Genomic DNA, 115,343 nt, shown 5'->3' on the forward strand with positions numbered 1-115,343 from the left:
CGGTTATCGATACGACCAAAGAACATGCTTATGCTGCTGTTAAGTTTGCTTTAGCCTAGTTAATTGTTAATATAACTAAAGGGTATTCTGAACCTGTTTCTGTGTCGTCCAATAAGAATCTGACTATGTGGTTGTGTTGCCAAAGAGCATTCTAAATGACGAGTAATAAATAAGTAATGAAACGTGATTTTGAGCCTGAGTAAAAGGGAATAGAACATGAAAGGCCTTAGACCGTGCTCATACGGACAAATAAAAAATTATAGAAAATGAATAAAAAAAATTGGGGTTTTAGCATACCGAACTGGGAAAAGATGACAAACGGATTAGTACCAGCCGTCATCCAAGACGCACGCACCAAAAACGTTTTGATGCTGGGCTACATGAACCAAGAAAGTTTAGAAAAAACCCAAGAAACGGGGAAAGTCACGTTTTTTAGTCGTTCCAAGCAACGCTTATGGACCAAAGGGGAAGAAAGTGGCAACTTTTTAAATGTGGTCAGTATTAAGAACGATTGTGATCAGGATTCCTTGCTCATTTCCGTAGACCCGGTAGGACCTGTATGCCATACGGGTAGTGATACTTGTTGGGCTGAAAAGAACGAATCGCAATTCGGCTACTTTTCGGAATTAGAGAATACTATTAAACTACGCCGTAACGCAGCCGATGGTGAAAAGTCATATGTGGCATCCCTATTCAACAAGGGCATCAATAAAATAGCCCAAAAAGTAGGGGAGGAGGCCGTGGAAACGGTAATTGAAGCTATGGACGATAACGATGAATTGTTCCTGTACGAAAGTGGCGATTTATTATTTCACTATATGATACTCTTGCAAGCAAAAGGATTTACGCTAAAGGATATTGAGTCGGAGTTGATCAAACGAAAGAAATAGTTTATAATTTGTAGCTGTTAATCTTTAGATGGTAAATTTTTAAAGGTTGAGTAAAAGAGGTTTGATGGCGCTTCGTTGTTAAAACTAATGGCAGTTAACCGCCCGTTGGTAACTACCGGCTAGCAACTACTCTCTGCACACTATTTTTTATCCTCCAAAAAACACCTCATGTAAGTACTCCCTGGTACGAACGTAAATCCGCCTGCGATAATGATGGCGCCAAAGTACAGCAAAATCATTTTCCGTTTATGGACTTTCACATTTCCTTTTTTTATCGCCAGATATGCTGTGGGAACCTCATAAATAGTTAGAAAACTAAAACTATGTATCCATCCAAAGTGATTCAAGAATTGTGGGCCTACGTCTGCGAGCATACAGAGTGTAACACAAGCCGTAAATAGCATTAACACCATATATACGCGTCCAAAACCTTTATGAATCGTGGTGCCTTTTTTAATAATTAGTACTAAGGTGCCTAAAATAAAACAGGGAACTACGGGCACTAGGTGAAGGTTCATAAGTGTATTGTATTCCGTACATAAATTTTTTAAGTTGATAAGTTTTATTAGGTACTAGTCCATTTTATCTGTTGTACTATTCCCTGTAATTGAGTTATTTAAAGTAGTTTTAAGCTTCTGTATGCGGTTTAAAAATAGCGTGATAATAATAAATCGAATGTTCATAAAGACCATGATTTAGACAAATCAGAGGTAATGAAAAGTGTCCAAAACAAATACAGGAATTTTTTCCTTGACAACATAGATTAATTGAGTGACTGTATTCAATAAAAACACTAATTCCCAGCGTTCCGCTTATTCCCTTGCAGCTTTAAACTCGCTCCCATCATACCATTTGGGAAAATTAGCTTCATTGGATAATTTCAATCCTACATTAAAAAAGAGTTGTAAATCTAGCTGGACGCCACTCAATTCAGTTATTTCTGGATTGTATTCATCAGAAGGTTGATGGTATTTATTGTTAATGTAATCATCCTTTAGGGCTTGTATTTCCTCAATAGATTTTGTGAAGCCTTCGTAAGACCCACCTGCATACAAGGCAGGAATACCAATTTTTGCAAAATTGAAATGATCCGATCTAAAGAAATACCCTTTTTCAGCTTCCGGGTCTGGAATGATGTATCTGTCTTGGGCAAGCGCTGCTTCTTTTGCATACATATCCATTTCAGATTGTCCATAACCCGTAATCGTTAAATCTTTCATTTTTTCTGGACTATCTAGGGCATCCATATTAATGTTTGCTATCGTTTTTGAAGGGGTATAAATAGGATTTTCAGCATAGTAAGCGGAACCTAACAAGCCTTGTTCTTCTCCGGTAACTGCTATGAATACCAAAGAGCGTTTTGTAGGACCGTTATTCTTGAATGCTTCTGCAATCGCTAACAAGCCAGCTGTTCCTGATGCATTATCCACGGAGCCATTATAAATTGAATCCCCATTAATTGTTTTTGCAATACCAAAATGGTCCCAATGTGCGGAATAGATGATCGTTTCATCTTTCCGTTCCGTACCGGGTATTAATGCTACTACATTTTTAGAAACATCTTTTTTAATTTCATTCTTTATGTCTACCGAAACCTTTAAGTCTAAAGCAATGGGTTTAAAGCCTTTTTCTCTGGATATCACTTTAAAATCTTGACCTTTCATAGTCGATGCTTCCATCATTTTTTGAGCACTCGCGCCACTTATCCAAGATTCTACATGTAGAAGTGGTAAATCACTTTCAATAGTTAATCTGGCACCAGTCCAACCAGATTCAATTACGTTCCAACCGTAAGAGGCTGGCTCCGTATCATGGATTATAATAAGCCCTTCTGCACCTTGTCGTGCCGCCTCTTCATACTTGTAGGTCCAACGACCATAATAGGTCATTTCATTCCCCTTGAACAAGGTGGAGTCACCAGATTTAAAACCAGGATCATTAATTAAAACGACCGCTGTTTTCCCTTTCCAATCGATGCCTTCGTAATCGTTCCACCCATATTCTGGAGCGACAATGCCATAGCCTGCAAAAACAAGCTCGGAATTCTCCAAACCAATATCAGTTACCGGTTTATTTGTAGTGGCTACAAAATCCTTTAGGTAGTCCAAATTGAAGCTGCCTTGAGTTCCCGAAATAAGCATATGCTCAGATGGGGCTCCAGTAATTTCTACCATGGGTACATCTTGAAAATAGCTATTTCCGTTTCCAGGTAAAAGACCTAGCTTTTTAAATTCATCTTTTAAATAGTTTACGGTAATAACTTCACCAGCTGTAAATGGTTTTCTCCCTAGAAAATCATCTGAAGCTAAACGCTGCATATGTTTGCCAATCGTAGTTTGGTCTACTTGTACCAAACGGGTAGTTTCTTTTTTGTTATCGGTACAACCAATACAAAGGATGATGATTAATAGCTTTACATAATTCTTCATAGTTGGTTTTTTAGTTAGATTATTACTGGCACGCGTTTATAAAACCCTTTAAATGGTAGATATCCTCTAATTGACCGAAAGTCGCTAATATTTGGAATACTTCAAATCTAAAGAATACTAGCTAGTTTCCATATTTCATATACCTATTAATCAATTAGCGTTAGGTTTTATTTTATATCCCAAAAAGTACCTTCTTTTGTTATTTGTTCCTCAAACCTTTCTACATCAGTTCGAAGTTCTGAAACTTTTCCTGGGTATTGTTTTGATACATCAATTCGCTCTCCTAAATCTTTTTCGACTTGAAACAATAAAGGCGTTTCTCTAGACGCAGTAAAGCCGTAATTATTTTTAGTTTGAGAACCGATACGAATATGTAATTTCCATTTGTCTTTTCGAATTGCTGAAGGCTGGTTATCGGAATAAGAATAGAAAAATTTAAATTTATCGAGCTTGCTTTTATAGTACTCAGGCATTAATAATGAACGAATATCTCTGCCGTCAATAGTGCTCTCTTTTGGTAATGCTACACCCGTTATTTTGAAAATTGTCGGCAATATATCTAAGGTACTAATAGGAGTTTGTTCATTTCTGTTTCCTTTAATTTTGGCAGGCCAACTAATAATTCCTGGTACTCGATGTCCTCCTTCCCAAGTAGAACCCTTACCGTCTTTAAATGGAGTGGCGTAACCAACTTGCAATCTCGTATCCCCATATCTAGTATCAGACTGATTACTAAATTTAACCCAAGGCCCGTTATCTGAAGCAAAAATCACAATTGTATTTTCTGTTAAGCCGGCATTTTCTAAAGTTTGCATAATAGCACCAATAGAAGCATCCAACTCTTCTATTACATCTCCAAGAACCCCATTACGAGACGTGCCTTTAAATTTGTCACTAACAAAAAGGCCAAGGTGTGGCATGTTATAAGCAACATACGCAAAGAATGGCTTCTTTTGGTTTTCTTTTATAAAGTCAATAGTCGCTTTTGTACATATACCAGTTAACGATTCTGAAATTTTTACATTATCAGGTAAGTCTTTTGCAATTAGTTCATAACCAGGAATTGGGTTTTTACCTAGAGGATTGCTTTTTATAAGCATTGAGGTACGGTAGTCGTGCGAAACATTTGTTCCAATCCATGTGTCAAATCCATGTGCAAGAGGCAGTGTTTCTTTAGAAAATTGATTGTTCTTGTTGGGTGAGCCCAGATGCCATTTCCCAAACAGCCCTGTTTTATAGCCTACAGATTTTAAGCCTTCAGCAAGGGTTACTTCTTTTTTATGGAGATGTTTCTTTGCATTAGGACCAATTACCCAAGAGCCTAATCCCGAGCGTCCAGGATAACGTCCTGTTATTAGGGAATAGCGCGACGCAGAACATGCTGGGGAGGTAACATAAAACTGCGTAAAATTAACCCCGCTCTCTTTTAGTTTTGTGATATTCGGCGTTTTTATGGTAGGGTTCCCGTTGTGTGCAAAATCTCCATATCCGCTATCATCAAGATAAAACAATAGCACATTGGGTTTTGTATCCTCTTTCTGTTCAGCATCGTTACATGCCCCTCCAACAAATAGAAGAATAACACTGAAAACTTTTAAATAATTTAATTTCATAATAGGTATGGAAGATGGTTAAAATTTAGAATGGGTGAAATTTATAAGTAGTACTAGTTAATTTTGATAATTTGGTATAATTAGCTGTGGTGGTTTACTTGACCGTAACTTCATCAACAAATAGCCAGGCATCTCCTGATCTAATATGCCATTCTGGTAATTGACCTCTATTTTTTGCTGAAATTTTAATAAAGGAAACATTTTGTTTTTCAAAGGCAGCTTCTATTCTTTTGATAATAGGATCTCTGCCCTTTATTGTTTCCAATTGTTCCGCGAATACAGTTGTATAGTCGGTTCCATTTTCTGAAATGGCAATCATAACCTCGGTGGGTAACATCACAGACGTGGCGGCAATGTGCTGAAAAAAGTTTAAACCAATATAGGATACCCCATTGACTTCACTTAAATCAATAGTTACCTCGAAATCTTTTTGAGGAAGTCCCTGCCAATTAGGGTCGTCGCCCCGGGAGTTAGCAAATGCATTATCGAATAAGGCGAAATCGCCACCACCGCTATAGCTCTGGTTATACATATTGGTATAGGCAATGGCGTAGGTATCGCTGGAGCCTGTAGAAAAGGTTTTTTTTAATGGAAACCCTATTGGCTTCCCATTTCTAAAAGTCTGCGCATATACATCTATGGGTGCCGTGTAGCGAATGGGTTCCCCATACAGACCAGAACTTAGGGTTGGAGCAGTACCATCCAAGGTATATCTGATGTCATGTATACCCAGCTCGTTTTGTAGTTCGAGCACGAATTCTTTTGTTGTTTTAGTATAGCTGACCTTATAATCGGGAGACAAGGAACTCTCGGCAAAAGTATAGTCTAATGCCGTTAACCTATCAAAATGGATAGCTATTTTTTTGATGAATTGCTGTTCGTTTTTCTGATTAGGGTTTGTCCACAATGCTTCGGATAAAGCCGATAGCCTTGGTAGCATCATATATTGAATATGACTCAGTGACTTAATCTGCTCGGTCCAAAGGTTTGCCTGCCCTCCTAGGATGTGATGTCTTTTATCAGCTGCAATATCCCCTGGAACAGGATTAAAATTATAAACTTTAAGTAGGCTATTATAACCGCCCCACGACGGTGGCTCAAATTCACTTTTACCTTGGTTATGGTCAAAATATAAGGGAGAACCTGGTGACATCACGACATCGTGACCAGCGTTTGCGGCTTCAATACCGCCTTCAAAACCTCTCCAAGACATAACCGTTGCTCTTTCCGGTAAACCACCTTCCATAATTTCATCCCAGCCTAATAATTTTTTGCCTTGGGCATGCACAAATTTTTCCATCCGTTTTACAAAATAACTTTGTAGTGCTTCGCCACTAACCAGATCTTCGTTCTGCATTCTTTTTTTACATTTTGTACAGCGCAGCCAAGCGTCCTTGCCAACTTCATCCCCACCAATATGCACGTATTTATTTGGAAACAGCGGTGTAACTTCCCTAATAATGTTTTGTAAAAATTCAAAGGTCGCATCGTTTCCTGCACAGTACACCCCAGAATTTTCGGTACCGTCACAACTCAATTCAGGATAACACTGCAATGCTGCTTCAGAATGTCCTGGCATTTCAATTTCGGGAATTACATCAATATATCGTTCAGCGGCGTAGGTAATTATTTCGGTGATATCGTCTTTGGTATAATATCCGCCATACACCTCGCCATCGCCATCTTCATATGTAGCCTCAAAGTCTTCCCATGGCTTCTTATCGGCCTTTACCTTTCGCCAAGCCCCTTTTTTAGTCAATTCGGGGTATTTGTCAATCTGAATTCTCCATCCAATGCCATCTGTCAAATGCCAATGAAACTTATTCATTTTATGCATGGCCAAAATATCGATGACTTGTTTAACAGAATCTGTTGCTAGGAAATGACGCGAAACATCCAACATCATACCGCGCCACCCAAACGCTGGAGCATCAGCTATACTTATAAAATTAAGTGCTGGTTTTTTGAGTATTGTTTTTGGTGTTAGTAACTGTTTTAAGGTTTGTACCCCATAAAAAACCCCATGGTAAGAGTTTCCACGGATTAAAACACCAGATGTAGACACCTCCAGTCCGTATGCCTCTTTACCCCCTTGTTCTTCGGATAAGATGAGTTGGATAGCATTCGTTTGCGATGCTGTTGCTATCTGTAGGTTTAGCTTAAATTTTTCAACTAAAAAGGTTTGGAGTGCTTCAGCGATTAACCGACCTTCTTTTGAATCTGCTACAACAATCTTGGTTTCCGTTGTTATTAAAAAAGTACCTTCTTGGTAACTAATTTTGTTGGGTTGGGGAATAATACTCATTTTTGGGATAGGCTCGTTTTTACAGGAGGCCACGGTAAGAATGGAAAAAAACAGAAATAGTTTAAAAAATTTCATGGCACCTTTAGAATTTCAGACGTTTATGTTATGCTCAGTTTTGTATGTATCCTATACTTTTTTTTGCAAGGAGCAAGCTATTAATTTATACCTCCTAGATAGTACAATCTTTTCGATTGTTTTGATTTTATCCCATGAAAAGCAACCGCAGAGGTCTACCGGTCTAAAAATACACAGACTTTCCAGTGTAACCAATAGCCGAATTACATAAAGCTGTTATTGACATCCCTGTAGTTTCTTTCCAATTGGGTATCATTAGTACGAATACCTCAATTTTCTTCTCTTGTATAGACACTACTCAGGGTTTTTAATTTTTTTATAAGTGTTTATTTCATTCCAAAGCATAATTACAAATCGGGTTCTTGTTTGACCTTCAGTTTGTTGTACTTTTAAAAAAAGAATTACAGATGCCGACCAACGAAAAATGTAGGAACTGCGAACACACGTTTGATTCTTCTTATGAGTACTGTCCTTATTGCGGGCAAGAAGCGATAGACAACCTCACCGTTGGGGTCCTGTTTAGTAATACAATAGAAAACTACTTCTCTATAGATGCTAGATTCTTTAGGAGTTTTGCAACCCTTATGCTGAAGCCGGGCGCATTGGCTCGGCGGTTTGTTGATGGGAAACGTTTAAAATACTTGCATCCTGCACAATTTTACCTTTTTATATCCGTCATCTTTTTCTTTATATTTTCTTTTACCGTTAGGGAAGCCGATACGAAAGTTTCCCAAGCAATCAAAAAAGGCCTTGAGCAGGAAAATAACTTGAACACACTACTGGTAAACGCAGACACACTTGATATCAATGAGGCCAAAAGGGTCCTGAAAAAAAATCAAATATTAATTGGTTTATCCGATGAAGAGCTAGTGGAATTAGATTCGGTAATGGGCTCAGGTCCACAGTTAGCGAACATAACCTTTGGATTTAAGCGCGAGTTGTTAGATTCGCTGATTACTGCAGGAGCGCCTTTAGATCATAAATTTGAGGCCATGGGTATGAAGGAGGATGCAAATGCATTTAGCCGCAGGTTTTATGAACAAATGTTGAAGTTTTATGAAAAACAAGGCGGTGGTATACTCCAGGTCTTATATGATACTATTCCCATCGCAATGTTTCTTCTTTTACCACTTTTTGCCTTGTTTCTGAAAATTTTTTACTGGAAACCGGCCACCTTTGCTCACCATTTGGTATTTAGCTTTTATTTTTTCACCTTTATATTTACTTCCTTTTGTGCCATTCTTTTGATCCATAAAGTATGGCAGATTCCCATAGCTATAGAAGTGCTCATCTGCTTCTCTTTTGTAATTTACCTAATGTTCGCACTGCGAAATTTTTATAGGAGTTCTTGGAAGGGTGCTTTTTTTAAGGCTTATATCATCTCATTTCTCTACATGCTCATAATCGTGCCCGTTGCCGCAACAGGCATTATTTTAGTGGCCTTTATGTTATATTAATTTTATATCGACCTGCCTTTTTAGATAAATTTCACCTAGAAGATAGCACTATTTATGTTTAGCATCGATGAAAATTTAGTTCAGCAAGTCGTTCAACCCTTCTTTAGCAAATAAGATGCGACCTACTTTAATATCCGACCAGCCCTTTTTTACTTTATAAGTAAACGTAGGTGAGTCTTTTACTAGTTTACAATCTATATAGTAGTTTGAAACGTTGTCGTTTGAAACGCTTTTCAGTTCCTGTATGTGGGTGGATATTAAAAAATAAGAATTTGGAAATTTGCTTAATCCGTTTATGGTTGTTTTACAAATTTCATAGGCATCTTCTACATTGGTACCGCTAAAGAGTTCATCGAAAATCGCAAAACATTGCTTTCCGTTCCCCGCGCTTTCAACTATGTTTTTCAGGTTCATCACCTCTGTCATAAAATGGCTATAACCGTTCAAAATGTCATCTCTTCGGTTGATTTTGACAGAAAAATGATTAAAAAATGGGATTTCTCCACAGGCTGCCGGTATTCCAATACCAATATGACCAAAATAGACACATAGGCCAACCGCTTTCAAAAAAGTGGACTTACCAGACATATTGGGTCCGTTTAAAACAATCACGTTACTTCCGTTCTCAAAATCGTTCTTTACCGGCTCTTTGATAAGCGGATGATAAAAATCGAATAATTTAATATGTTTTGTGCCTACCTGAGGATAGGTGAAATCGTTTTTCAGGATTCCCAAATTGATAGATAGATAAGCCTCGAATAGAAATAAATTCTCCCAGAAAAGAGGTATTGATTCTTTTTCCTTTAGGTCGTAAATAAGTTCCGTTAAGGCGATGATGTGCTTGTCCTTTAAACCCTTTTCTCTTATGATATAGGCATAGTTGTGAAGGTTGAATTTTGACAGGAACTGTAGTATTTGTTTAATGGTAGTCTGGTATTCCTCTGGAAATTGCTTTAAATCTAGTCTTGAAAAATACCTCGATTCCAAGCGATGAAAAAACAGAATTAACTGATTGAACTTACTTATATAACGCGTCTTTTCGTGCTTAGAAGCAAATACCTTGTATTTAAATTTCTTTTGGGATAAGTCCTCTATTTTTTCGTCATTCAGAAAAAAATGTACCTCGTTTAGGTATAAGACGGTATATGAATACTGCTTCAAGATGTTCTGGTTCGCCGTAAAACCCCTCAATATGTTTTGACGTTCGGTAATCATAGCTATCGAGGGTAAAGGTGTTTTTAAAAGGGCAAGAATCTTATTCCTAGCGAACATATTCAAAGAGTAGTCGAACAAAGGTAAAAGCTCCTTTTCTATATGTAAGTCTTTTAAATTATTCATGGATTTCTCTAAAAAGAGTTCGTCTTTATGTTTCTTAATTTATGTAATACCCTGTTTTTCAGCTACTGGTAGAAATTAAGGTAAAATAATTATTCGATCTTAATAAACTAACAATGTTGGGTAGGAATTAACATAAGTGGAACTGCTATTTGTTGAAAAACGAGCGCACTTAGTTCCCACTCGTCAACGACGAGTGGGACCTGGGGCTTTTGATAACACACCTATTTATTGTAAGCTGTGATTAGCTATCTTAAACCTACACAGGCACTCGTAGGTTTTATTTTGAGTATGCACCAGATGAATAAGTTAATTCATAACTATGCGTGTAGATTTCAAATACAATCCCAAACGGGTCTTCTACATAGCACATTTTAAATGGCTTTTCATTAGGAAAGTATTCTCTTATGGGCATTCTTTGTTTACCTCCATAGGACAAAATTTTGGCTATTAGCTCTTCAATATTTGGGTCCTGTACGCAAAAATGAAACAGACCGGTATTGAAAGGATTAAATTCAGGCGCTTCTTTTATTCCATTTGGAAATGAAAATAATTCAATTCCAATTCCGTCTGACGTTGCTAAATGAGCAATCTCAAATTCCGTCCAATCCTCTCCGAAAACGTCAATACACATTTGGCCAATTGCAGTTTCCTTTTCTTTTTTGACTTTAGATGGTTCCATAATGATGTACCAACCCATTACTTCTGAATAAAATTTTACAGCTTCTTTTATATTAGGAACTGTAATTCCAATATGTGAAAATGATTTTGGGTAATTTTTGATAGCTGACATACGTTATACTTTGAATTTCAAAATTAGTTTATATTTGCCTAATAAGCTATAACTTACCAAAAGGTAACATACGTACTAAAAAGGGTAAAATAATGATTATCAATACTATAAAATATTAATTTGAAGAAAAATAGTAGTTGTCCGTTACATTATACTATGAATTTAATAGGAACAAAATGGAAGCCTTTGGTTTTATTTCATCTATTGGATGGTTCTTTACGTTCGGGGGTTTTACAGAAGAAAGTTCCAGGTATATCTAACAAAATGTTTACACAAACCATAAGGGAATTAGAGAAAGATGGCCTTGTTTCAAGAAAAATATTTCCCGTTGTACCACCGAAGGTTGAATACAAACTAACCGATAGGGGAAATTCCCTTGAAAATATTTTAATAAGTTTAGATACATGGGGTTTGGAAGATTATAAAAATTAAATAAAACGCACAATGTTCCGCGTAATCTAAATTTGTGTATTAATCCAATTATCAATTTTTTCTTCTAATAATACCAAAGGCAAACTTCCAGAATTTAGCACTTGATTGTGAAACTCTGTAATGCTAAATTGATCACCTAGTTTGGTTTCGGCTTTTGTTCTTAATTCTCTAATTTTCAATTGACCAATTTTATAGGATAATGCTTGTCCTGGCGTCGCCATATAGCGTTCAATTTCAGCAATTACTGATGCTTCAGATTCTGCTTCGTTGTCTAATGAATATTGAATAGCGTGCTCACGTGTCCATCCTTTACTATGTATTCCAGTATCCACTACCAAACGAATAGCACGATGCATTTCCATACTTAGCATTCCAAAATATTGAATGGGGTCTTTGTAAAGCCCAAGTTCAGTGCCTAAAGATTCAGCATATAAAGCCCAGCCTTCCACAAAAACTCCCATGCTTTCTGGATGCAAAAATTCTGGTAATTCTTTATTTTCTTGTTGTAAGGATAATTGATAATGGTGTCCAGGAATGGCTTCATGTAGAAATAGTGCTTCATCTGAATATTTATTATATTTTTTTACATCAGGAATTGGCACATAAAAAATACCTGCACGTGAAGCATCTTTAGTTCCAGGAACATATTCAGCACTTGCCGAGGCTTCCCGAAATGCTTCTGTACGTTTCACCACAAAATCTGCTTTAGGTTTCAATTCAAAAACCTGGTTCAGAGTCCTATTAATTCGTTCCTTAATGCTATTAAAATTATCAATTACGTGTTGTGGTTCAGTAAAAGGCATTTGATCTGGACTGTTACGGACAAACTCAAAAAATGTTTTGATGTCTCCTTCAAAACCTATTTTATTTTTAGCATTTTCCATTTCAATTAAAATACGCGCTACTTCACTTTTTCCCAGTTCGTGAATGGCATCAGCTGTCATGGTTGTAGTGGTATGTAACTTTATAAGATAATTGTACGTTTCTTGTCCATTTGGTAAAGCTCCAATTCCTGCAGTTTCTCTACAAGCTGGCAAATACTCAGTAACTAAAAACTGCTTAAGGGCTGTATATTTTGGTTTCAATTTAGTAGTAATCATATTCCTATATGCAGCAGAAATTCGATTGCGCTCTTCTTCATTAATGCTTACAGGTATTGATACTATTGGCTTATAAAATAAATGATCATTAACTGGATTTGAAATGAATTCATCCAATTGAGAAATCATTTTTTTAGTAAGTACCGTTGGTAATACAATGTCTTTAGACATGCCTTCCTTCATCATTGAAATAGAAGTATCCAGAAAACTGAAGTAGTCATCTACTCTATTTAACCAATTGTCATAATCTTCAACGGTTTGAAAAGGCTGAACACTTTCTCCTGCTGCTAATTGAGCAACATATAAATGCAGTGACTGTATTTGAAATAATGGCATCAATTCAAAACTAGGTAAGTTATAAATTGGCGATGCCATGGTTACAATGTCATTATTTAAACCTTCTAACTTCACCTCACAATCCCATTGCATCACTTTCATACTCAAAAGGTCTGCTTCTGATAGTTCGGTACAATCAAATTCATTTAACCGATTCAAAAATTGAGTATAATTTTCTTTCAAGTCTTTTTGATAGTCGTCAGATATATAATTCGCTATAACATCATTATATGCGTAATTACCTCCTTTGGTGGCTTCAATTGGATTTATGCGATCCTTGAATTTATAATAATCGTCAAAAATTGTAGCAATTGATGCTGCTTCTGATGTATGCTCTTTTGAAGTTTCCTCATTGCATCCATAAACTAACACAAGAAGCATGATAAGAATTAGACGGTGTTTCATTCTTTTATTGATTAATTAGCTTTTGATAGCTATATTGATGTAACTTTTTTTATGTGGCAAAAATCCAAAGATTTCACGGCTTGATAAAAATACATAAACTATTGGATTAAGCCCTAAGCCCATATTTATTTATAGGGCCTGTTAGGCACAGTATCGTTTTAGTTATACCCCTTCTTTAATTGCTTTTCTACAATAGTAAACCCCAAAGACAAGAGTCACGGTTGCAAACATAATTCCATATTCGGCAAGCCAATATTCTTTTCCTCAAATTCTGTTATTAATGGCGGAAATATTTTATGAATACATATTATTTACTGCGTGAAAGAGTACTGCTGGCCATAAGCGTTTAGACTTAAACGTGAAATATGTCAGAATACATGACATGGATATAATAACAACAAAAAAGGTTTTCAATTCTAAGATTATATTTCCTCGATAAGCCAATATTATTCGCACATTCCAAGCTGCCAGAACCATATTACTAAAAATGCAAACTCCGAAAAAGAAAGAATTTTTCTTAATTCATAAATAAAAAGCCCTCACCATCCGATTTCTTCTGTTAAAGTAGTTGCCATTGACCTTATAACGCTCGTAGTTCCTAAGATGATAACAGCCATTATTACTACAAATATCATATTTAAGGTTCCAATTCCGACTACCCCGAGTTTTTTAGCCCAATCTAGAATCATTTCTTTAGTAGCTAAACTGTTAAATCCAAAAAGCCAGATTAATAAATAAGGGGTTACGACACATAATCCAGGAATTAAATAAGACAATCGGATATATTTCCAATTTCCCATATTCCATATTCCAATGTGGGGAAGAAATAGAACACCCCTTCAATTTTAGTGCTATTGTTACAGCTAAGGCAGGAATACACATAAGTCCGCCACTCTATGTACTCGAAGGATATAAATTAACGATTACATAATGAAATAGTTACCTTAAAGTAGTTGCAAAAATTAAAAAAATCGTTTTTCATGTATCTTTAGTTTGTAATGTTGTTTCTGAGATTTACTGTTGGTATGATTTCAAAGAAGACGAATAAACGTAACTCTCTGTTACAGGCTCTTTAGTGCAGATGGTTTACAAAGTTAAAATCACCTCTTTATATTAAAACCCAACGCAACGCAACACAACATTACGTATTGAGCGCATATCGAAACTAAATTCTATATTTACATAGCCTACTGATTAAAGACTTTTAGTTTTTTTTGGTGCGCTAAAGGTGGAAGGTATTGACTAAGATTATTTTACTGTTTGTAGGTACATCCAATACGCTTTTCTGAAAGGAATTTGAATCAAATTAAAGCCAGCATTTTTTAACCATACTATCTGATTCGTATAGTCCGTTGGTTTGTCAAAAGCTTCGTAATGTTCCATTAACCAAGTCCATTTTTTCTCATCTGGAAAGTTGTTGTTCACAAATTCTTTCCATTGGTGTAATAGCAGAGCATGATTAGGATTCGTTTTACTTATCATTAAATCGCTACAAGAAAACATTCCCCCTTTTTTCAAGGAAATATAAATATTCTTAAAAAGCGCTTGTTTTTCGTTTTCATCACAATGATGGAGGCTAAATCCGGCAACAATTAAATCATAACTACCTTCCTTAAACAAAAAATTTTTGAAGTAGGTATTGGCATATACCACATCATAGTTTTTGAACTGACTGCGACATAGGTTTATCATATCGGCAGATGCATCTACCAGCGTGAATTTTGCTTTTGGGAAACAGGGAATAAGTTGGGCAGTAACATTTCCATTACCGCAGCCAAGATCAAGAATTGATGTAGGCTTAAAATTATCAGGAAAGTGCTTGGTAAAACTTGAAATTAGCGACAAATAATGAGGTACACAGCCAATCATATCCTTGGTGTAGTTTTTCGAAAAATCGTTAAATTCTATAGCGATTGTTTCTCCTATATTCATAATCCTACTACTTTACATTTAAAAAGATTGTACCAATGATTGTAGGTTGGGCACAATATCATTCAAGAATGGGCAAATAGATGCTTACTTTTTTTTGGTTGTACGTTTCAACAAATGAGCAACTCAATAATATTGGTTCTTATTCAGATGGTCACTGGTCATCCAGAAATTAGGTTTAGCGAATTTATGTTTTCTACTCATTTATTTTTTTATCCTAGATTACTCATGCTAACACAGGCGTGATACTAAAATCAATTTAGCATAGGCTACTTGCGCTAGTTGGCATTGATTATGTAGAAGATACTAAATATAACTAGGTGATTACGGAAAGTGGCATATAGAGATAAAAAAATACGCCAGTGCAATTTTTTTATTTTCACATGCTTATTTCATACCTCCCTTCACCACCACACCACAAAAAACTTTTCATACTCGGTTTCGGATTTTTTTACCCAAACCATGGGAGCATTTTGTTTGAGTAGGCGCATATTTATATCGAGCATCGTTTCATAATGGGAAGTCCATGCTACATTTTCATGCGGTTGTATTACCCATTGAGATTTATAAGGAATGTAGAATGTGTAAGGTTTAAAAGCACTGGTTTGGAAGTCGGCCATTCGCAACCAATACCCAATAATACAATTGGGGTTTAATGGTCTTAGGTGCTTAATTTTGCTGTCGTAGGGTTCAAAAAGTTGTGCTTTATAGCATACTTGGTGTTCTATTTGTGTGTGGTCTATTTCCAAGGTTTCTAATGCGCTAACTCCCTCGGGTACATGTAGCAGGGGAAATTGAGCGTTCTCTATCTTTTCCATTTTAGTAAAGAACATATCCCTTCTGTTTGGCCCCATAAGTTGGTGTATGGGTTCGGATATATCGGGATTAATGATGTAAAACTTATAGGTCAGTTCTACATGAATAAGTTGTTGGGTCTCTGTTTTCCTAAGTATAAAATCTATTTCACCAATGGTCTGTTTCCCTTGCCGTATGGCCAGATTGTGCAGCAGTACATCATATTGTGGACAATGGTCTAGTACCTGCTTAAAAACGTGTTCCATCTGATGGCCCAAGCGTAGTTTTTGTGGAAATGGAGTAGGGGAGAAAGTGGTTATATCCACCTGTGGAAAATCGAATTGTTTCATCCCAAATTGGGAATTTATCCAAATAGGCGGCGTATTTAGAAAGCCTGTTACTTGATGTTTGAGGTGTTCTTTTGGCATTGCTGTACCAAATTACGAGAATTGTAGCACTGCTATAGCATATATAAGGATAAACTGTCCCTAAGAAATAGAGATTTTACTATATCCCTAGTTATGGACGAACAGCAAACAGTTTAAATTCAATTAATTACAAGAAATAACACTAAAAGTTTCACTAGCGATAGCATCTTCTTTGTTGACTGTTGAATTAAATAGCAGAAATTTATCGATTCCATGTCCGGAAGATTGTACGGATATTTCCATGAGGAAGGTACCTGGATTATCAAAACAACAAAGACATCATGCGCATTGTTGTCATATGTGGACGCCTACCATTTAAAGTCAAGATTATTTCCGCTCCTGTATATTTTAAACCAACCGTCTTTGCTCGCTCCTTCTCGGTTTGGAGTTTTACCAGTATTCTTAGAGTATACTGTACTTGTTCCAGTCCTGTTTTGACCATAAAAATCACTAGCATCGTTAAAGCGTAACCAAGTATTGTTATGCGCTGTGACATTATCGCCGATGGTTACCGAAGAATGCCAAAGAAACTGAAATGTGCCAGCGTTTTAATTTTTAGCTGGTAGATTGCAGTGTGGTTTCTTGTATTTCCTAGACTTTGTGACCCACACCATATAGCCAGAACTAGAATGACTTTCACTATCAGTTTCTAGCCTCCAATCTTCTGTAAATTTAGCTTTCTCAAGTTCTACCAGCAAAAGACCATCCTTTTCGTTGAATACAAAACTTGAGGTATCGGTACATGTTATTTCTTCCGTTGGAATTTCTGTTGTTGAACCTTCTATCTCCGCCGTTTAAAATTCGAATGCCATTTGATCGGTTGCATCCATGCTGTCAGCCTCTGCCAATACGATTAATTGATCTTCTGTACATGCATTAAAAAAACAAGGGCTACAAACAAAAAGGAAAGTCGAAAAAGCGATTTGTGTATTACAGTAGGTAGTCTTGAATTATTTGGATACCTTATATTAGGAAACGCAAGAGTGTAACAAAATATTGAAGCTCCATTTTATTATTCGGTGTACTACCCAATTTATGAACAACGAATTCTAGCTGATACCTATATGTTTTGAAAAGAGTCTAGAAACAACCTTAAACAACAACGTTAACATTTCCTAAATACGCAACGCATCCAAACGAAAAGTCTTAAATTTATAGCATGGCTATGAATACAAGAAAAGGATTCCGATTTGTTCCCTATGAAGCATCGGAAATCACTCCATTTGATAAACTTTTTGATATTTTTCAAGAACTGATAACCCATACGTCGGGCGATTTTGATGAGGCTATTGATTGGCTGCGCGAATTGGATAAGGAGTATGAGTTAACGGATGAGAATTATACTATAGATGATTTTATAGAAGATTTAAAGGCCAAAGGCTACATTCAGGAAGAGTTTGAAGATGGTGGAGGTAAAGGCGATGACGGAGAAGAAGGTGAAGGACCTGGTGGTAATGTCTCCATAACTGCGAAAATGGAACGGATTATCCGGCAACGCGCCCTAGACCAGATTTTTGGTAAGCTCAAACGCAGTGGTGCTGGAAATCATAAAACAGGCAAATCGGGACAAGGAGACGAGCATACAGGCGATTTTAGGGAATACCGCTATGGTGACGGACTGGAACATATTTCTATGACCGAGAGCCTTAAAAATGCACAAGTAAACCACGGTATTGGTAGTTTTCAACTGACAGAAGAAGATTTAGTGGTGGAAGACACCCAATACAAGGCGCAAATGAGCACGATTTTAATGATCGACATTAGCCATAGTATGATTCTTTACGGAGAAGACCGGATAACACCTGCTAAGAAAGTGGCAATGGCGCTTTCCGAATTAATAACGACACGTTACCCAAAAGATACCTTGGATATTTTGGTCTTCGGAAACGATGCATGGCCCATTCCTATCAAAGATTTACCTTATTTGAAAGTTGGTCCCTACCATACCAACACAGTAGCAGGATTACAATTGGCAATGGATATGCTACGCAGAAAACGGAATACAAACAAACAGATTTTTATGATTACTGACGGAAAGCCAAGTTGCTTGCGACTTCCCGATGGAACCTATTATAAAAATAGTGCTGGACTCGATGATTTTATTGTGGAAAAATGCTACAATATGGCTCGGCAAGCACGAAAATTACACATTCCTATTACTACATTTATGATTGCTCAAGACCCGTATTTGATGCAATTTATCCGTGAGTTTACCGAAGCAAACAAAGGGAAAGCTTTCTTTACCGGACTAAAAGGACTAGGAGAAATGATTTTTGAGGATTATGAGTCGAATAGAAGGAAAAAATTGAAGTAGAAAAAAGTTAAACATATAGCATCAACAAAAAAATTGAAATTGAAACATACAGAAATTAAAAATTTAGGTCAGTTAAAAATGGCCGGTTACCGTAGTAAAAGTATTAAAGACGAATTACGTGATAACCTAAGGGAGCGGTTAAGCACAGGAAAAGAGAGTTTTGAAGGGGTTTGGGGTTATGAAAACTCTGTTATTCCAGAATTGGAACGCGCTATTCTTTCTCGTCATAATATCAACTTATTGGGACTTCGTGGTCAAGCAAAAACTCGTTTAGCTCGTTTGATGGTGGAGTTATTGGATGAGTGGATTCCTGTAGTAGAAGGCTCGGAAATTAATGATGACCCATTGAAGCCCATGTCTCGTTTCGCAATGGAACTGATTAATGATAAAGGTGACGATACCCCCATCTCTTGGATGCATAAAAACGATAGGTTTTATGAAAAATTAGCAACACCAGACGTAACAGTGGCAGATTTAATAGGAGATGTAGACCCTATAAAAGCAGCTAATTTAAGACTTTCCTACGCGGATGATCGTGTTATTCACTTTGGTATGATACCACGAGCAAACAGATGTATTTTCGTTATTAACGAATTGCCCGATTTACAGGCTCGAATCCAGGTAGCACTTTTTAATATATTAGAAGAGGGTGATATTCAGATACGAGGATTCAAACTACGTTTACCCTTAGATATTCAATTCGTCTTTACAGCAAATCCAGAAGATTATACCAACAGAGGTAGTATTGTTACACCTTTGAAGGATAGGATTGGTTCTCAAATATTAACGCACTACCCAGAAGATATAGAAACGGCACGGAAGATAACCGAGCAGGAATCTAATTTGGATGGGAGACAAACAGATTCGGTTTACGTTCCAGATTTGGCGAAGGATTTACTGGAGCAAATCAGTTTTGAGGCACGTGACAGCGAGTATGTAGATGCTAAAAGTGGTGTAAGTGCGAGAACAAGTATTACCGCATTTCAAAACCTGTTGAGTACTGCAGAGCGAAGGGCTTTGTTAACCGGTGCAGATAAAACCATGGTGCGTTTAAGCGATTTCCTAGGTGTAATTCCTGCGATAACCGGAAAAATAGAGTTAGTATATGAAGGTGAACAAGAAGGCGCGGACGGGGTTGCAGGTATCTTGATAGATGATGCGGTAAAATCCCTATTTCCTGAGTATTTTCCAGAAATAAACAAGCTAGAGCGTAAAGATGCCGAAACACCTTATGATGAGCTACTACATTGGTTTTTTCAAGGCGAAGGTTTTGAACTACTAGATGATTTTACAGATGAAGAATATAAACGTACGTTGGATAGTATTCCTGCACTGAACGAACTGGTTGAAAAACACCAACCAGAGTTCCCTAAGGAAGATGTGTATTTTTTGAAGGAACTGGTATTATGGGGTCTGGTATCCTATAAAAAACTGAATAAAAACAGATTTGAAGACGGATATCAATTTAAAGATGTTTATGGAAGTTTTATAAATGACTTGTAGTACAGTACTTAAGCATTTTAAGTAACCAATACGAACGCTGTTACGAAGCCAGAAATGAGGGCTAAGTAATAGCGTTTTTTTTTACACTAGTTTAGCCTTTGATTTAGTGCTTGTAAAACCGTTGAAGCTTGGGTGTGGTTGTTTGTGTACCCAATTTACTCTCCCCAATTATCCACATGTTGGTTCATATCATCAAAATGATACGTGCCAACCAGTTGTTTTCTCTTAGCTATGGTGGTAACTGTTAGTAATAAGAGTAATAAATAGAGAAAAAGTATTCCTAGTCCCAATGGAATAAAAGTATCTGGCATTAAATAGTTTTCATATTCACTATAGCTCAAAAGGATAATTAGTGTATCAAAGAACTTATAGGCATATACGATACCGATTATATATAATGAATATTCTAAATTACGCATTGGAGGATCACTAAGTTCTTTTTCCCTAATTTTAAACCATAAGACATACAGGAAAACAAAATGAACAATAGATAGCACTGGAACAATAAAGTTATCTATTTTGAACAGATAGAACTTATTCGTATACAGTCCATAAAAACTAAATATATCTACAAATAATAAAACAAAAACAGACAAAAAAAGTGTCCATTTCCAAGGTAAAACGCCATAAAAAAATTTCATTCTAAGTGCTGGTTTAGGGAGATATGGGAAACCATATAATGTGACATAAACGTCTTTAACGCTTCTTTATTTCAATAAAATCGATGAACGGTCTTAATTAGCGTAAAATGTATAAAAAAGAATGGAATTCTGTTTTATACATAAGGTAATGCTATTCCAACCATGCTTCGGAAATTGCCTTTCCTGCGAAAAATAGTAATAGAACACCAATCAATACTACCATAATTAGCATAACCAGACCAGCAGCGCCGTGTATATCAAAAGCATCGCTCATAAAAAAAGAGTGACTCGTTTGTATTAAAATTCCAACCAAGGATACACGTAATACAGGTTTTGCTAATTTTTTTGAAATAGTAATAATAAGCATCCAGGGGTTCCTCCCCAAACTGCAATTGCAAATGCAGCCATTACCCAAACAGGTTGCGATTATAACAATTACCGTTCCTCCTGAGACATTTGTTCTAAGGTCGCTATAGGCATGTATGCCTGTCCTAGATAAGCAATCGCACCTTTGATATTCCATCCAAGGCCTAAAGCACTTACCATCCAAAACCAGGCAGGTGGTTTTATGTTTGTTGTGGTTGTCATGATTAATTGGTTTAAATTAGTAGTCTTAAAGTACAAAAAAGACAAGTAGATTTAGAATATATGATAGGTAATTGTTTCATATTCAATTAATTGTACCTGTTGTGTTAGTTGTTTTTATGCAAAAGAAACGCTTTTATTATATCGTACGATTACAATATTTAGGCTTCAGGTTTAGTGGATGGCAAAAGCAACCCGGACAACTAACTATTGAACGTATGCTGACAAAAACCTTAAAATTCATACTACCAGAAATTGCTTTTAAAATACTTGGAGCAGGCAGAACGGATGCTAAGGTATCTTCCTTGGACGGGGCTTTTGAGCTTTTTGTTATGGAAAAGGAACTTCCAGAGCTCACAAGCTTTATCGATCTATTCAACACGAATTTACCTTCAGATATTAAAGTGACGAAAATTACACCAACAACATCGGACTTCAATATTATCCAGCAAAGTAAAAGTAAGGAATATGTCTACCTGTTTTCTTATGGAACAAAAAACCATCCTTTTTGCGCGCCCTTCTTAACCAATATTATAACGCATCTAGATATCGCCTTAATGCAAGAGGCTGCAGCACTATTTTTGGGAACGCATAATTTCTCTTCTTACACGGCTAAATTACAGCCCAATACCAAAGTGATACGTACAATAACAAATTGCGAAATTGCACAAAATACATTGCTAAAGGCTAATTTTTTTCCTGAAGAGAGTTACGCTTTCACTGTAAAAGGAACGGGTTTTATGCGGTATCAAATACGAATGATGATGGGGGCTTTGTTTCAAGTAGGCAAGGGAGAATTATCCTTAGACACTATTAAAGAGTCGCTTACGCCAAACACCAATATAGTACTCACCACCGTAGCACCAGGGTCGGGATTACTATTAAACAAGCTTACTTTTGATTAGCCTAGCTATTCGGTTTTAAGATCTTTAAACCAAAAAATGCCCCTATGCGAAAAAAAAGAAAAATAGGATTCCCAAAGAAAAAGAAACACGTATCAAGGGTTTCTGCTAAAATGGGCAAAGCGCCAGGAACTGTTAACTATCTGGGTACAAAAGATAAAATAGCTAGTAAGGTATACATTACACTATATGATATCGATATTTTTGAAAAAGAAGAGACGACAGACATAGCCCGAATATTGGATATAAAAGCATCGGATAAAACTGCTTGGATAAATGTAATAGGAATTAACGATGAGCATTTTATAGAAGCATTGGGCACTAAATTTGGTCTAAACTCCTTAGTCTTGGAAGACGCAATAAACACCGAGCAAAGACCTAAAATAGACGAGTACGAAGACTATATTTTCGGAGTCTTCCGTATGTTATACCTCAACGCTAACGATGAAATTGTAGGCGAACACGTAGCCTTAGTACTTATGGAAAATACCGTATTGGCGTTTCAAGAGGTAGAAGACGATGTGTTTGAGGGGGTTCGAAACCGATTACAGGCAAAGGCCGGAAGAATCAGGAGTAGGGGGGCGGACTATTTATTCTTTGCCCTTTTAGATGCGATTATCGACAACTATTTTCTGGTATTGGAACATATAAATCAAAGAATTGAAATCTTGGAAGATGAGGTCTACAACCACCCAAAACCAATTGTGGCCCAGAATATTCAGGAATTAAAAAAGGAAATATTAAAAATTCGTAGATGGATTTTTCCGGTCAAAGAATTGATAAGTCGGCTTATAGATTCCGAAAGCCCGCTCATCACCAAGGATACGAAATTGTTTCTCAGAGATGCTATGGACCATACCTTAGAAATTAACGAAAGCCTACAGATATATAGGGAAATGTCGATGAGCCTTATGGAAATGTATATGAGCAATATGAGTAATAAAATGAACGAGGTCATGAAAGTATTAACGATTATGGCATCGATATTTATTCCCTTGACCTTTATTGCTGGTATTTATGGAATGAATTTTGATCACATGCCCGAGTTGCATACAGAAAATGGATACTACTATGTTTGGGGCGTTATGATTGTACTTTTCATAGGGATGATGGTCTACTTTAAAAAGAAAAATTGGTTGTGAGGACGCAGCTTATGGTTCTTTTATTATGTCTTTTTCGTTTTTACGTGTTGCCTGTTTCGTCTTACTTAAATCAGTAACCTAATCTTCAGCTTAGTTCTAGGCTGCTAAAAAGAGCGGTTACAGTTAATTTTCGTACTTTAAACCAACGCTTTTTTTTAGTAAACTGGACATACATTCTCACCGTAATTTTGATACGCTATTTAGGATTGAATATCCTGGTGTATTTTTTACAGGATTACCTCATGTTTAAGCCAGAGAAACTTCACAAAGATTTTCAGTTTTACTACGAACACCAAGAGATAGAAGAATATAATATGGAGACTAGGGACTTAGCCGTGATAAACGGACTCCGGTTTAAGGCTAAAAATCCTAAAGGGGTCGTCTTTTATTTAAAAGGAATTCTAAAAGTATTAAAGGGTGGGGCAAGTTTGCGGTAGACTTTACACGCCACGGTTATGATGTGGTTATGGTAGATTACCGTGGTTTTGGTAAAAGTATGGGCAGGCGAACGCAAAAAGCCATAAAGCGTGATTTACAGGTAGTATATAACAAATTAAGGAAGATGGTCGATGAGAAATACATTATCCTTTATGGGAGATCTCTTGGTTCTGGTTTTGCTGCCAAATTAGCCTCGATGAATAATCCTATGGATGTTGGTGCTGGATGCTCCGTATTACAGCTTAAGCAAAATTACAAAGCGATACTTACCATTTATGCCTTTACCGTTATTGATAAAGTTTCCCATGCCAACCTACAAATGGCTCAAATACGTCAACTGCCCCATACATATTATTCACGGTACGGATGATACGCTGATTCCCTACACTACAAGTACAAAATGATCTCGTATACGACCAAAAACGACCACTTTACATACGGTTATCGGCGGCGGACATAAAGATTTGAATACCTTTGAGGCCTATCACAAAATGTTACGTGAAATCATTACTTCCCGCCCAAAAGCAATAAATTTGGAAGGGTCTAGCATCCATGTAAAACACAGCTCACAAAAGAAACATGCGAAGACTTAAAAAGTTAGCTAAATTTCTTTTGGGTTTTTATATTCTAAGTACGCTTATGCGCTATTTCTTTCAGGAGAAACTCATTTTCCTTCCATCTCAGTTACCGCAAGATTACATGTACTCGTTTGAGTTACCGCACCAAGAATTCAATTTAAAAACAGAAGATGGTGCTGTTTTAAATGGATTACATTTTAAAAATTCTGAACCTAAAGGAGTAATCCTATATTTTCATGGAAATGCTGGTGATTTATCCCGTTGGGGAGAAATAGCACTTTACTTTGTTAAAAAACAGTACGATGTTGTTATTATGGATTATCGAACTTATGGTAAAAGCACAGGAAAATTGAGTCCAGAGGCCTTGTTCGATGATGCCCAATTGTTTTACAACTACACCTTGAAGCATTATGATGAACGTAAGCTTTCGCTTTACGGCAGATCGTTAGGAACGGGCATCGCTACTCAATTAGCAGCTGCGAATAATCCCAAACAATTGATACTGGAAACGCCTTTTTACAATTTGTTAGATGTGGCTAAAAGTATGTTTCCTATATTCCCTGTCACCTTATTCTTAAAATATACCTTTCCTTCTTTTGAATACATGCAGATGGTATCTTGTCCCATCACCATTTTTCATGGTACCAGCGATTCCGTTGTGCCTTATGAATCTGGGAACAAGCTATATGATACCATTCCACACGAGCGTAAAATATTTTTCACTGTAGATGATGGAGGTCATAATAATCTAGTTTCCTTTCCTCAGTATCATGAGGGAATTAAGACGGTTTTGCCGTAAGAAGTCGCTGTTTAAAACCGGTGTTGTTTAAGCGTAAATAACCCTTACCTACTAAAGTACGTATCAATCTAAAACGTTATGGTTTAAAAAGTGCTTGGTAGAAACTTTTATTAGAACCTCGCTTTTAAGCAAAAAGAATTCTGACTATTCATAATTGGACCTTAAATTACGGCAGGTTTAGTAGGCCTTATCCTTGGTTTATATCTTAATAGATTAGGTTTTACCACATACCCGACACCATAATTCAAGGGTGCCATGGCTCTTTATGTGTTTTTTGGTATATTTTGTAAATTATATTGTATTTCTTATGCGAAGAAATCAAAAATATTTCTTCGCGTAAGAAATATTTAAATGTAAGTGCAGTTCGTACCCTATGATTTACAGTATACACCTGTGTCTATGTTGTTATTGAACCCACTGTTTTAGCTCATTCTCTTTGGTTAACTTTATAAGTATAGCCTCTTTATAGGGTGATATAAAATCGTTGAGTAGTTTGTCTCTTGAGATATAGTTGCTATATTTTGTGATTCTCGAGGAATTATTTGGGTGAAAACGGATAATAAATTAAAAAAAATGAATTAAAATATTGTAAGTCAAAAAAATGGTATCATCTTTACCAACTAAATAGTATTATAAATTTAATTACATTACAATGAGTAAAGGAACAGTAAAATTTTTCAACGACACAAAAGGTTTTGGATTCATCACTGAAGAAGGAGTTGAAAAGGATCACTTTGTGCACATTTCAGGATTAGTAGACGAAATTCGCGAAGGCGATGAAGTTGAATTCGATCTTCAAGAAGGAAACAAAGGATTAAACGCAGTGAACGTAAAAGTTATCTAATACATATACTTTAAAGTTTAGCAAAACCCCATCGGTGACGATGGGGTTTTTTTGTATTCAAATTTCACTTCAAAAGATGTATTACGTGTCGCTTTGCGCTTAACGATAACATAATGCCTATAGTTAGTACTTCTCTAGTATTAAAGGCGTAATTTTGCGCCTTGTAAAAAAACGCTATGAAACGTATTGGTCAGTATAAGAAATTATTTGGTATCGATAAGGAAATCGACCTTAAGACACTCAAAACAACATATCGCAATTTGGTAAAGGAATGGCACCCAGATAAATTCCAAGAGGGAGATGCAAAACAAGAAGAAGCAGAGTTGCAAAGTCGTGCTATAATTGACGGATATCACTTTTTGGTCAGCATAGCTCCGGAAACGATTGAAGCAAACCTTGATGCCTATACAGAAACCATTACTAATTCTGGAATATCAGATTATATTCACGATGGACTAGTATTGGAAATCACATTTTTAGACGGTACAACATACGAGTATTTTGGAGTTACTAAACCTATTTATATTAAGATGGTCAACTCCCCTAAACTAAACCGTTTTGCCAAACGGACCATCTATTCAAAATATTTATACAGAAAGTCTAAACGGACACTTCAAGAGGCTTAACTTTATTAGGTTATTGGTTGCTTATTATTAATAGTTTTTCTCAACAGGGGGACTTTGCCTATACTGTATTTTATAATTTGGACAAAGACGGAACTACTTGGTTTTTATTCCTGACATTAGTTATGCTAGTTTAACTAAGTTTCGGAAGAGATGCTGCTATAAAAATATAAGGGCATTCGCAGGTACCTTTGTGGAGTTTCATCTGACTATCTTTGTTCTAAATTTATCTTATGTCAAAATCGTTTTCCGATTTAGGAATTAACCAGCAGTTGCTTCAAAGTCTTGCCGATTTGAATATTTCCGTTCCAACGGATATTCAAGAAAAAACCATTCCTATACTATTACAGAAAAAGGAGGATGTCGTTGCATTGGCAAAGACGGGAACGGGAAAGACCGCCGCTTTTGGCTTACCGCTGTTACAACTAATCGACACCAAAAATAACGAGGTACAGGCTTTAGTTTTGGCTCCTACGAGAGAATTGGGACAGCAGATTTATTCGAATTTAATCTCTTTCGCTATTTATAATCCGGCCATATCCATTGCTTCTGTTTGTGGTGGTATTCCTATAAAGCCACAAATAGAACGCTTGAAGGAAGCTACACATATTATCGTAGCAACCCCCGGTCGATTAATAGATTTAGTAAAACGTGAGGCTATTAGCATCAAAAAAATAAAGTATTTGGTTTTGGACGAGGCAGATGAAATGGTAAGCGCCCTTCAAAAAGACTTGGATACCTTAGCTACCGAAATCCCCAAATCTAGAAGGACTTTATTGTTTACCGCTACCATGCCAGGAACAGTAAAACAATTGGTACAGAATTATATGTCCAAACATGTGGTACATCTAGAAGCGGATATGGCACAAATGGGACATCAGGGCATAGACCATAAGTATGTGGTCGTAGAACCCATTGAAAAGTTGGAGGTATTGCTACATTTCTTAAACTCCAAAGAAGGGGATCGCGGTATTATTTTCTGCAAAACAAAAGCAGCTGTAAATAAACTGGCAAAAAAATTAGCCATCAACAAGTTTTCTTCCGGTGCTATTCATGGAAGCCTGAGTCAGGGAATCCGCGACCGCATTATGGGCCAATACCGAGAAGGCTTTATCGATATTCTGGTAGCGACCGATTTAGCAGCCCGTGGTATTGATGTAAAAGAGACTTCCTTTGTGGTCAACTACCATTTACCTGATACATACGAAGCCTATGTACATAGAAGCGGTAGAACGGCTAGGGCAGGAGCAACAGGACTTTCTTTAAGCATCATACAGAAAGAAGAACGCGTAGATATTCCTGAATTCGAAAAAGAACTGGGTCTTGTTTTCCATGAAGTTAAAAAGCAAGATGATGAGAATAGGGAAGAAACCAATTTGGTATTGTGGGCTAAAAAAATATTTAAAACCAAACCAAACCGTACTATTTCTGCTGACACAAAAGAAAAAATTAGAACCATATTTCATCACTTAACGAAAGAAGAATTGATGGAAAAGGTGCTGTCGGAGCATATAGGACAGCAAGGTGCTTTGAATACAAATGTTGAAACGCCTCTAAAAGACAAGGAGTAAAAAGTCAGAAAGTAAGAAGTATTACAGTAAAGAGTATCTTCCTTAGTTGCGAGGAGTAAAAAAAAGTAAAGTACAATAGGAGAATAATGGCGACGGGGCACAATCAACTAAATAGTTTCAGAATCAACAACTGTCTAGCACTTCTTGAAATTTAGATTTAAGCTTTAACTAGAAATAAAAACACCTATGGCCAATACTATCCGCAACCAATTGGATATTTTAGAAAAATTAAAAATAAGTGCATTGAACCCAATGCAAGTGGAAGCTATTAGCGTAATTGGAAAATCGGTCAACACGGTTTTGCTTTCGCCAACAGGTACCGGTAAAACCTTAGCTTTTCTACTGCCGCTTGTTGAAAGCTTGGATGCGACATCTACAGAAGTACAAGCGCTTATTTTAGTGCCTTCTCGCGAATTGGCCATACAGATTGAACAGGTAATTCGGACCATGGGCTCGGGTTTTAAGGTTAATGCGGTATATGGCGGCAGACCAATGTCCAAAGACAAAATAGAACTAAAACATACTCCGGCAATTTTAATTGGAACACCAGGAAGAATTCTGGACCACTTTGATGCAGACCGGTTCTCTAAAAATAGCATTAAAACTCTAGTTTTGGATGAGTTTGATAAATCCCTCGAAACAGGTTTTGAGGTAGAGATGAACGCTATCATAGGTGAATTGACCCAGTTAGATAAACGTATTCTAACATCTGCTACACAGGGGGTTAAAATTCCAAACTTTGTAGGCTTGGAAACGCCTAACATTATCAATTATTTAACTACAAAAAAGACCTCTCAGCTTACCATTAAAACAGTGCTTTCTCCAGATAAGGATAAAGGACAAATCTTGGTTAATCTGCTGCTTTATATTGGTAATGAACCTGGTATTATATTTTGCAACTTCAAGGATAGTATTGAAAAAGTAAGTGCCGTTCTGGATAAAAATGGCGTTAATTATTGCTGCTTTTCGGGTGGGATGGAGCAAAAAGACCGCGAACGTTCTTTAATTAAATTTAGAAACGGTACCTGTCAAGTACTCATTGCGACGGATTTGGCAGCAAGGGGAATCGATATCCCAGAAATGAAATATATCATTCATTACGAGCTCCCTAGAGCAGTAGTGGAGTTTACCCACAGAAACGGAAGAACTGCAAGAGTGAATGAAAAAGGAACAGCCTATGTACTACAGGGTGACACGGAACGCTTGCCCGATTTTATAAAAAAAGATACACCCATAGACATCTCTAAAAAATCACCTTACAAAGCTCCAATTTGGGAAACCCTTTTTATTTCAGGAGGGAGAAAGGATAAAATTTCTAAAGGTGATATCGCTGGTTTGTTCCTTAAACAAGGTGGTATCAACAAAGACCAATTGGGTATTATTGAACTTAAACAGGATTGTGCTTTTGTTGCCGTACCTCTTAAAATAGCAAAAGAGCTGGTAGAGAAACTAAATAATTCACGCTTAAAAAAGAAAAAAGTTAGGGTCACGATTTTGTAAATCTTTGTTTCTCTTTTTTTAACCCCACGTCTTCAAGCTACTGCTGCAGATCAAGATTAACCTTATTGATAGTAGTGTTCTGTATTCTAAACGCACGCGTTTATACATTTTAGATTGGCATACGCTACTTCAAAGACTATATACTACGCACTATTATTTATAATATTTTTCTATCTAACACTACTAAAACTACTTGTACATTCAACGAAACCCTTTATAGTATACCGTTCTATTGGTGGATGGCTTCCCATTCAATATGGCATGTCTTGTGGTCTCAACTACCAAAGTTGGCTCCCATGGCGAAATTGTAGCAGGTTGTAACCAGAGGGTTTGCGTTAGCTCACTATTGGCCAATTGTCCGTTTGTGGGGCTTATAAATGAGTAAATAGTTGAAATCACCAAACGATTTCCATCCCATAAAGTGGTAGACTTCGGTGCTGGCCACGAGCGACCAATATTGATTTCATTTTCAGTTATTACGCCATTCAACTCAAACCTATATCGGACGGGAGACTGTTTTTCTCTTGGCACAAATACCACACGTTCCACTTCTAAGTTGTCTGGTTGATGTAGGATTGAAATTTCAGCTCCCCAGCCGCTGCCAAGGGTTGGCATTCGTTCAGGTTTTATCCCTCTTCTAGGTGGTGTAGAAATTATTTCTTTGGTAGACCATGCGCCGGAAAAATTTGGATTTTCAAGTGCCTTGGAGCGTTTTTGGAGCGTTTCCCTATCAGACCTTGCATAGACCTGAACTGATTCTCCAGAACCTAAGGTAGGCGGGATATAGGGGTCAGATGCCTTACCCGAAATTCTTGGGTATTTGATGAGAGAAGCTTCATAATCTGCAATGATACTATCCATTACCGGAATTACCCATGGATAAAAATCCTTCATATCAAATTCCTCTCTTGGATCAACGTTCAAATCAAATAATCGGACTAAATTATCTGGATTCGGGTCTGGTTCTTCCGTGCTGTAGTAATACCAAAGTTTCCAATTTTCCCATTTGATGGCCATCGCATAGCCTTGCCTCGCTAAAAAAATAGCGCTTTCTCTGTTGGAGGTATTTTGGTTTCCTTTCAGGAAGTCCAGTTGATCAATTCCGTCAAATGCACGATCTGTTGGAATAGGGTCGGGTACACCTGCAGCTGTTGTAATCGTAGGAAAAATATCGACCTCATGCATTAGTTCGTTGGATATCTGTCCTGGTTTTATTTTTCCAGGCCACATGGCAACAAAAGGGGTACGTATTCCACCCTCCATAGCAGAATTATAATAGCCTCGCCATGGTCCTGCCGCGCCGCGCCATGGCCTTCTCATCTCTGCACCATTATCGGTACACCAAATTACCAATGTATTTTCTTCAATTCCTAATCGTTTTATTTCTGCCAATATAAGCCCCACGTTATGATCTACATCGGCCATAGCATCGGCTATATCTCCAGCGCCGGTAGACCCTACTTTATCTGGATGTGTAAGCGTCGGAAAATGTACTTGAGTCATGGGGTAATATAAAAAGAACGGATTCTTGTCCTTGGTATTTCGCTTCATGAAATCAATCCCTTTTTGAGCAGCTTCCCTGTCAATCGTTCGCCGTGTATCTAAATTATAAGGTTTTACTTTTTTGGAGGGTTGCCCTTTTTCTCCTTCCCAGATATAGGTTGTTTCATAAAGCTTAGGGTCAAACCCATCAAACATAGTGTTTTGAGCAGTGGTACTGGTTCCTGGTATACCCCACCATTCATCAAAACCTTGGTGAGTGGGTTCTCGTTTTCCTTCCCAATCAGGTCCACCAACATGCCATTTTCCAAATAAAGCAGTGGAATAGCCGGCTGTTTTCAAACGCTCGGCCATTGTCTCTTCATATAGGGTCATACCATTACCCGCTGCACCAGCGCCTGCACGTACGGCATATCTTCCGGTAAGAATTGCAATTCTGGACACCACACAGGAATATTCGACATTAAAGTTGTTCAACCGAATACCTTCGGTACCAATTCGGTCAATATTCGGAGTCGTAATACCCCTTGCACTACCATAGGCACTTACTTCTCCAATACCCAAATTATCAGGAAATATCAATACAATATTCGGTTGCTCTTGGCTAGTGCTTTCCAGTGTAATAAAAAAGAGGAGCGTAGAAACCACAATTTGTAGTAGATTTTTCATTGATGAAGATTTAATTAGGTTAACATGCTTTGTTTGGTTTTCGAAAATACAAAACTTATATGCATTTACTACAAATAGGGAATACGGAACAAATAACATTATAGGGTTTTTAATCTATTTCTTTAAGTTTGTTTGATGTATAAAATTTATATTTCTAAGGGATTTGTAATTTTTTGTAATAGAATGGGTTAAGAATTTTAATGTGTGGTAACTAAAGAAAAGAACCAGTAGTGAAGTTTTATACACATGCTGTAGTTCATATAAGTTGTTATTTGAAGCTATACTCAGGATAAAACACGCAGGATAGTCCGTATGCCATTTTTAAGAGGATACAGATTGATTTCTGATAAACGTTGTTGAAGTATTCCTAAAATTATAGTATCTTTTTAGTCCTAAAGTAACTACACAAACCATCCAATGAAAACAAGACTACACACCTTACTGCTGATACTCTTCATCTCTTCTAGTTTGTATGCACAACGAAACAAGAATAGCGCAGACCATCCAATTACAGAAAGCCTATACGAATCTATGGAGTATCGTATGATAGGACCTTTTCGCGGTGGAAGGTCTACAACAGTTTCTGGGGTGCCTAACGATATATTTACTTATTATATGGGAGCTACAGGCGGGGGCGTTTGGAAAACAACAGATGGAGGTACAACCTGGAAAAATATTTCCGATGGCTTTTTTAATACCACTGGTATCGGAGATATTACCCCTGCACCTTCAAATCCTAATATTATTTATGTGGGTACGGGAGAGTCGCCCGTTCGTGGAGTAAAGACTTCTCATGGAGACGGACTTTATAAATCCACTGATGCTGGTAAAACGTGGACCCATATGGGGCTAAAGGAAACTAGGCATATAAGTGATGTGTATGTGCATCCAAATAATCCAGATAAAGTCTATGTTGCGGCCCAAGGCAATCCATGGGGGCCTAATGAGGAACGTGGTGTCTATCTTTCAGAAGATGGAGGCGTGACTTGGGAGAAAATCCTTTATGTAAATCAGGATTCTGGAATTGTGGATATGACGGTTGATCCAAATAATCCCGATTTTATGATGGTTGCCACTTGGGAGTTCTGGCGTAAACCTTGGGTCGTGCACAGTGGCGGTCCGGGCAGTAAAATATACAAGACTACGGATGGTGGTAAGAATTGGAAGGAAATTAATAAAGGCCTACCTGAATTAAAGGGTAAAATGGGCGTTGATATTTCACCTGCGAATCCCAATATCGTTTATATCGCTATTGATGCGTTAGGAGACAAAGCAGGCGTCTATCGCTCAGAAGATGCTGGGGAGAGCTTTAAGCAAATGACCAACGACGCAACTACCTATGCGCGCTCTTGGTACTATATGCACATTATAGCTGACCCTAATGACGAAGATGAAGTTTGGGTCATGAATAGTTTTGCCATGAAATCTATAGATGGAGGAAAAACCTTTACAGGAATAAAAGGGAGCCACGTAGACCATCATGATTTATGGATTAATCCCAAGAATAGTGATATTATGGTTAATGCCAATGATGGCGGTGGATCTGTTACCTTTAATGGCGGCGAAACATGGTCTACCATGTACAACCAACCCACAGGCCAGTTTTATAGACTACTGACAGATAACGGACATCCATACCGAATTTACTCCGGCCAACAAGACAATAGCACTATTGCCATTGATAGCCGTGTGGTCGATAATGGTATAGGAGAAATGCATTGGGATGTCATGAGAGCAGGGGAATCTTCCACCGTAGCTGTAGACCCTGATAATCCTAGATTTGTTTATTCCACCTACTTTGCCAGTAATTTTGTGGAATGGGACCGCGATATTGATAATACACGTATGGTAATGCCATATCCAACTAGGGTTACTGGAGAACAACCTAAGAATTTAAAATACCGAGCCAATTGGAACGGACCCGTAATTGTTTCTCCCCATAACCCCCACGTAATTTATTATGGTTCGCAATATGTGATGAAGTCTACGGATAGGGGTACCACATGGGAAGAAATTAGCGAGGATTTAACACGGAACGACAAAGCACACCAAGGAAAAGGCGGAGAACCCGTTAGTAATGAGCAAATCACCGCTGAGAGCTATAACAATCTGTTTAATATTGAAGAGTCTCCTTTAAAAGAGGGAGTCATCTGGGTTGGTTCAGATGATGGCCTAGTTCATCTTACCCAAGATGGCGGAATAACATGGTCTAATGTTACACCAAAAGGACTCAAAGAAAGTATCATTAATGTGGTAGAACCTTCGCCACACGATTCGGCAACGGCATATATAGCGGTTATGGGGTTTAAAATGAACGACTTTACGCCCTATATTTTTAAAACAAGCGATTATGGTGTCACTTGGACAAAAATTGTGAACGGTATCCCTGGAGATACTTTTGCAAGAACTGTAAGAGAAGATCCAGATCGAAAAGGGCTGTTATATGCAGGTACCGAAACAGGCGTATTTGTTTCTTTTAATGATGGTACACAATGGCATCCGTTACAAAATAATTTACCAGAGGTACCTATTACCGATTTAAGGATAAAACGAAAAGATTTAGTTGTTGCTACTCAGGGTAGGGCATTATGGATATTAGATGACCTTACTCCATTACATCAAATATCGGATGCTATAGCAAAAGCGGAGTACTACCTATACAAGCCCAATGATGTACAAACAGAGCTATCGGTTGCTTATAGTATTGATGGGGGGTTTGGGAAGAATCCGCCTCAAGGGGTTCAGATTAACTACGTACTCAATAAAGAAATTTCAGAGAACACGCCAATTTCCTTAGAAATAATGAACAGTTCTGGAGAGGTAGTTCATTCTGAATTTAGCAACATGGCGATAGTGGGATGTGATAGCATACTAAAGCAACAATTGAGGAAAACCAAAGGTACGCATCGGTATGCTTGGAATATGAAAGTGGGTCGTTTTGATTGTCTGACCGAATTGTACACTACAAACCGAGATTTATCGGCGTATAACGCCGCTCCCGGTAATTATAAAGCACGGTTGAAGATTGGGGAATTTACACAAACCCAAGACTTTGATATTAAGATAGATTCACGAATTTCGAATAGTATTGAAAATGTGGCTTCGGCTTATGCGGAGCGAGATGCACTATCGAAATCTATTTATGAAGGAGCTACAGCAATGGCAAAAGGCGTACGAGATCTTCGGAAAATTAAACAACAATTAGATTTTATTTTAGAGGTTTCAGAAGATGATTCCATTAATAGTAAAGGATTTGTACTAAACGAAAGTATCGATGGTTGGATAGCAAAAATTTTACAAAAAGAAATGCGCACGTATCAAAGTAATTATATGTTTGAAGCTCGTCTTTTAATCAAGTTCAAAGACTTTTTGAATTCAATCGGAAAAGGAAATTTACCTGTTACACAAGGAACGCGGGATGTAAGTAAAGACTATTTACAACAATGGAGAATCTTAAAATCTAGGTTAGAGGTTATCAAAACCAAGGATGTTACCTCCTTTAATGAATTGCTAAAAGAAGCTGATTTACCCGTATTGTATTGGCCATAAACTAGGAGTAGTACAATAGCTACTTAATTTTTTTGTTTAATCTTGTGTTAAAAAGAATAAACAGCATGAAATACACAGTATATTTACACAAACTAAAACCTAATATTTATGAAAACTATTAAAGTATTAAGCCTTTTCGCATTTTCGGCCCTATTATTTGTGTCCTGTGGTGAAAAGAAAAAAGAAGTAAAAGAGGAAGCGACAGAAGCAGTTGAGGCGGTTGAAGCTGTAGTTGAGGAGGTAGCTCCTAATATTGTAGCTGTTGCTGCTGGGAATGATAATTTCACCACTTTGGTTGCTGCAGTGCAAGCAGCTGGCTTGGTTGAAACATTGAGCGGTACTGGTCCATTTACGGTATTTGCTCCAACCAACGATGCTTTTGCAAAATTACCTGCGGGAACAGTAGAGAGTCTGTTGACACCTGAAAGTAAAGATGCGTTGACCGGAATATTAACGTATCATGTAGTTGCCGGGAAATTTGAGGCAGCAGCGGTAATTGAGGCGATTAATGCTAATGACGGAAAGTTTACCGTAGAAACGGTACAAGGAGGCAGTATTGATTTGAGCCTAAAAGACGGTAATGTGATGTTGACAGATGCTAAAGGTGGCATGGCTACTGTAGTTATAGCAGATGTAGCAGCCTCCAACGGTGTAATTCACGCATTGGATACAGTTTTGATGCCAGAATAAAATTATGATTGAGAAAAGTAAAGCCATCACAATTTTGTGATGGCTTTTTTTTTAGATAACACAACACACTGTATTACAACTGAAAATTTACGACTATAGATAGCTTTGCAATACTTCGTTTTGCGATTTGTTACGTAATCTTCTAATAGCTTTTTCCCTTATTTGTCTAACTCTTTCTCTGGTTAAATCAAATAATTCCCCGATTTCACTAAGGCTTTTAGGATTGTGTTCTCCAAGTCCATAATACAGGCGAATTACTTCGCTTTCCCTGCTGGGAAGGGATTTTAATGCTTGGGTCATATCTGCGTTAAGTGATTCTCTCATTAATTCAGCATCGGGACTTGTTGAATCTTTTGACTGTATTACGGTATATAGGTTAGAAGATTCTCCTGTTTCAAAAGGTGCGTCCATGGATACATGCTTTCCCGAATTCTTTAGTGCCAATTTCACTTGGTCAGTGTTCATATCTAACTCTCCTGCAATTTCTAGTGCGTTTGGAGGTCTTTGATACACTTGCTCCAAAGAAGAGGTAGCTTTCTTTATTTTGCTTATTTCTCCAATCTTGTTCAATGGTAAGCGCACCATTCGCGATTGTTCGGATATCGCTTGCAGTATAGATTGACGAATCCACCATACGGCATATGAAATAAATTTAAACCCCCTTGTTTCATCAAAACGTTTGGCTGCTTTAACCAATCCAATATTTCCTTCATTGATTAAATCGGAAAGCCGCAGACCGCTTCCTTGATATTGTTTTGCTGTAGAAACTACAAAACGTAAGTTAGCGTTGACTAAACTGTTTAGGGCAATTTGATCTCCTTCACGAATTCTTCTGGTCAATTCTACTTCCTCTTCGGCGGTAATCAAATCAAGTTTTGATATTTCCTGAAAGTATTTTTCTAATGATTTAGTATCTCTATTGGTAATTTGCTTCGTGATTTTAAGTTGCCTCATATATCTCTTTAAGTTTAAAATTTCTATATACAATATAGTCTTTTTTAGGAGAAATCCTAATATCAGGCCTGTTATTATTAGCTGAGCTGCTTATATTAAGAATAAATAGATAGTTGATTCTTAAATTTCGATTAACGACGCATTATGTATTTTTTATTAACTTACTTTCGTCTTGAAATGCGAAATAACCCAAGTATAATTTTCACTGCAAGCCAAACGATGTAATTATGCTAATAGTAATTAAAAACAGTATAAAATTAAGACTGAATTTATAAATGTGAACATGGGAGGTATGGTTATATACTATTGGTAAACAAAAGTACTGCGGCTAATAAGGCCTGGTTGACTTTTGAAAATATAACATTTTCATTATCTTTAACCAAATTAACTTACAATCTTGAAAGACCTATTTCTGCTAAGCTATGGAATCACTAATCTTTTTTTATTCCTGCTAATTCAGCCCTGTTTTGCTAATACCCCACATTTTTTTCAGAGAGAACAACAAAAGGAAACTACAGCTACCAAAGCATATTATGATGCCGGTATTCTTCTATTAAAAAAGAATGAAAATGATAGTGCCTATACTAAATTCAAAAAAGGACACGAACTCGCAACTAAAGTTGATGCCCCCTATTTAATTGCCTTGGGCAACTACCATTTAGGGGCTTACTACTATCAAACAAAGGATATTCCGCAGGCCATTAGCTTTATAAATGATGCTTTAGTGGGTTTTGAGAATCAAAACAGAAAGACAGACGCTGCAAAATGTTATTATAAATTAGGTCATATTTATAAAAGTATTTCAGATTTTGAAAAGGCGCTATTCCATTATTTCATTGCCTTGAGAACTAATGAAGCAATGCAAAACAAAACAGCAACTAGTGAAAGTTTTACTTCAATAGGATCTGTTTATTTGCTCACTGGTGATTATAGCGAGGCTGAATCTAATTTTAATCAATCCTTAAAGATACAAGAAGAAAACAATGATATAATAGGATTAATAGGGAGCTATCGAAGTTTAGGCGCTTTAAATCAAAAGAGAGGGGATCGAGAGAAAGCACTGCGTTACTTTAATGCGGGACTTTTAAAAATAGATAGTTTGTCTTCTAATGATGTCTATATTCTAGGTACAAAAGCCATTTTATTAGGCAATACTGGTTCTACTCTAAATGCACAGGGCAAACATGAAGAATCATTAGAATTTTTGTTCAAAGCTTTAGCAATAAAAAAAGAGCTCAAAAGAAATGGAAGTACCGCCCATACCTGTAACGACATTGCTGAAACCTATATTAAAATGAATAACTACCCTCAGGCAAGAGCGTTTGCTTTAGAAGGTGCATTGTTAGCAAAAAACGTAAGTGTCAATAAAGAACGATGGTCGTATCATTTGCTGTCAAAATGCGATTATGCACTCCAAAATTACAAAAGTTCGGCAGATAATTTTAAAATCTATGACCAATTAAAAGATAGTGTATTTACCATACAGAAGGCAGCTCGGTTTAATGAATTACAAATACAATATGATACTGAAAAGCGTGATTATCAAATTAAAGAACAGGCAAGAGATATTGTATTTTTAGATACTCAGAACAAGCTAAAAAACCAACTCTTATGGTTTGGCGGTATTGGCCTCTTAGGCATATTTGGTTTCGTTTTAGTTTTTAAATCAAGACAAAAGGCAAGAAAAGATATTAAGTTACAAGAACATTTTACGGAAGCCTTAATTGAAGCTCAAGAAAATGAACGCACCCGTGTATCAAAAGACCTTCATGATAGTGTTGGGCAACAGTTGACTTTTATCAAAAAGAAAGCTCAAAATCTAGAACAACCAGAACTATCTGCTTTAGCCAACGCGGCTTTAGAGGAAGTACGGAGCATATCAAGAGACCTCTACCCAGCAACATTAAAGCAGCTGGGGTTAACGGCTAGTATTGAGCAACTTTTATTTGACTTGGACGGAGAGTCAGACCTGTTTTTCTCTGTAGAATTAGAGAACATCAATACTAATTTTAATGAGGCAGATACCTTAAACTTGTATCGATTCATACAAGAGTCTGTAACGAATGTCCTCAAGCATGCTGATGCGAAAACCTTGATTGTAAACATTTTTAAACGTAAAAATGTTGTTGAAGTATTGATAAAAGATAATGGGTGCGGATTTCATACCAACAAAGGGATATTACAAAATAGCCTCGGATTAAAAACCATGGCAGAACGCATACGTATTTTAAAAGGTAAACTATCCATTCAAAGTACCAGAGAACTAGGCACCACCATCTTGGTGAAAATCCCCATATAAATGAATAAGGCAATTAGCATTTTCGTAGCAGACGATCACCCTATGTTATTAAAGGGTTTGGTGGTTGAATTAAAAGAATACAATTACGAGGTCGTTGGTACCGCAGTAAATGGTGCACGTGCTTTAGAACAAATTATAGCGCTACACCCTACTATTGCACTTTTAGATATGGAAATGCCCATGCTAACTGGCCTTGAAGTCATAAAAAAGTACAAAGAAAAGTATACGCACACTAAATTTATTATGCTTACTTCTCACAAAGAGAAAGGCTTCATTCATCAGGCCAAGCTATTGAATATCATGGGCTATATTTTAAAAGATGAGCCTTTTCAAGAAGTACATAATTGCATTCAAAGTGTAGGCAGGGGTACGCCCTATTTTAGTTCGGTTTTTAATGATGTTTTAGACAATGAGATTTCTCCCGAATTACAAAAAATAAAACTATTATCACCTTCAGAGCGCACTATAGTGCGTTTGGTAGCGCAAGGCAAGGCTTCAAAAGAAATCGGAGAGCTGCTAAGTATTTCAAGCAGAACAGTAGAAAAACACCGTTCTAACATCAAAGGGAAGCTTAATCTGGCCTCAGAACAAGATGCGCTCTTCGTTTGGGCTAAAGAATTTATTGTGCTTCTTTCGAACCTATAACAATCTATTTACATCAGTACTATTTAGACTTCAACGGCTTACTTCTACAGTATTAAATGCTATTTCCTCTTAGCCTATTTTAGCTGAACTCTTTCTCAATATGCCCATAGGTTACGTACCCCTACGTAAAAATGAAGAATACTACGTATTTCTTGACTTTCATACATTGAATAGCTTGCACACGTTAGTTGATACGCATCAACGAGATAGTTAAAACCAAAAAAAAATAAACGGCTATTTAATGAAGACCATTACCATTCTTTTAACCAAATTAACGCCAAACTGGCAAATAATGCCAATTATACTATTTGCGCTCTTATTGAGTCTTTTATTTATTTCAGCATGCAACAAAGACAATCCTGCCCCAGAAGATTCAATTGTAATTGAACCAGTTGAAGACCCTGCTATTGTTGCAGCAGCTAATTTAACGGCTTTCAATACTACTGTTAAGGCACTTCCAGGCTTTGAGAATACTGAAAAAATTAACCTTGATACGCCAGAGGAGATTCCAGATTCAAAAACTGCTCCTGCAGAAATAGGTAATTATTTATGCACAACCACAAGTTATAAAGTAGCTCCTGGATATAGTGAAATGCTATTATTAAATCCAAATGAGGAGAAATTTTATCCTGGAGCCCTTATAACAGGAGCGTCTATTACAACAGGGGAGTATTTATCTATTGCTGGTAGCCGTAAGCCAATAACCATTAAGTATTCTCAATTTAATCTAGATGGTGATGTTAGTAGGCTTGTAGAAAACCCAACGAGTGCATCTGTAGCTGAAGCTATAAATGATATTTTAAGCGCACCTGTTATTGGAGCTACTGCAGCTGATTTGAGTTTTGGAATCGAAAATGTGTATTCAAGGGAACAACTTAGTGCGAGTATTGGCGCAAATTATAGTGGTGCATCGTATGATGTAAGTGGTCAATTTAATTTTGAATCTGACAAAGTTGAGAGTAAAATTGTAATCAAGTTTGTGCAAAAATATTTTAGTATAAGCATGAACGAAGTAACCCAACCAAGTGATTTATTTTCAGAGACCGATTTGCCTGATCCGGCAACATTCGGCACTACCTTACCCTATTATGTATCCGCTGTAAATTATGGTCGCATGGTTTTATTTACAGCGACTTCTAGCTATTCAAATACTGAAATGAAATTAGCATTTGAAGCTTCATACGATGATGGTGTATTTACAGAAGCGGGTGTTCAAGCAAGTGCTGAATATAAAAATATTATAAATAATTCCACCATTAAGGCTTATGTTAGAGGTGGTGCCGGCGATGGAGCAGTGCAAACCATTAATGGTATTGAAGGTCTTAAAGAATATATTTTAACTGGAGGTAACTATTCTAAAGATTCTCCTGGAGCACCTTTATCATATACTTTAAATAATATTTCTGATGGAGGTATAGCCGAAGTTGTATTGGAAACAGAATATACAGCAAGGGAATGCAATAAAATTAGATCAAGTTTTAAAATAACATTAGTAGAACTTGATTGTACTAATGTTACAAATGAAGGTAGTACACCTGAAATGTATGGATATATCGATATCGCTAGTGATAAAGATCATCTTGCTTATTTAAGTGCATTTGAAGCTCCTTTTGATTTCTTTAATATCCCTTCTTTAAATGACATAGGTTTATGGGGACCCTATACGGAAGATACGCAGCAACAAGCAACTGCCAGCAAATTAATAATTAACGAATCTGCGATAATCACTTTAGAGAATATCAGTAATGAAAGTTATATTTTCATTCGAGGGAATTTGTATGAAGCGGATGCTGGTGGCTTTTTGAATGCAGATCCTGATGATGATTTGGGGTACAAATCAAAAAAAATATATCTACCAGAGCTTGTGGCTGGTGCCACAAGTGTGGACCCTTTTAAATTAAAGTTTAATGGGGATGGGGATGCCGCAGATGCAATATTTACAATTGAGCCATTGGATTAAAAAAGACACCAACACTAGTATGTAAATCTTCGGGGGAACGATTTATATATTAGCTAAAGAGCCTTAGCATAGTAGCTAGGGCTTTTTTTATAAAACACAGGCTAAAAACTAAAACCCAAATCAACCAAAAAAAATAGAATATAAAAACTATAAAAACGATTAGTCTAACCATCATATTTACAATCTTTTGTCTAAATTTTTCACAGGTGCAAACTTAAGGAACAAGTCAAATTCGTTTTGGCTATGGCAGGCTTAGTCTCTATGAATTTGTTAAATACTATGTTTGAAGATACAGCGCGTAGTGGTGTCCTTAGTTTAGGATACAAGTATGGAATTAAAACTCGCTTTATAATTGGTGAAAATATTAGTTATGAAGAATTAAAAGTCACTACTAATTTTTCAAACATCTTAGGTTTAAGTGACCCTACTATAGATGAATTTTCTAATATCACCATCGCTATTGAGACGGACTATAGATACATTTTAAAACCAATTTTTAAAATATTCGGGTATTAGCTTAGCCTATTTTACAAATGGAAAATATCATACTAATCTCAGTTTTCAAGCGACTGCACTCAGTTTTCGGATAGGTAAAAAGTTTGCGACACTCGCAGAATTAGGATTTGGGTATAAAGGTATGGCTCAATTTGGAGCTTCTCACGTTAGTTTAAAAACATGACATGGTCATTAAACTAGATTCTTATTTTTATTAAAACTCGGTATAGAATTAAATTAGGATGTTAATCCCCGAGGGAAGATTATGTGATTTATTTAAAAGCATGGTCCATTCTGCAAAAAAGATATTATTGATACATTTCAGTTAAAAAAACCCAAAATACGGGGTATACGTATTTAAAAAAAGGCAAAAGAGTTTTAGCTATGAGAGCGGGACATTAGGCCCTCTTTCATTAAATGTATTACTATAAACCCCGTCAGGAAATTAAATAATTAAATGGTTTATTTTTTACTAGTAGCACGAACATCGGCCATTTGTACGTCTTTTTACCTAGTACTATACGAGCATAGCATCTTTCAATTCGGGGAGCTTTTTAACTTGTTCTAAATCATCTTCCTCACCTTAAAAACAAGAAAATAAAAAAATATATTCCCACAGAATCTAATCTGTCCGCTATGGTATACGCACCCATAGATCTTTCAGTACTCCATTTATATTATCATAGGTTTGCTTTACATCATTGGGTTATACCAAAACACACCTATTTTGTTTTACGTTCTTTACCGCTTTCTTCATCAAAGGCGATTAAAGAAACACAAGATTTAATAAAACGTAGTCTTAGCTAATTTTTAATGTCTTCATAAGCTAGTAATAGGTTTATTGGTCAGGTAGTTACTCCTTTTCATCCCAATCATTAGTATAAAGCAGCCTAAGATCGTATCTTTGCAGCCCTCCGAAAAAGATATGATGCTAGAAACTACTTTTGAAATACAAGAGCGCAAAACCGATAAAGAACTTTATAGTTACCAGCAGGGTGCCATTCAGAATATTTTCGAAAAATTTGATAACGAAAGAGACGATTATCATTTATTGTATCAGTTACCTACAGGAGGGGGGAAAACAGTTATATTTTCTGAAATTGTAAGGCAATACCTAAAGAATCATTCCAAAAAAGTATTGGTAATGACACACAGGGTAGAGTTGTGCAACCAGACTTCTAGCATGCTTACTAGTTTTGGTGTTGTGAACAAGGTCGTAAACAGTAAAGCAAATTTAGATGATCAAGAGCGTTACAGTTGTTACGTAGCTATGGTGGAAACACTAAATAATAGGCTCAACGACGGAAAATTAGATATTTCCGACGTGGGTTTGGTCATCATAGATGAGGCACATTACAATTCCTTTACCAAATTGTTCAAGTTTTTTGAGAACGCATTTTTATTAGGTGTAACTGCTACACCTTTAAGCTCCAATAAGGATTTACCTATGAACGGTAATTATGATGAACTCATTACCGGGGAATCGATAGAAAACCTTATTGAGAACGAATTCTTGGCAAAAGCAGAAGCTTTTCAATATGACATGGGTCTTACATCTTTAGAGGTAGGTTCTAACGGAGATTATACGGTGAAGTCCTCTTCAGATTTGTATACGAGTCCGTCCATGCTAAACAAGTTATTGGAGGCCTACAACAAACATTCAAAAGGTAAAAAAACATTAATTTTTAATAACGGTATAGAAACATCGATACAGGTGTTTTACACTTTTCAAAATGCAGGTTTGCCCATTATGCATTTGGACAATACGGCGACCAAAAAACAACGGAAACAAATATTAAAATGGTTTAAGGACACACCCAATGCCATTTTATCCTCGGTAAGTATACTGACTACAGGGTTTGATGAACCTACCATAGATACGATTATCTTAAATAGAGCTACAAAATCATTGACTCTTTACTATCAAATGATTGGTAGAGGATCTAGGATTCTAAATAACAAGTCTAAATTTACGATGATAGATTTAGGTAACAATATGTACCGGTTTGGACCATGGGGAGCCGATTTGGATTGGCAGGCTATCTTTAAATCTCCAAATTACTATATAGACCGTATCAAGGACGATGAAGAGATTGAAGGTGTTTTTAAACACGATCTTTCTGACGACGTAAAAGAAGAGTTTGCCAAATCTGAAAATACTTATTTTGATATCAAAGCTATCTATAGAGATGCCACCTTTGCAGGGGAATCATCGAAAGTAGTTTTAGAACAGTCGATTGCCCATCATGCTTACATTTGTATTGAAAATAGTGAAGATGTATATGATGCTATTGCTTTAGCAAAGTTATTGAAGTCGGATATTGACAATCGAATACAAGTCTATGCCAAATGTATTAGCAAAAGCACTTACAACTTCTTAAGTTGGCTCAAAGATGATTACCAGAAAAAATTGAACACTTACTTGCGTGAAAATTTTGATACCGTGTTCGAGGATATTTATGGGCATCCGCCGGAGGATTGATGTTGCACCTATGCCCCGTTTAACTGAACTGTGTTGATAAATCAAAGTACCAAGCGCAAGTGTTACTGTATGACTTAAACTCTAATATAGCAGGTACAAGTGAAATAGCCTTTTTTACACCAACTACCTACCTAGTTATCTCTTTTACTTTTTTTTGACTATTCCTTGTGTACTTTTTTCATTACCTCCTACTTTTTTATTTTTATTATATTTAATGTCATTCTGTGGCTGATATTTCAAAAACGGAAATTCACTTTTACAGATATTTACATTCTAAATTTCTTTAATCTCCATTAGATAAAGCGATACATTCCTTATTTTTACGAATATGAAAAAGGAAGTGAAAATTGCTATTGTTGGTGCGGGTGTAAGCGGACTAATTGCAGCCCAAGTACTCGAGTTCCGTGGATATTCCCCAAGCATCTACGAAGCTTCGGATAGGGCAGGAGGTCGGGTTAAGACCGACGTCGTTAACGGGTATCAGCTAGATCATGGTTTTCAAGTATTGCTAGATGCTTATCCTGTGGCACGAAATTATTTGGACTATACCGCTCTTGATTTAACTAAATTTTTACCTGGAGCAACCCTATTTAAAAATGGAAGGCAAGTCACCCTAGGAGATCCTTTGAGGAACCTTTCCCTTCTGTTACCAACATTATCTTCTGGTATTGGGACCTTTGGTGATAAATGGAAGATTTTTAAATTGAACCGTGAACTTAAAAATAAGGCTATAGAATCGATTTTTAGGGAGACAGAAATAAGCACATTAGACTATTTAAAAGTGAAAGGTTTTAGTGACGAAATCATAAAAGATTTTTTTCAACCATTTTTCAGTGGTATCTTTTTAGAACCCAATTTAGATACGTCATCTAGAATGTTCCAATTTGTGTATAAGATGTTTGGAACGGGCAGTGCCGTGCTTCCAAAAGCTGGTATCGAAGCCATCCCAAAGCAATTAGTATCCAAATTATCAAAAACGAACTTTGTATATAATACCAAAATTGAATCCTGTACTGATGGCAAATTAATTTTTAAAGATGGTTCCAAAGTGCTGGTAGATTACACTATTATTGCAACCGAAGCATCGCATTTGGTGCCCAATCTTAGGAACCAGGAGCAACCCTGGAAATCTTGTGAAACGCTTTATTTTACAACAAAAACAAAAATTATCAAAAAACCCTTGATTGGCTTAATAACAGATACTGACGCCTTAATAAATAATATTTTTTACCATTCTTCACTTCCAATGGTCAATAGTGGAGAGGAAAACTTACTTTCTATAACAGTGGTGAAATCACATCAAATGAGTGAAGAAGAACTTGTTAAAGCAGTACGTGCTGAACTAGCTTCTTTATGTTCTATAAATGATATTACTTTTTTAAAGCGGTATCATATCAAAAGAGCCTTACCAGAACTATCCAATATTCAATATGATATGGCACCCTCAGAAACTAGGTTAACCTCCAAAACATTTCTAGCAGGTGACCAACTTTTAAATGGTTCTTTGAATGCTGCAATGCTTAGTGGCGAACGTGCAGCAAATGCAGTTATTGAGGCAATTAATGAGTCCATTGTATCATAATTTTGATTAGTTTCGATTTGTATTAAAAAGCGTATTTGGCTAAAAACCTAATTTCATATAACTGGTATTATTAGCTTATGATATAAACCTGAATGGTTGTTGGTGAATTATTCTTACTTACAAATAAGGTTTGACCTTATACATCCAAAAAACCTAGAAGATATGTACAGAAGAACCTTTGTTAAAAATTCTGGATTATTATGGTCAGCCAGCATCTTACCAACGCTATTATTTTCATCTGCAGGAAAACCTAAATATAAAATGGGGCTTCAAGCGTTCACGATTAGGGATGCCTTGGCAAAAGACCTTGTAGGAAGTTTGAAGACGGTAAAAGCTTTAGGTTATGAAGATTTAGAACTTTATGGGTTTGATGCAGAAAAAGTGGCTTACTATGGCTATAAGGCCAAAGATTTTAAACAATTGTTAGATGACTTAGGCCTATCCTCTTCTAGTTGTCACTATGCCTTTACGGATTACGTAAATGCCTCTAATGACGATCTGGCTAAGTTCGTAGATAGTTGTATAACGGGCGCATTAACCTTGAAGAATAATTACATTACATGGCCTTGGATGGCACCGGAACATAGAACCCTAGAAACCTTTGAACGTTTACCGGAGCAATTAAATAGGATTGGCGAGCAAGTGAAACAAGCTGGCTTGGGCTTTGCCTATCATAATCACGATTTTGAATTTCATACTTATGGTGACACCACGGGGTTTGATACCATTATTAATGGAACAGATGCTTCGTTAGTAAAGATTCAGCTAGACTTATATTGGGCTGTGCATTCTGCAAAAAAAAGTCCCCAAGAGCTTATTGCCACGGCACCGGAACGTTTTGTGATGTGGCATATTAAGGATATGGACAAGCTAACACGGGATTATAGCGAATTAGGGAATGGCTCCATCGATTACAGTAAGATGCTTCCCAAATTGGATACGTCCGCATTGGAATTTTACTACTTGGAACAAGGTGGTAATTTCGCCCAAAATTCCATGCAAAGCGTAACTGACAGCGCCCATTTCTTTAAAAAGAATTTACAGAAATTTTTATAAATAGTTCCGCCTAATTATTTTAACCTGCCCTAATCACTGCGCTACCTTTTCTTTTTAATTTTCTCAATAAAAGAGCATAAAAATCGTAGTTTCGCGCCCATTACAAAATGGTCTGCAAATCGGATATATACCTGAGGTAATTCGCTTGTTTTTAACGACAAAAACCAGTTGGTTTCATTCCTAATACAAGTTATCAAATTTTAGTTTAATATTTTAGGAATGAATAAAAGTACATCGAAGAATAATTCTGAGAACGATATTGAAGGTGTTAAAAATACTATTGTTCTTTTAGAAACATTGGTCACTGATACCGATAAGATATTTGAGATACCAAAGGATTTAAGAATAGCATTGATTAAAGCGGCTGGACAGCTGTCAAGACCCAGCCGCGAAGAGTTCTCCAGACGTACAAAAGATGCTAAAAAAGCGGCCAAGCGAAAGCAAGCAGCCAGGGACAAAAGTGCTAGAAACGAGACCGGTATACGTTATGCGAGGGAGCATCCCATTTTTGAGGCTCCAAAATTATTAAGTGCGGCAGCGTTAGAACAAAAAGAAACCTTAAAACTAGAATCCCCGAGGGACTGTTACGTTTGCAAAATTAAATTTAATACTTTGCACCACTTTTATGATACCATGTGCCCGGAATGTGGTGATTTAAACTACCTAAAACGCTTCCAAACCGCTAATGTTAAAGGTCAGGTTGCTATAATTACGGGTTCTCGTTTAAAAATAGGATACCACATTACCCTTATGTTGTTGCGTGGTGGGGCAACCGTAATTGCTACCACAAGATTTCCTGTAGATTCCGCCTTGCGCTTTTCAAAAGAGGCCGATTTTATGGAATGGGGACATCGCTTGCACATTCATGGTTTGGATTTACGGCATATCCCCAGTGTAGAAATATTCTGTAACTATATGGAGCAGAATTATGATAATCTTGACATTCTCATTAATAATGCTGCTCAAACAGTTCGCCGACCTTCAGGGTTTTATGCCCACTTAATGGCCAATGAGGAAACACCTATGGAGAACTTACCCAAATTCGCAAGGGACCTATTGGCAAATCATAGCCGTTGTTTGGAAGAACTCCGAGGAGTTACGGCAGGCGTTTCTGCTAATAAAAATATGCCAGTATCTTGGCATGGGCCAGAGCCAGGTATTGGGCTTAGCGCTTCTGCCAAGCTTTCTCAAATTCCTTATAGTTTTGACGCAAGTTTAGTATCACAAGAAGTTTTTCCTGAAGGTGAGTTGGATGCCGATTTACAACAAGTAGACTTGCGTAAAACGAACAGTTGGCGTTTAAAATTGGGTGCTATTGAAACCACCGAAATGGTAGAGGTACAGTTGGTAAATTCGGTTGCTCCGTTTGTTTTGTGTAACCGCCTATCAGAACTCATGAAAAAGGAAAATACAGGCCAGAAGCATATCATTAACGTTTCTGCTATGGAGGGGAAGTTTCATCGCTTTTTTAAGGAGGCGCGACATCCACATACGAACATGGCGAAAGCTGCACTGAACATGTTGACCCATACGGCCGCAGGGGAATTAGCGAAATTTGGAATTTACATGAATGCGGTTGACACCGGTTGGGTAACGGACGAAGATCCTGCGGAACTCGCAAAAAAGAAACAAGAAGTTCATGATTTTCAACCACCATTAGATATTGTTGATGGAGCAGCTAGGGTTATGGACCCGTTATTCGATGGTATTAACACTGGAAAACATTGGTGCGGAAAGTTTCTAAAAGATTATTTTCCTATTTCGTGGTAGTAATAGCGTTTAACCTAAGAGCATTACTTTTAGTATATAAAAAGCTAACGACCGTATCAATTTTCCAAAGGTCTTAATTGGATGTTTACTTTATTCGAAACACTAGACTAACAGCCAGTAACTTATAAAATAGTGCCAGTAGCATACTAGCTTATATTCTGCAACTGCTATAGATTTTGAATTCTAATACGTATATATTGGCAAATTGGAAAGAGGTATACAATTCATCTAAGTTTCGTTTGTAAACCATCTGTTTTTTGGTAATTTTATAGGATACTAAAAGGTCTCAAATGAAAAAGTTATTAAGCTTATTGCTATTACTCTCAGTAAGTTCGGTAGTGATACCCCAAGATAGACTTACCGGTGAAACGTTTACTACACGTTCTGAAATCATCGCTCAAAATGGAATGGCGGCAACCAGTCAGCCATTAGCAACACAAGTTGCTTTAGATATATTAAAAAAAGGAGGTAGTGCGATGGATGCCGCTATTGCAGCCAACGCAATGCTTGGACTCGTAGAACCAGCCAGTTGCGGTATTGGTGGAGATATTTTTGCCATCGTTTGGAATGCGAAAGAAAAAAAATTATATGGTTTTAATGGGAGTGGACGGGCGCCCAAATCACTTAACATAGCTTATTTTATAGATAAGGGGATTAAGTACGTCCCGTTCTATGGGCCCTTGCCGGTTACGGTACCTGGTTGCGTAGATGGTTGGTTTGCCATGCATGAAAAATTTGGAAAACTGCCGATGCAGGAATTGCTACAGCCCGCTATTAATTATGGAACAAACGGTTTTCCAGTATCAGAAGTTATTGCCTACGAAATGGAATCCAATTATGAAGCGTTAAAAGACCAGCCTGGTTTTGAAGAAACATACATGATTAATGGACAGACCCCTAAAAAAGGAGAAGTATTCAAAAATCTGAATCTCGCGAATACCTATGAACTAATAGCCAAGAAAGGTAGGGATGCATTTTACAAAGGAAAAATTGCTCGGACTATTTCGGAGTATATGAAAAAGCATGGTGGATTTTTGTCCTATGAGGATTTTGTAGCGCATACATCCAATTGGATTGAACCTATTTCGGTGAACTATAGAGGCTACGATGTGTGGGAACTACCACCCAATGGGCAGGGGACCGCAGCATTACAAATGTTGAATATCTTGGAAGGTTATGACATCGCATCCATGGGTTTTGGAAGTTCTGATTATCTTCATGTACTTACGGAGGCTAAAAAACTGGCCTATGAAGATCGCGCTAAGTTCTACGCCGACCCTGACTTCAATGCGATTCCGTTAGAAAAATTACTATCCAAAACGTATGCATCAAAACAAGGTGAAGTGATTGATATGGCTTCAGCGGCAACTACCTATCCCGCGGGTGATTTTGAAATAGAGAGTGGTAATACAACTTATTTAACAGTTGCGGATAAAGATGGGAACATGGTGTCGTTGATACAGAGTATTTATTCGGAATTTGCCTCAGGTATGGTTCCGGACGGCCTTGGATTTGTGCTTCAAAACCGGGGGCAAATGTTTAATGTTCAGGATAAAGAACATGCGAATGCTTTAGAGCCGGGGAAAAGACCTTTTCACACTATTATTCCTGCTTTTATTACTAAAAAAGGGAAACCTTATATGAGTTTTGGATTAATGGGTGGTGCCGTACAGCCGCAAGGACATGCACAAATTATAGTTAATGTTATTGACTTTGGTATGAATTTACAAGAAGCAGGAGATGCTCCCCGCATGCGCCATAGCGGAAGCTCACAACCAACTGGATCAGTAATGACCAATGGTGGGACACTCAATCTTGAAAGTGGATTTGATTACAAAACTATTCGCGAGTTACGTAAAAAAGGACATCGTATCTCTTTTGCTGTTGGTATATACGGGGGTTACCAGGCTATTGGGGTTGATGTGGACAAAAAGGTATTTACAGGAGCATCGGAATCTAGAAAGGATGGTCAAGCAGCGGGGTACTAATGAAAAAAGCTTTATTTAATTGAACTATCCTACACTAGGCGCACAGGGTTATTTAGTTACATAAAACATCTAAAAATATCTTTTAATAGGGCACATCAAAACAGTGAAACACAATTTTGATTTTTTTTGTCATTCTTAGCACAAGAAGAATCTCATATTCTATTTCACCAAAATAGGCGAACCACTGCGAGAAGCGTGGTAAATGGCCTAAACAGAAGTGACTTAAGTTTTTGTACGCAACTCTAAAAAAGGTTTTTATTACTCGAACAAATCCTTCTTATCTAAATCTTTAATGGTCGATTTTCGAATGGAGAGGTAATATATCAGATGTATGAATAGAAATACAAACCAAATTCCTGCGGTTATAAAAATGACAGATATATCTTCATAATGCGATTGAAGACCAAAGACGAACCACAAAATGGATATGAGGTTATGAGAAAGAAAAGTAGCTAGATGAAATCGGAACCCAATATCATAAATGGGAAGATATTCGTACTCTTTCCATCCAAAGTAACGCCCATTAAACCACATTAAAATAGCATAAATAACAGCTGAAAAAACTACGGCAATAATTAAGTGTTTTGTTATGGAGGTGCTTAATCCGAATCTAAAGAGTAAGGTAAGTAGCAGTGTAGCTAGTGTAAATTTCATAAGGTTAGTAGTGATCAATGCTTTCATCTGGATTTATTTTTTTAATAGTGTAAGTATTTCGGTTGAGAAGAATAAACTGATATTTCTTTCAATAAATATTTGGAGCAATTGTGCCCCCATTGGGGTTAGAAAATAATACTTTCTATCCGGTCCCTTGTTGCCTTTTTTATTTTCAAAAGCTACAACGTCTATGTGCTGATACTTTCGCAAATTCCTATACAAACTTTGTTCTTCGCAATGAATAGTATGGTTAGATTTAAGTTCGATAAACTCCTTGATTTCGTCAACATATTTTTGTCCGTCCTTGAGCGCAAGAAAAATCCATAAGGTCAATTGTCCTTTTTTGTAAGTGTCTTCCCAAGAAGAGAGTAATTCTGGAAGTAAATCTTTAGTCATAATTAAATAGTATTATTTAACTTGTATAATACAAGTATACAATTTAAAGTTGAATATGCAAGTTTCGCTACTTTTTCTGTGCGTAATGTCCAAGCTTAACCTAAGATATTAAGCAAGGAATTTAAAAAGTCGTTTACCAATTACTCGGAAAGTGTATTATAATTTAACAACAACTTATGGCAGTTATGGGTAAATAAGTATTTATTTTTGTCCCACATCAATCTAAAAAAATTAAACAAAATAATGTACGGAAGCATAAAATCAATACTTATTATCGGATTACTATTATCAGTTGCAAATACGAGCGCCCAAGTAAGTGTATCCTTTTACGGTAATGTTAAAGATAATTTAGGCGAGCCTATTGGTGGCGCCTCCGTTTTCTTAGAAGGAACCGCTTTGGGAGCCCAGACTGATTTTGATGGTAACTATGAAATTAGAGGCGTAGTTCCCGGTTCTTATAATTTGATAGCCAGTTATTTGGGATATGGTTCACAAACACAATTTAATATCATTGTACGTTCCAAGGGTACGCCGAATTATAATTTTAGACTAGAAGTGGTAGCAGAACAATTAGACGAGGTAGTGCTTTCCAACGCGAATGTCATTACCAGGCCTAAAGAGACCCCTTTGTCAACCCAAACCTTATCGGCTGTTGAGATTGCGACTTATCCCGGAAGTAATAACGATGTGGTACAAGTGGCGCAAACCTTACCGGGTGTTTCTCCATCTATAGGCGGGTTTCGGAACGATTTAATTATTCGTGGTGGTGCGCCTAATGAAACCGTCTACTATTTAGATGGGATGGAAATACCTAACATCAACCACTTTGCCACACAAGGCAGTTCCGGTGGTCCAGTAGGCCTTATTAACGTGTCCTTTATTGACAATGTTACACTGTCTACTTCGGCTTTTAATGCGCGATATGATAATCCGTTATCCGGGGTGTTACAATTTCAACAACGCAACGGGAACGCCAGAAATTTTGCGGGTAACTTTAGACTAAGTGCTAGTGAGGCTGCGTTAACCTTGGAAGGACCTTTGTTCAAGAAAGAAGGAGAAGTTTCGAAGACTACATTTTTGGCATCTGTTCGAAGGAGTTATCTTCAATTTCTTTTTCAAGCTATCGGGTTGCCCATACGGCCCGATTATTGGGATTACCAGTACAAAATAAATCACGAGTTGGACGACTATAATACCTTAACATTTTTAGGTCTTGGCTCCATTGACGACTTTTCTGTTAGTCCACCAGAAGAATTTGACGAAGAACAACAGGCGCAGGTAGAGCAAACCCCTTTTATTAAGCAGCGTACCAATACAATGGGGGTTACATGGCGTAACCGATTTAAGGAAGGAAATGGCTATATGCTTACAACCTTGAGTAACAATACACTCTCCAATGATTTTACTCGATATTCTGATCCTGTAAATGAAGCGGGTGTCATTTTTGGTAATGATGCGCGTGAATCCGAAACCAAACTTCGCTATGAATTAACGCAGTTTTATGATGGATGGAAACTGAGCACGGGTCTAAATATGCAGCATTCCGATTACAGCAATGCCACAAACGATATTAGAAATAACCTTGTCTTTAACACGGAAATAGATTTTGTAAAGTATGGGGTTTTTGCCAATGTGACACAATCCTTTTTGAACGATAAGCTAGACTTATCCTTTGGTTTTCGGATGGATGATGACACGTTTACACAGAATGAAAGCTTGTTGAGTACTTTTTCGCCTAGGATGTCAGCCTCCTACGAGTTCGCGCCTGATTGGAGGGTAAATGGTTCCGTAGGCCGCTATTTTAAGATTCCGCCATATACGATTTTGGGTTTCAGAAATAATGCTGATGAGTTAATCAATCGAAATGCAGCGTACACGTTGAGCGACCATTTGGTATTGGGGCTGCAACACTATTTCGCACCCTCTTCCAGCATTTCTGTAGAGGGGTTCTATAAGCGATATGACGATTATCCAGTATCAGTTAGGGACGGTGTTTCCTTAGCCAATAAAGGTGGCGGTTTTGAGGTATTGGGTAGTGAACCTATCGAAACCGTAGGAAAGGGACGAAGCTATGGAGCTGAGCTACAGTTTCAACAAAAATTATCCAATAATTTTTATGGAATATTCGCCTACACTTGGTTTTATAGCGAGTTTACCGGTTTTGACACCAATACCTTTATTCCATCTGTATGGGACAGCAGGCACTTAGTTTCTTTCGTGGGTGGATATAAATTCAATAATAATTGGGAATTGAGTTCACGTTATCGTTTTGCGGGTCGCACACCTTTTGTGCCGGCTGATTTAGATGCTACTTTAACAAACTATCCAGAAGTAGTTCTAGATTATGATCGCTTAGGCGAAGATAAACTGGATATTTTTAGTTCCTTGGATGTTCGACTGGATAAAAAATGGAACTTTGAAAAGTTCGCTCTAAACCTATTTATTGAAGTACAAAATATCTTGGGGCAAAACAATCCTAGTCCACCAGACTACGGTTTAAATAGAGATGCGAGTGGTATGGTCGTGCAACCTAGAACCCTAGCTATTATAGAACAGGAAGCGGGATCAGTCATACCAGGTATTGGTATTGTAATCGATTTTTAATCTAAATAAACACGTTTAGTGCTTAAATTTCATATCGATTAAAACTAGTTCAAAGGGGTTTATAGTATTATAAATAAACAGTTTGAGCTATTCCGGATTATATTAGGCTGTTATAATGTTTAGTTTGGATTTGGTACTGAATTGTGCTTTACTACCCAATGGCTTAGTGGTCTTAGTGAATTTTTAAACCCTATTAATGTTACTTCATTAGTTTTTTTTAACCTTGAGGATATGAACAAGGTATTTTCCATCCTATTATCTGTTGTCATCCTGCTCCAAAGTTTTGGGATGCATGCAGACGATTTGGTTCAAATAGACGAGTTCATTACCCATGGCCAATTTCACAGCGCGCAATATGGAGATAACGCGATAGTGTTTATATCTAAACATTATGGGGAGCTAAAGGCTGCACACGAGGAAGAACATCAAGAGGAGAGGGAAGACCATGAGAGATTACCTTTTCAGCAGCAATCCCATACCATGTCCGTGATGGGTTTTACCTTAGGGTCAGTTATACCAGAATTTAGACCTTTCAATTTTTATTATAAGGCACCGCTGTCTTCCCTTCATTCAGACGGTATACTTCAGCCTCCGAGACTAGTATAATAGCCATACGAACATTCATTTTTTTAGTGCTGGACTATTTATAGGTTTAGTACTGTTCACATTGCTTATTATATGCCTCTATGTTATCCAATATTATTAATTTCAGTTTACGGAACAAGTTTCTAGTACTCTTGTTTACCATTTTTATTATTAGTTTTGGCTTATATGCCCTATCTCAGATTCCCATTGGTGGAGTACCCGATGTGACCAACAATCAAGTACAGGTCATCATTACGTCCAGAAATCTTGTCACCGAGGACACGGAGCAGTTCATTACGTATCCTGTGGAACTGCAAATGGCCAATCTTCTTGGTGTTACAGAGATAAGGTCTATCTCTAAATTTGGACTATCGGTGGTTACCATTGTTTTTGAGGACGATATGGGCACCTACTTACCTAGACAATTGATTGCTAAAAAAAATAAATCTGCCAGTGAAAAGATTCCGAAGGATTTGGCACACCAGAGATGGGACCTATTGCCACTGGCTTGGGCGAAATATACCAGTATATTCTTGATGTTGAACCTGAGTATAAAGACCAGTACAACGCAGAAGACTTGCGAACGATACAGGATTGGAGAGACAGCTACAAATGCTGCGTATTTCGCCTACAAAACTGGCAGAAAGAAGCATAAGCTCAATCGTTACGATTTTTACACCTATATCTGGTAGTATTACCAAAGTGAATGTGACCAAAGGGAGCTATGTTTCCCCAGCTACCTCTATTTTAGAGATTATAGACAATGAGCATGTACACCTAGAGCTCTCCGTTTTTGAAAAGGATATCATGGTCGTTAAAAAAGGACAAGAAATTGATTTTAAGATTCCTAAAGCCTCCGAAGAAATCTTTAAGGCCTATGTAAATGGTGGGTGCTGTCATGGAGGAAAATAGAACTATAAAAGTACACAGACATCTAAAAGACGAATCGGAAAACAATTTTCTCACAGGTATGTTCGTAGCTGTTGATATTATTACTAGTTACAAGTTTGAAAAAGCGATACCGAGTCAAGCTGTCGTATTCATAGAAGAAGCGTCTTTTGTGTTGGTATTGAAAAAAAAGGAGGGAGAGACCTTTTATTTTGTAGCCAAGAAGTAAGCATCAAAGCCAGTGGAACCGAGTATCTAGTCATTGAATCAGAAAATGGCTTTGGTATGGATACGGAGTTTTTGGTAAAAGGTGCTTCTGCGCTATTGGGAATTTAAATAAAAAACTAATGACTATGCTTACGTAGTACCACTTAACTAGCCATTGCTATACAGAATCAATGCCACACCAATCATAATTCCCGCTAAAGGCAAAAGTTTTTTACGTTTGTTCTGTTCTTTGAAAATGAAGCCACCAATAACTACGGCAATAAGTATCTGACTCCTTTTAATGGCAGATAGTAACATGATAAGGGCGTCTGGGTCTTGTAGTGCTTTAAAATAAAAGTAATCTGCAAACACTAGCAGTATACCCACTGCAGGAATGGACCACCGCCAAATAAAAGCTTTTCGTTTTTCAGCATAAGGAAACCAAGTAATTGTCAATAGCACCGTTAAGATGAGGACTGTGTACCAGCAAAACCAGAATTGTAAGGTTTGTGGGTTTAACTTTAGGGTTTGAATCAGGAATTTGTCATACAGTCCGCTTGAAGCACCTAAGAATGTCGCTCCAATGATTGCAAAAATCCATTTGTTGTTCTTAAAATTAATACCCTCCTTTTTACCGATACGGGAATATAGAAATACAGAAAAGAGTATTAGGAAAAACCCGACCCATTGCCAACCTGTTGGCTGTTCATTATAAATAAAAATAGCACCTATAAAGGTGAAAAACGGACCAGCGGACCGTATGGGCGTTACAATAGTTATGGGTAGGTGTTTCAGGGCTTGGTAAGCCAGCACCCAAGAACCTGCCATTAGCATTGACTTAATAAATATAAAACCATGATGCGACCATGGTATTCGGGTAATTGTAAGCCCGATAGAATCCATATATTCTGGCGAATAATAAGAGCCAAAAAATAGGGGTAGTAGTAGAAGAAAACCTGAAGAAATAGTACCAAGAAGTACCGGAAAGACCTCGTTTCCGCGGACGGCATGTTTTTTACATAAATTATGTAACCCCAAGAATAGTGCTGCCAAAAGGCCCAAATACATCCACATGGCCGCGAAGATAGTTTTTCAGTCAAATTCCTTGTGTATTTAGGAGTAGAAAAACTGTAGAAAGGTATTATTTTGTGAGCTTGAGGAGGAGGATATCCATCTCTAATTTAAATCTAGATATATTCCGAATAAATTACATTAACATCTAATAAAGTCCAACACCGCTATAGGTAAGGAAATTTATTTTTCGAATGCTAAAATAGACCCTTAGCTATTCGTTTCATCGGTCACAATTTTAGCACGTTCCATAAAGTAAGACTCAAAGCGCTCTAATTTGGGATGCAGTTTTTCTGCATAGAGAACGTACTGACATTTTAGAATACTTTGTGTTATTGAAATCAAGGCGCTACCGTCCGATTTTTGAGTTAAGAAATCTGCATCATCGACACTGAAAATTTTTAATTGTGAAGTACTAACTCCATTTAATAGGAATAATTTGTTCATTGTTTTTGGAGTTGAAATGAGAACATCTATTCCTTCGAAAATTTCTGATTTTTGGATATCGATATGAAGTTGCTCATACCCAACATAAACTCTAATGTTGCTATATTTAGTGAACCCTAAAAAAGCTTCATACAACTCCAGCGCTTTCGTTTTATTTTCTACGATTACAACTGCTCTTGGTGCGTTGCCTTCTGCCTTAAAACCTATTTTATGTAAGGTAGTAAGTATTAAGCTGGTTGTTTTTCCACCGTCTTTTCCTGCGATGCAATAGGTATTTAACCCACTTTTTACTATGGGAATAGCCTTTTTTTGAAAGGAAGTAGGTTCCATAATATTTAAACGTTCCAGTGCTTCTCGCAGTTCGGGATGTAATTTTTTAAAAGGCATAGGTCGTAACCATTGGTTTATTGCTGTTAATGCAATTCGATTATATCGTACAAAGATACTGCGCTAGTAGCGATGTAAAGCAATAACCACCAATTTTAGTCTCAAGTCTATATATTGATGGCTATTAGTGGATGCGTTTTAGTTTTTTTTCGCATAATTCTAAAATCTGTTTTCCAACGAAGAGTTTATACTACCCTTTTTTCCTCTATTAAATAGTTAGATTGGCTAAGAATGCAGAAACGAAGTATATCTAAAAAGATAAATAAAGTCAAAATAGCTACATTTTTACCTATTTTTAAAACAGAATAAAACAGAACGCCTTATGAAAAACATGTACCTATCCATTTGTCTTTTAGTATTCAGCGTACTAATAAACGCCCAAGAAGATGCTAGCATTCTTGAAAGAATGGAGGAGATTGCCATTATCGATCAAAAAGTCATGATGCCGATGCGCGATGGTATCCGTTTGGCTACAGATATTTATAGACCAAAAACAAATGAAAAAGTACCGATAATTTTTTCAAGAACACCTTATAATTTTAATTCTTGGGGAGATGGAGAGCAAAAAACCAGAACAGCCCAAAGAGCTTATGAGGCAGTAAAACGGGGTTATGCCTACGTAGTACAGAACGAGCGTGGACGTTATTTCTCGGAAGGGGAATGGGATATTTTAGGCGTTCCACTTACGGATGGTTATGATGCTTTTAGTTGGATGAAGGACCAACCGTGGTCTAATGGAAAAATAGGAACCTACGGCTGTTCTAGTACTGCAGAATGGCAAATGGCAGTCGCTGCCTTGGACCATCCTTCGCATGCCGCTATGGTCCCACAAGGCTTTGGAGCAGGTGTAGGCAGAGTAGGTGATATTATGGAGCAAGGTAACTGGTATAGGGGCGGAGCAGAACAACTGTTGTTTTTTTCGTGGTTATATGGAGTAGAGCACGATAAGTTTAAGCCAAGAATACCGGAAGGTGCAACACAAGAGGATTTAATTCGGATTTCTAGGTTTTATGACCTAGCGCCCGAAAACCCTCCTGTAGATATGGCCGAAGCATTAAAACATTTGCCTATTCAGGATATGTTAAAAAATATCAACGGAAAAAAAGAAATTTTTGACAAGATGGTGCGTCGCAAGCCTAATGACCCAGATTGGTTTACTGGCGGAATTTACCATGACGATATGGAGATTTCTATGCCAAGTTTCTGGTTTGCTTCCTGGTATGATGTCAGTATCACACCAAATCTGAGCCTTTTTAATCATGTACACAACAACGCCAAAGATTCCGAAGTACGGGACAATCAATATTTGGTGATTGCACCTACACTGCACTGCGCTTACACAAGGGCTACGGAAAATACTATTGTTGGGGAACGCAGCGTAGGAGATGCCCGTCTAAATTATGACGAGCAGATATATGCTTGGTGGGATTTGTGGTTAAAAGGAGAAACTAATGATTTTAAGGAAAAAACGCCTCGCGTACAATATTATACGATGGGTAGCAATAAATGGCACTCTGCCGAACAGTGGCCCCCAAAGGATAGTAAAATGACCACTTACTATTTAAACAGTGACGGAAACGCTAATACGCTAAATGGGAGCGGAACCCTTTCTACGAAGAAGCCTTTCAAAGACAAACCGGATACCATTATCTACAATCCTATGAACCCAGTTACCTCCTACGGTGGTAACGTTTGCTGTACAGGAAATGCTGTAAAAGGAGGTGCTTTTGACCAGCAGGTCATGGAAGAGCGTGATGATATTTTAGTTTACACTACGGATGTACTTAAAAAAGGTGTCGAAATTACTGGATTCATTGAGTCGACTTTATTTCTTTCTTCGGATGCAAAGGATACTGATGTCACTATTAAAATAATTGATGTATATCCCGACGGGCGCGCATATAATTTGGATGAAACCATACAACGTGTTAGGTACCGTGAAGGGTATGAAAAAGAAGTTTTTATGGAGGAAGGACAGGTCTACCAAGTAGATTTGACACCCATGGCTACCAGTAACTATTTTGAAAAGGGACATCGTATTCGTATTGAGGTTTCGAGTAGCAACTTTCCAAGATTTGCGAGGAACTTAAATACAGGTGGTAACAATTACGATGAAGCTGAGGGTGTTGTAGCGACGAACAAAATTCACCATTCTAAGGCATATCCATCGCAAATTAAATTACCAATGAAGAAATAAAAATGTATTTTACTGAGTAAATTACCCGTAAAATTAGGCGTTTTTAATACTTATCCGAAAGACACGTTTTTTCACTTTGAATGCGGTGTATAATGACCACTTGATTTAATAGTTAAATCAATATTTAGAGTTGGAACAAAAATAACCCCTATACCAAAACGATACCTAGTTTCACTAAAAGGGTATGTCTTAATGCGTGTTACAAAATAACGGTACCACCAATCATTTCATTATCACTTGGTTTCTCGAACCAAGTTTCCATAAAATCAAAATTGTCCTTGCTTACTTCAAACTCGAAGGTAGCTCCTTTTTCCTCATTTCTTTCTTGAACCCTTTTCCAACGTGTTTGTTTCGATACATCTAAAAAATGAAGTGTTATTGGATAATTATGCGTGGCAGCAAATTCTCTAAACTTCTCCCGATGCGCAAATTTTGACAAGCCTAAATCGAGTATAGCATCTGTCTTGGCGGTTTCTAGTTGTTGTATCAGATGCATTATAATTGTTTCTGAACGGTCTATTCGCTCTAGAAACCATTGCAATCCGTCTGCGGGCTTTTTATCCGGAAGAAATAAGGTGTTGTTCCAAGTATCGATAGAAAATAGTACGCCTTTTATTTTTTCCTTTAATTCGTTGGCATAGGTGGTTTTTCCAGAGCCTGTGTTTCCAATTATTAAGTGAATCATCTGTATTTTTTACTATTTTAAAATCTACGTCTTATTTTAACTAATAAACCCAAGCAACAGAAACCATCAATCAAACAAATCCGAAGATAAATACCGATCACCTCTATCGCATATAATTGAGACGATTATGCCTTTGTCTAACTTTTCAGCCAAACGCAATGCTACTGTGGTGGCACCACCACTACTCATTCCTGAGAAAATCCCTTCTTCTTTTGCTAAGCGCTTGGCCATGGCACGGGCATCCGCTTCGCTGACTTCCATAACACGGTCTACTTTTTTAGCATCAAATATTTTAGGAAGATATGCTTGTGGCCACTTACGAATACCGGGAATCTTGGAGCCGTCGGTAGGTTGTACACCCACAATTTGTATATTAGCATTTTGCTCCTTTAGATATGTAGAAGTACCCATAATCGTACCCGTTGTGCCCATAGAGCTTATAAAATGAGTTACGCTACCCTGGGTATCCCTCCAAATTTCAGGTCCTGTAGTTTTATAGTGCGCTTTCCAATTATCAGGATTAGCAAACTGATTTAACATAACGCATCCGTCGTTTATTACCTTAGCTTCCGCATAATCCCTTGCACCTTCTATACCAGTCTCAGATGGGGTAAGGGTGACTTTTGCACCATAAGCGCGCATGGTCTGCACACGCTCTTTAGTAGCGTTTTCCGGCATTACCAATTCTATATCCAAACCGTAGATTCCTGCAATCATTGCAAGGGCAATTCCTGTATTACCACTGGTAGCTTCAATGAGCTTATCACTTGTATTTATACTGCCGCTTTCGAGTCCGCTTTCAATCATATTTAATGCTGCACGGTCTTTCACACTACCCCCAGGGTTATGTCCCTCCATCTTAAAAAGCAGGGTAACATTCGGATTCGTATTTAAGATACGGGACGCGACCAAGGGTGTGTTTCCGATAAGGTCAATTAGATTTTTAGACATTGGGAAGGGTTTTTATTTTTATTTCTGGGGTATGAAAGACTGTGGAATTAGCAGGAACAGATGTTGTTAACCAAGCGTTTCCACCTATGATGCTATTGGCTCCAACGACTGTATTACCACCCAAAATAGTAGCGTTGGCATAAATGGTAACGTTTTCCTCAATAGTAGGATGCCGTTTGGTCTTTTGATGGTGCTTTGCAACAAAAAGTCCGCCAAGAGTTACACCTTGGTAAATCTTAACATGGTTTTTAATAATTGCCGTTTCTCCAATAACGACACCTGTACCATGATCTATGTGAAACGAATTGCCAATTTGTGCCCCTGGATTTATATCCACGCCAGTTTGTCTATGGGCGTATTCAGTCATTAATCTAGGAACCAAGGGAAAGCCAATAGCATACAGTTCGTGTGCCAGTCTATAAATAGCTATGGCATAAAAACCGGGATAGGCCATATATACTTCCTCTATTGATAGGGAAGCGGGGTCACAATTTACTGTTGCTTCGGCATCCATGTTTAAATTTTCTAAAATTTCAGGCAGCTTTCGCACATAATTCTCCCATACTTTTTTACAAGGTTTTTCGCTCTCCCAACAAGCAAGGTCTACCAATTTATCAAACTGTTTTTCTAATACCTTGAGATTCTCCGCAACTGGAGTTTCAATATCGAATAAGGTATAAAAAAGTGTGTCTGTAAAAGTTTCTGCTTGTTTTTTTAATCGAAATCTAAGATTTGGTTGTTTCTTATGTTCGTTGATTTTTTCTATGATATATCTATGTTCCATAGTATTGGCTTAGGGCTCAAAATTAACCATTAAATCAAAAGTGCTAGATAGCAAATGGTTAACTTTAGCTTAAAATAACAAGTCCTAAGTCGTATGTTACATCCTACAATTACCAAGAGTACCCTAGATTTTTTAAATGAACTTAAAAAGAATAATAATCGGGATTGGTTTACCGAGCAAAAAAAAACGTTTAAGACCCATGAATCTGAAATAAAATCCTTTTTGAATGCGGTAATGGAACTCATGCATGCGCACGATGAAATAGAAAAATTGAAAGTCTTTCGTATTTATAGGGATGTACGTTTTTCTAAGGATAAAACACCGTACAAATATAACTTTTCAGGCTCTATGTCGCGTGCCGGTAAGGAACGAAGGGGCGGTTATTATATACACATACAACCCAAAGGTAGTTTTATTGCCACCGGATTTTGGAGTCCAGAAAAAGAAGATCTCTTTAGAATACGAAAAGAATGGGAGGTAGATGCCTCGGATTTTCGTGATATTCTAAACGATAAAGGTTTTAAAAGTGTTTGGGGCGATTTGGCAGGTGAGGAGCTAAAAACAGCTCCCAAAGGTTTTGATAAAGAAGATTCTAATATTGACCTTATCCGAAAGAAACAGTTCATTTTTGTGAAAAACTTTACAGATGCACAGGTAACTTCACCTGATTTTGCACAATCCATTGATGCTGCTTTTAAGGGAATTCGTCCCTATTTCAATTTAATGAGCAACGTTCTTACTACCAATCTTAACGGAGAATCGCTATTGGAGTAAGGTAGCTTCCTCGAAGTACTGCATTTGATCTTGTAAGCGCTTTACCGCCATGCTCATCATTCTTTTGTTCAAGGCTGATGAATTCTTCCTATAGTCTTCGTATTCTTCTAAGGTAAATTGTCCTAAAATCATACCTTTTAAAGTGTTTCGATATTTTATATCCTTTTGTACTGCATTCGCTATGTAATCTAACCGCGCTTCTTTCTTAAGTTCATGGAACCGATTTTTAGCCTTTACAATATAGTTTTGAAAGGATACCAATAATAAATCGTTTTGTAATTTAAGGATAGGGCGTAAGGTTTGGTTCTGGAAATATTCCTGTTCGCTCATGTTGGGTAGTATTCTAGCGTTTGCAATAACAGGCCTTATTTCTGATAACTTCAAAGATCGCTCATTCATGTTTGCAGTTTTTTTTATAAAGATACCCAATCGATTAAGGTTCCCGTTTTATGTAGAAAGAAGTTTTAAAAGGGTTATAAACATTGGTGTTATTTTTGAGATTTTCTTAATAAAAAAAATCTCCATCCTTTACGGTATGAGAACTAAACGATTTTAATTTATGGTATTTCAGATTGATAATTATAAGCTCGCACAATTACTAAATCATCACAAACAGCTATTAATACGTTCCTTTTTGATAAATATGCAGGCTAAATAGGAAAAAGGTGATTACGAGATTGTTTTTAGTTCTAATTTTGACTTATCTAAATTAATTACTATGAAATTTCATACTAGAAAATTGGTTAAACCTGAAGACTTGAACTCGAATGGAACACTCTTTGGCGGTAAGGTTTTGGCTTGGATAGATGAGGAAGCCGCCCTGTACACTATAGTGCAACTTGAAAACGCAAAAATAGTCACCAAATATATTTCGGAAATTAATTTTATGAGTGCCGCAAAGCAAGGCGATGTCGTCGAAATTGGCATAGAAGTAGTTAAGTTTGGTAAAACATCCTTAACGTTAAACTGCGAAGTACGGAATAAGATGAACCATGAGACTATCGTTACCGTTGATAATATTATCATGGTAAACTTAGGCGAAAACGGCAAGCCTACACCTCATGGAAAAACAAAAGTAGAATTTGTGAAGGACCGTTTGGCATCTGCAGAATAAGTGCTGAGCCCTTATCCTTATGACATTATTTTGGACACAGCTTGTACTTCGTCTAAAACTCTAAGCAAATTACCGCTCCATAGTTTTTGTATTTCTTGTTCGGTATAACCACGTTTTACCAGTTCTAATGTTACATTAAAAGTTTCGGAAGCATCAGACCAACCTTCGATACCACCACCACCATCAAAATCCGAACTGATACCAACATGATCAATTCCCATCAGCTTTACCATATAATCGATATGATCAATAAAATCCGAAACCGTTACTCCTTCGGGAGCATCCGGGTTTTTGGTGACGATATCCTTTCCGATTAGGACCACTTTAGGATAATTCTCCATAAAAGTCCCTTTTTGAGCATCTGTCAAGCTACTAAGCTGTGATCTCTCAAACCATTCAAGACCAAGTGAATCAGCAACTTGTTCGTAAATTCCTTTCATAAAAGCTGCTCTAGCCTCGTGTTTTTCAGTATTCAAATACGAACTAAAGGCTACAGTCTGTACAACGCCTCCATTTTGTTTCATGAGCATTAGTTGTTCATCGTCCAAATTTCTACTGTGGTCGCACAAAGCACGGGCAGACGAGTGGGAAGCAATTATTGGTGCTTTAGACAGACCTATCATTTGCTTCATGGCCACTTTAGAAGGATGAGAAACATCAATCATGATACCAAGCCGGTTCATTTCCATAACAGCTTCCTTTCCTAAGTCACTTAAACCATTATGCAGCCAAACTGAATCCTTTTCGCCAGTGTTGGAATCGGAAAACTGGCTATGTCCATTATGGGAAAGCGAAATGTAACGCGCACCTAAATCACGATACTCTTCAAAGGCAGAAATATCTTCACCTATAGGGTACGCATTTTCTACACCAATCATTACTACTTTTTTACCGGAAGCTACAATACGACGAACATCGTCAGAGCTGTAGGCAAGTTCTATTTTATCTGGTGCATACTCCTCGCAAAACCTGTGAATTGCAGCAAATTTGTCCATTGCATTTTCTTTAGCTTTCGCATAACCTTCGGCATTTAGGGAATCCTGTCCGGTATACACAATCAACCAAGCAACATCCAACCCACCCTCTTCCATCTTTGGAAGATTAATCTGTGTATCTAGACGTTGGGTGTAATTTATCGAGTCCGTAAAATTTTTGGTATTTATATCATCGTGGGTGTCCAAGGTGATAGTGTTTTCATGAATTCGTATTGCGCGTTCTTCTATAGTTTCCATTAGTTTGGTTTTCTTCTCATTACAAGAAAATAGGGTTAGAGCGATAACGATGTAGCAAAATACTTTCATTTATGTTTTTTTTATACCTACAAATAAACTGTTTTCACAACAAAAAAGGAAGCTTAGCAAACATTTAATTGCTCAAGGCACTCTAATACTGGATTTTTAAGTCTAATTATAGAACAAAACTCTAGAAAACAAGGAATATTAACCTATGTCCAAACTAAAAACTAAAGATTTAATTTGTCAACTTTCTGATTTGGAAACATCCTTGAATGGTTTTTCTTTTGAAGAATTAAGCACACTAGAAGCCAAAACTTTAAAAAACTCCTTTAATCGATTTAAAACACAGCTAAATGATCAAATATTTGGTACTGATAAAATCAATGAAAAAGATTTTTTTACCAATGAAATTATTTCAGTGCCAACACCTAGCCAAGATAATAAGCTGATTGCCCATGTGAGCCATGAAATAAGAACACCGCTAAACGGTATCATTGGTTTTACAAATTTACTAAGGGAAGAAAACCTTACTGAAGGACAGTTTAAAAAAGTGGAGGCGATACAATCTGCCTCTTATAATCTCATGGAAATTATTAAAGAAGTCTTGGAATACTCTAAACTTACGGCTGGAATAGAGGATTTTGATTCGGTAGACTTTAATTTACACAGATTGCTTAAGGACGTTATGTTTCTATGTCAAACACTCATCGTTGATAAATCGGTCACCTTAAATATCGATATAAGTCCTGATGTTCCAAACATACTGATTGGCGATCCATCCAAGTTATCGCAAATATTACTTAACCTTTTAGGAAATGCAATCAAGTTTGTTGAAAAGGGTCAGATTAGCCTTTCAGTGGTCGTAACCGAACAAAAAAAGGGAACTCATATGTTACAGTTTTCGGTTAAGGATACTGGTATAGGCATTTCCAAAGAACAACTAGGTCATATTTTTGAAAGCTATAAACAGGCAGAAAAAGATACCTTTCAAAAGTATGGGGGATCTGGCCTAGGGTTAAGTATCGTAAAGGAAATTATTGAGAAGCAAGGTGGTTCGATTGCGGTAACCAGTATATTAGGTGCAGGAACAACCTTCAAATTTCTTATTCCCTTTCGCAAAGGAAATATTCAAAACATATCTAAGAATAAACCAAAATCTATTAGCACCCAAAAGGGTAAAGAGCTTCTAGGTGGTACTAAAATATTAGTTTTTGAGGATAACGAGCTTAACCAACATCTTATTAGCGAACAGCTAACTAAATGGAACTGTATTACCCATGTGACTGCAAACCCAAAAGAAGGTCTTTCTCTTTTAAATACAGAGGAAATAGATATTGTTCTTATGGATCTTAAAATGCCTAAAATGAGCGGATTCGAAATTTCTAAAAGCATACGCTCTTTACAAGACACTACGCTAAACCAGGTTCCTATCATTGCCTTTAGTGCAGATTTTACGGCACAAGACCAAGAATATTGTTATGAGTCCGGTATAAACGACTTTTTATTAAAACCATATACCTTAAACGAGCTGATGATCAAATTATTAAAAAGGAAAAAAGAGCGAAACCTTACACAGGCTAGTCTTAGGTTGTTAAAACAGGAGACCATCATCTCAATTAAACAAAAAAAGGAAACAGTTGAACTTAGCTCTCTACTACAGGAATGCGATGATGAAATAGAAATGCTAGAAGAGCTCGTACGTCTGTTTAAACAAAATATATATGAGTTCATTGGTGCGGTTAAAATTGCGATTAGTAATAAAAATTTTGAAGAAATCTATCACGCGTCCCATAAAATAAAGGCAGGATTAGCTCTTATGAACACCAATGATTTAAAAAGACTCATTGTAGGAATGGAGGACGGAGCAAAAAATACTGAACTAGCAAAAATTGAGCTACTATTTGCACAGTTTTTAGTGCAATACCCGCTAAAAGAGGCCCAAATAGATAAAGAATTGAAAAAATTAAAGAAACGATAAACATGAACGAAAGAACAATTCTTTTGGCCGATGATGATCAGCTTTTAGCCTCTTTACTAAACTTTAGGTTAGAAAAGGCTGGGTATATTGTAGATCATGTATTGGATGGGAAAGAGGTTAAAGAATACTTGTCCCATACTATGCCAGCTATAATTGTTAGCGATATCATGATGCCCTATTTTTCTGGTATAGAACTAATTAACTATGTTAGAAAGGAGCTGTTATCCCAAACTCCCATTATAATCATTTCATCTACTGGTAACGAAGAAAATGTTTTGAGCGCCATTGAATTGGGTGCGAATGACTTTATTTCAAAACCGGTAAGTCCTTCCGAGCTATTGGTTAGAATAGCAAGAGAAGTTAATAAAATCCATATTTGATTTTTATTCAGAAGACATATACGCTAAACGTCTTAATTAGCGCCCCAAAAATTCCAACAGATTTTTTATGGGCGCTATCGCTTTTTTTTGTCGCGTTAGCACTTATGTATGTTGTTTCAGTATTCTTTTTTAGGAATAGGATTTCTAGGCTTGGAAAACTTCTTTTGGCTAAAAGAAAGGTGTTTTATCCCATGATATGTGAATTCTTATTTTTTAAGGAAGACGGGGAAAAGAAAGAGAAAATAAACTACATAGATTTAAAGATTCACATACGCGAGCTTATAAAAAATCCTTTTGACAAAGAAGTACTTACGGCAGTACTTCTAGACCTTAAGAAGGATGTTACTGGGAAAACGAGAACCGAGGTATTTCGGGTTTATCAAGATTTAGAGCTTCATAAAGACGCCTATAAAAAGTTAAACAGCTGGCGCTGGGAAGTGGTTTCTAAAGGAATTTTTGAGCTTTCCCAAATGGAAGTACAAGATTCTTATAGTTTAATTACCAAGTTCATTAATGACAAAAGGTCTACCATAAGAAAACAAGCAGAAATAGCGACTGTAAGCCTTAATAAAGATGGTATTAATTATTTCTTAGATCATACTAGATATAAAATATCGGAGTGGCAACAATTAAAGTTACTCGATGTGGTTCGTAATAAAACAGACTATGTGCCACCACCATTTAGACTTTGGCTTACCTCTAAAAACAACCATGTTGTACTATTTGCCCTCAGGCTCATCAAATACTACAACCAAAACGATGCAAGCGCTTCCCTTATTCAATTGCTTAGGCATAAGGATAATCATATTAAAAAGGAGGCGATTTTCTGTGTTCGGGATTTTAATGTAACCAATGCCGTTCCGGTGCTTAAAACCATATTTTGGAAATGTACCACGGACGTTAAAATGTTTATTCTTGAGGCACTCTCGCAGCTAGGAACCGATGACGATATTAGCTTCCTAGAAGATATAGTAACTAAAGAAGTGGCTTTTACCGTAAAGGGAAAAGCCATAAGTACTTTAAATAAAATACATCCAGAGGGTGTACTTCCTATACAGGATATTGTTTCAACCGCGGACTATATACCTGATAAACAAACTCCTGAAGCTGCTATACCATATAATAAGGAAAATGACCTACATATCACAAAACAAGAAGAACAATCAAATTTAAAAGAGATTCCTGTGTCAGCCGAAATACTATCGAACAATGTAAAAGGTCATACTTTAAATTCCTTGGACATAGAACCTACTGAAATTTCGTTCTTGCCCATCGTAACAGAAGAGGTAGCTGGAATAGCACTAAAATCTAAAGAGGAGGTACCAAAGGACGAAAATGAATATCAGAGTTTTCTAGGCCTAAATGTTAATTTTGAAGAAGTTTACTCCGTATCTGCTGCTGAAGAATTTCACTTTGAATTTCTACCTATAGTTGCCGGAGAATTTCTTTTGAATGGAGAAGCGACACAATTACGGAATGAATTGCCGGTATGTTTTGAGGAAGTTATCGTGTTTGATAAAAAAAATACGGAACAGAAAAAAATAGAGCAGTGTTTACCCAATGAACTACTCGTGACCCCCGAGAAGGTAATAATTCCCTCAGATTTAGTATTGGAGACTAAAAAGGCTGTTAACGATGCAGAAGTTAGGTTGAATGTTCCTTTCAAGGAACCAAAAATCAGCTTTTCAGATGCAATAGCAACGGAGGACGTATCACATATAGCTGTTATCTATGATGTTTTAACTATTGAAAATGATACTAATCCAAAAGATAATATGTCGGAAATAGATTGGACCACTGCGGTTCAAATTGAAAACATAGTATATCAACAGGAAGCTAGTACCGAATATAAAAGAGAAAACGTGATGAAAAAAAAGGAATTGAATATTCCCAAACCCTTGTTTTATGATGATGCTAAACTCAATACTATAGTATTATTAGAGGCTATTGCCCAACTGGGAGACCATAGGGAAATACCATATTTGAAGATGTTATTAAAGCAGGAAGCCAATGCTATGGTGAAAACGAGTATAGAAGGATTAATAGCGGCTTTTTCTATATCAGATGATATATCTATATCTTTTGAACCTACCATCTCAAGCGAGCGGCAGAGTGTGTTTCATAGTCTTTTTGAAGTAAGCGACACCGAAGCAAAAATCATTTTACTCGATGAAATAGCAGAAGTGGGCGATGAGCAAGAAATACCATTATTGGAAAGCTTTGTTTTAGCTGAGGATGTACACTTAAAAAAAAGAGCAAAAAAAGCATTAGAAAAACTAATAACACGGCTTATGATTACCGGTAAAACAGCTCCTTTGGAAGTACCCACCCTAGCGGAGGAAACGGATACAATGTTTAGCCCCGATATCGATAATCTATTTACGGTAGACTTTGAATTGACACCTACAATAAAGAAAAATAATACAATAGCATATCAGCCTAGAGATAACATGGATGGCAACACCTTGTTTGATCGATTATGTGCCATGTCGACTAATCTATATAATAGGGAATAATAAATAGTGGCGCATTCGATATCGTCCTAGAATATATCAACATCGTTTTCTTTGTATTTACGTTGGTGCTATTTCTGTTGTTTATAGGAATGGGTTATTTTTCTGCTAGAAATTCTATTCATTACAAGAACAAAAATAATTTCGGTGAGATGGCCAACTTAATGGCATCGGACGTGTATTCCTATAATGAGTACATCAAGACCAAGGATGTTTTAATATTAATGCTTTGTGCCATAATTGAGCCTTTTGGTTATCACCCTTTTATGGTGTGGGCAGCTATTCGAGGTAATTATAGGAAACTGTTCAAGATAAAATCTGGATGGGGTACGCAAGTACGCAAAGGATTTGCTAAAGCAACTTAAATTATGCAAATAGAAAAGCATAATATACCGCAAAATAGTAGAATATTAAAGGATTATATTCCTCCGGTAATTACATTCTTTGTGGGTCTCATACTTTTATCTGTCTATCAAAATATAATACTTTATCTCACGGGTGTACTAGACAGCGTAGTGAACAAAAGTCTGTTCCTTAATAGTTTACATCATTTGGGTTATGCTGCAGTATGTTCCGTACTATTTGCGTTTTTATTTAATCTACTGGAAAATAAAAAATCGAATCTTGGTTTTAAGGTAATTCGTTTTATTTTCGCTGCCCTCCTTTTAATAGAGGGTCTCCTAATTACTTATTTTATTGGTAATTAGGAGCCATTGGGAGCTAATGGCCTATTCTGTAGCAATGCTGAACATATACAATTCAATATCCTAAATGCGTTTATAGCCATTTCGGTTACTTTGTTTACCTGCTATTTGTTATATCGATATACGGCTCCATTCTATAAAGTAATCAGTAGAATGTATCCGTTTACAATTATTTTATTCAGCATGTTTTTAGTGACTTTATATTACAATAGGAAGCCTATAAATGAAAACAAAACCTAACATCTTTTAGATGTTAGGTATACTGCTGTTTTTGATATAAACACTTATACGGGTAGCGAAGAATATCTATTGGCCAGAGCGTATACTCCAAATAGCAATTTGATTCCCTATTTTAATCTTACGACCGAAAAAACCTCATATTAAAATACTTATTGTAGAAGGACTTGGAACCCCCTTTATTAATGCAAAAGGAGCTTACAGCGGTATTATGCCTCGTTTAAAGAAAATGAGTGAATCATCTTTATACTGGCCAAATTTTTTAAGTAATACGGGAGAAAGTGAAGCGGCATTGGCGACAATTATCGGTTCCCTACCATTTGGCGAAACTGGCTTTACAAATATAGAGGGCTTTACCCATAGACATACTTTGTTTAGTATTTTAAAGCAAAACGGATATGAAACTTCCTTCAATTATGGTGGAAACAGTGCTTTAAATAGCTATGACCGATTTTTGGTAGAGGAAGGTGTAGATGAAATTTTAGATAAAACAGTTTTTGGAATAGCGTATAATTTGCAAAATGCCTGTGTAGCAGGAATTACCTTGGGCTATCCTGACGACGCATTGTTTCGGCGCTACTCCGAAGAAAATAACACAGTGAATGAAAGGCCGCAGTTAACCGTATTTAAAATCTTAAGTACCAAGACTCCTTATGCCATACCGAACTTTGGTAAATATGAAAAGAATGTTGATAAACTAATCAGTCATTCCACAAGCAACGAAAAGACCCAAAGGTTTATTTCACATAATGTAGAACTGTTTGCAAGTTATAGCTACGCAGATGAAGCTATTGCTCACTTTCTAAATGACGACAAGAAAACAAAGGCATACAAAAACACCATCTATATCATTACGGGAAGCCATCTCAATCGGAATATCCCATCGGAAAATACGTTGAAACGTTATCAAGTACCACTTTTGATGTACCGCCCGTTACTAAAATCTACATCGAAAATAACAAAACTTGCCTCACATACAGTTATCGCTCTGGCCATTATTTCATTGTTGGATAGGGCATATAGCTTAAAAGTACCAAAGACGGTAGCTTGGCTTGGGAATGGAGAACTGGTTTCGAACGGAAATGACTTTAACAAGGAGATTCCATTATTCAGGGGAGCGAATAACATTAAGGATTATGTGCATCATTCTTTTTTCCTAATGGATGGTGAGCTAATCGAGCTAAATGCTGACCTAAGCTTTACTGACAACGAGGTTCGGGATATAAAGATTGTTGATATCAAGAATCGCTTTAGCTATAGCAAATCAGTCAACCAATATGTGACGCAAAACGATAAAATAATTCCTAGTACATTATCATCTGTAGCCAACGATAAACGGGAATTTTCCAAAACTGAAGCAATCTAGTTACAAAGTGTTTTTAACGGTAAGGATTTTGACGATGCCTATAAAACGGCAAGAAAACTAGCTTTTGATACGGATTGGGACAGGTCACTATTACTATGTGAACATATCTTAGGTAAAATACCACGCCATGCGGATACGGAAATTTTAAAAGGCCGTATCTATTCTTGGAAAGAAGAATACGATAAGTCAGTGAAGACCTTAAAAGAGGTGGTTAGAAAATACCCGGAATATACAGATGGATATTGTGCGCTTATGGATAGCGATTTTTGGACTAATCCGCAGAAAGACATACGTTCGCTTATACAACAAATAGAATAGCATCAGTTAAATGATGCGTTACTTATTGAGAAAATACAACGTGCAAGCAAACACGAGTTCATGTTAGACAACCCAACAGTTAAACGAGACATGCATTGAAACTGACTCCACTATTCACAGCCGTTTTACTCCTGTTTTTCTTGACTAGCGTTACCGGTCAAGAGTATGCTTATACTGGAGATTTGGATGCTTCTTACTTTACCGCGAGGGATTTAGCTTTTGAAGGAAAGCGCAGTGATGCACGAGATATTTTGATAGGTGTAGTTACACGGTATCCAGAACATACAGATGTGCAGTGCCTTTTGGTAAAAATATATAGTTGGGATTAAGAATATGACCAAGCTAGAGCTCGATTTAATAGCATAACCAACAAGGAAAAACGAAATAAGGAAGTTTGGATAGGTGCGATAAAAAACCAGCAATATGCAGATAAGTTGCATATTGGCTTGGGCTTGGGCAATAAAGCATTGATTTATGTAAAAGAAGATATGGATATTCTTGCCCTCAAAGCTGAAATAGTAAAGCAGATAGGAGATGCACACCTCTTACAGAACAAATTGAAAGTAACAAAAATAGTAGAATAACGCAAGCAAGCTTTTACGATTTATACAGAAGGCGAAGTGTTCGATCAAGTTTTATATCCAATGTTCTATGGTGCTGTGGAATACAAAAAACAAACAAAATGGGGTGTTATTTTACAACGTATCAACTTTAATAGGTGTTTTAATATTAAAGGAGTACAAGCGGAAGTGGATGCCTATCCTAAAATTTATAAATCACTTAGTGGGTATTTTAATTATGGGTTTTCAACTTCAGAAATTTTTCCAAAACATAGAGTAGGGGCGGAAATGGTAAAAGAATTGCACAACGCCATGGAGGCATCCTTAGGCTTTAGACACTTATCTTTTGTAGCAGATCAAGCAATTATTCTCACAGGTAGTTTTGGATTATACAGCGGTAACTATTATGTCTCCATTAGGCCCTTTGTTGTGCCCGATGGAGTGAAAGGGCTTGGAGTATCCGATAGTCTTTTGGTACGGCGTTACCTTAAAGATGGGAATAACTATTTGGGAATGAACCTAGGCAAAGGATTTGATACTGAAATGAATCAGTTTATCGTAGACAAAGAACTATTGACGTAAACTTTATTATTTTTAGAATCGAAACGGTTACGTTTTGAAGATCAGTTTACGACGACAAAAAATAGCAATCAATACAAAGCGAATGTTGGTATAAAACGCCAAGAACTCGCCTTTAGTTCTGGTAAATTCTTTTTATCGGTTATCGAAGGGCTATCCTATCAGGTTAAATTTCAGATAAGGCAACCAAGATTCTTACCACAGGTTATCCATTATGGTCTATTCACCCTAACGGGTATGAGTACTAATGAAATCAGTTACCAACTCCAATCGATACGTTTACAACAAAAACTAAGGGGTACACCACAATTAATTGTACACAGCCTGTGTTTCTTTTATGTTTACTGTGTAATTGAGCATTACCCAAATCTAATTACTAATCAATAAAGAATCCATGCTTTACGACACCTACGGAGAGGAATATTTAGTGTTCCTTCAAGATTTGAACGAAATTTTAAGCTTTAACGAATTAGCGGAATTGGATTATATGTAATCCTTTTTCCAATTAACCCAAAACCTTTAAATATGGCCTATCAAAACCAAGACAACAATTCATATCAAAATTTTATTCAAGACTTAAACGACATCCTTGTGGATTTCAATATTAGCAAGCTATCGTATTCTTAGTTTAGTGTTCAGTTTTTATAAAGAAAAAGCACCTTCGAAAAGAAGGTGCTTTTTCTTTATAAAAACCTACGTGTTACCCTAAATAGGTCTTTAATAATTTACTTCTAGAATTATGTCTTAATTTACGAATGGCTTTTTCCCTTATTTGTCTTACGCGTTCTCGCGTAAGATCAAAGGTTTGACCTATTTCGGCTAAAGTCATAGACTGCTGGTCACCAATACCATAATAGAGTTTTACCACATCTGCTTCTCTAGGGGATAAGGTATCCAATGCTCTATTAATTTCAGTGTTTAATGATTGTTGCAGTAGTTGATTATCTGGTCTTGGTGATTCACCAGAACGCAACACGTCATAAAGATTTGAATCCTCTCCTTCACGCAATGGTGCATCCATAGAAACGTGTCTCCCTGAATTTTTTAAAGACTGTTTCACCTCGCTTACTGTCATTTCTAACTCAGTTGCTATTTCTTCAGCAGATGGTGGTCGCTCGTGTGCTTGTTCTAAATAAGAAAATGTCTTTTTTATCTTATTTATAGAGCCAATTTTATTCAAGGGTAGACGTACCACACGGGACTGTTCTGCCAATGCTTGTAAAATAGACTGTCGTATCCACCATACAGCATAAGAAATAAACTTGAAACCTCTAGTTTCATCAAAACGTTTGGCGGCTTTTACTAGTCCTAAATTACCTTCATTTATTAAATCGGGAAGCTTTAAGCCTTGGTTTTGATATTGTTTTGCCACGGATACCACGAACCTTAAGTTAGCAGTGGTTAATTTTTCCAATGCAATCTGGTCTCCCTTTCGTATACGTTGTGCTAATTCTACTTCTTCATTTGCGGTAATCAAATCTATTTTACTAATATCTTGCAGGTATTTGTCCAAGGACTTTGATTCACGATTCGTTACCTGCTTGATTATCTTTAGTTGCCTCATATATAGATGTGTGTATGTTAGTAATTCTACCAGAGAACATAATACATTATTATTGGCTCTTTTCCAAAAGGAACAAGACTTAATTATACATATTTTATGAGCTTTTAAGATTATTTTTAAGGAAGCTCTTGTTTTTTCGTGGCAAAGCTTATTTTTGAACTAAGCGTATATTATGAGTAAGAGAACCTTAAAAAACTACGTAGCAGAATTACCCAATGAGGAATTGAAGCTACAGCTCCTAGATTTGTATGAGCGTTTTCCGGATGTGAAAACCTATTACGACTTTATATTTAACCCGAAAGAGGATAAATTGGTGCAAGAGGCGAAGACTAAAATTTCTAGTGAGTATTTTCCGGTAAAACGTAAGCGTCCAAAAGCGAGGCGTTCCGTTGCTCAGAAATACATAAAGCATTTTTTAAAATTAGGAATGGAGCCTAGCTTGGTCGCTGATGTAATGTGTTTTAATCTAGAAATAGCACAAACCTTTGCTATGGAGCGCAATGTTCCAGATAGTTTTTATAAAAGCATGTCCAATTCCTTTTTAGAAATGACAGTTTATATTTCACAGCATGGACTTCTGGTTGATTTTAAGGAACGCATACTCAAGATTTATGAACATACACAAAACGAAACCTGGTCTTTTGAAGAGGATTTTTCAAGAGCCTTAGATATATTGGATTAATATGGCACTAGTACTCATTAGACAGGATGGTAAAATAGACCTTTGGAAAAACGCACTGCTAAAAGCGAATCCAGATTTACCTACATACAGCTATTTAGAGGAGCACCCTAAAGAGGATATAACTATGGCGCTTATTTGGAAGCACCCAGAAGGGAGTTTGTCCATATATCCGAACTTGAAATGTATAGCATCGGCAGGAGCAGGGGTAGACTATATTTTTGAAGATGAAACGATACCAAATGCCATTCCTATCACTAGGTTAGTAGACCCTTATTTGGCGGGTGACATGAGCGAACATGTATTGGCATCGATATTCGCAGAACTTAAAAATTTTAATACCTATAAAGTGCAACAAACCCAAGCAGTATGGAAACCTAAAAACTATAGGCGAATTACAGATGTTACTATAAGTATTATGGGCTTGGGAGAATTAGGTGCACTAACAGCCAAAGACCTGGTACAGTCAGGTTTTAAGGTTCAGGGCTGGTCTAGAAGTAAAAAATCTATTGCAGGAGTCACTACATTTTCTGGCAACAACGATTTAAACAAATTTTTAAGAACTTCAGATTTTTTGGTATGCTTGTTACCATTAACGCCAGAAACAAACGGAATTTTAAACACCGTCCTGTTTGAGCAACTTCCTAAAGGTGCTTATATTATAAATGTCGCTCGTGGTGGTCATTTGGTAGACAACGATTTACTGGCACAATTGGATAATGGACATCTTTCCGGCGCTTGCTTAGATGTATACCATCAAGAACCGTTAGCAGTTACACATCCTTTTTGGAAACAACCAAAAATTATCATGACTCCACATTATGCCAGTGTATCCGACACGAAATCGGTTATTCCACAAATTCTTGAAAACTATAAAAATCTACAGAATGGAAAAGAGCTGATGAACGTTGTAAGCAGGAAAAAGGGATACTGAGGGTTTACGCGTGATACGAACCTTAAATATGAAGCCCAAAACATCTAGCTCCTTACTTTTTTGCTCTCCAATATTTCGTTTACCCATAAAAATCTTTTAATTTTGTAAGGTTTTTGTTTATATATTCAATCTTAAACTTGTACCAACTTTTTGAAATCACCAAAAGATACTACTGAAAAGACCCTGTACGATTATCAAGAGGAAGACCTAAATACTATTTTTAAGTATTTAGAGGACAACCCAGATGGTTCAAACTTGTTGTACCAACTACCTACTGGTGGTGGCAAAACGGTGGTTTTTTCCGAGATTGCCAGGCGGTATATCGAAAAAACAAATAAAAAGGTAGTAGTTCTTACCCACCGTGTAGAATTGAGTGCACAGACTTCCAAAATGCTGCACGGATTTGGCGTAAACAATAAAATAATCAATAGCGAGGTAAAGGAGCTACGTGACCAGGACGAGTTTAAGTGTTTTGTGGCCATGGTAGAAACTCTTAACAATCGTTTGCAAGAAGAAAAGGTAGAAATCAATAATATTGGTTTGGTTATTATTGATGAAGCGCACTATAATTCTTTTCGGAAACTATTCAAGTATTTTGAAAATGCAGCTATTATAGGGGTAACCGCAACACCGCTAAGTTCCAATATTAAGCTTCCCATGAAGGACAACTATAAAAAGTTGATTGTTGGAGAAAGTATTGGTTCCCTGATCGGAAAAAAGTTCCTAGCTAAGGCAAACATGTATAATTACGATGTTAGCTTACAAAGTTTAAAATTGGGAATAAACGGCGATTACACAGTTAAGTCCTCAGATGAACTCTATGGGAACCATAGTATGTTGGGCAAACTGATATCTGCATATTCTGAGATAGCCTTGGGAACAAAAACATTGATATTTAATAATGGAATAAATACCTCTCGTTACGTATATGAGACCTTTAAAAAGGCAGGGTACAATATTCAACATTTAGACAATAAGAATACTGCCACAGAACGAAAGGAAATCCTAAAATGGTTCTCTGAAACTCCAGATGCTATATTAACCTCCGTAAGTATTCTTACTACAGGGTTTGACGAGCCCTCTGTCGAAACCATAATCCTTAACCGCGCTACCCGTTCCCTTACTTTATATTTTCAAATGATTGGTCGTGGCTCGCGCTATCTACCTCATAAAGAGCAATTTACTGTGGTTGATATGGGTAATAATGTTGCGCGTTTTGGAATGTGGAACGCAGCAGTAGACTGGCAGGAGATTTTTCATTTTCCAGATTTTTATCTGGAAAATATTAAGAACGACGAGGAAATAGAACGGGAATTTATTTATGAAATGCCGAAAGAACTGCGGAACGAATTTAATAAATCCGATCAGATTGAATTTGATATTAAGGCAGAGTACAAAAAAAGTTTTGCCAATGGTGAAAAATCCAAGCTGGTATTAGAACGAAGTATAGAGCAGCACGCCCAAATTTGCGTGGAAAATGCCGAAGATGTTTTTGATGCCCGTATTCTAGCCAAAAAACTAAAAGAAGAAATACAGTATCGTGTTCGTCAATATTCTTATTGTATTATGAACAACACCAAAAATTACAAGGAATGGTTGGAAGAGGACTACGAACGAAAATTACGTAGTAATATTTCCAAAAAGTTTGCTGCAAGAATGTGAACTGGGGAAGTTCAAGTTCAAAAATAAAGTGAGTAAATTTAAAGCAATGTTTTGCTGTTAACAAACTACCCACTGCGCTCTAACAACTATCCTCTTTTAAACTTGAAACCTTACAAACCAACCAACATCGACCCAATAAAAAAAAATAAACGTCATCAACTATTAATTATAGGATGGGGATGGCCGGAGCCAAACGCTACTGCTGCGGGGTTTCGGATGCTGCAGCTAGCAAACTACTTCTTAGAACGCAGTTACGAGGTGACCTTTGTGGCAACCACTGCGGAAAATGAATACAGCTTATCTCTTGTAACGTTAGGGATAAAAACCAAGCAGGTAGTTTTGAATAGCGATTCTTTCAATGACTTTATAGCTGATTTACAACCTAATATCGTCCTGTTCGATAGATTTCTTTCAGAAGAGCAATTTGGCTGGCGGGTCGCCAAACATGCTCCTGATGCCCTGCGTATTTTGGATACTGAAGATTTGCACTCCCTGCGTTACGTGCGTGAGTTGTGTTTCAAAACAAAGATTCCATTTACTGTCGATATTTGGCTACAAGACGATAAAACCAAACGCGAAATCGCGAGTATATATCGATGTGATATGTCACTCATAATTTCTGATTTCGAGATTAACTTGCTTAGGACTACTATAGGAATAAACGAAAGCCTCCTCTTGCATCTTCCTTTTATGCTAGCTAAAGACGATATCCCGATTAAAACACCGAGTTTTGAAGAACGAAGTGATTTTATTTTCATTGGAGGAGGAAAACACCTGCCGAACTTAGATGCAATAAAATATCTAAAAAAAGATATTTGGCCAAAAATAAAAACCAAGTTACCAAACGCAAAGTTGGAAATTTATGGTGCCTATCTGCCCCAACAAATACTGGAGTTTAATGATGCGGTAAGCGGGTTTAATGTGCTGGGAAAGGCAAGTAATGTCTCCGAGGTTTTACAGAATGCTAAGGTTTGTCTGGCGCCATTACGCTTTGGTGCGGGGATTAAAGGAAAGCTATTACATGCCATGCAGTTTGGTACGCCAAGTGTAACAACGAGCATTGGTGCAGAAGGTATGCATGGAGACTTAGATTGGAACGGAGTAATTGCTGACGAGGAAAGTGACTTTGTAACTGCCGCTGTTACTTTGTATTTAAATAGAACCCAATGGGAAAAAGCCCAACGAAATGGAAATGCCTTACTAAATTCTCGGTATCATAAAGCCTCTCTGGAGAATACGTTTGATTTCAAAATAAGTCAACTGCATAACCATCTTGAAAATCATAGAATACAAAATTTTATAGGAAGCTTGTTAGAACATCAGACGATGGCGAGTACCAAGTATATGAGTAAGTGGATTCAGGAAAAGAATAAAAAGTAACGAACTTATACATGTATTTTAGCAATGGAAAATAGAAATATACAGCCAGTATTAGGTACTGTATCTATTATTTAGCTTTTTAACTCCCGCTTTACAAGAACCTCTAAATAAGTCATCGTGTTTACCAAATATTTACGGTCACCCGATAATGTCGCCATCACCACGGAACCTTGAATTATCGTATACAATTGTTTTGCAAATTGTAAGGGCGATACCGGGAGTTTAAATTCGCCTTTATTGATTCCATTTTCTAAAACTAAAGCGATTTTTCCTTCAATTTCCTTTACAGTTTCCTTAGATGCTGCAGCCAACAAATTATTATTGTGTTGTGCATCTATTCCAATATTTAAAATAGGACAACCACCTATTTTTAAAGTGAATATATCATATTTTTTATAAAAATCGATGAGTTTAAAAAGCTTCTCAACAGCAGTTCCTTGCATTTCTAATACTATATCTATTGCATCTAACAGTAGCCTCCGATTATGCTCAAAAGCCGCTAAAGCCAAAGCTTCTTTGTTTTCGAAATTACCATAAATTGCACCTTTTGTTAAACCTGTAGCCTCGGTTAAATCACTCATACTTGTTCCGATATAACCGTGTTTGTTAAATATAGGTGCTACGGTCTCGATGATAAAACTGGAAGTTCTTTCGGCTTTTGTGGTCATTAGTCTAAAATTTATACAAAGATAAAAAATCTATACTGTACGGTATAAATTGTTGATAAAAAAGTTCTTAAAACTTTCATTCATACCAATACAAAAACGGGGTCGAAAATATCAAACTTATTAGGTTCAACATCTATCGACTCCGCTCTATTTTGCCAAAAATAAAACTATAATACCTCCATATTAACGTACCAAATCATTCTGGTTTCTATATACCAATGTATTGTCAAAAGCATCCAATAAAATAATACTATCCGTCTTAATCTCTCCACTTAGAAGGGATTTAGACATATTGTTAAGCACCTCCTTTTGTATGGTTCGCTTTACCGGTCTAGCGCCAAATTGGGGTTCATACCCTTTCTCTGCCAAGAAACTAATTGCTTCATCAGTTGCGTCTAAAGTAATGTTTTGTTTGTTCAACATCTTTTTTATTCCTTCTAATTGTAACTTTACAATTTCATGGATATTCTCCTTGGTTAGTGGTGTAAACATGATGATATCATCTATCCTGTTTAAGAACTCTGGGCGTATTGTTTTATTCAATAGCCCCATAACTTCAACTCTTGCATCTTCTGCGGCACTAATACTATCATTTGAATTTTCAAACTTTTCCAAGATAATATGGCTGCCCATATTACTGGTCATAATAATGATGGTATTCTTAAAATCAGCCAAACGACCTTTATTGTCTGTTAGCCTTCCTTCATCTAATACCTGTAGAAGGATATTAAAAGTATCTGGGTGTGCCTTTTCAATCTCGTCTAAAAGTACAACAGAGTAGGGGCGTCTGCGCACGGCTTCCGTTAACTGCCCGCCCTCGTCATACCCAACATATCCTGGAGGTGCACCTATTAATCTGCTAACCGAGTGCCGTTCTTGGTATTCACTCATATCTATTCTGGTCATGGCGTTTTCATCATCAAAGAGATACGCAGCCAAGGTCTTTGCCAATTCAGTTTTTCCCACTCCTGTAGTACCCAAGAACAAGAAGGAACCAATAGGTTTTTTCATATCCTGTAAACCGGCCCTACTTCTTCTAATAGCGTCGGATACCGCTTGTATAGCTTCATTTTGACCCACAACACGTTTGTGCAGTACATTCTCAAGGTTCAATAGTTTTTCCCGCTCGCTTTGAAGCATTTTCGTTACTGGAATACCTGTCCATTTGGCAACTACCTCGGCAATATCCTCGCTGGTAACCTCTTCTTTGATTAAGGTTCCTGCCTCCTGCTGTTTTGCCAATTCTTCCTGAAGCTTAACAAGTTTTTCCTGTGCCTCCTTAATTTTACCGTATCGTATTTCTGCTACCTTTCCGTAGTCTCCATTACGCTCCGCTCGTTCTGCATCTGCCTTGAAATTTTCAATATCTAATTTTGTCTTTTGGATATTATCCACCACAGTTTTTTCGCTCTCCCATTTTGCGAATATTTCATTTCGTTCGTCCTTTACATTAGCAAGATCTAAATTAAGTACCTTGAGTTTAGACTTATCATTCTCTCGCTTTATGGCCGCTATCTCAATCTCCAATTGCATAATTTTCCTATCCAATACGTCTAGTTCCTCTGGTTTAGAGTTGATTTCCATACGTAATTTGGAAGCGGCTTCGTCCATAAGATCAATAGCCTTATCTGGCAAGAATCTATTGGTGATATAGCGCTGTGAAAGTTCAACTGCGGCTATTACGGCTTCATCCTTTATACGGACTTTATGGTGTGCCTCATATTTTTCCTTGATTCCCCTAAGGATGGAAATAGCACTCTCCGTATCTGGCTCATCCACAATAATTTTTTGGAACCTCCTTTCCAAGGCTTTGTCCTTTTCAAAGTATTTTTGATACTCATCTAAAGTTGTTGCACCTATAGCCCTTAGTTCTCCCCTAGCTAAAGCAGGCTTAAGTATGTTTGCCGCATCCATAGCACCTTGGCCGCCACCTGCACCTACAAGCGTATGTATTTCATCTATAAACAAGATGATATCGCCATCAGCACTGATAACCTCTTTGATTACTGCCTTTAAACGCTCTTCAAATTCTCCTTTGTATTTGGCTCCTGCAATTAGAGCGCCCATGTCCAATGAATATATGGTCTTATTCTTTAAATTTTCTGGAATGTCGCCTTGTACGATACGATGCGCTAAACCTTCTGCAATGGCTGTTTTACCCACACCAGGCTCACCAACCAACATAGGATTATTCTTGGTTCTTCTAGATAGGATTTGAAGTACGCGCCTAATTTCTTCATCCCTACCTATTACTGGGTCTAATTTTCCGCTATCTGCTAACTCATTCAGATTTTTAGCATACTTATTTAAGGAATTATACGTTTCCTCAGCGCTTTGAGACGTAACCTTAGCGCCATTACGTAATTCTGAAATAGCTGCAAGTACATTTTTCTCCGAAACTCCTTGGTCCTTTAAAATGTGTGCAATCTTACTTTTAGATTTAAAAATGGACAAGAAGAGATGCTCTATGGAAACATATTCGTCTCCCATCCCTTTTGCTACAATACTGGCTTCATTCAAAGTCTTACTGGCTTCTCGGGAAAATTGTAATTCTCCTCCCTCAACTTTAGGAAACGTATTCATCTCCTTTTCTAAAATCTGATTAATCAGGTTAGGATTTAGCCCTAATTTTTTAAGCATAAACGGAATAGCATTTTCATCTACCTCTGTAATTGCTTTAAAAAGATGCTCATTCTCTATTTGCTGATGTCCCATGGTCTGGGCTATTACTTGAGCTTGTTGTATGGCCTCTTGTGATTTTATTGTGAAATTATTACCGATCATATCTATATATGTTTAGTTTCTTAGGTTATTTTTGTCTAATAATAAGCAACAATCTTACCAATAAGGGGTGAGCGACATAATGTCGGTAAAGCAACTAATGCACAAGACATTACGTCAGTATTGTAAGGATTTTTAGATTTGTTGACCAATAGAAAAAAGTATGGGATTATTTAATAATATGTTCGGAAGCAAGAATGAGGAAACTCCTAAACAAAGTAAAAAAATTGAATGGGTACCGCTAGCGTCTGTAGACCAATTAGATGATATTGCAGCTAAATCTGCAGGAAGACCACAAGTAATCTTTAAACATTCTACCAGCTGCGGCATAAGCCGTATGGTACTAAATATGTTTACCGGTTCTTACGCGCTAGAAGCTGAAAGCATAGATATGTATTTTTTGGACTTACTCGCGAATAGAAATGTATCCAATGCTGTAGCAGAGAAGTTTCAAGTGATGCACCAATCACCGCAAATGTTGATTATTAAAAATGGGGTAGTAGTGGCTCATGATTCCCATGGCGCTATAAATGAGCTGGAATTGGAGAAATACATATAGACCACCAAGTACTTAGGGCTATAAGACGTCCTCTGTAATGGCAACTAGTTTAGCGCTATTGCGCGGGTAGAAGCCTAATTTTTTAAAGCGTTGCAGTTCTCTCAACCGTTATAAATACTAAAGTCCACTATACTTTAAGATTCAAAGTATAGTGGACTTTAGTATTATCAACCAATGGTAGTTAATTAAATCGTTGTCTACCTAGGATGTTTTTAAGATTATTTTTTAAATTTTCCCCGGCATTATAAACCATTTGTTCGTTACTTGGAAATGGAACCCTTGCCAATTGTAATAATGAAAGCAAGTCGTTATCCAAAGCTCGTTTATCCCCGTCGTAGCTGGCATAACTATGTTCGAATATAAAATTACTAGCCAATGGATATTGGTTTAACTGCTGTTGTTTTCTTAAGTCTACAAAGTTCACAATTCCCGTTACTTGAGCACTTTTAAACTGTGTAAACTGATAAAAATCTGCACGAACTGTTTTAAAATTATCCGTTTTAATCTTGTTTCCAAGACTGTCTTTGACAACATTACCTCGTTGATCTTTAACATAGGTAAAGCCATCTTTGACCTGTCTTTCTTTTATAATTTGTTTCTCATTAATTTGCTCTGGAGAGATATTGATATCCTGAAAAGATACTTCCATTTGATAATCATAATCCAAATCGGTTAATTTGTTTGTATGATATTCTGTCCATAGGTTATTTAATCCATAAGTATTAAAATTTAATAATTCTTCTTCTAATCTTACTGGGATTACCTTATCCGTATTATTAAATATTTGCACGATTACATAATCTAATCCTTTCTGATATGCTTCGTCTGTCTTTTGTCTTACATCTCTATAATCCGGACTTATTTCTTGTAAATAAGTCAAATCATCATACGCTTGTCTAAAGTCTATTTTAGTTTTACCAGATGCCAGTAAGTTTGCAGCGTTGTTATACAAGTAACCAGATAAGGTTTCCTTAGCAGCTATTATTTGTGCATCATAATTTTTAAAACTGAACTGCGCCTCTCTGTTTTCATCTGTTATGCGTAAGGGTAACAAAGGCCGTATTTGTTGTTGCACGGACTTTAATTGCGCGTAGGTTTTAAAAATTGATTCATAGTTTGCTGGATTACCTTCTTTTTTTAGAAAATTGATATGCTGTAACTCACGTATTGTATTCTTTTTAAACGCGTCCTCTAGCATTACAATAAAAGGCTGATGGCTTTTTTTATCTTTATTATCCGCAATATTGGAAATAGCCTTAGTAATAGCTGTCCAGTAATTACCAGAATTTAAAGCTTCCTGTGTCCTTTTAACTCCACTACAGGAAAAGAAAATAACAAAAATACCGTAAAGTATAATTTTTTTCATGACGTTATATTTTAATGTTTGGTTTGGTATTTCAATCTCTGTGCCAAAAAGACACAAGACGATAACGCAAAAGAAATCGAATTAGTGTAAGTACTGCTTTTGTATATAACCTTGGGACATTTTAACAAGTTCATTTTTTGTCTATATTTCTTTTTGATTGTTAACTAGTTATTAATAAATAATAAAATTTATGAGTTAAATAATTCTAATGGAATCACAAGCTATTCGTATTTTTGTAGCTCAAAATAATAATAAAACGCTATGCAAAGGGATAATCGCATTTTTGAGTTAATCGAAGAAGAAAGACAGCGCCAGATTAATGGTGTAGAATTGATTGCTTCAGAAAATTTTACCAGTCCGCAAGTAATGGAAGCTTCAGGTTCGGTTTTGACTAATAAATATGCTGAAGGATACCCAGGTAAGCGTTATTATGGTGGTTGTGAAGTCGTTGATAAAGTAGAACAACTAGCTATTGATAGAGCTAAAGAGCTTTTTGGAGCTACCTATGCCAACGTTCAACCGCATTCAGGTTCCCAAGCAAATGTATCAGTTTATCATGCCTGTTTGAAACCCGGGGATACGATATTAGGTTTTGACCTTTCACATGGTGGCCATCTTACCCATGGTTCCCCAGTTAACTTTTCTGGAAGGCTTTACAACCCTGTTTTTTATGGGGTTGATGAAGCAACAGGTCTATTGAATTATGATAAAATTCAAGAAATAGCATTAAAAGAGCGTCCAAAATTGATTATCGCTGGAGCATCGGCATATTCTAGGGATATGGATTTTGAGCGTTTTCGTAAAATTGCAGATAGTGTTGATGCCTTGCTATTGGCTGATATTTCTCATCCATCCGGATTAATCGCAAAAGGAATATTAAGTGATCCTATCCCACATTGCCATATTGTTACAACAACAACACATAAGACATTGCGTGGTCCGCGTGGCGGCCTTATATTAATGGGTAAAGACTTCGATAACCCGTTTGGTATTACGCTAAAGAATGGAAAATTACGTAAAATGTCCGCTCTGTTGGACCTTGCGGTATTTCCTGGAAACCAAGGAGGACCTCTAGAGCATATTATTGCAGCGAAGGCGATTGCTTTTGGTGAAGCGTTAACGGAAGAGTTTTCTGAATATATGTGGCAGGTAAAGAAAAATGCCGATGCGATGGCGAAAGCCTTTGTAGATTTAGATTATCATATAATATCTGGAGGAACAGATAACCACATGATGCTTATAGACTTACGTAATAAAAATATTTCTGGTAAAGATGCGGAAAAGGTATTAGTACTTGCAGATATAACTGCGAATAAAAATATGGTTCCTTTTGATGATAAATCACCATTTGTTACCTCAGGAATTCGGTTTGGTACACCTGCCATCACTACTAGAGGTCTTTTAGAGGAAGACATGAAAACGATTGTTGGGTTAATAGATAGGGTCATCACTAATCCTGAAGACGCTACTATCATAGCTCATGTTAAAAAAGAAGTAAATACAATGATGCATACGAGACCCATATTTACTGGTGCTCCAGAGAAAGTATAACTATTATAATGTAACTAATCCTCCATCATATACAAATCAAGGTCGGCAGAAATATATGTATTTATATTAAGATCGTATATGAAAGCATCATCTTGTGATTCTAAATAGACACCCCAGAATTCGAAGTAGCTCTTGGGTGTTTTTTGTTTATTTTCGATAAGTGCACCGCTATCGCTTATACTGTCACTAACATTATCCTCGAAAACAGGTATGAAAATCTCATAGGGCTTTTCTGTAAGACCTATAGTCAAATATACATAGTGGTTGGCAATTTCATAAATAATTTCATCCAGTAATTCAGGAATACTGCGGTAGTGGATTTTCTTAATAATGATACTTGTATCGTTTAGGAACAAAGTAAGTTCCTCAATATCCAATTTTATATTGTTTTGTTCTGTTAGGATATCAAAACTCTCTTTCAATGGCGATATACCAGTGCTGTTAAACCCCCATCTGCTTTTGTTATGAAATTCCAACACTTCCAAAAGTTCCATCTGACAATTCATATCAATAGTCATTTCCAGCGTTCCATCACTAGACGTATAGCTCCTCAATGAGACTTCAGAAAAATAGTGTCTTTCTAAAGATTTTAGGTAAAGATCTAGACCTATGACACCAGAATTTTCATCTAATTTTGTTGGGGGTATCAACTCAAAATTCTCCATATGTTTTCAACTATCGGATATTAAATAATCAATTCCATCATAAAGGTATTGTTAATCGTTAATTTCAGACACTAGGATAGCCTTAGAAATGTGGAGGATATTCTATTTTTCTAAAGAATATCACCTATTTGACTCTAATAATGTAATAAAAACTTGTGTTTTGCCGATTTACTAAGAACTACCAGAAAAGTAACTGATCTAAGTGTCGAACCTTAATTTCGATTTTGATACAAGAATTAGGCAAATAAATAATCCTCGAGGTGGAGCCATCGAGGTATTCAACGGAAGAAAGTTGTAACATTTTATGAAAACTATCTGTTTTCAAACTTTCCTCTAAAACCTACGAGGCAGAGCTTCGGAGAATTCTAACTATTAAAGATATTTGTGAGATTAAAGAAAACCTCTTTTTCTAGCTTCTTCCATGAGTGCCAAATCATTTCCGTTCTTAACACCAAAAATAGATTTTAATTGACGCTTCCTAGCTTCTACCGTAGTGTTAGTAGAGGCTATTAATGGTGCGATATCACGTGTGTTTACACCTAGCGATAAGTGATATAAAATTTTAAGGTCTTGGTCATCCAATGCAATATCGTTTGACATTTTGCGCCTCATAGCGGCTAATGCTCCTGCTGTATAATAAGGTGGTCTATCGATGACGGTCTCTACCATAGCTTTTAACGAGAGCTCATCTATTTCAGATTTCACCATATATCCTTCGGGGTCTACCGTTTTAAAAATATTGTTGATTCTGTAGTTATCACTGAAGGAGGACATGAACACCAGTTTCGAACCCGGTACGAGCTGTCTTGCCAAGACTCCCAAATCCACACCACTTCTTGGATCTTTGGATTGCGGTGGGAATAACTGTATGTCCAATAAAATAATGTCATATCGTAACGAACGCGAAGAAAACTCTATTTTTTCCTTACCTATATCGTAGCTTTTTGCAATTTCAACCTTAACGTTAAAATTTTCAAACTCGGAATCCTCAAGGATGTATTTATAGCCTAGGGTGGTCATTTCATGATCATCTACCGCCAAAATCCTTATGGTTTGCATATTTTCCATTCGTATATTTTTTAATTAATGCCTAGCTCATTATTTTCCAAGACATCATTATTTGGTATTGTACTAAATTGTGCTGGTATAGTTAATTTCATAACGGTACCTCTATTAGGGGAGGTATCTATGGTCCAGGTCCCATTCATTTTTTTTACCCTAGATTTAATATTCCGAATACCAATTCCCTTTCTCTCCTTGTCAAAAACAAAACCTTTTCCGTCATCTCCAATGGTTACTAAAAACACATCAAAATCCATCTCAAAGTTAACAAAGAAATTAGAGCAACCAGAATGTTTTATGGCGTTTTGAAAATTTTCTTGGATAATACGGTATACATTAATCTTTATATCTCCAAGCAAGCCATCCCAATCTTTATCTTCGTTGTAATTGAATATAGTGTTCATTGGTTTGTCCTTCGCAGAATCCAAAAGCGCCTCTATAGAAGTTCCAAAGTTATTTGTTTTTTGATATGCGGTATGGCTTAACTCATGTGATATAGATCGGAGTTCACTTTCTATATTTTTCAAAGCAACAATAGCTCCAGACCTTTCTTGTATAGCGCCTGTATCTGCTTTTTTGTTTAGGCCAGTAAGCACCATTCTGGCGCCCAACATTTTCCCTAGAATCCCGTCATGCAGCTCTTCAGAAATTCTTTTTTGCTCCATACGCTTTACCTCATCTACCTTTTGCTTTTGTGCTAACATCAGGTTAAATATTTCCTGATTATTTGCTTGCTGTTGCTGTTGAAAAACTAATTTTTGGTTTTTAGATCGCTGATTTACTATAATGTATACGGCAATTACTAAAAAAAATAATCCTGCTACAACTGCTGCCCAGATTTGATTTTGCCTCGATAACAGCTCTTTTTCCTCAGAAAGAACTTCGTTTTCTGCAATGAATTCATCGGTCTCAAAACGAATTCTGGCAAACTTATTTCGCGTCTGTCGCTCTTCGTTTTGTAAGCGATGGTTTAAGGTGTAATAGGTTACGGCATGTTTCGATGCGTTTTTTGTATCAATTTTTGTTAAAAATTCAAGTGTTTCCAAAAGCTGTTCATTGTTACTGCTTTCGAGCGCAATTGTTCTTGATTTTGAAGCAGTAGAAATTGATGCTACAGTATCGTTTTTTAACCAATAATATTCTGCAAGGCTCATATAACAAGTAGCTGTAGAACTTTCTAGTCCAAGGCTATCCTTTATTCTAATGGATTCTTGAATTAAGTTTTTGACCCCAAAAGTATCTTTTAATTGAATTTTACTAAACGCAAGGTTGTTTAAGGCGATGGAATATAATTTGGCCTCTTTTATTTTAATGCTATCCGCACTTAAAATAGCTTCAAAATTATCAATAGCACTTGCAAAGTCTTTTTTACGCTGGTACACCACTCCTACGTTATTTTTGATACTTAATAGTAGACTTCCATTAGCATCTAGTTTTTTTGCATAAAAACTCGCTTCATTATAATATTCAATCGCTTTATCATAATCCCCTAGGTCTTTGGTTATGACTCCCAATAGATTATAACAGGCGGATAGTTGCTTAAAATTATGTAAGGGTTTTAAACGCTGAATCGCTAATATAGCATTGGCCTCGCTGCCCAGGTAATCTTTAACTACTTCTTGTTGGTTAGCCATATAAAGCAACAATCTACCGGAAAGCGAAGGATTATTTTTAGCCTCATATAGTTGTTGCGCTTGGGAATAAGCATAATACGCACTGTCCCGCACTGAAATTCGATGATAAAAAGCCCCAAGGTCCCAATACGCTTCTGCCAAGGCTATGGAGTCCTTGACTTGTTTTGATAATGCAATAGCGGTTCGGTTGGTTTGTCGGAATAAGATAGAATCCCCATATTGGTATATGGCATAAGAGAGTTTGGAGAAGGCCTTAGATTTTGCTGTATCTACTTTTATCTTTTCTGCATACTGTAGTCCTTTTATCAGCGCACCCAATCTTTCTGTAGGAGGAAAGTCGCTTCTACCTATGGTTAGGTAGATGGCCATGCTATCTACTTTCTCATCTTTAACTAGTTGGGTGTTTTGAGCATTGAGTACTGTTGGATAAAACATTCCCATTAGTAGTAGGGTGCATACACAGATTTTATTGTTTAAAGTGAGGTAGCTAGATAACATTAATTACAAGATAGCAAAAAGCCTTAAACTAAGTGTCTAAGGCTTTTTATTTTTGTAAGAAATATATTATTAAGCTAAATCTTTTGGTGGTGGACGATCCTGAGATCCAGTAGAACAATTACCACAGGCTAACATGGTATTTAAATCGCTCATGATGTCGAATTCATTTGCTGTTTTCTCTGCTACGTATGTTACTAAGCCAAATGCCATTAAAGCTACTACTACAATACTTAATAATTTTTTCATTTTATATTATTTTGGTTAAACATGCTCTGCTTTCTGTTACCAAAGTAATACGCTTCCTACACAATAGAAAGGAAACGAAAGTTCTTTAAGGAAATGACCAGAATCTGTGAGTAAACGGACGGGTTTTGAGAGTATTTGATTAATTAAGGTTGGAAACCGACTTTTTAGAGAGAATCTGTTTCAGAGTATCCATATTTTCACGGTAAGATTTTGAAAAGGGGAGTGGTTTAGCTACTGACTTTAAAGCGCAGTTGTTCTTACCAAAGTTGATACGGGATATATAGTCCGTATTAACAATATAACTTTGATGTATACGCACAAAGTTCTTGGGAAGCTTTTTTTCAAAGGTTTTTAGGGTCTTATACGCATTGTTTACAGTACCGTCTGCCATAAAAAACTCGGTAGTGTTATTATCTGCCTGTAAGTAAAGAATTTCCCGAGTGTCTAGAAAGTGAAAGTCATTATATGATTTAAGGCAAAGTGTTTCCGGAGCTTTTTCTTTTGGCGCCGTTTTTCTGAGCTTTAAAATCGACTTGCGAATATCAAATTCATTATAAGGCTGTAACCAATAATCAAAAAAATTATTCTTTATAGCTTCGTAGGCGTAATTCTTTGTTTTAGCTAGCCCTATAAAAATTGGAATCTGGGACATGTACTGGTGCAGTTCTATTACCATTTGTAACAGGGGTGCTGCTTGGTCATTTAAATGAACAAAAACAATATCTGGATTAAATTTAAGAACATTGTTTAAACCTTCGTTGGCAGTTTTTGAGAATCCTACACAATCAAAGTCCCCGTACTCTTCCAAAAATGACTGAAGCTGCAACTTGGAAACGGCATCTGAATCTATAATAGTATAAGAGTAGTCCAAAATAAAAATCTTATGTAAGCAATGTACCAATACTGTTTAAGAAATCATATTAGAATGTCCTTATAAAAATGGAGGTTTTTGTCTTAATCGACTTATTATTAAGTACTTTGAAAGAAAATACTTTCAATTTGGTTGGTAGAAACGAAGTGCTATTCCTTTTCTACAGCTTGGTAACTTCCAATATCTGGAGCTAAAGCCCGATCAGTTCCCAAAATATCTATCGGAACTTCTTTGGCAACCTCCAATCCTCCGTTAGCAATTGCCTCGGAATCCAATCCTATTCTAAAATCATTTCTTAGAGAGAAGAAGAAATCAGCATCAAGGTTTAGTAGGATACTCTTATATCTGACTTCATCCTTAAAATTGTACAGGGGATTGTCTGATAATTGCATGCTAAAGTCATTGAACTTTAGCATACAGTGCTCAAAGCTATAGTTAAACAGGGCTGTTTCATTAAATATCAAACTAAGTTCTAGTGGTGAATTACCGTCTATAATGCAATTGCGAAAATCTGCCTGTATCAAATCACTACTAAGGATATTCGTTTCAGAAACTAAAGTAAAATTGTCTATTGCTACCGCAGCGCTTGTTCGGAAGCCATTATTCCAAAAGTTAGCGATGGTGCAGTGAGTAAAACTATAGTTTCCTCCCAGATTACAATAAAGAGAAGCGCTACCTGAACCTCCTAGCACCAAGTTTTTAGCTTCAATAAATGCGGTTCTGGCCCAAAGGTTATGACTGGAATTATTGAATATACGACTGTTGTTTATAGTGAGCGTAGGGGATAGGAGTTGGTTATCTCCTTCTACAAAAAGTCCTATACTTCCATTTTTAATGGTTGCGTAGTTTATGCTATTGTCGCTGCTGCCGCTCGCAATCCAAAAAGACCCCCACTGCCCAGGAATATCAGAAAAAGATGGTTCTAGCCGATCGCCCTCAAAAACAACCTCTCCCTCCATCAATTCTGGGTCTTTGCTCAGTTCCCCATTAATGCTAATAGATGCCCCTTCTTGCACCAACAAGCCAGATTCCTTATGAAAGTGTACCCTGGCGCCGGAATCAATAATCAATTCTTTTGTCGCTGCCACCGCTGCGTAGCCATATATTACGTAAGGCTTCTCATTTGTAAACCTTAATTGGTCATCTGTTAATTGAAAACCTTCGACACGTATTTCGTTACCCTCTGCATCAACCGAGAAGCGAATGGTTTCCTTAGTACCATCGGTACTAGTTCGTGGATAAAGAAAAACAGCATCTTTTACTAAAGTTACCAAGCGTACTTCTTGTTGGTCTATTCCAGAATCAAATGCAAGTACATCTGTATATAAGATATTATTTTCTGGTCTTTCACCAATTTCCACAGTAGTTTCTATAAATATAAACATACTATCCCTGGCCTTTAGAGGTATGTTTTTGAAGTCTTTTCCAGCGTCGCCATCCACATTCAACCTATAAAAACTAGCAGGACCTTTCTCAAGTCTAATAGATGGAATAACGACATCGTCACGCGTTTCGTTATATACTTTAAGTGCATAGGTACTACTGCCAATAGTGTTGAAAACCGTATCTAAAAAAACGGTATCCCTAGAAAACGAAAGATTTCCCGCGCTTGGTGCATATTCAAAATTCTTACGACAGGAACTGCTCCAAAGCACTATTCCTAGTAGGATAACAACCATAAAAATAGGTTTACGCACAGTGGTAGTATTAGGTTGTAGTCCGATTACAAAAAAATATTTTCGATTCTTTCAGATATTCTCATGGGTCTAAAGTTCGCTTTGTTCAATAGGCACCATTCTGTACTAGAACGAACTAATAAGGTCTTTGTTCTATTATTACGTATTTCTACCACCCTAGTACATTTTGCACCTTTGCTATTCTTTATATATGTAGTTAATAAAATTTCGTCATTGAGTATGGCGGCAGTTTTGTATTCGATATGATGTGTCATCACCACCCAAACCACTTCTTCTTGAATATCTTTTGGTGCCATGGCTTGCCAATGCGCTTTAGAGATGTCCTGTATCCACTGTACATAGCGTACATTATTAACATGCTCGAGATCGTCTAAATCATCTTGGGTTACTATGCATTCCTTTTGGTAGCTATTCATCTTATTTCTTATGGAGTTCTACTTCAAAGAGGATATCCCAATCTTTTCCCGTAACAAAAAATGTTTTTCTGGTAGGGTGGTATGCAATCCCATTTAGTACGTTATCCGTAGCTACCCAATTTTCCGTTTTAGTTATTTTAGCACTTAATCCTCCAAAATTAACAACGCCTTCGATGGCGCCACTTTTCGCATCAATAATCATAACACTCGGTTTTTGATATACATTAGCATACAGCTTTCCATTTACGTACTCCAATTCATTAGCCTTGTTAAAGATTGATGAATTGGTAACTGTTTCTATATAACCTTCCTCCATCATGGTATCAGGATTTAAAAACCAAATTTTTTCAGTACCATCACTTTTAAAAAGCTTTTCCCCATCATTGGCAAGACCCCAACCTTTGGTACTTTCTCCGTATTGAAAATTATCTAGTTTTTTAAGCTCTTTTCTGTCGTATATGAATCCTTTTTTACTTTGCCATGTTAACTGGTATATTTTGTTGTTTAAAATCGTAATCCCTTCCCCAAAATATATTTTGTCCAAATCTATCTGCTGCAACACTTTTCCGGTGCTATAATCAGTTTTACGAAGAAAGGACCTACCATTTTTTCCTGTCCCTTCATAAAGGGTATCATTATAAAACTCCAATCCCTGGGTGTATGCTTTATTGTCGTGCGGAAATTCGTTAAGAATAGTATAGGTATAAATTTCTGGAGCCTTGGCTGCAAGAACTTTTAAATTTTTAGAAATTTCCACAGTCTTTGAGTCATATGTAATGGAGGCAATCAGCGTTTTATTGCCTAATTTAGGAATATCTAATTCTAGGATATTCCCATCTATTTTTAGCGTTGTTTCATCGATACGGTATACCACTTTTTGTATCTTTATATCAGTCAAATTCTTAATACTTACTCCGAGCTTATCTCCTTGTTGTAGCGTAGTTTTATTACCGTTTAATACGATATCAAATAAAGAAGATGGCTTCTGATTTCCACTTCCGCAAGATGCAATGAAGGCAAGAAAAACACCTGCACATAAAATTTTCAGATAACTCATGATACAAAAATTATAAAATGAAATTACAAAAGTAAGACATACAAACGGAAGCACTTATCCTCTTCTGTAGTAAACCTTCATTTTTGATAAAATTTAGATTCTAAAAGAATTGTGAAAGATTTAAAAGATTGTATATTTGCAACTGGCAAGTCCTACACGACCAGCTCCTTTAGAATCCCCCAGGGTGGGAACACAGCAAGGGTATATGGTTGTAGCGGTGCGATGTAGGTAGCTTGCCTTTTTTTTGTGCTTTAAAATTAGCTTTAGATAACACTCTTCGCTATACTAGATTTTAACTTGCCAATTATTTTAAGTACAACGAAACATCAGTACATTACTTCCAATGATATGTTTTAATTTAGAACAGAATGAAATCTAAAACTGTACTTATTACTGGTGGCTCTTCTGGAATTGGAAAAGCGATTGGTACATATTTAACGACAAAAGGACATATCGTTTATGGGACTACGCGAAATATTTCTAAGTATCCAGATTTTGTGGCGTTCTCCCTATTGGAGATGGATGTTAGAGAGCCTAAAAGTATCCTGTTAGCAGTTTCTGAGCTGATAAAAAAGGAAGGACGTTTAGATGTATTGATTAATAATGCAGGTGTAGGTATTACGGGCCCTTTAGAGGAGACACCGAATATCGAAATTCTAAAAGCATTTGACACTAATTTCAATGGCCCATTAAACGTAATTAAAACGGTATTACCGCAAATGCGTATTCAAAATAGTGGCCTGGTAATAAATATAACCTCGATTGCCGGCTACATGGGGCTACCTTATAGGGGAATATATTCAGCAACAAAAGGGGCGTTAGAAATAATAACGGAGAGCCTGCGACTGGAAACCCGAGAATTTGGAATTCAAGTTACCTGTATCGCTCCTGGAGATTTCGCGACAAATATAGCCTCTGGACGCTATCATGCGCCTGTTAAAGAAGGTTCTCCCTATCAAAAAGTTTATAGTAAAACCTTAACGACAATCGATAACCATGTGGAGGCAGGGGGCAACCCCTTGGAGGTAGCTAAACTGGTAGATGAAATAATGAATACAGAATACCCAAAAATACACTATAAAGTAGGGTCTTTTATGCAAAAATTCTCTGTAATATTAAAACGCATATTGCCTGATAAATGGTATGAGCAACTGTTATTAAACTATAGCAATTAAATAGGAATATGAAATTTCCAAAATTTTTATTCTTTGGATGCTTAAAATTTCGCATAAATATTGGAAAAAGCATCAACAATAAGGGCATCGTCCGTGATAATACATTTGTTCATTGGGTAAATGACTAACTTTTGAGTGGCTTCCTCAAAATTTTCTGACTTAAATTGTTTATCCATATCTAGTCCTGAACTCTCTATTATTCTTTTCCAGTTTGCTTTGTCCGTTTGAAAATTTATCCCAACAAAATCTAATTCAGGTTTCGATTTAGAAAGCTGAATTACTCTTTTAAAAATATTTTGGTAATGCGACTTATTCGTGCCCGTCCAAAAGTAGAAAACCGTTTTTTTACTTCTTGCTATTTCAGTCAAGGTTACGGACTCGTCGTTTACGGATAAAACGGGTATTGATGGTATTGGGTTATTGGGCTGTATGTTACGAATTCCTTCATAAAGTTCTTCTATTTCCTTTATGTGCATATTATTTCCCGAAACGGTTACAAAATCATCCAAGAACATTTTATTATTGCTAGGAGAATCGTGCTCCTTTAACAAATAATCGAATGCAACATTTCTAAAAAGATTGTCCCTAAGCTCTTTCTCTACTACTAAGCTATCAATCACATGTAATTTATGTATATTAAAATGTAGTTGTTTTTTTGTGCTGGCTGCACTGTCTTTACAGCTATGTTTGCACGTCATATAAGAAAGGTTACCAAGGTGGGATTTCATAAAATCGTAATAGGGTCTTAAGTAACTTAGCTCTGTATCGTTATAGCTTATATTTTGTCTATAACCATAAAAATTAGCGTCCATGTCATGAAGGCCATGTTCGCTAAGCTTTCTTTTATGCTCAAAGGGGTATATCTCCAAATACGTATAATACGTATAGTCAATACTTGCTTTCGCTATTCTAAACGCCTTTTCCGATAATTTGGACTCTTCATTTATTACGTTAAGAGTTTTGAGCTTATCCCTTCTAAGTTTATTTATCTTGTCTGTAAATTCAGTAGATTCTAAATTATAATATTCCTTACGAACCGTTTGTTCCTCTTCTTCTTGCGTTAAAAAAAGTTCTAATAAAAAATTATTAAGATTTTCATTACTTCCAGAAAAGACTAAGGACTCATCAAAATAAAGTGTATTCAAACGAACCATCAAACTATCACCTTGTTCCAGATAAACGTATTGGAATTCGGGGGCATGGTTAAAATGGTAAAGTCCGTCCTCAACGGAATTGAATTTAAAGGTAAATCTGTTTGTACCATCCAACCTGGCAGAGTCGATTACTTTAGTACCTTTTAATAGTACCACGTAGTCACTACTAGGATTAACAATTTCCCCTGCAAATAATACGTAATCCTTTTTTTCTATAGAAGTGCAGCCTGCTGCAAAAATTACAATTACAAGAAGTAAAAATTTCTTCATATAAAAACAGAATTATTCAAACCAAATTTAAGGAAGACCTATCTCCAATGCTGTTAATGATGCGTTAAATATTATAGGGGTTAATATATCAAGATAAGCAAACCTGATAGGCCGTAAGAATGTTAGCTTACCCGTATAAAATTAGCTATTTTTGCACCGATTTTAAAAATAAAGTTGTTATGTTATCTGTATCTAATTTATCGGTCCAATTCGGAAAAAGGGTGTTATTCGATGAAGTAAACGTTTCTTTTACACGAGGAAATTGCTATGGAATTATCGGTGCCAATGGTGCTGGAAAGTCAACCTTACTTAAAATTATGTCAGGTCAGATAGATCCTACCTCGGGGCATGTACATTTAGAACCTACCAAAAGGATGTCCATCTTGGAACAGAACCACAACTCGTCCGATACTTTTACCGTATTAGAAACCGTGGTCAAAGGAAACAAACCGCTTTACGAAATTAAGAAAGAAATCGATGCTCTTTATGCAGATTATGATGATAAAGACGCAGATAGAATAGGGGAACTGCAGGTACGGTTCGAGGAGATGAACGGTTGGAATGCGGAGAGTAACGCTGCATCATTATTATCCAATCTGGGAATTAATGCTGAACAGCATCTCACCCTTATGTCCGATATGGATTCAAAATTAAAGCTAAGGGTTTTATTGGCCCAAGCGCTTTTTGGAAACCCCGATGTGCTTATTATGGATGAGCCTACCAACGATTTGGATTATGAAACCATCAACTGGTTAGAACATTTCTTGGCAGACTACGAGAATACGGTAATCGTTGTTTCGCATGACCGTCACTTTTTGGATACCGTTTGTACTCATATAGGAGATATAGATTTTGGCAAACTGAACCTGTACTCTGGTAATTATACTTTTTGGTACGAAAGCAGCCAACTGGCGGCAAGGCAAAGAGCACAGCAGAATAAGAAATCTGAGGAAAAGGCAAAGGAACTCCAGGAATTTATCATGAGATTTAGTGCTAACGTGGCTAAAAGTAAACAAGCAACCTCTAGAAAGAAGATGTTGTCTAAATTAAAGATTGATGATATTAAACCTTCTAGCAGAAGATACCCGGCTATCATATTTGAAAGGGAGCGGGAAGCAGGAGACCAAATATTGAATGTTGACGGTCTTTCTGCAACGACTGCTGAAGGAGAGGTTTTATTTAACAATGTAAATATTAACCTTTCTAAGGGTGATAAGATTGCAATAATTTCGAGGGACTCAAGAGCTACAAGTGCTTTTTATGAAATCATAAACAGCAATAGAAAAGCGGACAAAGGTACTTTTCAATGGGGGGTAACGACAACGCAATCCTACCTTCCGGCCGATAATTCCCATTATTTTGAACAAAATATTAATTTAGTAGATTGGTTACGCCAATGGGCAACAACAGAAGAAGAACGCGAAGAAGTATATATCAGAGGCTTTTTGGGTAAGATGTTGTTCAGTGGTGAAGAAGCATTAAAAAAATGTACAGTGCTTTCTGGAGGAGAAAAAGTGCGATGTATGTTGAGCAGAATGATGATGCTAAGAGCTAATGTGCTTATGCTAGACGAACCAACCAACCACTTAGATCTTGAAAGTATTACTGCATTTAATAACTCTTTAAAGAATTTTAAAGGTACTGTTCTATTCACTACGCATGATCATGAATTTGCTCAAACCGTGGCAAATAGGATTATAGAATTAACTCCAAAAGGCAATATTGACCGCTATTCCACGTTTGATGAATACATGTCTGACAAGGCATTGAAGGAGCAGAGGGGCAAGATGTATGCAGTTCCAGTTTAGCATACACATCTAACCAAATACTTACATCATGAAAATCTGGACGCTTTTTGCCAGCGTACTGTTTGGCGCCACGATTCTCGGCTGCAGTACTTCCAACACTTCTCTTCAAGAGGGAGGGCGAGAATTATCACTCACTAATTACCAAGTACTAGTAAGCGGCGGCTCCGGTTTTTACGCACAAAATATAGTATCAGATTCGGATGGACTTTCCGTAACTAATAGTCCCAATATATTTCCAGGCGGTACAACAGCATCACTTGAATTTAGAGCTAGTTCTAAGATTACATTTTATCATAAAACTGATACCTGTGGAGGAACCGTATTATTTTATGATTTTGAGGATGGTTTGGAATTTGAATTACCTGTTTTTTTGGATTTATCTTCCTGTACACTAACTGTAACTGCTGTTACCCAGCAGGATGACATGGTTTTTCTTTCCTACTACCTAGATCGTAGCGGAAAGAATCAAGCATTTTTTGTAAGAAGTATTAATATAAACACCAAGAATTTTACCGATTTCGAATTAAATCAAAAGCCAACGCAGTTGGCAGTATCGAATAGCCGATTGTTCGTTCTAACGAGGGATGAGAGCCAAACAAGTGCCTATGCGCTTAAGATAATAGATATTGAGATAAACACAAAAATCCATGAAATAGATTTGGGTTTAGATGTTGGAACTATCTTCACTAAGACCAACGGAGATATTATTATAAGCTATCCCAATGCACATACAACTTTGGACAGCAACTCTTTAAACCCTTCATATACCAGATATAATTCAGGTTCCGAGCCGCACTTTTACAATGCGCAACATATTATTTTTGACGAATCTGGGAGAATGTATTATATAAGAAATACTGCGTTAGATTCTGAAACAGATGGCATTACAGCAACGCACGATTTTAATTCAAATAGTACCGTGCTGTATTATTTTGAAAATTTCTTAAACGAGGCACAGTTTAAGGTTGAGTTTGATATAGAAACCACAACAACCTTAAACTATGACGACGTTAATGACTTGATTTTGATAGGATACAAAAAAAATACAACTTCTGGCGGCGGTATTATAAGAATTACCCCTGCACCTAATTTAACTTTTGTTGATAATTTAGATTTAGAGGATATTCCGGCTCATATATTTCAGAACTGATTAAGGAAAAGAAAACGTTGGTACTATACCTTACGCATTAAAATACTTACTGTTCCAAATTGCTGGATTGAAGTTTTTACCTAAAGCAAAACCGTAGAAAATGACAACGGCAGCGATAGATTTAAACATAAAAAAATAAAGAATCCAAAACTCAACAGACGAATTTGACTTAGAAAATAAACCTTCAGGCACCATGAGGGTGACCAAAAAACTGATTGCAAACACTAAAACAGCTAAGTTTATAATATTTTTAAAAGGCCACATCAAGGCTTTTCTCAAGGGATGTAAATCATTTCCCCATTGGTGTATCAAATAAAAATAACCGTTACCAATAGGAGCGAATAATAAAGGGTCGTCTTTATCTTCTAGTTTAAAAAGTTTTGAAGGTGCAATTATCTTAAACCCTTTCAATTCTATTTTATGTTCTTTTTCTAGAGATTTTATTTTAGAAATGCCCTCAACTGGTATCTCACCTTTAAAATAACGCGAATCCAAAAACCGTAGACGATAATCTATACATATCTTTTTTATGTCGGTCACGTGAAAAATCTTTGAACTTTCCAATAAATCGAAATCAAAACTATTGGTTAACGCACCGCCACCATTGGCTATGCTTTTTTTGATTCGTAGATGTTGCTCATCTAAAGTATTGAGAATGGCGAATACCTCATTGAGCACCTGTTCTTCGCCGATGGGATTTTTAGCTTTTACCCGAGCTAGTTTCTCTTGAATATTAGTTTTTTGTAGGAACATATTTTCTTTTTTTTAGCAATGGTATCAAAGTTACCTAATAAATGATGTCAATGGAATTTTGTTTAATGTTTCGAAATGTTAATATTTTGTTAATATACTTATGTCCTTTATTTTTTATTATGTTGGATACCTCTTAAATTGTACATTGTCCATGTAATTGACCCTTTCACCGGATTTTAGAACAATTCGCCCCGAACATAATTACCTATATGAAAAAATGGACCTCCCCTATTTCTCTTTGCATACTATTGTTTGCACTAGTTCTAAAAGCTCAAGAACCTTCTACACCTATAATATTACCTATAGTTTCTAATTACGTAATGGATCCAGAAAAATCCATACTTACCAATGCGGAGACATCCGATAGACATAGCACTTTAATGTCGGCCTTGCGTGCTACTGATTTGGACAAAGTACTCGGATACAAGGGACAATTTACAGTTTTTGCCCCTTCAGACATGGCTTTTGAAAAGCTTTCAAAACTAACCACCAAAAGGTTAATGGACCCTAAGAATAAAAAGGAATTAAAAGCTATTCTCTCATGCCACATCGTAGCAGCCAAACTTTCGGCCTCTACTATTTTAAAATCGATGTGCAGAGGAGGTGGAAAGGCAAGTTTTACGACCATACTAGGAGAAAAAATTACTGCAACAATGAACGGCATTGATATCATACTTAGGGATAAGCATGGCAACAAAGCGAAAATAGTATTGGCAGATGCCAACCAGAGCAATGGGGTTATACACGAAGTAGACAGTGTTTTCTTGCCTATTGCTGCGTTATAACCACCACAACTTATAAACTATACTTATCTTAATTCTGCATTCAATTCGGTTTCGTAGCTTCTTTGTAGTTTAGACATTATCTTTTCAATTTGTTTGTCTGTTAATGTCTTATTTTGATCTTGTATGGTAAAACTAACTGCATAGGATTTTTTCCCTTCTGGCAGCTTTTCTCCCTTGTACACATCAAATAAACTAATATTCTTTAACAGTTTTCGCTCGTTTTTATAGGCAATATCATAAACCTGTTTAAATGTTACCGACTGGTCTAGCAACAAAGCAAAATCCCGCTTCACCTCTGGATATTTAGAGATTTCGCTGAATACAACTTCCTTCTTATTCATTACTTTTAAAATGACATCCCAATTAAAACTAGCAAACAAAATTTCCTGTTTGATATCAAACCTCTTTAAAATTGCTTTTTTGACCACCCCAAAAGATACTAAGGTCATTGGCCCCTTCGTCAATGACAGTCCTTCTGCAAATAAACCTGAGGTATCCGGTTGACTAGCACTATCCTTTATGCCCAACTTAGACAAGACGGTTTCTACAATAGATTTCATCTGAAAAAAGCCGGTAGTTTGGGTAATCCCTGTCCAACTGGGCTCCTGTTTGGCTCCGCTTAAAAGTATGCTCAGGTATTTTTCCTCTATTCGATTGTCACTTAACGTATAATATGTTTTACCAAATTCAAAAAGCTTTAGGTTTTGCCTTTTTCTATTGATGTTATACGCTGCAACTTCCAACGCCGAAAAAATAGAATTTTTTCTTAATATGGATAAATCTCCACTTAGCGGGTTAACCAGTGTTACTTCTTTTTTAGTAGATGAATTATCTTCCAACAAGGTATTGTACTCAGGAGTGGTTAAACTGTTTGTCAAAATCTCATAACAGCCCTTAGCTGCAAGTAAATTTCCGATGGCATGCTGCACTTTATAGTCCTCAAATGCACTTGCACTTGCCACAGAAGCGTTGAGTTTTTCACTAAACGCTACGTTATTATAGCCATATACCCTAAGAATTTCTTCAATGACATCTACTTGCCTTTGAACATCAACCCTGTAGGGTGGGACGGAAAGGCCCATTCCAGATTCTGTTACATTCTTTACCTTAATATCCAACGAGGCCAAAATAGATTTTATGGTATCCGTAGGAATTTCTTGCCCTATAAGTTTATTGATTTTTTCAAAAGCTAAGAACACTTCAGAATTCTCTTTCTTATTGGGATAAAGGTCAACAATGTCCGAGGTAATATCCCCTCCGGCGATTTCCCTTATTAATAACGCAGCCCGTTTTAAAGCGTATTCTACATTTTCTATATCGATACCTCTTTCAAATCGGAAGGAGGCATCCGTATTCAATCCATGTCTCTTTGCAGATTTTCTAATCGAAACAGGGTTAAAATAAGCACTCTCTAAAAAAATAGAGGTCGTATACTCCGTTACTCCGGAATTTAAACCACCAAATACCCCGGCAATACACATGGGTTTCTCTGCATCACAAATCATTAAATCTTCTTCGTGTAGCTCAAGCTCTAAACCGTCCAAGGTGGTAAACTTAGTTCCTTTTGGCAGGGTCTTGACAATAATCTTTGCCCCTTTAATCTTTGCTGCATCAAACGCGTGTAGGGGCTGTCCCAAATCATGAAGCACATAGTTGGTCGCATCTACTAAATTGTTCTTTGGCATAATACCGATAGCTCTTAACCTATTCTTTAACCAGTCTGGCGAAGGCTGCACTATCAAATTACTTAGGGTTACCCCGCAGTATCTGGGTGCCAATTGGTTATCCTCAATATCAACATCGATACGTAATGAACGACTGTCTACATGAAAATGACTTGTAGGCGGTGTAATTAGCTCTTTCGTAATCTCCCGCTGTAGTAGACCTGCCTTTAAGTCTCTTGCTACCCCAAAATGGCTCATGGCATCCGATCTGTTGGGTGTAAGTCCAATTTCAAAAACTTCATCGTTTTCTACTTCGAACAATGCTGCACAAGGTGTTCCAGCTTCAAGACTTTCTTCTAAAACCATGATGCCCTCGTGACTTTCACCAAGCCCTAATTCATCTTCCGCACAAATCATTCCATGACTTTCTTCTCCTCTTATCTTGCCTTTTTTAATAATCCATTCTTCCCCTTCAGCAGTATATAATTTTGTCCCTATGGTAGCCACAGGTACTTTTTGACCCTTAGCAACATTAGGGGCGCCACAAACTATTTGTAGGGGAATTTCTCCACCAATATCAACCGTTGTTAATTTTAACTTATCTGCGTTAGGATGCTTTTCACAGGTAAGCACGTGGCCAACCACAATACCTTTTAAACCACCCTTAACGGATTCAAATGGTGTGATTCCTTCAACTTCTAGACCTAAATCTGTTAAAAGTTCACCAGTATTTTGGGAATCCCAATCAATATGTATAAACTGCTTTAGCCAGTTGTAAGAAATTTTCATTTGTTAGTTTTATAACGCGTAAAGATAAAACAATGTCAGAACACATTCAATATAGAACTTGTTGATTTGCCCTTAAATTTTTTAGTCCTCTATTTATGTCGTTAATTCGTTTAAACTTAGTACACATATGAAGTATTCTATTTTTTGTTGTAGTTTTTTATTTTTGTTGTTGGCTTGTAAGCAATCCAAACCAGAAATACAACTCAATGAGGGCATATGGTTAGCGGAACTTACCACTTTGGATGATCAACAATTGCCCTTCAATTTTAAGCTCTACACAGCACCCGAAGGTGAATACATACTGGACATATTTAATGCGCAAGAGATTATTACTGTGGATGAAATTACAACCTTTAACGATTCCATTATCATTAAAGCCCCTGGTTTTAATGGTCGTATAGTCGGCACGTTTACTCCAAATAGTATTACCGGAAGGTTTATCATTGAAACTATGGATAGAAATATTGCGTTTAAAGCTGTTTTCGATACTCCGGTGCGGTTTAGGGATACTGCATCGCCCGAATTGAATATTTCAGGTATATGGGAAACCGAATTCAGTCCTAAAACAGAAGATCGATATATGGGTAAAGGTATATTTACCCAAAAAGAAGGAAATGTAATCGGAACGTTTAGAACGCCTACGGGGGATTACAGATTTCTTGAAGGTGTGGTTGACAAAGATTCTTTAAAACTATCCGCATTTGACGGTGCACATGTATTTTTATTTCTTGCTAAAGTTACGGACTCCTCGCTTACAGGAATGTTTTATTCAGGCAACCATTTTAAAGAACCTTTTACAGCGGTAAGGAACGAAACTTTTGAGCTCCCCAGTCCAGATTCACTTACTTTTATCAAAGAAGGGTATGATAAATTCGACTTCTCCTTTCCCGATATAAAAGGGAACATGGTATCCCTATCTGATAAAAAATTTGAGAATAAAGTGGTCATTGTACAACTGATGGGTACCTGGTGTCCTAATTGCTTGGACGAGACACGGTTTTTGGTAGCGCATATTGAAGAAAATAAACAAAATAACCTTCAAGTAGTAGGCCTAGCCTTTGAATATGCTAAAACGAAAGAAGCCGCCATTAATGGCATAGAGCGCTTAGCGGATAGGGTAGGAATAAATTACCCGGTTTTATTGGCGCAATATGGCACTTCAGATAAAGAACAGGCACAACAAAAACTACCCATGCTCAATCACGTGATGTCTTATCCGACAACCATTTTCATCGATAAAACCGGAGAGGTACGAAGAATTCATACTGGTTTCAACGGGCCGGCGACTGGAGATACCTACATATCGTTTAAAGCAGAGTTTAGCGACTATGTAGCAAAGTTATTACAAGAATAACAAGGGCTATATAATGGTAGATTTACCTAGTCCAATATTTTCGTCGTTCATTTTAAAACTACCATCTAACTCCATGATATTATCGGCAATAAAATCACCTACATAATTGGTTCCGTACTTGCTACTCCCCATAATGTCTGGGGTAACAATTTTTTTGGAGAATGATTTAAGAACAGCAGCCACAACAGCGTCTGATTCCTCACCCAGTTTAAAATGTTGTAAAAGCATAGCCGTACTTAGTATAGATGCTATTGGATTGGCAATGTTTTTGTCTTTTGCATAGGGGTAAGAGCCGTGAACAGGTTCAAACATAGCATAATCCGCACCAACAGAAGCAGAAGGCAAAAGACCTATAGAACCTGCAATTACGCTTCCCTGGTCAGAAAGAATATCCCCAAACATAATATCCGTCAAAATCACGTCGAACTGACTAGGATTCAGTATCATCTGCACGGCTGCATTATCAATGAAGAGGCATTCCAAAGTTACCTCCGGATAACTTTTGGCAATCGTATAAACCGTTCTTCTCCATAACCTAGACGTTTCTAGTACATTGGCCTTATCTACTAATGCAATTTTTTTTCGCCTTCCCTTAGCAGCTTTAAACGCCAAATGGGCTATCCTGCTAATTTCGCTTTCGGTGTAGGTACAGGTATCCGTTGCAGAGGTGTTGGCCTCATTTGTACTTTTATCACCGTAATAAATACCGCTAGACAATTCCCTATAAATTACCAAATCAGTATGCTGTATAACTTTTTTTGCCAGTGGTGATTGTTTCACCAAGGCTGGAAAAACTTTTACAGGTCTAATATTTGCAAAAAGCCCTAGTTCCTTTCTAAGTCTAAAAAGACCTTGTTCTGGCCATACTTTTGACGTGGGATTGACATCATATTCCGGTGAGCCAATTGCTCCAAAGAGAACAGCATCTGAGTCCTTACAAATCTGTAGTGTCTTTTCTGGTAAGGGATTTCCTGTTTTATCAATTGCCGTTGCGCCTACCAATGCCTTCCTAAAGGTAAAGCTATGTCCAAAAGTTTCCTCAACAGACCTTAGGCACTTAATGGATTCTGCCATTACTTCAGGGCCTATACCGTCACCTGCTAAAACAGCTATATTCAACTTCATAATTAACTAACGCTTTGAAGGTTCAAATTACTTGCTTCTACAATTTCATGAATGTCGCCATCTAAAATCTCCTTTTTCCTATCAGCAAACTTCAAAAACTCGTCATACACCAAATCCAATTGAATTTTAGTCAATTCGTAACCTACATTTTTTGCACGATAGGCTAAAGCAGCTCTTCCGCTTCTCGCAGTAAGTACGATAGAAGATTCTGTTACGCCTACATCGGCAGGGTCCATTATTTCATAGGTTTCCCTATTTTTTATAACACCGTCTTGGTGAATTCCGGAACTATGCGCAAAGGCATTAGCCCCTACGATAGCTTTGTTCGGTTGCACTAACATGCCCATTTTATTGGAAACCATTAAACTAGTATCGTAAAGCAATTTGCTGTTAATAGTGGTGTCTAAGTTAAGGCTTGGATGCTGTCTCAGTATCATCACAACTTCTTCCAAAGAGGTATTTCCAGCGCGCTCTCCAATACCATTGATAGTACATTCTATTTGACGTGCTCCATTAATCACACCTGCGATAGAGTTGGCCGTAGCAAGGCCCAAATCGTTATGGCAGTGACAAGAGAGAATAGCCTTTTCTATTCCCTTGACGTTTTCCTTTAAATATTTTATTTTAGCGCCATATTCCTCTGGAAGGCAATAACCGGTAGTATCTGGAATATTCAATACCGTTGCCCCTGCTTTTATAGCAGCTTCGCAAACCCGTGCTAAAAACTCATTATCCGTTCTTCCGGCATCTTCTGCATAAAATTCAACATCCTCTACAAAGGTTTTGGCATAACTAACGGCGTCTATTGCTCTTTCAATAATGGCATCACGGTTTGAGTTAAATTTAAATTTAATATGGGAATCCGAGGTACCTATACCGGTATGTATCCTTGGTTTAACTGCATATTTAAGTGCTTCCGCCGCTACTTCAATATCCTTTTTTACCGCTCTGGTGAGTCCGCATACCGTTGCATTCTTAACCAGCTTACCTATGGCTTCTACAGATTTAAAATCTCCTGGGCTAGAAATAGGAAATCCTGCTTCGATTATGTTTACACCAAGCTCATCTAAACGTGCTGCAATAACTAATTTTTGCTCCATGTCCAGTTTACAGCCAGGTACTTGTTCTCCGTCCCTAAGTGTCGTATCAAAAATTTGTACTATATCTTTGCTCATTATATTTACGTAGTTTTAACCAGTCAAACGAATATATGGCCATATACACAAAAGATATAAATTTTGTTGTGGATTTTACAACGTTAAGACACTTTTTTGGGTAACCAACAAACTCATTTTCAATTACTTAAACTGTTTTTTTTACGATGACAAATGCCCATAAAGACGCACTGTTCATATTAGTTAAGGCTTTATCAAAATCCGAAAAGCGGCAATTTAAACTTTACGTAGGCCGGCTTGGGGTAAATACCGATGCTAAATTCCTGGCCCTATTCAACTTATTGGATAAAATAAAGCGATACGACGAAAAGGTTATTTTAAGTAGCGTTAGCGTTAAAAAAGCCCAGCTTTCAAATTTAAAGGCACATTTATACCGTCAAATTTTAGTCAGTCTGCGTTTAAATCCAGTGAATCAGAATATTCGTGTTCAGATGCGGGAGCAACTAGATTTTGCTACTATCCTTTATCAAAAGGGATTGTACAAACAAAGCCTTAAAATTTTGGATAAGGCAAAATCAGTCGCTATTGAAAATGAAGAGAAGAATATCGCTTATGAAATAGTAGAGCTTGAAAAGATAATTGAGACACAGTACATCACCCGAAGTATTCCAGATAGAGCCGATGAATTGGCATTACAGGCCAAAGAATTATCTGGCCAAAATGTGATGACGAGCAAACTTTCCAATCTTTCCTTGCAGTTATACGGAATGATGCTAAAAGTAGGGTATGTACGAAGTGATGATGACTTAAAAGGAGTAAAAGAATACTTTACAAAACACCTACCTAAATATGACTTGGATACCCTAGGTTTTAGAGAAAAACTTTGGTTGTATAAGGCTTATTTATGGTACAGTTTTTTAATTCAGGATTTTCTTTCTTGCTATAAATATTCCAGTAAATGGGTAGACCTTTTCAATGAGAACAAGGAAATGATTTATCTGAATCCCGTTTTTTATCTTAAAGGAAATCATTATTTATTAGAATCTTTATTTTATGTTAAATATAGCTCTCAATTTAAAGTTACGCTTGAAGAGTTGGAGGTGATATTGAAGGACTCTAATTTTCCAAAAAACGACAATATCACATCGCTTGCATTTTTGTACTTGAACGCAAATAAGCTTAACCTTCATTTCTTGGATGGTACCTTTGAAAAGGGCTTGTACCTGGTGAAAATTGTAGAGTACGGTATCAACAAACACAAAGACCGGATAGATGCACATCATGTGATGGTATTGTATTATAAAATAGCCTGTCTGTATTTTGGCATAGGCGACAATAAAACCTGTATTGTCTACCTAAAAAAGATCATTGAGAACAAAAACCTTAAAATGCGGGAAGATCTTATGTGCTTCGCAAGAGTGCTGAGCCTTGTTGCGCACTACGAAGCTGGTATGGATTACCATTTGGAAATTCAGCTAAAAAGTACTTACAAATTCTTGTTGAAAATGAACGACATGCACGAAGTGCAAAAAGAAATGATAAAGTTCTTGAGAAGCCTTGGGGGTATTTATCCGAATGAGCTTAGGAGAGAATTCCAAAAACTACATACAGAACTTAAAAAGTATGAAGACCATCCTTATGAAAAACGTTCGTTCCTATATTTGGATATTATTTCTTGGCTAGAAAGCCATTTGGAGAACAAACCCGTTTCCCAAATTATACGTGAAAAGGCCTTGTTACATACGCGATAAGGCGTGACTTTAAAATGAAACGTTCTCACCTCTCGCATTTATTGGAAATTAACCTTGCCATGGTTTTTGTGGGCACTTCTGGGGCCTTAGGAAGATATGTAGACCTTCCTGTTCCTGTTACAATTGCCTCACGTGCGATTTTAGCCTTTTTGGCGTTACTTTTTTTTTGTAAATGGAAAGGAATATCCTTACGAATTAAGCCGGCGCACAGGGTCGTTGTCCTAGGCAGTAGTATCCTAATGGGCTTGCATTGGATTACCTACTTTTATGCGTTACAGTGGTCCAGCGTGGCTATTGGGATGCTCTCTTTGTTTACATACCCAGTACTTACTGCCTTTTTAGAACCCCTGCTTTTAAAAACACCGTTCCAGAAAATACATTTACTCTTAGGCGCTATGGTTTTAGCCGGTATCTATTTTTTAAGTCCGGAATTCAATTTTGAAGATTCTAACACCCTTGCGATAGCGATAGGTGTTTTCTCGGCACTGTGTTATGCGCTAAGGAACCTGATTTTGAAGGCTAGGGTAACCGAATACCATGGCTCTGCCTTAATGGTATATCAAACAGGAATTATTGGTGTTATATTACTGCCTGCATTTTTATATATTAATTTTAATAATGTTATAGGGCAATGGCAGGGCCTTGTAGCTTTGGCAGTAATTACCACGGCTATTGGGCATACCTTGTTTTTAATGACATTTAGGCATTTCAGTATTACTACCGTGAGTATTCTCAGTAGTATACAACCCGTTTACGGGATACTTATCGGAGCTATTTTCTTGAATGAAATTCCAGAATTAACTACCGTATTCGGTGGAATGTTGATTTTAGGATCTGTGGTCATTGAAAGTTTTAGGTCTTCACAAAAATAAAAGGTCCATATTCCAGACTAGTATTTGGTGTTCCCCTTCCCGTATATTGATTTATAATGCAGTCCCCTAATGTTTTAATGCCATCCTCTCTGGCCAACAGCCTTACTTTTTCTGGGTCAAAATTTTCGTTTAAGTACAAAAAATACCCGTTTTAATCATTATTAGTATAGATAAGTAGCTCCTTAACAGCCATTTGCTTTTCACGTATGGAACCTACATTACGATTTAAATTGTCCTTTATGCGGAACACTTTATTATATAAATCTCCTGTAATACCATTCATTTGCTGATTTAAAAATTGAGTTCTGGATTGTATTACGCTAGGAAACTACATGCCTCACAAATCTTTGGTGTTTCCTATAAATGCATTCATTTCTGCTGAAATATGACCTAACATTCCTAGCATAAATTTAGGCACAGGAATAGCCGTTGCCTGATTATCGTTTTTAATGGCATTTTAAAAAAGTATCTATAAAATTATTACTGCCACAGTTGGAAAGCAGTATGAGTACCAAAAAAGACAACATAAGTGATTTTATCCGGGTTTGTTTAGCCTTAAAATATATTAAAATCAGCTACATGCACCCCAAATCGGGTCCTTAGGTGGTGGAGCGACTACGGTTACGGTCTCTTTATTTACGGGATGTACAAATTGTAGCTTACGAGCATGAAGGTGAATGCTACCGTCCGGATTACTTCTATCAAAACCATATTTTAAATCCCCCTTTATAGGACTTCCGATACTTGATAGTTGAGATCTTATCTGATGGTGCCGGCCCGTTTTTAAATCGATTTCCAACAGGGCATAACGATCTAGTTTTTTTACTAGTCGATATTCTAGAATCGCTTTTTTACTTTCAGGCACTTCCTTTTTGTTGGCATAGGACTTGTTTTGTTTGGTATTTCGTTTGAGCCAATGCACAAGCGTATCCGATGTTTTTTCTGGTATATTTTTTACAATAGCCCAGTATGTTTTTTTAGCTTCTTTCTCTGCAAATAATTTATTGAGTCTTGGCAAGGCTTTTGAAGTCTTAGCAAAAAGTACGATGCCAGAAGTAGGCCTATCCAGCCGGTGTACAACGCCCAAATACACATTACCGGGCTTGTTGTATTTTTCCTTTATAAACTCCTTAACAACCTCACTCAAAGGCATATCCCCAGTCTTATCGCCCTGTACGATATCTCCTGGCCGTTTATTAACTATAATGACGTGATTATCTTCAAAAAGTACTTGAAGATTTTTACTGCTAGAATGTTGTTTTTTGGACAAGTTATTATTTAAGATTTATCTACGTATTATTTTCATACTTAGCCTGGATTTAATAGACTATATTTTAGTTTTTATAGGTTTGTTCGGTGTCTTTAATCTAAGGTGTAGCATCCGTCAAAAAAACTAAATCGATACTTTTTTCCAAACACGCCTATAAACAGAATCATTACAACACCAATCGTTACAGCGACATCAGCCATATTAAAAACGCCTATTTTTAAAAACCCCAGGGGAATCTGAAAAAAATCGGTTACCGAACCGTACACGATACGGTCTATTAAATTTCCAATACCACCCCCAATAACAAAAGCAAAAGCGATTACAGGCCATCTGCCAATTATTTTTTTGGTAAGTACCCGATAAAGTAAAACCATAAGAACAAGTACGGGTATAATTTGAAACAGTATAATTTTTACAATAGGAGGGAAGCTAGCCCCAAAGCCTAGCATAGCTCCAGTATTCTCAACGTTGGTAAGGATAAGGTGATCGGTTACTATTTCAATATAATCCTGACTTACTACGTTTTTGCGAACCACCTCTTTGGAGCTTTGGTCACAGCTAATATTCAATAATACCAAGGCCATACTATAAAATCAACATACAAAATCCTTTTGTTTCAAACCTTTTTTAAAATTAATATTGTTCCTCATTATTAGGAAAATCCATGCTTTTTACATCGGAAACATAGCTAGATATAGCCTTCCCCATTTCTTCATAGAGGTTCATATATCTTCTTAAAAACCTTGGATTAAATTCATGTGTCATTCCCAACAGGTCATGAATTACTAAAACCTGCCCGTCGGCATGTTTTCCGCCGCCAATACCAATAGTGGGTATGGTAAGGCTCTCGGAAACTTCTTTCGTAAGGTTCGCAGGTATCTTTTCCAAAACAATACCAAAACAACCTAGTTTTTCTAAAAGAAGTGCGTCTTCTTTCAATTTTTCTGCTTCAACTTCTTCTTTTGCCCTAACCGTATAGGTCCCAAATTTATAAATAGACTGTGGTGTAAGACCTAAATGCCCCATAACTGGTATACCTGCAGCTAAAATCCGCTTTACAGATTCCTTTATCTCTGCGCCACCTTCAACTTTTACAGCATGTGCGCCACTTTCTTTCATGATTCGTATGGCAGACCTTAGCGCTTCTTTAGGATCACTTTGGTAACTTCCAAATGGGAGATCTACCACCACCAAAGCTCGATCAATAGCCCTTATAACAGAGGATGCGTGATAAATCATTTGATCCAAGGTAATAGGTAAGGTGGTCTCATGGCCTGCCATAACGTTACTAGCGGAATCTCCTACCAAAATAACATCCACATTGGCAGCATCCACAATTTTAGCCATGGAATAGTCGTATGCGGTTAACATAGATATCTTTTCGCCGTTTCTCTTCATGTCCACCAAGGACTTTACGGTGACTCTTTTGTACTCTTTTTTTGCTATGGACATGTATTTGAATTTATTCGGAGTTAAAAATAAGGAGTTTTGATGACAATGAGGTGCAGTTAAGACAATGGCTTTATTTACTTTTTGTTCAATGGATTATTCTTACTTTTAGTTTTCAACTAAAAACAGTTTTCTAATGAAGTGCCTATGCATACTACTCTTCTTTTCTTTTAGTTACTTAGGGTCAGCACAAACCCCAGACGAAACAGTAAAAAACACTGTTGATTCCTTTTTTAAAGCCTTTCATGCCCGTGACGGAAAAGGCATGAATATGTTAATTCATGCAGATGCCCGTTTACAACGTACCGCTCCAAATGCCGAGGGAATACAATCGCTAAGAGCTCAAAATTTTCAAGATCTGATTGCTGGTATCGTTTCCATGCCAGATTCTACCGTGTTTGAAGAAAAGCTTTTAAGCTATGCGATACAGATAGATGGCCCTTTGGCGCACGTATGGACACCCTATGAATTTTGGTTGGATGCCGAACTACATCATTCTGGTGCGAACTCTATCCAACTTTTTCTTGATGAAGGGAATTGGAAAATCATTTATT

The 115,343-nt window shown here is 36.9% G+C and carries 103 protein-coding genes, 1 other RNA gene and 2 pseudogenes (2 of these 106 cut by a window edge); 58 read left to right on the plus strand and 48 right to left on the minus strand.

What is annotated here, in order from left to right; all coding sequences use genetic code 11:
* Positions 1–59 carry the final stretch of an aspartate/glutamate racemase family protein gene (locus Q360_RS0104005; RefSeq protein WP_027075945.1) on the plus strand. The gene continues 634 nt to the left of window position 1, outside the view, so 59 of the gene's 693 nt are visible here — the last part of the coding sequence; its start codon lies beyond the left edge, outside the window; the stop codon is at positions 57–59.
* Positions 60–266: 207 nt separating this feature from the next.
* Positions 267–890, plus strand: coding sequence for a bifunctional phosphoribosyl-AMP cyclohydrolase/phosphoribosyl-ATP diphosphatase HisIE (hisIE, locus tag Q360_RS0104010; protein ID WP_051554554.1), 624 nt, complete (start codon positions 267–269; stop codon positions 888–890).
* A 140-nt stretch (positions 891–1,030) separates the two neighbouring features.
* On the opposite strand, the gene Q360_RS22220 is transcribed toward hisIE, so the two are convergent.
* The 4 genes from Q360_RS22220 to Q360_RS0104030 all read right to left on the minus strand — a co-directional run bounded on the left by Q360_RS22220 (position 1,031) and on the right by Q360_RS0104030 (position 7,312).
* The gene (locus Q360_RS22220; RefSeq protein WP_051554555.1) at positions 1,031–1,408 is read right to left on the minus strand and encodes a DUF2306 domain-containing protein; all 378 of its coding nucleotides are present in this window, start codon (positions 1,406–1,408) and stop codon (positions 1,031–1,033) included.
* Between the two features lie 294 nt (positions 1,409–1,702).
* The gene (locus Q360_RS0104020; protein ID WP_027075947.1) at positions 1,703–3,319 is read right to left on the minus strand and encodes a M28 family metallopeptidase; all 1,617 of its coding nucleotides are present in this window, start codon (positions 3,317–3,319) and stop codon (positions 1,703–1,705) included.
* Positions 3,320–3,486: 167 nt separating this feature from the next.
* A complete protein-coding gene (locus tag Q360_RS0104025; protein ID WP_027075948.1) occupies positions 3,487–4,932 on the minus strand; it encodes a sulfatase family protein in 1,446 nt (481 codons plus the stop codon).
* Positions 4,933–5,026: 94 nt separating this feature from the next.
* Positions 5,027–7,312: a beta-N-acetylhexosaminidase gene (locus Q360_RS0104030; protein WP_051554556.1), complete on the minus strand. Its 2,286-nt coding sequence runs from the start codon at positions 7,310–7,312 to the stop codon at positions 5,027–5,029.
* A 407-nt stretch (positions 7,313–7,719) separates the two neighbouring features.
* Between Q360_RS0104030 and Q360_RS0104035 the strand changes: the two genes are divergently transcribed.
* Positions 7,720–8,769 carry a DUF3667 domain-containing protein gene (locus Q360_RS0104035; protein WP_027075950.1) on the plus strand — a complete coding sequence of 350 codons (1,050 nt, stop codon included), beginning with the start codon at positions 7,720–7,722 and terminating at the stop codon, positions 8,767–8,769.
* Between the two features lie 75 nt (positions 8,770–8,844).
* On the opposite strand, the gene Q360_RS24400 is transcribed toward Q360_RS0104035, so the two are convergent.
* Positions 8,845–10,107 carry a MutS-related protein gene (locus Q360_RS24400; RefSeq protein ID WP_051554557.1) on the minus strand — a complete coding sequence of 421 codons (1,263 nt, stop codon included), beginning with the start codon at positions 10,105–10,107 and terminating at the stop codon, positions 8,845–8,847.
* Between the two features lie 277 nt (positions 10,108–10,384).
* Positions 10,385–10,897 (minus strand): VOC family protein, encoded by a 513-nt coding sequence (locus tag Q360_RS0104045; RefSeq protein WP_027075951.1) that lies wholly within the window; start codon positions 10,895–10,897, stop codon positions 10,385–10,387.
* Positions 10,898–11,053: 156 nt separating this feature from the next.
* Here Q360_RS0104045 and Q360_RS0104050 point away from each other — a divergent pair, with 156 nt between their 5' ends.
* Positions 11,054–11,329, plus strand: a complete 276-nt coding sequence (locus tag Q360_RS0104050) for a winged helix-turn-helix transcriptional regulator (RefSeq protein WP_051554558.1) — start codon at positions 11,054–11,056, stop codon at positions 11,327–11,329.
* Between the two features lie 26 nt (positions 11,330–11,355).
* Here Q360_RS0104050 and Q360_RS0104055 read toward each other — a convergent pair whose 3' ends face one another.
* The 6 genes from Q360_RS0104055 to Q360_RS0104075 all read right to left on the minus strand — a co-directional run bounded on the left by Q360_RS0104055 (position 11,356) and on the right by Q360_RS0104075 (position 16,818).
* Positions 11,356–13,170, minus strand: coding sequence for a DUF885 domain-containing protein (locus Q360_RS0104055; RefSeq protein WP_027075953.1), 1,815 nt, complete (start codon positions 13,168–13,170; stop codon positions 11,356–11,358).
* A 294-nt stretch (positions 13,171–13,464) separates the two neighbouring features.
* Entirely contained in the window at positions 13,465–13,692 is a 228-nt protein-coding gene (locus tag Q360_RS27340; protein WP_394331936.1) for a CPBP family glutamic-type intramembrane protease, read from the minus strand.
* A 17-nt stretch (positions 13,693–13,709) separates the two neighbouring features.
* Positions 13,710–13,859 carry a hypothetical protein gene (locus Q360_RS26270; protein ID WP_211251567.1) on the minus strand — a complete coding sequence of 50 codons (150 nt, stop codon included), beginning with the start codon at positions 13,857–13,859 and terminating at the stop codon, positions 13,710–13,712.
* A gap of 559 nt (positions 13,860–14,418) precedes the next feature.
* Entirely contained in the window at positions 14,419–15,102 is a 684-nt protein-coding gene (locus Q360_RS0104065; RefSeq protein ID WP_027075954.1) for a class I SAM-dependent methyltransferase, read from the minus strand.
* 401 nt (positions 15,103–15,503) lie between these two features.
* Positions 15,504–16,322: a DUF1853 family protein gene (locus tag Q360_RS0104070; protein ID WP_027075955.1), complete on the minus strand. Its 819-nt coding sequence runs from the start codon at positions 16,320–16,322 to the stop codon at positions 15,504–15,506.
* Positions 16,323–16,584: 262 nt separating this feature from the next.
* Positions 16,585–16,818 (minus strand): hypothetical protein, encoded by a 234-nt coding sequence (locus Q360_RS0104075; protein ID WP_027075956.1) that lies wholly within the window; start codon positions 16,816–16,818, stop codon positions 16,585–16,587.
* 663 nt (positions 16,819–17,481) lie between these two features.
* Between Q360_RS0104075 and Q360_RS0104080 the strand changes: the two genes are divergently transcribed.
* Together Q360_RS0104080 and Q360_RS0104085 are read left to right on the plus strand one after the other, a co-directional pair.
* Positions 17,482–18,636 (plus strand): vWA domain-containing protein, encoded by a 1,155-nt coding sequence (locus tag Q360_RS0104080; RefSeq protein ID WP_027075957.1) that lies wholly within the window; start codon positions 17,482–17,484, stop codon positions 18,634–18,636.
* Between the two features lie 78 nt (positions 18,637–18,714).
* A complete protein-coding gene (locus Q360_RS0104085) occupies positions 18,715–20,139 on the plus strand; it encodes an AAA family ATPase (protein ID WP_051554575.1) in 1,425 nt (474 codons plus the stop codon).
* Between the two features lie 155 nt (positions 20,140–20,294).
* Here Q360_RS0104085 and Q360_RS0104090 read toward each other — a convergent pair whose 3' ends face one another.
* The 3 genes from Q360_RS0104090 to Q360_RS26470 all read right to left on the minus strand — a co-directional run bounded on the left by Q360_RS0104090 (position 20,295) and on the right by Q360_RS26470 (position 21,368).
* Complete coding sequence (locus Q360_RS0104090; protein WP_027075959.1) at positions 20,295–20,780, minus strand: hypothetical protein; 486 nt, start codon at positions 20,778–20,780, stop codon at positions 20,295–20,297.
* A 151-nt stretch (positions 20,781–20,931) separates the two neighbouring features.
* A complete protein-coding gene (locus Q360_RS26465; protein WP_245603183.1) occupies positions 20,932–21,147 on the minus strand; it encodes a hypothetical protein in 216 nt (71 codons plus the stop codon).
* Between the two features lie 68 nt (positions 21,148–21,215).
* Positions 21,216–21,368, minus strand: coding sequence for a hypothetical protein (locus Q360_RS26470; protein ID WP_245603184.1), 153 nt, complete (start codon positions 21,366–21,368; stop codon positions 21,216–21,218).
* A gap of 116 nt (positions 21,369–21,484) precedes the next feature.
* Between Q360_RS26470 and Q360_RS0104100 the strand changes: the two genes are divergently transcribed.
* From Q360_RS0104100 to Q360_RS0104140, 9 genes are all read left to right on the plus strand, one after another.
* Positions 21,485–22,270, plus strand: coding sequence for a tRNA pseudouridine synthase A (locus Q360_RS0104100; RefSeq protein ID WP_027075960.1), 786 nt, complete (start codon positions 21,485–21,487; stop codon positions 22,268–22,270).
* A gap of 44 nt (positions 22,271–22,314) precedes the next feature.
* A complete protein-coding gene (gene corA / locus Q360_RS0104105) occupies positions 22,315–23,409 on the plus strand; it encodes a magnesium/cobalt transporter CorA (RefSeq protein ID WP_036195020.1) in 1,095 nt (364 codons plus the stop codon).
* Between the two features lie 188 nt (positions 23,410–23,597).
* Entirely contained in the window at positions 23,598–23,846 is a 249-nt protein-coding gene (locus Q360_RS26475) for a hypothetical protein (protein WP_245603185.1), read from the plus strand.
* A gap of 29 nt (positions 23,847–23,875) precedes the next feature.
* Complete coding sequence (locus tag Q360_RS26480) at positions 23,876–24,217, plus strand: serine aminopeptidase domain-containing protein (RefSeq protein ID WP_027075963.1); 342 nt, start codon at positions 23,876–23,878, stop codon at positions 24,215–24,217.
* Between the two features lie 209 nt (positions 24,218–24,426).
* Positions 24,427–25,224 (plus strand): alpha/beta hydrolase, encoded by a 798-nt coding sequence (locus Q360_RS0104120; protein ID WP_027075964.1) that lies wholly within the window; start codon positions 24,427–24,429, stop codon positions 25,222–25,224.
* Between the two features lie 652 nt (positions 25,225–25,876).
* Positions 25,877–26,068 (plus strand): cold-shock protein, encoded by a 192-nt coding sequence (locus Q360_RS0104125; protein ID WP_027075965.1) that lies wholly within the window; start codon positions 25,877–25,879, stop codon positions 26,066–26,068.
* A 176-nt stretch (positions 26,069–26,244) separates the two neighbouring features.
* A complete protein-coding gene (locus Q360_RS0104130) occupies positions 26,245–26,694 on the plus strand; it encodes a KTSC domain-containing protein (protein WP_027075966.1) in 450 nt (149 codons plus the stop codon).
* A 230-nt stretch (positions 26,695–26,924) separates the two neighbouring features.
* Positions 26,925–28,262, plus strand: coding sequence for a DEAD/DEAH box helicase (locus tag Q360_RS0104135; protein WP_027075967.1), 1,338 nt, complete (start codon positions 26,925–26,927; stop codon positions 28,260–28,262).
* Positions 28,263–28,448: 186 nt separating this feature from the next.
* Positions 28,449–29,762: a DEAD/DEAH box helicase gene (locus Q360_RS0104140; protein ID WP_027075968.1), complete on the plus strand. Its 1,314-nt coding sequence runs from the start codon at positions 28,449–28,451 to the stop codon at positions 29,760–29,762.
* Positions 29,763–29,963: 201 nt separating this feature from the next.
* Here Q360_RS0104140 and Q360_RS24405 read toward each other — a convergent pair whose 3' ends face one another.
* Positions 29,964–31,931, minus strand: a complete 1,968-nt coding sequence (locus Q360_RS24405; RefSeq protein ID WP_169734625.1) for a sulfatase-like hydrolase/transferase — start codon at positions 31,929–31,931, stop codon at positions 29,964–29,966.
* A 417-nt stretch (positions 31,932–32,348) separates the two neighbouring features.
* Here Q360_RS24405 and Q360_RS0104150 point away from each other — a divergent pair, with 417 nt between their 5' ends.
* Both Q360_RS0104150 and Q360_RS0104155 read left to right on the plus strand, forming a co-directional pair.
* On the plus strand, positions 32,349–35,480 hold the full coding sequence (locus Q360_RS0104150) for a WD40/YVTN/BNR-like repeat-containing protein (RefSeq protein ID WP_027075969.1): 3,132 nt from the start codon (positions 32,349–32,351) through the stop codon (positions 35,478–35,480).
* A gap of 108 nt (positions 35,481–35,588) precedes the next feature.
* Complete coding sequence (locus Q360_RS0104155; protein ID WP_027075970.1) at positions 35,589–36,170, plus strand: fasciclin domain-containing protein; 582 nt, start codon at positions 35,589–35,591, stop codon at positions 36,168–36,170.
* A 93-nt stretch (positions 36,171–36,263) separates the two neighbouring features.
* On the opposite strand, the gene Q360_RS0104160 is transcribed toward Q360_RS0104155, so the two are convergent.
* Positions 36,264–37,124: a sigma-70 family RNA polymerase sigma factor gene (locus tag Q360_RS0104160; protein ID WP_027075971.1), complete on the minus strand. Its 861-nt coding sequence runs from the start codon at positions 37,122–37,124 to the stop codon at positions 36,264–36,266.
* Positions 37,125–37,521: 397 nt separating this feature from the next.
* Here Q360_RS0104160 and Q360_RS0104165 point away from each other — a divergent pair, with 397 nt between their 5' ends.
* From Q360_RS0104165 to ggt, 9 genes are all read left to right on the plus strand, one after another.
* Positions 37,522–39,423, plus strand: coding sequence for a tetratricopeptide repeat-containing sensor histidine kinase (locus Q360_RS0104165; RefSeq protein WP_027075972.1), 1,902 nt, complete (start codon positions 37,522–37,524; stop codon positions 39,421–39,423).
* On the plus strand, positions 39,424–40,068 hold the full coding sequence (locus Q360_RS0104170; RefSeq protein ID WP_027075973.1) for a response regulator: 645 nt from the start codon (positions 39,424–39,426) through the stop codon (positions 40,066–40,068).
* Positions 40,069–40,309: 241 nt separating this feature from the next.
* On the plus strand, positions 40,310–42,028 hold the full coding sequence (locus Q360_RS0104175) for a thiol-activated cytolysin family protein (RefSeq protein ID WP_027075974.1): 1,719 nt from the start codon (positions 40,310–40,312) through the stop codon (positions 42,026–42,028).
* A 243-nt stretch (positions 42,029–42,271) separates the two neighbouring features.
* Positions 42,272–42,544, plus strand: coding sequence for a hypothetical protein (locus Q360_RS0104180; RefSeq protein WP_156950000.1), 273 nt, complete (start codon positions 42,272–42,274; stop codon positions 42,542–42,544).
* Between the two features lie 907 nt (positions 42,545–43,451).
* Positions 43,452–45,005 carry a DEAD/DEAH box helicase gene (locus tag Q360_RS0104185; RefSeq protein ID WP_027075976.1) on the plus strand — a complete coding sequence of 518 codons (1,554 nt, stop codon included), beginning with the start codon at positions 43,452–43,454 and terminating at the stop codon, positions 45,003–45,005.
* A gap of 328 nt (positions 45,006–45,333) precedes the next feature.
* The gene (locus tag Q360_RS0104190) at positions 45,334–46,587 is read left to right on the plus strand and encodes an NAD(P)/FAD-dependent oxidoreductase (protein ID WP_027075977.1); all 1,254 of its coding nucleotides are present in this window, start codon (positions 45,334–45,336) and stop codon (positions 46,585–46,587) included.
* A 162-nt stretch (positions 46,588–46,749) separates the two neighbouring features.
* Positions 46,750–47,643 carry a sugar phosphate isomerase/epimerase family protein gene (locus tag Q360_RS0104195; protein WP_027075978.1) on the plus strand — a complete coding sequence of 298 codons (894 nt, stop codon included), beginning with the start codon at positions 46,750–46,752 and terminating at the stop codon, positions 47,641–47,643.
* Positions 47,644–47,862: 219 nt separating this feature from the next.
* Positions 47,863–49,413 carry an SDR family NAD(P)-dependent oxidoreductase gene (locus tag Q360_RS0104200; protein WP_027075979.1) on the plus strand — a complete coding sequence of 517 codons (1,551 nt, stop codon included), beginning with the start codon at positions 47,863–47,865 and terminating at the stop codon, positions 49,411–49,413.
* Between the two features lie 290 nt (positions 49,414–49,703).
* Positions 49,704–51,401 (plus strand): gamma-glutamyltransferase, encoded by a 1,698-nt coding sequence (gene ggt / locus Q360_RS0104205; protein ID WP_027075980.1) that lies wholly within the window; start codon positions 49,704–49,706, stop codon positions 51,399–51,401.
* 258 nt (positions 51,402–51,659) lie between these two features.
* Here ggt and Q360_RS0104210 read toward each other — a convergent pair whose 3' ends face one another.
* Together Q360_RS0104210 and Q360_RS0104215 are read right to left on the minus strand one after the other, a co-directional pair.
* Complete coding sequence (locus Q360_RS0104210; RefSeq protein ID WP_027075981.1) at positions 51,660–52,082, minus strand: hypothetical protein; 423 nt, start codon at positions 52,080–52,082, stop codon at positions 51,660–51,662.
* Positions 52,083–52,088: 6 nt separating this feature from the next.
* Entirely contained in the window at positions 52,089–52,451 is a 363-nt protein-coding gene (locus Q360_RS0104215; RefSeq protein ID WP_027075982.1) for a PadR family transcriptional regulator, read from the minus strand.
* A gap of 243 nt (positions 52,452–52,694) precedes the next feature.
* On the opposite strand from Q360_RS0104215, the gene Q360_RS0104220 reads away from it, so the two are divergent.
* The 5 genes and pseudogenes from Q360_RS0104220 (at position 52,695) to Q360_RS24420 (ending at position 56,757) form a co-directional block, all read left to right on the plus strand.
* On the plus strand, positions 52,695–55,055 hold the full coding sequence (locus tag Q360_RS0104220; RefSeq protein ID WP_036195024.1) for a TonB-dependent receptor: 2,361 nt from the start codon (positions 52,695–52,697) through the stop codon (positions 55,053–55,055).
* 231 nt (positions 55,056–55,286) lie between these two features.
* On the plus strand, positions 55,287–55,661 hold the full coding sequence (locus Q360_RS0104225) for a hypothetical protein (protein WP_027075984.1): 375 nt from the start codon (positions 55,287–55,289) through the stop codon (positions 55,659–55,661).
* Between the two features lie 80 nt (positions 55,662–55,741).
* Positions 55,742–56,238 (plus strand): annotated as a pseudogene (locus Q360_RS24410) (efflux RND transporter permease subunit); the annotation flags it as partial.
* Positions 56,239–56,252: 14 nt separating this feature from the next.
* Positions 56,253–56,552, plus strand: a complete 300-nt coding sequence (locus Q360_RS24415) for an efflux RND transporter periplasmic adaptor subunit (RefSeq protein ID WP_084273353.1) — start codon at positions 56,253–56,255, stop codon at positions 56,550–56,552.
* Entirely contained in the window at positions 56,539–56,757 is a 219-nt protein-coding gene (locus Q360_RS24420) for a hypothetical protein (RefSeq protein ID WP_027075987.1), read from the plus strand. Before Q360_RS24415 ends, Q360_RS24420 begins: the two co-directional genes overlap by 14 nt.
* A 146-nt stretch (positions 56,758–56,903) precedes the next feature.
* Here Q360_RS24420 and Q360_RS0104245 read toward each other — a convergent pair whose 3' ends face one another.
* Together Q360_RS0104245 and Q360_RS0104250 are read right to left on the minus strand one after the other, a co-directional pair.
* Positions 56,904–57,809 carry a DMT family transporter gene (locus Q360_RS0104245; RefSeq protein ID WP_027075988.1) on the minus strand — a complete coding sequence of 302 codons (906 nt, stop codon included), beginning with the start codon at positions 57,807–57,809 and terminating at the stop codon, positions 56,904–56,906.
* A 207-nt stretch (positions 57,810–58,016) separates the two neighbouring features.
* Positions 58,017–58,640: a DEAD/DEAH box helicase gene (locus Q360_RS0104250; protein WP_027075989.1), complete on the minus strand. Its 624-nt coding sequence runs from the start codon at positions 58,638–58,640 to the stop codon at positions 58,017–58,019.
* A 322-nt stretch (positions 58,641–58,962) separates the two neighbouring features.
* Between Q360_RS0104250 and Q360_RS0104255 the strand changes: the two genes are divergently transcribed.
* Entirely contained in the window at positions 58,963–60,837 is a 1,875-nt protein-coding gene (locus tag Q360_RS0104255; protein ID WP_027075990.1) for a CocE/NonD family hydrolase, read from the plus strand.
* A 199-nt stretch (positions 60,838–61,036) separates the two neighbouring features.
* Here the strand turns inward: Q360_RS0104255 and Q360_RS0104260 are convergent, their stop codons facing one another.
* From Q360_RS0104260 to epsC, 3 genes are all read right to left on the minus strand, one after another.
* The gene (locus tag Q360_RS0104260; protein ID WP_027075991.1) at positions 61,037–61,522 is read right to left on the minus strand and encodes an AAA family ATPase; all 486 of its coding nucleotides are present in this window, start codon (positions 61,520–61,522) and stop codon (positions 61,037–61,039) included.
* 66 nt (positions 61,523–61,588) lie between these two features.
* The gene (gene cysM / locus Q360_RS0104265) at positions 61,589–62,473 is read right to left on the minus strand and encodes a cysteine synthase CysM (protein WP_027075992.1); all 885 of its coding nucleotides are present in this window, start codon (positions 62,471–62,473) and stop codon (positions 61,589–61,591) included.
* Positions 62,466–63,257 carry a serine O-acetyltransferase EpsC gene (gene epsC, locus Q360_RS0104270; protein WP_027075993.1) on the minus strand — a complete coding sequence of 264 codons (792 nt, stop codon included), beginning with the start codon at positions 63,255–63,257 and terminating at the stop codon, positions 62,466–62,468. The genes cysM and epsC overlap by 8 nt, the downstream gene beginning before the upstream one ends.
* A 93-nt stretch (positions 63,258–63,350) precedes the next feature.
* On the opposite strand from epsC, the gene Q360_RS0104275 reads away from it, so the two are divergent.
* Positions 63,351–64,031: a DUF2461 domain-containing protein gene (locus tag Q360_RS0104275; protein WP_027075994.1), complete on the plus strand. Its 681-nt coding sequence runs from the start codon at positions 63,351–63,353 to the stop codon at positions 64,029–64,031.
* Here the strand turns inward: Q360_RS0104275 and Q360_RS0104280 are convergent.
* Positions 64,020–64,430: a hypothetical protein gene (locus tag Q360_RS0104280; protein WP_027075995.1), complete on the minus strand. Its 411-nt coding sequence runs from the start codon at positions 64,428–64,430 to the stop codon at positions 64,020–64,022. The genes Q360_RS0104275 and Q360_RS0104280 overlap by 12 nt on opposite strands.
* A gap of 319 nt (positions 64,431–64,749) precedes the next feature.
* On the opposite strand from Q360_RS0104280, the gene Q360_RS0104285 reads away from it, so the two are divergent.
* The gene (locus Q360_RS0104285) at positions 64,750–65,145 is read left to right on the plus strand and encodes an acyl-CoA thioesterase (protein ID WP_027075996.1); all 396 of its coding nucleotides are present in this window, start codon (positions 64,750–64,752) and stop codon (positions 65,143–65,145) included.
* Between the two features lie 17 nt (positions 65,146–65,162).
* Here the strand turns inward: Q360_RS0104285 and Q360_RS0104290 are convergent, their stop codons facing one another.
* Positions 65,163–66,446, minus strand: coding sequence for a dipeptidase (locus Q360_RS0104290; RefSeq protein ID WP_027075997.1), 1,284 nt, complete (start codon positions 66,444–66,446; stop codon positions 65,163–65,165).
* A 145-nt stretch (positions 66,447–66,591) separates the two neighbouring features.
* Between Q360_RS0104290 and Q360_RS24425 the strand changes: the two genes are divergently transcribed.
* The 9 genes and pseudogenes from Q360_RS24425 to Q360_RS24435 all read left to right on the plus strand — a co-directional run.
* Positions 66,592–68,358: an ATP-binding protein gene (locus Q360_RS24425; protein ID WP_051554560.1), complete on the plus strand. Its 1,767-nt coding sequence runs from the start codon at positions 66,592–66,594 to the stop codon at positions 68,356–68,358.
* A 2-nt stretch (positions 68,359–68,360) separates the two neighbouring features.
* Positions 68,361–68,738: a response regulator transcription factor gene (locus Q360_RS0104300; RefSeq protein ID WP_036195028.1), complete on the plus strand. Its 378-nt coding sequence runs from the start codon at positions 68,361–68,363 to the stop codon at positions 68,736–68,738.
* A 164-nt stretch (positions 68,739–68,902) separates the two neighbouring features.
* A complete protein-coding gene (locus tag Q360_RS0104305; protein ID WP_156950001.1) occupies positions 68,903–71,254 on the plus strand; it encodes a HEAT repeat domain-containing protein in 2,352 nt (783 codons plus the stop codon).
* A gap of 89 nt (positions 71,255–71,343) precedes the next feature.
* Entirely contained in the window at positions 71,344–71,616 is a 273-nt protein-coding gene (locus Q360_RS0104310; RefSeq protein ID WP_027076000.1) for a hypothetical protein, read from the plus strand.
* 3 nt (positions 71,617–71,619) lie between these two features.
* Positions 71,620–71,958, plus strand: a complete 339-nt coding sequence (locus Q360_RS0104315) for a hypothetical protein (protein ID WP_027076001.1) — start codon at positions 71,620–71,622, stop codon at positions 71,956–71,958.
* A 388-nt stretch (positions 71,959–72,346) separates the two neighbouring features.
* Positions 72,347–73,558, plus strand: a complete 1,212-nt coding sequence (locus Q360_RS0104320; protein ID WP_262493202.1) for an LTA synthase family protein — start codon at positions 72,347–72,349, stop codon at positions 73,556–73,558.
* Between the two features lie 413 nt (positions 73,559–73,971).
* Positions 73,972–74,205 carry a hypothetical protein gene (locus Q360_RS24430; protein WP_156950002.1) on the plus strand — a complete coding sequence of 78 codons (234 nt, stop codon included), beginning with the start codon at positions 73,972–73,974 and terminating at the stop codon, positions 74,203–74,205.
* Positions 74,206–74,328: 123 nt separating this feature from the next.
* On the plus strand, positions 74,329–74,460 hold the full coding sequence (locus tag Q360_RS26930; RefSeq protein ID WP_262493199.1) for a hypothetical protein: 132 nt from the start codon (positions 74,329–74,331) through the stop codon (positions 74,458–74,460).
* 15 nt (positions 74,461–74,475) lie between these two features.
* A pseudogene (locus tag Q360_RS24435) lies at positions 74,476–75,018 on the plus strand (YaiO family outer membrane beta-barrel protein); the annotation flags it as partial.
* A gap of 697 nt (positions 75,019–75,715) precedes the next feature.
* On the opposite strand, the gene Q360_RS0104330 reads toward Q360_RS24435, so the two are convergent.
* Positions 75,716–76,579 (minus strand): sigma-70 family RNA polymerase sigma factor, encoded by an 864-nt coding sequence (locus Q360_RS0104330; protein ID WP_027076003.1) that lies wholly within the window; start codon positions 76,577–76,579, stop codon positions 75,716–75,718.
* Between the two features lie 172 nt (positions 76,580–76,751).
* On the opposite strand from Q360_RS0104330, the gene Q360_RS0104335 reads away from it, so the two are divergent.
* From Q360_RS0104335 to Q360_RS0104350, 4 genes are all read left to right on the plus strand, one after another.
* A complete protein-coding gene (locus Q360_RS0104335) occupies positions 76,752–77,261 on the plus strand; it encodes a DUF6155 family protein (RefSeq protein ID WP_027076004.1) in 510 nt (169 codons plus the stop codon).
* Between the two features lies 1 nt (position 77,262).
* Positions 77,263–78,192, plus strand: a complete 930-nt coding sequence (locus Q360_RS0104340; RefSeq protein WP_027076005.1) for a 2-hydroxyacid dehydrogenase — start codon at positions 77,263–77,265, stop codon at positions 78,190–78,192.
* A gap of 150 nt (positions 78,193–78,342) precedes the next feature.
* Positions 78,343–79,854 (plus strand): DEAD/DEAH box helicase, encoded by a 1,512-nt coding sequence (locus Q360_RS0104345; RefSeq protein WP_027076006.1) that lies wholly within the window; start codon positions 78,343–78,345, stop codon positions 79,852–79,854.
* Positions 79,855–79,956: 102 nt separating this feature from the next.
* Positions 79,957–81,234 (plus strand): glycosyltransferase, encoded by a 1,278-nt coding sequence (locus Q360_RS0104350; RefSeq protein ID WP_245603186.1) that lies wholly within the window; start codon positions 79,957–79,959, stop codon positions 81,232–81,234.
* Between the two features lie 71 nt (positions 81,235–81,305).
* On the opposite strand, the gene Q360_RS0104355 is transcribed toward Q360_RS0104350, so the two are convergent.
* Together Q360_RS0104355 and clpB are read right to left on the minus strand one after the other, a co-directional pair.
* Positions 81,306–81,902, minus strand: a complete 597-nt coding sequence (locus Q360_RS0104355) for a TetR/AcrR family transcriptional regulator (protein ID WP_027076008.1) — start codon at positions 81,900–81,902, stop codon at positions 81,306–81,308.
* Between the two features lie 183 nt (positions 81,903–82,085).
* Positions 82,086–84,686, minus strand: a complete 2,601-nt coding sequence (clpB, locus tag Q360_RS0104360) for an ATP-dependent chaperone ClpB (RefSeq protein WP_027076009.1) — start codon at positions 84,684–84,686, stop codon at positions 82,086–82,088.
* A 160-nt stretch (positions 84,687–84,846) separates the two neighbouring features.
* Here clpB and ytxJ point away from each other — a divergent pair, with 160 nt between their 5' ends.
* Positions 84,847–85,242, plus strand: a complete 396-nt coding sequence (gene ytxJ, locus Q360_RS0104365) for a bacillithiol system redox-active protein YtxJ (RefSeq protein WP_027076010.1) — start codon at positions 84,847–84,849, stop codon at positions 85,240–85,242.
* A gap of 181 nt (positions 85,243–85,423) precedes the next feature.
* Here ytxJ and Q360_RS0104370 read toward each other — a convergent pair whose 3' ends face one another.
* Positions 85,424–86,608: a hypothetical protein gene (locus Q360_RS0104370; RefSeq protein ID WP_027076011.1), complete on the minus strand. Its 1,185-nt coding sequence runs from the start codon at positions 86,606–86,608 to the stop codon at positions 85,424–85,426.
* Positions 86,609–86,869: 261 nt separating this feature from the next.
* Between Q360_RS0104370 and Q360_RS0104375 the strand changes: the two genes are divergently transcribed.
* A complete protein-coding gene (locus Q360_RS0104375) occupies positions 86,870–88,159 on the plus strand; it encodes a serine hydroxymethyltransferase (protein ID WP_027076012.1) in 1,290 nt (429 codons plus the stop codon).
* A 14-nt stretch (positions 88,160–88,173) separates the two neighbouring features.
* On the opposite strand, the gene Q360_RS0104380 is transcribed toward Q360_RS0104375, so the two are convergent.
* The 8 genes from Q360_RS0104380 to Q360_RS0104415 all read right to left on the minus strand — a co-directional run bounded on the left by Q360_RS0104380 (position 88,174) and on the right by Q360_RS0104415 (position 96,305).
* Positions 88,174–88,824 (minus strand): hypothetical protein, encoded by a 651-nt coding sequence (locus Q360_RS0104380; protein WP_027076013.1) that lies wholly within the window; start codon positions 88,822–88,824, stop codon positions 88,174–88,176.
* Between the two features lie 390 nt (positions 88,825–89,214).
* Positions 89,215–89,892: a response regulator gene (locus Q360_RS0104385; protein ID WP_316931499.1), complete on the minus strand. Its 678-nt coding sequence runs from the start codon at positions 89,890–89,892 to the stop codon at positions 89,215–89,217.
* Between the two features lie 11 nt (positions 89,893–89,903).
* Complete coding sequence (locus tag Q360_RS0104390) at positions 89,904–91,961, minus strand: tetratricopeptide repeat-containing sensor histidine kinase (protein WP_027076015.1); 2,058 nt, start codon at positions 91,959–91,961, stop codon at positions 89,904–89,906.
* Positions 91,962–92,087: 126 nt separating this feature from the next.
* Entirely contained in the window at positions 92,088–92,264 is a 177-nt protein-coding gene (locus Q360_RS25625) for a hypothetical protein (protein ID WP_156950005.1), read from the minus strand.
* 139 nt (positions 92,265–92,403) lie between these two features.
* Positions 92,404–93,135: a LytR/AlgR family response regulator transcription factor gene (locus tag Q360_RS0104400; protein ID WP_027076016.1), complete on the minus strand. Its 732-nt coding sequence runs from the start codon at positions 93,133–93,135 to the stop codon at positions 92,404–92,406.
* A gap of 149 nt (positions 93,136–93,284) precedes the next feature.
* Positions 93,285–94,814 carry a hypothetical protein gene (locus Q360_RS0104405; RefSeq protein WP_036195032.1) on the minus strand — a complete coding sequence of 510 codons (1,530 nt, stop codon included), beginning with the start codon at positions 94,812–94,814 and terminating at the stop codon, positions 93,285–93,287.
* Between the two features lie 44 nt (positions 94,815–94,858).
* Entirely contained in the window at positions 94,859–95,248 is a 390-nt protein-coding gene (locus Q360_RS0104410) for an acyl-CoA thioesterase (RefSeq protein WP_027076018.1), read from the minus strand.
* 1 nt (position 95,249) lies between these two features.
* Positions 95,250–96,305 (minus strand): glutaminyl-peptide cyclotransferase, encoded by a 1,056-nt coding sequence (locus Q360_RS0104415; protein WP_027076019.1) that lies wholly within the window; start codon positions 96,303–96,305, stop codon positions 95,250–95,252.
* 143 nt (positions 96,306–96,448) lie between these two features.
* Between Q360_RS0104415 and ffs the strand changes: the two genes are divergently transcribed.
* An RNA gene (ffs, locus tag Q360_RS25070) (signal recognition particle sRNA small type) lies at positions 96,449–96,547 on the plus strand.
* Positions 96,548–96,673: 126 nt separating this feature from the next.
* A complete protein-coding gene (locus tag Q360_RS0104420) occupies positions 96,674–97,480 on the plus strand; it encodes an SDR family oxidoreductase (RefSeq protein ID WP_027076020.1) in 807 nt (268 codons plus the stop codon).
* A gap of 41 nt (positions 97,481–97,521) precedes the next feature.
* Here the strand turns inward: Q360_RS0104420 and Q360_RS0104425 are convergent, their stop codons facing one another.
* On the minus strand, positions 97,522–98,904 hold the full coding sequence (locus tag Q360_RS0104425) for a hypothetical protein (RefSeq protein WP_027076021.1): 1,383 nt from the start codon (positions 98,902–98,904) through the stop codon (positions 97,522–97,524).
* A 179-nt stretch (positions 98,905–99,083) separates the two neighbouring features.
* Between Q360_RS0104425 and Q360_RS0104430 the strand changes: the two genes are divergently transcribed.
* Positions 99,084–100,712, plus strand: coding sequence for an ABC-F family ATP-binding cassette domain-containing protein (locus tag Q360_RS0104430; RefSeq protein WP_027076022.1), 1,629 nt, complete (start codon positions 99,084–99,086; stop codon positions 100,710–100,712).
* Positions 100,713–100,740: 28 nt separating this feature from the next.
* Positions 100,741–101,862: a hypothetical protein gene (locus tag Q360_RS0104435; protein ID WP_027076023.1), complete on the plus strand. Its 1,122-nt coding sequence runs from the start codon at positions 100,741–100,743 to the stop codon at positions 101,860–101,862.
* Between the two features lie 30 nt (positions 101,863–101,892).
* On the opposite strand, the gene Q360_RS0104440 is transcribed toward Q360_RS0104435, so the two are convergent.
* On the minus strand, positions 101,893–102,615 hold the full coding sequence (locus tag Q360_RS0104440) for a hypothetical protein (RefSeq protein WP_027076024.1): 723 nt from the start codon (positions 102,613–102,615) through the stop codon (positions 101,893–101,895).
* A gap of 209 nt (positions 102,616–102,824) precedes the next feature.
* Here Q360_RS0104440 and Q360_RS0104445 point away from each other — a divergent pair, with 209 nt between their 5' ends.
* Positions 102,825–103,400, plus strand: a complete 576-nt coding sequence (locus Q360_RS0104445; protein ID WP_027076025.1) for a fasciclin domain-containing protein — start codon at positions 102,825–102,827, stop codon at positions 103,398–103,400.
* A gap of 23 nt (positions 103,401–103,423) precedes the next feature.
* Here Q360_RS0104445 and pheT read toward each other — a convergent pair whose 3' ends face one another.
* Positions 103,424–105,853, minus strand: coding sequence for a phenylalanine--tRNA ligase subunit beta (pheT, locus tag Q360_RS0104450; RefSeq protein WP_027076026.1), 2,430 nt, complete (start codon positions 105,851–105,853; stop codon positions 103,424–103,426).
* A 127-nt stretch (positions 105,854–105,980) separates the two neighbouring features.
* Here pheT and Q360_RS0104455 point away from each other — a divergent pair, with 127 nt between their 5' ends.
* Entirely contained in the window at positions 105,981–107,207 is a 1,227-nt protein-coding gene (locus Q360_RS0104455) for a peroxiredoxin family protein (RefSeq protein ID WP_027076027.1), read from the plus strand.
* 6 nt (positions 107,208–107,213) lie between these two features.
* On the opposite strand, the gene leuB is transcribed toward Q360_RS0104455, so the two are convergent.
* Positions 107,214–108,332, minus strand: coding sequence for a 3-isopropylmalate dehydrogenase (gene leuB / locus Q360_RS0104460; protein ID WP_027076028.1), 1,119 nt, complete (start codon positions 108,330–108,332; stop codon positions 107,214–107,216).
* Positions 108,333–108,334: 2 nt separating this feature from the next.
* Entirely contained in the window at positions 108,335–109,507 is a 1,173-nt protein-coding gene (locus Q360_RS22265) for a 2-isopropylmalate synthase (protein ID WP_084273355.1), read from the minus strand.
* Between the two features lie 146 nt (positions 109,508–109,653).
* Between Q360_RS22265 and Q360_RS0104470 the strand changes: the two genes are divergently transcribed.
* Entirely contained in the window at positions 109,654–111,198 is a 1,545-nt protein-coding gene (locus Q360_RS0104470) for a hypothetical protein (protein ID WP_027076029.1), read from the plus strand.
* A gap of 14 nt (positions 111,199–111,212) precedes the next feature.
* Positions 111,213–112,070, plus strand: a complete 858-nt coding sequence (locus tag Q360_RS0104475) for a DMT family transporter (protein WP_027076030.1) — start codon at positions 111,213–111,215, stop codon at positions 112,068–112,070.
* Here Q360_RS0104475 and Q360_RS26485 read toward each other — a convergent pair.
* The 5 genes from Q360_RS26485 to panB form a co-directional block, all read right to left on the minus strand.
* Complete coding sequence (locus Q360_RS26485; RefSeq protein ID WP_245603187.1) at positions 112,051–112,209, minus strand: hypothetical protein; 159 nt, start codon at positions 112,207–112,209, stop codon at positions 112,051–112,053. The genes Q360_RS0104475 and Q360_RS26485 overlap by 20 nt on opposite strands.
* A 12-nt stretch (positions 112,210–112,221) precedes the next feature.
* Entirely contained in the window at positions 112,222–112,353 is a 132-nt protein-coding gene (locus Q360_RS26935) for a hypothetical protein (RefSeq protein ID WP_262493200.1), read from the minus strand.
* A 288-nt stretch (positions 112,354–112,641) separates the two neighbouring features.
* On the minus strand, positions 112,642–113,340 hold the full coding sequence (locus Q360_RS0104490; RefSeq protein ID WP_027076031.1) for an RluA family pseudouridine synthase: 699 nt from the start codon (positions 113,338–113,340) through the stop codon (positions 112,642–112,644).
* Positions 113,341–113,432: 92 nt separating this feature from the next.
* On the minus strand, positions 113,433–113,924 hold the full coding sequence (lspA, locus tag Q360_RS22275; RefSeq protein WP_051554563.1) for a signal peptidase II: 492 nt from the start codon (positions 113,922–113,924) through the stop codon (positions 113,433–113,435).
* A gap of 49 nt (positions 113,925–113,973) precedes the next feature.
* Complete coding sequence (gene panB, locus Q360_RS0104500) at positions 113,974–114,792, minus strand: 3-methyl-2-oxobutanoate hydroxymethyltransferase (RefSeq protein WP_027076032.1); 819 nt, start codon at positions 114,790–114,792, stop codon at positions 113,974–113,976.
* A 133-nt stretch (positions 114,793–114,925) separates the two neighbouring features.
* Here panB and Q360_RS0104505 point away from each other — a divergent pair, with 133 nt between their 5' ends.
* Positions 114,926–115,343, plus strand: partial view of a hypothetical protein gene (locus Q360_RS0104505; RefSeq protein ID WP_027076033.1) — the 5' portion only. Its footprint extends 38 nt past the window's final position; the window shows 418 of its 456 coding nt (coding positions 1–418); the start codon lies at positions 114,926–114,928; its stop codon lies off the right edge, out of view.

Origin of the sequence: Maribacter antarcticus DSM 21422, assembly GCF_000621125.1 — a bacterium.
GTDB classification, from domain to species: Bacteria; Bacteroidota; Bacteroidia; order Flavobacteriales; family Flavobacteriaceae; genus Maribacter; species Maribacter antarcticus.

Coding starts and splice junctions, on each gene's coding strand:
- hisIE (WP_051554554.1), top strand. CDS start 267: ATGAATAAAAAAAATTGGGGTTTTAGCATACCGAACTGGGAAAAGATG.
- Q360_RS22220 (WP_051554555.1), bottom strand. CDS start 1,408: ATGAACCTTCACCTAGTGCCCGTAGTTCCCTGTTTTATTTTAGGCACC.
- Q360_RS0104020 (WP_027075947.1), bottom strand. CDS start 3,319: ATGAAGAATTATGTAAAGCTATTAATCATCATCCTTTGTATTGGTTGT.
- Q360_RS0104025 (WP_027075948.1), bottom strand. CDS start 4,932: ATGAAATTAAATTATTTAAAAGTTTTCAGTGTTATTCTTCTATTTGTT.
- Q360_RS0104030 (WP_051554556.1), bottom strand. CDS start 7,312: ATGAAATTTTTTAAACTATTTCTGTTTTTTTCCATTCTTACCGTGGCC.
- Q360_RS0104035 (WP_027075950.1), top strand. CDS start 7,720: ATGCCGACCAACGAAAAATGTAGGAACTGCGAACACACGTTTGATTCT.
- Q360_RS24400 (WP_051554557.1), bottom strand. CDS start 10,107: ATGAATAATTTAAAAGACTTACATATAGAAAAGGAGCTTTTACCTTTG.
- Q360_RS0104045 (WP_027075951.1), bottom strand. CDS start 10,897: ATGTCAGCTATCAAAAATTACCCAAAATCATTTTCACATATTGGAATT.
- Q360_RS0104050 (WP_051554558.1), top strand. CDS start 11,054: ATGAATTTAATAGGAACAAAATGGAAGCCTTTGGTTTTATTTCATCTA.
- Q360_RS0104055 (WP_027075953.1), bottom strand. CDS start 13,170: ATGAAACACCGTCTAATTCTTATCATGCTTCTTGTGTTAGTTTATGGA.
- Q360_RS26270 (WP_211251567.1), bottom strand. CDS start 13,859: ATGATTCTAGATTGGGCTAAAAAACTCGGGGTAGTCGGAATTGGAACC.
- Q360_RS0104065 (WP_027075954.1), bottom strand. CDS start 15,102: ATGAATATAGGAGAAACAATCGCTATAGAATTTAACGATTTTTCGAAA.
- Q360_RS0104070 (WP_027075955.1), bottom strand. CDS start 16,322: ATGCCAAAAGAACACCTCAAACATCAAGTAACAGGCTTTCTAAATACG.
- Q360_RS0104075 (WP_027075956.1), bottom strand. CDS start 16,818: ATGTCACAGCGCATAACAATACTTGGTTACGCTTTAACGATGCTAGTG.
- Q360_RS0104080 (WP_027075957.1), top strand. CDS start 17,482: ATGGCTATGAATACAAGAAAAGGATTCCGATTTGTTCCCTATGAAGCA.
- Q360_RS0104085 (WP_051554575.1), top strand. CDS start 18,715: ATGGCCGGTTACCGTAGTAAAAGTATTAAAGACGAATTACGTGATAAC.
- Q360_RS0104090 (WP_027075959.1), bottom strand. CDS start 20,780: ATGAAATTTTTTTATGGCGTTTTACCTTGGAAATGGACACTTTTTTTG.
- Q360_RS26465 (WP_245603183.1), bottom strand. CDS start 21,147: ATGCTTATTATTACTATTTCAAAAAAATTAGCAAAACCTGTATTACGT.
- Q360_RS26470 (WP_245603184.1), bottom strand. CDS start 21,368: ATGACAACCACAACAAACATAAAACCACCTGCCTGGTTTTGGATGGTA.
- Q360_RS0104100 (WP_027075960.1), top strand. CDS start 21,485: ATGCAAAAGAAACGCTTTTATTATATCGTACGATTACAATATTTAGGC.
- corA (WP_036195020.1), top strand. CDS start 22,315: ATGCGAAAAAAAAGAAAAATAGGATTCCCAAAGAAAAAGAAACACGTA.
- Q360_RS26480 (WP_027075963.1), top strand. CDS start 23,876: ATGGTAGATTACCGTGGTTTTGGTAAAAGTATGGGCAGGCGAACGCAA.
- Q360_RS0104120 (WP_027075964.1), top strand. CDS start 24,427: ATGCGAAGACTTAAAAAGTTAGCTAAATTTCTTTTGGGTTTTTATATT.
- Q360_RS0104125 (WP_027075965.1), top strand. CDS start 25,877: ATGAGTAAAGGAACAGTAAAATTTTTCAACGACACAAAAGGTTTTGGA.
- Q360_RS0104130 (WP_027075966.1), top strand. CDS start 26,245: ATGAAACGTATTGGTCAGTATAAGAAATTATTTGGTATCGATAAGGAA.
- Q360_RS0104135 (WP_027075967.1), top strand. CDS start 26,925: ATGTCAAAATCGTTTTCCGATTTAGGAATTAACCAGCAGTTGCTTCAA.
- Q360_RS0104140 (WP_027075968.1), top strand. CDS start 28,449: ATGGCCAATACTATCCGCAACCAATTGGATATTTTAGAAAAATTAAAA.
- Q360_RS24405 (WP_169734625.1), bottom strand. CDS start 31,931: ATGAAAAATCTACTACAAATTGTGGTTTCTACGCTCCTCTTTTTTATT.
- Q360_RS0104150 (WP_027075969.1), top strand. CDS start 32,349: ATGAAAACAAGACTACACACCTTACTGCTGATACTCTTCATCTCTTCT.
- Q360_RS0104155 (WP_027075970.1), top strand. CDS start 35,589: ATGAAAACTATTAAAGTATTAAGCCTTTTCGCATTTTCGGCCCTATTA.
- Q360_RS0104160 (WP_027075971.1), bottom strand. CDS start 37,124: ATGAGGCAACTTAAAATCACGAAGCAAATTACCAATAGAGATACTAAA.
- Q360_RS0104170 (WP_027075973.1), top strand. CDS start 39,424: ATGAATAAGGCAATTAGCATTTTCGTAGCAGACGATCACCCTATGTTA.
- Q360_RS0104175 (WP_027075974.1), top strand. CDS start 40,310: ATGAAGACCATTACCATTCTTTTAACCAAATTAACGCCAAACTGGCAA.
- Q360_RS0104180 (WP_156950000.1), top strand. CDS start 42,272: ATGGCAGGCTTAGTCTCTATGAATTTGTTAAATACTATGTTTGAAGAT.
- Q360_RS0104185 (WP_027075976.1), top strand. CDS start 43,452: ATGCTAGAAACTACTTTTGAAATACAAGAGCGCAAAACCGATAAAGAA.
- Q360_RS0104190 (WP_027075977.1), top strand. CDS start 45,334: ATGAAAAAGGAAGTGAAAATTGCTATTGTTGGTGCGGGTGTAAGCGGA.
- Q360_RS0104195 (WP_027075978.1), top strand. CDS start 46,750: ATGTACAGAAGAACCTTTGTTAAAAATTCTGGATTATTATGGTCAGCC.
- Q360_RS0104200 (WP_027075979.1), top strand. CDS start 47,863: ATGAATAAAAGTACATCGAAGAATAATTCTGAGAACGATATTGAAGGT.
- ggt (WP_027075980.1), top strand. CDS start 49,704: ATGAAAAAGTTATTAAGCTTATTGCTATTACTCTCAGTAAGTTCGGTA.
- Q360_RS0104210 (WP_027075981.1), bottom strand. CDS start 52,082: ATGAAAGCATTGATCACTACTAACCTTATGAAATTTACACTAGCTACA.
- Q360_RS0104215 (WP_027075982.1), bottom strand. CDS start 52,451: ATGACTAAAGATTTACTTCCAGAATTACTCTCTTCTTGGGAAGACACT.
- Q360_RS0104220 (WP_036195024.1), top strand. CDS start 52,695: ATGTACGGAAGCATAAAATCAATACTTATTATCGGATTACTATTATCA.
- Q360_RS0104225 (WP_027075984.1), top strand. CDS start 55,287: ATGAACAAGGTATTTTCCATCCTATTATCTGTTGTCATCCTGCTCCAA.
- Q360_RS24415 (WP_084273353.1), top strand. CDS start 56,253: ATGCTGCGTATTTCGCCTACAAAACTGGCAGAAAGAAGCATAAGCTCA.
- Q360_RS24420 (WP_027075987.1), top strand. CDS start 56,539: ATGGAGGAAAATAGAACTATAAAAGTACACAGACATCTAAAAGACGAA.
- Q360_RS0104245 (WP_027075988.1), bottom strand. CDS start 57,809: ATGTGGATGTATTTGGGCCTTTTGGCAGCACTATTCTTGGGGTTACAT.
- Q360_RS0104250 (WP_027075989.1), bottom strand. CDS start 58,640: ATGCCTTTTAAAAAATTACATCCCGAACTGCGAGAAGCACTGGAACGT.
- Q360_RS0104255 (WP_027075990.1), top strand. CDS start 58,963: ATGAAAAACATGTACCTATCCATTTGTCTTTTAGTATTCAGCGTACTA.
- Q360_RS0104260 (WP_027075991.1), bottom strand. CDS start 61,522: ATGATTCACTTAATAATTGGAAACACAGGCTCTGGAAAAACCACCTAT.
- cysM (WP_027075992.1), bottom strand. CDS start 62,473: ATGTCTAAAAATCTAATTGACCTTATCGGAAACACACCCTTGGTCGCG.
- epsC (WP_027075993.1), bottom strand. CDS start 63,257: ATGGAACATAGATATATCATAGAAAAAATCAACGAACATAAGAAACAA.
- Q360_RS0104275 (WP_027075994.1), top strand. CDS start 63,351: ATGTTACATCCTACAATTACCAAGAGTACCCTAGATTTTTTAAATGAA.
- Q360_RS0104280 (WP_027075995.1), bottom strand. CDS start 64,430: ATGAATGAGCGATCTTTGAAGTTATCAGAAATAAGGCCTGTTATTGCA.
- Q360_RS0104285 (WP_027075996.1), top strand. CDS start 64,750: ATGAAATTTCATACTAGAAAATTGGTTAAACCTGAAGACTTGAACTCG.
- Q360_RS0104290 (WP_027075997.1), bottom strand. CDS start 66,446: ATGAAAGTATTTTGCTACATCGTTATCGCTCTAACCCTATTTTCTTGT.
- Q360_RS24425 (WP_051554560.1), top strand. CDS start 66,592: ATGTCCAAACTAAAAACTAAAGATTTAATTTGTCAACTTTCTGATTTG.
- Q360_RS0104300 (WP_036195028.1), top strand. CDS start 68,361: ATGAACGAAAGAACAATTCTTTTGGCCGATGATGATCAGCTTTTAGCC.
- Q360_RS0104310 (WP_027076000.1), top strand. CDS start 71,344: ATGGGTTATTTTTCTGCTAGAAATTCTATTCATTACAAGAACAAAAAT.
- Q360_RS0104315 (WP_027076001.1), top strand. CDS start 71,620: ATGCAAATAGAAAAGCATAATATACCGCAAAATAGTAGAATATTAAAG.
- Q360_RS0104330 (WP_027076003.1), bottom strand. CDS start 76,579: ATGAGGCAACTAAAGATAATCAAGCAGGTAACGAATCGTGAATCAAAG.
- Q360_RS0104335 (WP_027076004.1), top strand. CDS start 76,752: ATGAGTAAGAGAACCTTAAAAAACTACGTAGCAGAATTACCCAATGAG.
- Q360_RS0104340 (WP_027076005.1), top strand. CDS start 77,263: ATGGCACTAGTACTCATTAGACAGGATGGTAAAATAGACCTTTGGAAA.
- Q360_RS0104355 (WP_027076008.1), bottom strand. CDS start 81,902: ATGACCACAAAAGCCGAAAGAACTTCCAGTTTTATCATCGAGACCGTA.
- clpB (WP_027076009.1), bottom strand. CDS start 84,686: ATGATCGGTAATAATTTCACAATAAAATCACAAGAGGCCATACAACAA.
- ytxJ (WP_027076010.1), top strand. CDS start 84,847: ATGGGATTATTTAATAATATGTTCGGAAGCAAGAATGAGGAAACTCCT.
- Q360_RS0104370 (WP_027076011.1), bottom strand. CDS start 86,608: ATGAAAAAAATTATACTTTACGGTATTTTTGTTATTTTCTTTTCCTGT.
- Q360_RS0104375 (WP_027076012.1), top strand. CDS start 86,870: ATGCAAAGGGATAATCGCATTTTTGAGTTAATCGAAGAAGAAAGACAG.
- Q360_RS0104380 (WP_027076013.1), bottom strand. CDS start 88,824: ATGGAGAATTTTGAGTTGATACCCCCAACAAAATTAGATGAAAATTCT.
- Q360_RS0104385 (WP_316931499.1), bottom strand. CDS start 89,892: ATGGAAAATATGCAAACCATAAGGATTTTGGCGGTAGATGATCATGAA.
- Q360_RS0104390 (WP_027076015.1), bottom strand. CDS start 91,961: ATGGGAATGTTTTATCCAACAGTACTCAATGCTCAAAACACCCAACTA.
- Q360_RS25625 (WP_156950005.1), bottom strand. CDS start 92,264: ATGAAAAAATTATTAAGTATTGTAGTAGTAGCTTTAATGGCATTTGGC.
- Q360_RS0104405 (WP_036195032.1), bottom strand. CDS start 94,814: ATGGTTGTTATCCTACTAGGAATAGTGCTTTGGAGCAGTTCCTGTCGT.
- Q360_RS0104410 (WP_027076018.1), bottom strand. CDS start 95,248: ATGAATAGCTACCAAAAGGAATGCATAGTAACCCAAGATGATTTAGAC.
- Q360_RS0104415 (WP_027076019.1), bottom strand. CDS start 96,305: ATGAGTTATCTGAAAATTTTATGTGCAGGTGTTTTTCTTGCCTTCATT.
- Q360_RS0104420 (WP_027076020.1), top strand. CDS start 96,674: ATGAAATCTAAAACTGTACTTATTACTGGTGGCTCTTCTGGAATTGGA.
- Q360_RS0104425 (WP_027076021.1), bottom strand. CDS start 98,904: ATGAAGAAATTTTTACTTCTTGTAATTGTAATTTTTGCAGCAGGCTGC.
- Q360_RS0104430 (WP_027076022.1), top strand. CDS start 99,084: ATGTTATCTGTATCTAATTTATCGGTCCAATTCGGAAAAAGGGTGTTA.
- Q360_RS0104435 (WP_027076023.1), top strand. CDS start 100,741: ATGAAAATCTGGACGCTTTTTGCCAGCGTACTGTTTGGCGCCACGATT.
- Q360_RS0104440 (WP_027076024.1), bottom strand. CDS start 102,615: ATGTTCCTACAAAAAACTAATATTCAAGAGAAACTAGCTCGGGTAAAA.
- Q360_RS0104445 (WP_027076025.1), top strand. CDS start 102,825: ATGAAAAAATGGACCTCCCCTATTTCTCTTTGCATACTATTGTTTGCA.
- pheT (WP_027076026.1), bottom strand. CDS start 105,853: ATGAAAATTTCTTACAACTGGCTAAAGCAGTTTATACATATTGATTGG.
- Q360_RS0104455 (WP_027076027.1), top strand. CDS start 105,981: ATGAAGTATTCTATTTTTTGTTGTAGTTTTTTATTTTTGTTGTTGGCT.
- leuB (WP_027076028.1), bottom strand. CDS start 108,332: ATGAAGTTGAATATAGCTGTTTTAGCAGGTGACGGTATAGGCCCTGAA.
- Q360_RS22265 (WP_084273355.1), bottom strand. CDS start 109,507: ATGAGCAAAGATATAGTACAAATTTTTGATACGACACTTAGGGACGGA.
- Q360_RS0104470 (WP_027076029.1), top strand. CDS start 109,654: ATGACAAATGCCCATAAAGACGCACTGTTCATATTAGTTAAGGCTTTA.
- Q360_RS0104475 (WP_027076030.1), top strand. CDS start 111,213: ATGAAACGTTCTCACCTCTCGCATTTATTGGAAATTAACCTTGCCATG.
- Q360_RS26935 (WP_262493200.1), bottom strand. CDS start 112,353: ATGAATGGTATTACAGGAGATTTATATAATAAAGTGTTCCGCATAAAG.
- lspA (WP_051554563.1), bottom strand. CDS start 113,924: ATGGCCTTGGTATTATTGAATATTAGCTGTGACCAAAGCTCCAAAGAG.
- panB (WP_027076032.1), bottom strand. CDS start 114,792: ATGTCCATAGCAAAAAAAGAGTACAAAAGAGTCACCGTAAAGTCCTTG.